The 113,274-nt window shown below is 72.6% G+C and carries 104 protein-coding genes, 1 tRNA gene, 3 pseudogenes and 2 riboswitches (1 of these 110 running past the window's edge); of the genes and pseudogenes, 75 read left to right on the top strand and 33 right to left on the bottom strand.

Annotation, left to right across the window (positions count from 1 at the left end; translation table 11 throughout):
• Positions 1–8: the end of a class I SAM-dependent methyltransferase gene (locus ACVUH9_RS04480; protein WP_475754349.1), read on the top strand. The gene continues 685 nt to the left of window position 1, outside the view; the window shows 8 of its 693 coding nt (coding positions 686–693); the start codon falls outside the window, past its left edge; the stop codon is at positions 6–8.
• 41 nt (positions 9–49) lie between these two features.
• Here the strand turns inward: ACVUH9_RS04480 and ACVUH9_RS04485 are convergent, their stop codons facing one another.
• Positions 50–1,045, bottom strand: a complete 996-nt coding sequence (locus ACVUH9_RS04485; RefSeq protein ID WP_475754351.1) for a magnesium transporter CorA family protein — start codon at positions 1,043–1,045, stop codon at positions 50–52.
• A gap of 213 nt (positions 1,046–1,258) precedes the next feature.
• Positions 1,259–1,357, top strand: a riboswitch (SAM riboswitch).
• Positions 1,358–1,424: 67 nt separating this feature from the next.
• Between ACVUH9_RS04485 and thrC the strand changes: the two genes are divergently transcribed.
• Both thrC and ACVUH9_RS04495 read left to right on the top strand, forming a co-directional pair.
• Positions 1,425–2,720 (top strand): threonine synthase, encoded by a 1,296-nt coding sequence (gene thrC / locus ACVUH9_RS04490; protein ID WP_475754353.1) that lies wholly within the window; start codon positions 1,425–1,427, stop codon positions 2,718–2,720.
• Positions 2,720–3,001, top strand: coding sequence for a ubiquitin-like small modifier protein 1 (locus ACVUH9_RS04495; RefSeq protein ID WP_475754355.1), 282 nt, complete (start codon positions 2,720–2,722; stop codon positions 2,999–3,001). Before thrC ends, ACVUH9_RS04495 begins: the two co-directional genes overlap by 1 nt.
• Before the next feature lie 137 nt (positions 3,002–3,138).
• Here the strand turns inward: ACVUH9_RS04495 and ACVUH9_RS04500 are convergent, their stop codons facing one another.
• The gene (locus tag ACVUH9_RS04500) at positions 3,139–4,200 is read right to left on the bottom strand and encodes an acyltransferase family protein (protein ID WP_475754357.1); all 1,062 of its coding nucleotides are present in this window, start codon (positions 4,198–4,200) and stop codon (positions 3,139–3,141) included.
• Between the two features lie 6 nt (positions 4,201–4,206).
• On the opposite strand from ACVUH9_RS04500, the gene ACVUH9_RS04505 reads away from it, so the two are divergent.
• The 7 genes from ACVUH9_RS04505 to ACVUH9_RS04535 all read left to right on the top strand — a co-directional run bounded on the left by ACVUH9_RS04505 (position 4,207) and on the right by ACVUH9_RS04535 (position 9,327).
• Entirely contained in the window at positions 4,207–4,620 is a 414-nt protein-coding gene (locus ACVUH9_RS04505) for an RNA-binding S4 domain-containing protein (protein ID WP_475754359.1), read from the top strand.
• 35 nt (positions 4,621–4,655) lie between these two features.
• Entirely contained in the window at positions 4,656–5,063 is a 408-nt protein-coding gene (locus ACVUH9_RS04510; protein WP_475754361.1) for a hypothetical protein, read from the top strand.
• 88 nt (positions 5,064–5,151) lie between these two features.
• Positions 5,152–6,108: a hypothetical protein gene (locus ACVUH9_RS04515; RefSeq protein ID WP_475754363.1), complete on the top strand. Its 957-nt coding sequence runs from the start codon at positions 5,152–5,154 to the stop codon at positions 6,106–6,108.
• 377 nt (positions 6,109–6,485) lie between these two features.
• Positions 6,486–7,085, top strand: a complete 600-nt coding sequence (locus ACVUH9_RS04520) for an RNA polymerase sigma factor (protein WP_475754365.1) — start codon at positions 6,486–6,488, stop codon at positions 7,083–7,085.
• Positions 7,078–8,064 (top strand): hypothetical protein, encoded by a 987-nt coding sequence (locus ACVUH9_RS04525; RefSeq protein WP_475754367.1) that lies wholly within the window; start codon positions 7,078–7,080, stop codon positions 8,062–8,064. The genes ACVUH9_RS04520 and ACVUH9_RS04525 overlap by 8 nt, the downstream gene beginning before the upstream one ends.
• Before the next feature lie 219 nt (positions 8,065–8,283).
• The gene (locus ACVUH9_RS04530; protein ID WP_475754369.1) at positions 8,284–8,619 is read left to right on the top strand and encodes a hypothetical protein; all 336 of its coding nucleotides are present in this window, start codon (positions 8,284–8,286) and stop codon (positions 8,617–8,619) included.
• Between the two features lie 9 nt (positions 8,620–8,628).
• Positions 8,629–9,327 (top strand): hypothetical protein, encoded by a 699-nt coding sequence (locus ACVUH9_RS04535; RefSeq protein WP_475754371.1) that lies wholly within the window; start codon positions 8,629–8,631, stop codon positions 9,325–9,327.
• 354 nt (positions 9,328–9,681) lie between these two features.
• Here ACVUH9_RS04535 and ACVUH9_RS04540 read toward each other — a convergent pair.
• Both ACVUH9_RS04540 and ACVUH9_RS04545 read right to left on the bottom strand, forming a co-directional pair.
• Positions 9,682–9,777 (bottom strand): annotated as a pseudogene (locus tag ACVUH9_RS04540) (methyltransferase domain-containing protein); the annotation flags it as partial.
• A 70-nt stretch (positions 9,778–9,847) separates the two neighbouring features.
• Positions 9,848–9,920 (bottom strand) — tRNA-Arg (locus tag ACVUH9_RS04545).
• Between the two features lie 171 nt (positions 9,921–10,091).
• Between ACVUH9_RS04545 and ACVUH9_RS04550 the strand changes: the two genes are divergently transcribed.
• The 14 genes from ACVUH9_RS04550 (at position 10,092) to ACVUH9_RS04615 (ending at position 24,754) form a co-directional block, all read left to right on the top strand.
• Positions 10,092–11,117: a ribonuclease Z gene (locus ACVUH9_RS04550; protein ID WP_475754372.1), complete on the top strand. Its 1,026-nt coding sequence runs from the start codon at positions 10,092–10,094 to the stop codon at positions 11,115–11,117.
• Positions 11,118–11,162: 45 nt separating this feature from the next.
• Entirely contained in the window at positions 11,163–11,765 is a 603-nt protein-coding gene (pyrR, locus tag ACVUH9_RS04555) for a bifunctional pyr operon transcriptional regulator/uracil phosphoribosyltransferase PyrR (RefSeq protein ID WP_475754374.1), read from the top strand.
• On the top strand, positions 11,762–12,733 hold the full coding sequence (locus tag ACVUH9_RS04560) for an aspartate carbamoyltransferase catalytic subunit (protein WP_475754376.1): 972 nt from the start codon (positions 11,762–11,764) through the stop codon (positions 12,731–12,733). The genes pyrR and ACVUH9_RS04560 overlap by 4 nt, the downstream gene beginning before the upstream one ends.
• Positions 12,730–14,073: a dihydroorotase gene (locus ACVUH9_RS04565; RefSeq protein ID WP_475754378.1), complete on the top strand. Its 1,344-nt coding sequence runs from the start codon at positions 12,730–12,732 to the stop codon at positions 14,071–14,073. Before ACVUH9_RS04560 ends, ACVUH9_RS04565 begins: the two co-directional genes overlap by 4 nt.
• A 26-nt stretch (positions 14,074–14,099) precedes the next feature.
• A complete protein-coding gene (locus ACVUH9_RS04570) occupies positions 14,100–14,654 on the top strand; it encodes an isochorismatase family protein (RefSeq protein ID WP_475754379.1) in 555 nt (184 codons plus the stop codon).
• The gene (gene carA / locus ACVUH9_RS04575; protein WP_475754381.1) at positions 14,651–15,898 is read left to right on the top strand and encodes a glutamine-hydrolyzing carbamoyl-phosphate synthase small subunit; all 1,248 of its coding nucleotides are present in this window, start codon (positions 14,651–14,653) and stop codon (positions 15,896–15,898) included. Before ACVUH9_RS04570 ends, carA begins: the two co-directional genes overlap by 4 nt.
• The gene (gene carB / locus ACVUH9_RS04580) at positions 15,898–19,107 is read left to right on the top strand and encodes a carbamoyl-phosphate synthase large subunit (RefSeq protein WP_475754383.1); all 3,210 of its coding nucleotides are present in this window, start codon (positions 15,898–15,900) and stop codon (positions 19,105–19,107) included. Before carA ends, carB begins: the two co-directional genes overlap by 1 nt.
• Before the next feature lie 35 nt (positions 19,108–19,142).
• Positions 19,143–20,057 (top strand): beta/alpha barrel domain-containing protein, encoded by a 915-nt coding sequence (locus ACVUH9_RS04585; RefSeq protein WP_475754385.1) that lies wholly within the window; start codon positions 19,143–19,145, stop codon positions 20,055–20,057.
• Positions 20,058–20,254: 197 nt separating this feature from the next.
• On the top strand, positions 20,255–20,605 hold the full coding sequence (gene mihF, locus ACVUH9_RS04590; protein ID WP_475754387.1) for an integration host factor, actinobacterial type: 351 nt from the start codon (positions 20,255–20,257) through the stop codon (positions 20,603–20,605).
• A gap of 17 nt (positions 20,606–20,622) precedes the next feature.
• On the top strand, positions 20,623–21,198 hold the full coding sequence (gene gmk / locus ACVUH9_RS04595; RefSeq protein ID WP_475754389.1) for a guanylate kinase: 576 nt from the start codon (positions 20,623–20,625) through the stop codon (positions 21,196–21,198).
• Between the two features lie 70 nt (positions 21,199–21,268).
• Positions 21,269–21,505 (top strand): DNA-directed RNA polymerase subunit omega, encoded by a 237-nt coding sequence (rpoZ, locus tag ACVUH9_RS04600; RefSeq protein WP_475754391.1) that lies wholly within the window; start codon positions 21,269–21,271, stop codon positions 21,503–21,505.
• Between the two features lie 412 nt (positions 21,506–21,917).
• Positions 21,918–23,162 (top strand): bifunctional phosphopantothenoylcysteine decarboxylase/phosphopantothenate--cysteine ligase CoaBC, encoded by a 1,245-nt coding sequence (coaBC, locus tag ACVUH9_RS04605; RefSeq protein ID WP_475754393.1) that lies wholly within the window; start codon positions 21,918–21,920, stop codon positions 23,160–23,162.
• A gap of 111 nt (positions 23,163–23,273) precedes the next feature.
• A complete protein-coding gene (locus tag ACVUH9_RS04610) occupies positions 23,274–23,651 on the top strand; it encodes a tetratricopeptide repeat protein (protein ID WP_475754395.1) in 378 nt (125 codons plus the stop codon).
• A gap of 38 nt (positions 23,652–23,689) precedes the next feature.
• The gene (locus ACVUH9_RS04615; RefSeq protein ID WP_475755076.1) at positions 23,690–24,754 is read left to right on the top strand and encodes a nitronate monooxygenase; all 1,065 of its coding nucleotides are present in this window, start codon (positions 23,690–23,692) and stop codon (positions 24,752–24,754) included.
• Between the two features lie 13 nt (positions 24,755–24,767).
• Here ACVUH9_RS04615 and ACVUH9_RS04620 read toward each other — a convergent pair whose 3' ends face one another.
• Positions 24,768–25,166, bottom strand: a complete 399-nt coding sequence (locus tag ACVUH9_RS04620; protein WP_475754397.1) for a hypothetical protein — start codon at positions 25,164–25,166, stop codon at positions 24,768–24,770.
• Positions 25,167–25,266: 100 nt separating this feature from the next.
• Between ACVUH9_RS04620 and ACVUH9_RS04625 the strand changes: the two genes are divergently transcribed.
• The 12 genes and pseudogenes from ACVUH9_RS04625 (at position 25,267) to ACVUH9_RS04680 (ending at position 36,058) form a co-directional block, all read left to right on the top strand.
• Positions 25,267–25,722, top strand: a complete 456-nt coding sequence (locus tag ACVUH9_RS04625; protein WP_475754398.1) for a ribosome maturation factor RimP — start codon at positions 25,267–25,269, stop codon at positions 25,720–25,722.
• 7 nt (positions 25,723–25,729) lie between these two features.
• Complete coding sequence (gene nusA / locus ACVUH9_RS04630) at positions 25,730–27,322, top strand: transcription termination factor NusA (RefSeq protein ID WP_475754400.1); 1,593 nt, start codon at positions 25,730–25,732, stop codon at positions 27,320–27,322.
• Between the two features lie 29 nt (positions 27,323–27,351).
• Positions 27,352–27,564: pseudogene (locus ACVUH9_RS04635) on the top strand (YlxR family protein); the annotation flags it as partial.
• Positions 27,564–27,695 (top strand): annotated as a pseudogene (locus ACVUH9_RS04640) (translation initiation factor IF-2 N-terminal domain-containing protein); the annotation flags it as partial. The pseudogenes ACVUH9_RS04635 and ACVUH9_RS04640, both read left to right, overlap by 1 nt.
• A gap of 636 nt (positions 27,696–28,331) precedes the next feature.
• The gene (gene infB / locus ACVUH9_RS04645) at positions 28,332–30,761 is read left to right on the top strand and encodes a translation initiation factor IF-2 (protein WP_475755078.1); all 2,430 of its coding nucleotides are present in this window, start codon (positions 28,332–28,334) and stop codon (positions 30,759–30,761) included.
• Positions 30,761–31,186: a 30S ribosome-binding factor RbfA gene (rbfA, locus tag ACVUH9_RS04650; protein WP_475754402.1), complete on the top strand. Its 426-nt coding sequence runs from the start codon at positions 30,761–30,763 to the stop codon at positions 31,184–31,186. Before infB ends, rbfA begins: the two co-directional genes overlap by 1 nt.
• Positions 31,183–32,187 carry a DHH family phosphoesterase gene (locus ACVUH9_RS04655; protein WP_475754404.1) on the top strand — a complete coding sequence of 335 codons (1,005 nt, stop codon included), beginning with the start codon at positions 31,183–31,185 and terminating at the stop codon, positions 32,185–32,187. The genes rbfA and ACVUH9_RS04655 overlap by 4 nt, the downstream gene beginning before the upstream one ends.
• Positions 32,184–33,035, top strand: coding sequence for a tRNA pseudouridine(55) synthase TruB (gene truB / locus ACVUH9_RS04660; protein WP_475754406.1), 852 nt, complete (start codon positions 32,184–32,186; stop codon positions 33,033–33,035). The genes ACVUH9_RS04655 and truB overlap by 4 nt, the downstream gene beginning before the upstream one ends.
• Entirely contained in the window at positions 33,032–33,922 is an 891-nt protein-coding gene (locus ACVUH9_RS04665; RefSeq protein ID WP_475754408.1) for a bifunctional riboflavin kinase/FAD synthetase, read from the top strand. Before truB ends, ACVUH9_RS04665 begins: the two co-directional genes overlap by 4 nt.
• A gap of 101 nt (positions 33,923–34,023) precedes the next feature.
• Positions 34,024–34,296, top strand: a complete 273-nt coding sequence (gene rpsO, locus ACVUH9_RS04670; protein ID WP_475754410.1) for a 30S ribosomal protein S15 — start codon at positions 34,024–34,026, stop codon at positions 34,294–34,296.
• A 717-nt stretch (positions 34,297–35,013) separates the two neighbouring features.
• Positions 35,014–35,481, top strand: coding sequence for a redoxin domain-containing protein (locus ACVUH9_RS04675; RefSeq protein ID WP_475754412.1), 468 nt, complete (start codon positions 35,014–35,016; stop codon positions 35,479–35,481).
• Positions 35,482–35,518: 37 nt separating this feature from the next.
• Positions 35,519–36,058, top strand: coding sequence for a DsbA family protein (locus tag ACVUH9_RS04680; RefSeq protein ID WP_475754414.1), 540 nt, complete (start codon positions 35,519–35,521; stop codon positions 36,056–36,058).
• Positions 36,059–36,189: 131 nt separating this feature from the next.
• Here ACVUH9_RS04680 and ACVUH9_RS04685 read toward each other — a convergent pair whose 3' ends face one another.
• Positions 36,190–37,317 (bottom strand): DUF2330 domain-containing protein, encoded by a 1,128-nt coding sequence (locus ACVUH9_RS04685; RefSeq protein ID WP_475754416.1) that lies wholly within the window; start codon positions 37,315–37,317, stop codon positions 36,190–36,192.
• A gap of 206 nt (positions 37,318–37,523) precedes the next feature.
• Here ACVUH9_RS04685 and ACVUH9_RS04690 point away from each other — a divergent pair, with 206 nt between their 5' ends.
• From ACVUH9_RS04690 to ACVUH9_RS04715, 6 genes are all read left to right on the top strand, one after another.
• Positions 37,524–39,818 (top strand): polyribonucleotide nucleotidyltransferase, encoded by a 2,295-nt coding sequence (locus ACVUH9_RS04690; RefSeq protein WP_475754418.1) that lies wholly within the window; start codon positions 37,524–37,526, stop codon positions 39,816–39,818.
• A gap of 14 nt (positions 39,819–39,832) precedes the next feature.
• Entirely contained in the window at positions 39,833–41,146 is a 1,314-nt protein-coding gene (locus ACVUH9_RS04695; protein ID WP_475754420.1) for a M16 family metallopeptidase, read from the top strand.
• 106 nt (positions 41,147–41,252) lie between these two features.
• Positions 41,253–41,924, top strand: coding sequence for a 4-hydroxy-tetrahydrodipicolinate reductase (locus ACVUH9_RS04700; protein ID WP_475754422.1), 672 nt, complete (start codon positions 41,253–41,255; stop codon positions 41,922–41,924).
• Between the two features lie 7 nt (positions 41,925–41,931).
• Complete coding sequence (locus ACVUH9_RS04705) at positions 41,932–42,498, top strand: N-acetyltransferase family protein (protein ID WP_475754424.1); 567 nt, start codon at positions 41,932–41,934, stop codon at positions 42,496–42,498.
• A gap of 91 nt (positions 42,499–42,589) precedes the next feature.
• Positions 42,590–43,051: a MarR family winged helix-turn-helix transcriptional regulator gene (locus ACVUH9_RS04710; RefSeq protein ID WP_475754426.1), complete on the top strand. Its 462-nt coding sequence runs from the start codon at positions 42,590–42,592 to the stop codon at positions 43,049–43,051.
• Positions 43,052–43,075: 24 nt separating this feature from the next.
• Positions 43,076–43,933, top strand: coding sequence for a haloalkane dehalogenase (locus ACVUH9_RS04715; protein ID WP_475754428.1), 858 nt, complete (start codon positions 43,076–43,078; stop codon positions 43,931–43,933).
• Positions 43,934–43,951: 18 nt separating this feature from the next.
• On the opposite strand, the gene ACVUH9_RS04720 is transcribed toward ACVUH9_RS04715, so the two are convergent.
• Positions 43,952–44,851 carry an SAM-dependent methyltransferase gene (locus ACVUH9_RS04720; RefSeq protein ID WP_475754430.1) on the bottom strand — a complete coding sequence of 300 codons (900 nt, stop codon included), beginning with the start codon at positions 44,849–44,851 and terminating at the stop codon, positions 43,952–43,954.
• Positions 44,852–45,062: 211 nt separating this feature from the next.
• Positions 45,063–47,402 carry an AAA family ATPase gene (locus ACVUH9_RS04725; RefSeq protein ID WP_475754432.1) on the bottom strand — a complete coding sequence of 780 codons (2,340 nt, stop codon included), beginning with the start codon at positions 47,400–47,402 and terminating at the stop codon, positions 45,063–45,065.
• Between the two features lie 112 nt (positions 47,403–47,514).
• On the opposite strand from ACVUH9_RS04725, the gene dapA reads away from it, so the two are divergent.
• Positions 47,515–48,366 (top strand): 4-hydroxy-tetrahydrodipicolinate synthase, encoded by an 852-nt coding sequence (gene dapA / locus ACVUH9_RS04730; RefSeq protein WP_475754434.1) that lies wholly within the window; start codon positions 47,515–47,517, stop codon positions 48,364–48,366.
• 324 nt (positions 48,367–48,690) lie between these two features.
• Positions 48,691–50,379 (top strand): ribonuclease J, encoded by a 1,689-nt coding sequence (locus tag ACVUH9_RS04735; protein ID WP_475754436.1) that lies wholly within the window; start codon positions 48,691–48,693, stop codon positions 50,377–50,379.
• Between the two features lie 64 nt (positions 50,380–50,443).
• On the opposite strand, the gene ACVUH9_RS04740 is transcribed toward ACVUH9_RS04735, so the two are convergent.
• From ACVUH9_RS04740 to ACVUH9_RS04750, 3 genes are all read right to left on the bottom strand, one after another.
• On the bottom strand, positions 50,444–52,174 hold the full coding sequence (locus tag ACVUH9_RS04740; protein ID WP_475754438.1) for a sensor histidine kinase: 1,731 nt from the start codon (positions 52,172–52,174) through the stop codon (positions 50,444–50,446).
• A 71-nt stretch (positions 52,175–52,245) separates the two neighbouring features.
• Positions 52,246–52,938, bottom strand: coding sequence for a response regulator transcription factor (locus ACVUH9_RS04745; RefSeq protein ID WP_475754440.1), 693 nt, complete (start codon positions 52,936–52,938; stop codon positions 52,246–52,248).
• 153 nt (positions 52,939–53,091) lie between these two features.
• Entirely contained in the window at positions 53,092–53,724 is a 633-nt protein-coding gene (locus tag ACVUH9_RS04750) for a CAP domain-containing protein (protein ID WP_475754442.1), read from the bottom strand.
• Positions 53,725–53,967: 243 nt separating this feature from the next.
• Between ACVUH9_RS04750 and ACVUH9_RS04755 the strand changes: the two genes are divergently transcribed.
• The 14 genes from ACVUH9_RS04755 to ACVUH9_RS04820 all read left to right on the top strand — a co-directional run bounded on the left by ACVUH9_RS04755 (position 53,968) and on the right by ACVUH9_RS04820 (position 72,458).
• Positions 53,968–54,711, top strand: coding sequence for a (Fe-S)-binding protein (locus tag ACVUH9_RS04755; protein ID WP_475754444.1), 744 nt, complete (start codon positions 53,968–53,970; stop codon positions 54,709–54,711).
• Positions 54,708–56,171: a lactate utilization protein B gene (locus ACVUH9_RS04760; protein ID WP_475754446.1), complete on the top strand. Its 1,464-nt coding sequence runs from the start codon at positions 54,708–54,710 to the stop codon at positions 56,169–56,171. The genes ACVUH9_RS04755 and ACVUH9_RS04760 overlap by 4 nt, the downstream gene beginning before the upstream one ends.
• Positions 56,168–56,857 carry a LutC/YkgG family protein gene (locus tag ACVUH9_RS04765; RefSeq protein ID WP_475754448.1) on the top strand — a complete coding sequence of 230 codons (690 nt, stop codon included), beginning with the start codon at positions 56,168–56,170 and terminating at the stop codon, positions 56,855–56,857. Before ACVUH9_RS04760 ends, ACVUH9_RS04765 begins: the two co-directional genes overlap by 4 nt.
• 173 nt (positions 56,858–57,030) lie before the next feature.
• Positions 57,031–57,879 (top strand): DeoR/GlpR family DNA-binding transcription regulator, encoded by an 849-nt coding sequence (locus ACVUH9_RS04770; RefSeq protein ID WP_475754450.1) that lies wholly within the window; start codon positions 57,031–57,033, stop codon positions 57,877–57,879.
• A gap of 211 nt (positions 57,880–58,090) precedes the next feature.
• On the top strand, positions 58,091–58,933 hold the full coding sequence (locus ACVUH9_RS04775) for a DeoR/GlpR family DNA-binding transcription regulator (protein WP_475754452.1): 843 nt from the start codon (positions 58,091–58,093) through the stop codon (positions 58,931–58,933).
• A gap of 39 nt (positions 58,934–58,972) precedes the next feature.
• On the top strand, positions 58,973–60,460 hold the full coding sequence (locus ACVUH9_RS04780; RefSeq protein WP_475754454.1) for a rhamnulokinase: 1,488 nt from the start codon (positions 58,973–58,975) through the stop codon (positions 60,458–60,460).
• A 25-nt stretch (positions 60,461–60,485) separates the two neighbouring features.
• Entirely contained in the window at positions 60,486–61,706 is a 1,221-nt protein-coding gene (locus tag ACVUH9_RS04785; RefSeq protein ID WP_475754456.1) for a TIM barrel protein, read from the top strand.
• Positions 61,707–61,821: 115 nt separating this feature from the next.
• The gene (gene rhaD / locus ACVUH9_RS04790; protein ID WP_475754458.1) at positions 61,822–63,936 is read left to right on the top strand and encodes a bifunctional rhamnulose-1-phosphate aldolase/short-chain dehydrogenase; all 2,115 of its coding nucleotides are present in this window, start codon (positions 61,822–61,824) and stop codon (positions 63,934–63,936) included.
• A gap of 143 nt (positions 63,937–64,079) precedes the next feature.
• Positions 64,080–66,938 carry a DNA translocase FtsK 4TM domain-containing protein gene (locus tag ACVUH9_RS04795; protein WP_475754460.1) on the top strand — a complete coding sequence of 953 codons (2,859 nt, stop codon included), beginning with the start codon at positions 64,080–64,082 and terminating at the stop codon, positions 66,936–66,938.
• A 26-nt stretch (positions 66,939–66,964) separates the two neighbouring features.
• Positions 66,965–67,759 carry a helix-turn-helix domain-containing protein gene (locus ACVUH9_RS04800; protein ID WP_475754462.1) on the top strand — a complete coding sequence of 265 codons (795 nt, stop codon included), beginning with the start codon at positions 66,965–66,967 and terminating at the stop codon, positions 67,757–67,759.
• Complete coding sequence (locus tag ACVUH9_RS04805) at positions 67,756–69,069, top strand: competence/damage-inducible protein A (protein WP_475754464.1); 1,314 nt, start codon at positions 67,756–67,758, stop codon at positions 69,067–69,069. The genes ACVUH9_RS04800 and ACVUH9_RS04805 overlap by 4 nt, the downstream gene beginning before the upstream one ends.
• Before the next feature lie 147 nt (positions 69,070–69,216).
• Complete coding sequence (gene recA / locus ACVUH9_RS04810; protein ID WP_475754465.1) at positions 69,217–70,308, top strand: recombinase RecA; 1,092 nt, start codon at positions 69,217–69,219, stop codon at positions 70,306–70,308.
• Positions 70,305–70,862 (top strand): regulatory protein RecX, encoded by a 558-nt coding sequence (locus ACVUH9_RS04815; protein WP_475754467.1) that lies wholly within the window; start codon positions 70,305–70,307, stop codon positions 70,860–70,862. The genes recA and ACVUH9_RS04815 overlap by 4 nt, the downstream gene beginning before the upstream one ends.
• Positions 70,863–70,934: 72 nt before the next feature.
• Positions 70,935–72,458: a MiaB/RimO family radical SAM methylthiotransferase gene (locus ACVUH9_RS04820; protein ID WP_475754469.1), complete on the top strand. Its 1,524-nt coding sequence runs from the start codon at positions 70,935–70,937 to the stop codon at positions 72,456–72,458.
• A 15-nt stretch (positions 72,459–72,473) separates the two neighbouring features.
• On the opposite strand, the gene ACVUH9_RS04825 is transcribed toward ACVUH9_RS04820, so the two are convergent.
• The gene (locus tag ACVUH9_RS04825) at positions 72,474–73,265 is read right to left on the bottom strand and encodes an SDR family NAD(P)-dependent oxidoreductase (RefSeq protein WP_475754471.1); all 792 of its coding nucleotides are present in this window, start codon (positions 73,263–73,265) and stop codon (positions 72,474–72,476) included.
• Between the two features lie 58 nt (positions 73,266–73,323).
• Positions 73,324–74,490: an FIST signal transduction protein gene (locus ACVUH9_RS04830; protein ID WP_475754473.1), complete on the bottom strand. Its 1,167-nt coding sequence runs from the start codon at positions 74,488–74,490 to the stop codon at positions 73,324–73,326.
• 21 nt (positions 74,491–74,511) lie between these two features.
• Here ACVUH9_RS04830 and miaA point away from each other — a divergent pair, with 21 nt between their 5' ends.
• Together miaA and dapF are read left to right on the top strand one after the other, a co-directional pair.
• The gene (miaA, locus tag ACVUH9_RS04835) at positions 74,512–75,441 is read left to right on the top strand and encodes a tRNA (adenosine(37)-N6)-dimethylallyltransferase MiaA (RefSeq protein ID WP_475754475.1); all 930 of its coding nucleotides are present in this window, start codon (positions 74,512–74,514) and stop codon (positions 75,439–75,441) included.
• Positions 75,442–75,490: 49 nt separating this feature from the next.
• Positions 75,491–76,381 (top strand): diaminopimelate epimerase, encoded by an 891-nt coding sequence (gene dapF / locus ACVUH9_RS04840; protein WP_475754477.1) that lies wholly within the window; start codon positions 75,491–75,493, stop codon positions 76,379–76,381.
• Positions 76,382–76,474: 93 nt separating this feature from the next.
• On the opposite strand, the gene dapD is transcribed toward dapF, so the two are convergent.
• The 3 genes from dapD to dapE form a co-directional block, all read right to left on the bottom strand.
• Entirely contained in the window at positions 76,475–77,488 is a 1,014-nt protein-coding gene (dapD, locus tag ACVUH9_RS04845) for a 2,3,4,5-tetrahydropyridine-2,6-dicarboxylate N-succinyltransferase (RefSeq protein ID WP_475754479.1), read from the bottom strand.
• A 219-nt stretch (positions 77,489–77,707) separates the two neighbouring features.
• A complete protein-coding gene (locus ACVUH9_RS04850) occupies positions 77,708–79,195 on the bottom strand; it encodes a pyridoxal phosphate-dependent aminotransferase (protein WP_475754481.1) in 1,488 nt (495 codons plus the stop codon).
• Position 79,196: 1 nt separating this feature from the next.
• On the bottom strand, positions 79,197–80,306 hold the full coding sequence (gene dapE, locus ACVUH9_RS04855; protein ID WP_475754483.1) for a succinyl-diaminopimelate desuccinylase: 1,110 nt from the start codon (positions 80,304–80,306) through the stop codon (positions 79,197–79,199).
• Between the two features lie 66 nt (positions 80,307–80,372).
• On the opposite strand from dapE, the gene hflX reads away from it, so the two are divergent.
• Together hflX and dut are read left to right on the top strand one after the other, a co-directional pair.
• Positions 80,373–81,731 (top strand): GTPase HflX, encoded by a 1,359-nt coding sequence (hflX, locus tag ACVUH9_RS04860; protein ID WP_475754485.1) that lies wholly within the window; start codon positions 80,373–80,375, stop codon positions 81,729–81,731.
• A gap of 76 nt (positions 81,732–81,807) precedes the next feature.
• Positions 81,808–82,260 (top strand): dUTP diphosphatase, encoded by a 453-nt coding sequence (gene dut / locus ACVUH9_RS04865; protein ID WP_475754487.1) that lies wholly within the window; start codon positions 81,808–81,810, stop codon positions 82,258–82,260.
• Positions 82,261–82,420: 160 nt separating this feature from the next.
• Here the strand turns inward: dut and ACVUH9_RS04870 are convergent, their stop codons facing one another.
• The 8 genes from ACVUH9_RS04870 to ACVUH9_RS04905 all read right to left on the bottom strand — a co-directional run bounded on the left by ACVUH9_RS04870 (position 82,421) and on the right by ACVUH9_RS04905 (position 90,153).
• Positions 82,421–83,413: an ABC transporter substrate-binding protein gene (locus ACVUH9_RS04870; RefSeq protein ID WP_475754489.1), complete on the bottom strand. Its 993-nt coding sequence runs from the start codon at positions 83,411–83,413 to the stop codon at positions 82,421–82,423.
• A 2-nt stretch (positions 83,414–83,415) separates the two neighbouring features.
• A complete protein-coding gene (locus ACVUH9_RS04875) occupies positions 83,416–84,180 on the bottom strand; it encodes an ABC transporter permease (RefSeq protein WP_475754491.1) in 765 nt (254 codons plus the stop codon).
• Positions 84,177–84,914 (bottom strand): ABC transporter permease, encoded by a 738-nt coding sequence (locus ACVUH9_RS04880; RefSeq protein WP_475754493.1) that lies wholly within the window; start codon positions 84,912–84,914, stop codon positions 84,177–84,179. Before ACVUH9_RS04880 ends, ACVUH9_RS04875 begins: the two co-directional genes overlap by 4 nt.
• Positions 84,911–86,095 (bottom strand): ABC transporter ATP-binding protein, encoded by a 1,185-nt coding sequence (locus ACVUH9_RS04885; RefSeq protein WP_475754495.1) that lies wholly within the window; start codon positions 86,093–86,095, stop codon positions 84,911–84,913. The genes ACVUH9_RS04880 and ACVUH9_RS04885 overlap by 4 nt, the downstream gene beginning before the upstream one ends.
• 132 nt (positions 86,096–86,227) lie before the next feature.
• Complete coding sequence (locus tag ACVUH9_RS04890) at positions 86,228–87,010, bottom strand: type 1 glutamine amidotransferase (protein WP_475754497.1); 783 nt, start codon at positions 87,008–87,010, stop codon at positions 86,228–86,230.
• Entirely contained in the window at positions 87,003–87,764 is a 762-nt protein-coding gene (locus ACVUH9_RS04895) for a class I SAM-dependent methyltransferase (RefSeq protein WP_475754499.1), read from the bottom strand. The genes ACVUH9_RS04890 and ACVUH9_RS04895 overlap by 8 nt, the downstream gene beginning before the upstream one ends.
• Positions 87,761–89,176, bottom strand: a complete 1,416-nt coding sequence (locus tag ACVUH9_RS04900; protein ID WP_475754501.1) for a MurT ligase domain-containing protein — start codon at positions 89,174–89,176, stop codon at positions 87,761–87,763. The genes ACVUH9_RS04895 and ACVUH9_RS04900 overlap by 4 nt, the downstream gene beginning before the upstream one ends.
• Positions 89,173–90,153 carry a diacylglycerol/lipid kinase family protein gene (locus tag ACVUH9_RS04905; RefSeq protein WP_475754503.1) on the bottom strand — a complete coding sequence of 327 codons (981 nt, stop codon included), beginning with the start codon at positions 90,151–90,153 and terminating at the stop codon, positions 89,173–89,175. The genes ACVUH9_RS04900 and ACVUH9_RS04905 overlap by 4 nt, the downstream gene beginning before the upstream one ends.
• Positions 90,154–90,293: 140 nt before the next feature.
• Here ACVUH9_RS04905 and ACVUH9_RS04910 point away from each other — a divergent pair, with 140 nt between their 5' ends.
• Positions 90,294–91,073 carry a peptidylprolyl isomerase gene (locus ACVUH9_RS04910; protein ID WP_475754505.1) on the top strand — a complete coding sequence of 260 codons (780 nt, stop codon included), beginning with the start codon at positions 90,294–90,296 and terminating at the stop codon, positions 91,071–91,073.
• A 64-nt stretch (positions 91,074–91,137) separates the two neighbouring features.
• On the opposite strand, the gene ACVUH9_RS04915 is transcribed toward ACVUH9_RS04910, so the two are convergent.
• On the bottom strand, positions 91,138–91,695 hold the full coding sequence (locus ACVUH9_RS04915) for a GNAT family N-acetyltransferase (RefSeq protein ID WP_475754507.1): 558 nt from the start codon (positions 91,693–91,695) through the stop codon (positions 91,138–91,140).
• 103 nt (positions 91,696–91,798) lie between these two features.
• Positions 91,799–92,455, bottom strand: a complete 657-nt coding sequence (locus ACVUH9_RS04920) for a hypothetical protein (protein WP_475754509.1) — start codon at positions 92,453–92,455, stop codon at positions 91,799–91,801.
• Positions 92,456–92,511: 56 nt separating this feature from the next.
• On the opposite strand from ACVUH9_RS04920, the gene ACVUH9_RS04925 reads away from it, so the two are divergent.
• Positions 92,512–93,621 carry a metallophosphoesterase gene (locus tag ACVUH9_RS04925; protein WP_475754511.1) on the top strand — a complete coding sequence of 370 codons (1,110 nt, stop codon included), beginning with the start codon at positions 92,512–92,514 and terminating at the stop codon, positions 93,619–93,621.
• Between the two features lie 9 nt (positions 93,622–93,630).
• On the opposite strand, the gene mscL is transcribed toward ACVUH9_RS04925, so the two are convergent.
• Positions 93,631–94,020 (bottom strand): large conductance mechanosensitive channel protein MscL, encoded by a 390-nt coding sequence (gene mscL / locus ACVUH9_RS04930; protein WP_475754513.1) that lies wholly within the window; start codon positions 94,018–94,020, stop codon positions 93,631–93,633.
• Positions 94,021–94,578: 558 nt separating this feature from the next.
• Here mscL and ACVUH9_RS04935 point away from each other — a divergent pair.
• Positions 94,579–95,217: a J domain-containing protein gene (locus ACVUH9_RS04935; protein WP_475754515.1), complete on the top strand. Its 639-nt coding sequence runs from the start codon at positions 94,579–94,581 to the stop codon at positions 95,215–95,217.
• Positions 95,218–95,602: 385 nt separating this feature from the next.
• Entirely contained in the window at positions 95,603–96,706 is a 1,104-nt protein-coding gene (locus tag ACVUH9_RS04940) for a murein hydrolase activator EnvC family protein (RefSeq protein ID WP_475754517.1), read from the top strand.
• Positions 96,707–96,766: 60 nt separating this feature from the next.
• Here ACVUH9_RS04940 and ACVUH9_RS04945 read toward each other — a convergent pair whose 3' ends face one another.
• Together ACVUH9_RS04945 and ACVUH9_RS04950 are read right to left on the bottom strand one after the other, a co-directional pair.
• Positions 96,767–97,231 (bottom strand): nucleoside 2-deoxyribosyltransferase, encoded by a 465-nt coding sequence (locus ACVUH9_RS04945; RefSeq protein ID WP_475754519.1) that lies wholly within the window; start codon positions 97,229–97,231, stop codon positions 96,767–96,769.
• A gap of 80 nt (positions 97,232–97,311) precedes the next feature.
• Complete coding sequence (locus ACVUH9_RS04950; protein WP_475754520.1) at positions 97,312–98,748, bottom strand: MFS transporter; 1,437 nt, start codon at positions 98,746–98,748, stop codon at positions 97,312–97,314.
• Between the two features lie 110 nt (positions 98,749–98,858).
• On the opposite strand from ACVUH9_RS04950, the gene ACVUH9_RS04955 reads away from it, so the two are divergent.
• Positions 98,859–99,707 carry a DUF3159 domain-containing protein gene (locus tag ACVUH9_RS04955; protein WP_475754522.1) on the top strand — a complete coding sequence of 283 codons (849 nt, stop codon included), beginning with the start codon at positions 98,859–98,861 and terminating at the stop codon, positions 99,705–99,707.
• Positions 99,708–99,728: 21 nt separating this feature from the next.
• Here ACVUH9_RS04955 and ACVUH9_RS04960 read toward each other — a convergent pair whose 3' ends face one another.
• On the bottom strand, positions 99,729–100,877 hold the full coding sequence (locus tag ACVUH9_RS04960; protein ID WP_475754524.1) for an amidohydrolase family protein: 1,149 nt from the start codon (positions 100,875–100,877) through the stop codon (positions 99,729–99,731).
• A 179-nt stretch (positions 100,878–101,056) separates the two neighbouring features.
• A riboswitch (cyclic di-AMP (ydaO/yuaA leader) is annotated at positions 101,057–101,201 on the top strand.
• Positions 101,202–101,212: 11 nt separating this feature from the next.
• On the opposite strand from ACVUH9_RS04960, the gene ACVUH9_RS04965 reads away from it, so the two are divergent.
• The 5 genes from ACVUH9_RS04965 to ACVUH9_RS04985 all read left to right on the top strand — a co-directional run bounded on the left by ACVUH9_RS04965 (position 101,213) and on the right by ACVUH9_RS04985 (position 108,221).
• Complete coding sequence (locus ACVUH9_RS04965) at positions 101,213–102,028, top strand: NlpC/P60 family protein (RefSeq protein ID WP_475754526.1); 816 nt, start codon at positions 101,213–101,215, stop codon at positions 102,026–102,028.
• Between the two features lie 173 nt (positions 102,029–102,201).
• Positions 102,202–104,217: an acyl-CoA dehydrogenase family protein gene (locus ACVUH9_RS04970; RefSeq protein WP_475754527.1), complete on the top strand. Its 2,016-nt coding sequence runs from the start codon at positions 102,202–102,204 to the stop codon at positions 104,215–104,217.
• Between the two features lie 205 nt (positions 104,218–104,422).
• The gene (locus tag ACVUH9_RS04975) at positions 104,423–107,227 is read left to right on the top strand and encodes an ATP-binding protein (protein WP_475754529.1); all 2,805 of its coding nucleotides are present in this window, start codon (positions 104,423–104,425) and stop codon (positions 107,225–107,227) included.
• Positions 107,228–107,329: 102 nt separating this feature from the next.
• Positions 107,330–107,530, top strand: a complete 201-nt coding sequence (locus ACVUH9_RS04980) for a hypothetical protein (RefSeq protein ID WP_475754531.1) — start codon at positions 107,330–107,332, stop codon at positions 107,528–107,530.
• On the top strand, positions 107,517–108,221 hold the full coding sequence (locus ACVUH9_RS04985) for a hypothetical protein (protein ID WP_475754533.1): 705 nt from the start codon (positions 107,517–107,519) through the stop codon (positions 108,219–108,221). Before ACVUH9_RS04980 ends, ACVUH9_RS04985 begins: the two co-directional genes overlap by 14 nt.
• Positions 108,222–108,259: 38 nt before the next feature.
• Here the strand turns inward: ACVUH9_RS04985 and ACVUH9_RS04990 are convergent, their stop codons facing one another.
• Complete coding sequence (locus tag ACVUH9_RS04990) at positions 108,260–109,285, bottom strand: YgfZ/GcvT domain-containing protein (protein ID WP_475754534.1); 1,026 nt, start codon at positions 109,283–109,285, stop codon at positions 108,260–108,262.
• Between the two features lie 78 nt (positions 109,286–109,363).
• Here ACVUH9_RS04990 and ACVUH9_RS04995 point away from each other — a divergent pair, with 78 nt between their 5' ends.
• The gene (locus ACVUH9_RS04995; protein ID WP_475754536.1) at positions 109,364–109,756 is read left to right on the top strand and encodes a TIGR03618 family F420-dependent PPOX class oxidoreductase; all 393 of its coding nucleotides are present in this window, start codon (positions 109,364–109,366) and stop codon (positions 109,754–109,756) included.
• Between the two features lie 25 nt (positions 109,757–109,781).
• On the opposite strand, the gene ACVUH9_RS05000 is transcribed toward ACVUH9_RS04995, so the two are convergent.
• Both ACVUH9_RS05000 and ACVUH9_RS05005 read right to left on the bottom strand, forming a co-directional pair.
• Complete coding sequence (locus ACVUH9_RS05000) at positions 109,782–110,327, bottom strand: GNAT family N-acetyltransferase (RefSeq protein ID WP_475755080.1); 546 nt, start codon at positions 110,325–110,327, stop codon at positions 109,782–109,784.
• An 8-nt stretch (positions 110,328–110,335) separates the two neighbouring features.
• Positions 110,336–111,181: a TetR/AcrR family transcriptional regulator gene (locus tag ACVUH9_RS05005; RefSeq protein WP_475754538.1), complete on the bottom strand. Its 846-nt coding sequence runs from the start codon at positions 111,179–111,181 to the stop codon at positions 110,336–110,338.
• A 90-nt stretch (positions 111,182–111,271) separates the two neighbouring features.
• Between ACVUH9_RS05005 and ACVUH9_RS05010 the strand changes: the two genes are divergently transcribed.
• Positions 111,272–112,273 (top strand): ATP-binding cassette domain-containing protein, encoded by a 1,002-nt coding sequence (locus tag ACVUH9_RS05010; RefSeq protein WP_475754540.1) that lies wholly within the window; start codon positions 111,272–111,274, stop codon positions 112,271–112,273.
• A complete protein-coding gene (locus tag ACVUH9_RS05015; protein WP_475754542.1) occupies positions 112,270–113,091 on the top strand; it encodes an ABC transporter permease in 822 nt (273 codons plus the stop codon). Before ACVUH9_RS05010 ends, ACVUH9_RS05015 begins: the two co-directional genes overlap by 4 nt.
• Positions 113,092–113,274: the final 183 nt, after the last annotated feature.

Below are 113,274 nucleotides of genomic sequence, written 5' to 3' on the forward strand. Positions count from 1 at the left end.
GCGAGTAGCGGCACCCGAGGACGGGTGGGCCGGGGACCGGGCCGGCCGACTACAGCAGGTCGTTGCGGCGGAACCACCAGACCATCGCGCCGAGCAGCGTCACCATCGCGCCGACGAGGCCGAAGAACCAGACCGCGTTGTCCTGGCCGGGCACGTGGACGTTCATGCCCCAGATCGACGCCAGCAGCGTCAGCGGCAGGACGATCACGCTGATCGCGGTGAGGACGTTCAGGGCCCCGGACTGCTGGTGGGCGAGGACCGACTCGTTCGAGCTCTCGAGCGCCTCGCTCACCTCCTTGAAGTTCTCCAGCATGTCCCAGATCCGCTCCGACGCGTCGTTGATGTCGTCGAAGTAGAGGTCCTCGTCCTCGGCGAGGTAGCGCCGAGCGGCGTTGAGGTCCTTCAGCGCCACCCGCTGCGGGCGGACGATCTTGCGGAAGTTGATGATCTCCTGCTTGGCGTTGGAGATGTCGCGGACGATCTCCTTCGAACGCCCCTCGAAGATGTCCTCCTCGAGCTGCTCGAGCTTGTTGCCGATCTTGCGCAGCATCGGGAACGAGGCGTCGACGCACTCGTCGATGATCCGGTAGAGGAGGTAGCCGGCGCCCTTCGAGAAGAGCTTCTCGCGCTCGTCCTCGCGCTGCTCGACCCGGCTGAAGAGGTAGTCGATCGTCCGCAGCGGGCGGTTGGGGATCGTGAGGACGTAGTCGGGGCCGACGAAGACGTCGAGCTCGGCGGCGTTGAGGCGGCCGATCGTCTTGTCGTAGTCGGGGAAGTGCAGGACGACGAACAGGTAGTCGTCGTAGACGTCGACCTTCGGGCGCTGGTTGCGCGAGGAGACGTCCTCGTAGTCGAGCGCGTGGAAGTCGAACTGCTCCCGCAACCAGGCGAACTCGAGCCGCCCGGGACGCTGGACGTTGACCCATCGGAGGCCGTGGGCCTCGACGATCTCGATCTGGGGGACGTCGGGCTCTTCCTGCCCGACTGGGGTGGCTTCAGCCGGCCGGGTACCGAACCCGAATCGCGGACGGGGAAACGTCGGCATCCGGACTGAGGGGATCGTCGAGGGCGGTCGGCACGATGCACCCAAGTGTACTCGGGGCCCGGTCGGGCAGCGGCGTGGGAGCCGCGTCGTCGGACGCCCGCTCGCCGCGCTCGCGGGGGCCACCCGGCCGGGGGCGACGCGCCCGGGCGAATTCCCGGCAAAGCGGAAGTATTTCGGTCGTCGGCTTGCTAGTCTCAGGAGCGGACATCGATCAACACATCCAGAGGGGGGGAGGGACTGGCCCGTTGAACCCCCGGCAACCATCGCGAATCACGCCGACGCGAAGAGGTGCCAATTCCAGAGAGATGTGTGGCTGGACCTGTACCGGACCTTCGCCACACCTTTTCGGCGAAGGACCGACTCCGGAGACAGACAGCTCATGGCAGCAACATCGCTCGCCTGCCGCGAATGCGGCAGCACGTACCCCCTCGAAGCGCAGTTCGTCTGCGCGAAGTGCTTCGGGCCCCTGGAGGTCAAGTACGCCGACCTCGCGGCCGACGGTGACGAGGGCCTCGCCGCGTCGATCCGCCGGCGGATCCAGGCCGGCCCGGCGAGCATCTGGCGCTACGCCGACTTCCTGCCGGTCGAGCGTGTTCCGACGCTCGCCCCATCGGGTCCCGGCGAGACCGCGGGCCTCGCCGGCCTGCCGGCCGGCAGCACGCCGCTGGTCCGCGCCGACCGCCTCGCCGAGCGCCTCGGCCTGCGCGAGGTCTGGGTCAAGAACGACGCGGCGAACCCGACGCACTCGTTCAAGGACCGGGTCGTCGCCGTCGCGGCCGCTCGCGCCAAGGAGCTCGGCTTCACGACCCTGGCCTGCGCCTCGACCGGCAACCTCGCCAACGCCGTCGCCGCCGCCGGCGCCGCGCTGGGGATGCCCGTCTACGTCTTCATCCCCGCCGATCTCGAGGAGCAGAAGATCCTGGCGACCGGGATCTACGGCGCCCGGGTGGTGACGGTTCGCGGCAACTACGACGACGTCAACCGGCTCTGTACCGAGATCGCCGGCGAGCGGCCCGACTGGGCGTTCGTCAACGTCAACATGCGGCCGTACTACGCCGAGGGCTCCAAGACCCTGGCGTACGAGATCGCCGAGCAGCTGGGCTGGCAGAGCCCGGACCGGATCGTCGCTCCGATCGCCTCCGGCTCGCTCTTCACCAAGATCGGCAAGGGCTTCCAGGAGTGGCTCGACCTCGGGCTGCTGAGCGAGGGCAGCCGGGTACCGACCATGAGCGGCGCCCAGGCCGCCGGCTGCAACCCGGTCGCCTCCGCGTTCGCGGCCGGGCACGACGTCTGCCGGCCGGTCCGCCCGGACACGATCGCCAAGTCGCTGGCGATCGGCAACCCGGCCGACGGCCCCTACGCGATCGAGCTGGCACGCCAGACGAACGGCACGATCGACGAGGTCACCGACGACGAGATCCGCGCCGGGATCCGGCTGCTGGCCGAGACGACCGGGATCTTCACGGAGACCGCCGGCGGGGTCACGACCGCAACGCTGCAGAAGCTCGCCGAGTCCGGCCGGATCGGGGCCGACGAGCGCGTGGTGATCGTGATCACCGGTGAGGGCCTGAAGACCCTCGACGCGGTCCGCGGCACCTTCGCGTGCCACGAGATCGACGCGAACTTCGAGCAGTTCGAACGCGATGCGGAGCTCCGCACGGAGGTGACGGTCTGATGGCCACGGTGACGATCAAGATTCCGACGCAGCTGCGTGACGCGACCGGCGGACAGGGCAAGGTCCAGTCCGAGGGCACGACGGTCGGCACCGTCCTGGAGAGCCTGTTCGAGGTCCACCCCGAGCTGCGCTCCAGCCTGACGGACGGCAACGGCGATCTCCGCCGGTTCGTCAACGTCTACCTCGACGGCGACGACATCCGCTTCGGCGACGGGCTCTCGACCCCGGTCTCCGACCGCCAGGAGCTGCAGATCCTGCCGGCCGTGGCCGGCGGCCGCTGAGCGACCGAGAGGTCCCGGGCGCCGTGCCCGGGACCCGGTCGAGCGCGGACGCCGTCGTCCGCTGAGGATGCTCGGAACGTCGCTCGCGGCGGTCCCCAGCCGATTGCCGGCTCGGAGCGTCGCCGGCCGCGACCCGGTCAGTCGCCGGTGGCGAGGGCCGGGCGTCGCGGACCCCGAGACGGCATCCGGCGACGCGCCCAGTCGATCGCGGGACGCTCCAGCAGGTGCCAGGTGGCGACGGCCAGGAGGGTGCTGATCGTCATCGTGACGAGCAGCGCTCCCGCCAAGGTCGACGGCCAGCGGTCGAGCGACCGCAGCACGAAGATCACCGGGAAGTGCCAGAGGTAGAGCCCGTAGGAGTGCGTGCCGTACCAGTGCAGCGGTCCCCGCGAGAGGATCGAGGCCCCCGGTACCCGCCCGAGCACCAGGCCCGCGACGATCAGGCCGAAGCCGAGGCTGGCCGGGGTGTCGACGAGCAGTTGGCGGGCCGTCAGCGGTCCGAGGCCCATGCTGCGGGCGCTCCCCTCGAGCACGACGAGGGCGATCCCGGCGAGCGTCAGCCCGGTCGCCACGCCGCGGCCGGCGGAACGACCGTGCGTGAGCACCGCGACGAGCATCCCGGCCCCGAACGACGCCATCCGTGCCGGCAGGGTGTCGGTCACCTCGCGCCCCCAGCCCGAGAAGGAGGACGCGCCGAGGACCGCGGTGCCGATCAGGATCAGGGCGACGCAGAGCCCGGTCAGCAGCATCCGCCGCTGCGCCAGACGCTCCAGCCGGGTGGTCGCGATCGCGGCCAGCGCGGCGATCAGCGGCACGAGGAGGTAGAACGAGACCTCGACGACGATGGTCCAGGTCGGCGGGTTCAGCCGGCCGAGCGTCTCCGGAACGTAGTTCTGCAGGAAGAGCAGGAACAGGGGAAGGTGCGCCAGCGGCTCGGCCTGACCGTGGCCGACCCAGACCAGCACGATCGCGGTCGCGAGGATCACGAACCAGTAGGCGGGCACGATCCGGGCGGCCCGCCGCACGAGGTAGGTCGCCGGGTCCGGAGCCGAGCGCCGCTCGAGCGCCGCCGCCGCGAACGGGCGGAAGATCAGGAACCCCGACAGCACGAAGAACAGGGGCATGCCGAGCCGCAGCTGACTGAGCAGCGCGTCCAACGGCGTTCGGTCGGGATGGCCGGAGTCGCCCCGCATGAACATCCAGACGTGCAGGACGACGATGCCGACGGCTGCTGCGCCGCGAAGGCCGTCGAGCGCGTCGAACCGCGAAGCCGGACCGGACGGTCGGGCAGCTGGCGTTTGGGGGGCGGGACGGGCGACGGGACTCACGCTGCCAGACAGCGGTTAATCGACCTTAAACCGGACCGATGGGTCTTCGACGCTCGTACCTGCCACGATGAGGAGGTGCGCGACATCAGCATCCGCGGGGACATGATCCGCCTGGGCCAACTGCTGAAGCTGGCGGGGACCGTCGATTCGGGCGGCGAGGCGAAGGCAATGCTCGCGGCCGGTCTGGTGACGGTCAACGGCGAGCCCGAGGAGCGCCGCGGGCGGCAGCTCCACCACGGTGACCTCGTCGTCGCGGAGGACGACGAGCTGCGGGTTCTCGCTGCACCTTGAGCGGTTCCGTCCGGCGGCGCTTCTAGCGTCAGCTCATGTCGCGCTCGCTGGCGGTGGATCCGAACTGGACCGCCAGCGACCTCTTGGAGCGTTCGCGACGACTCGCGTCGCTTGCGGCGCCGGTGGCAGGACGGGACGCGGACCAGGCGGTGATGATCGCCACCGAGGTCGTCGCCGTCCGCGCGTGCTGCTCGGAGATCGTTGCCGTACCGCTTCCGGCCCTCCGTCGCGGGCGCCGGACCCACCTCCTCGAGGCGCTCGACCAGCTGGCGTTGGCTGCCGACGACCTGGCGGCGATCGTCGAGCTGCGGTGCCTGCGGAGCGAGCAGGCGACGATCGCTCCGGATCTGGCCGGCCTGGTCGCGAGGGTCGCCGCTCGCCACGATCGCGCGGTCGGTCTGCTCGGCCGCTACGGGATCCGGCGCACGCACATGAGCCCGTGACGTACGGTCGGGGGTGCGCGGACGCGAAGTGCGTCCCGATCCCCCAACAACGTCCACGCCAGCGTGGACGCGTCCTCCGAGGAGGAACATGACTCGTATCGCACCAGCCATCGCCGTCGGCATCGCCGTCCTGGCGATCGCGCCGAGCGTTGCCCAGGCCGCGGGCAAGCCCGCGGCCAGCACGGGACTGGCCGGCAGCCTCACCCCGCAGAGCGCGACGGTGACCGGCACCGTCAACCCCAACGGCGTACGCACCAACTACCGCTTCCAGTTCGGCCTGACCGCCAAGTACGGCGGAGTGACCGCCGCGCAGTCCGCCGGCTCCGGGACCACCAACGTCGCGGCCACGACCGGCATCCTCGGGCTCGAGCCCGACCGCGTCTACCACTACCGGATCGTGGCCAGCAACGCCACGGGCACCGTCCGCGGGGCCGACCGCAAGCTCAAGACGCCAAAGCAGCCGCTCGGCTTCGCCCTCGCGGCGACCCCGAATCCGCTGCCGTTCGGCGGCAGCACCACGATCGCGGGGACGCTCGGCGGCACGGGCAGCGCCAACCGCGAGGTCCAGCTCCAGCAGAACCCCTGGCCGTTCCAGGCCGGCTTCCTGCCGGTCGGCAACCCCCAGCTGACGACGGCGACCGGCGCCTTCGCCTTCCCGGTGCTCTCGCTCGGCCTGAACACCCAGTACCGGGTCGTCACCGCCGGGAAGACGCCGACCCTGAGTCCGGTGGTCCCCGCCAACGTGCTCGTCGACGTCTCCGCGAAGGTCGGGACCAAGCGCGTGACCCGTGGGGCCCGCCTGCGCTTCTCGGGCAAGATCCACCCGGCGAAGGACGGCGTGCAGATCGGCGTCCAGCGGCTCGCCGGCAGCAAGTGGAAGACGGTCAAGGGCTCGCGGACGCGGAAGGGTGGACGCAGCTTCTCCACGTTCGCCACGCGCGCCCGGATCAGCAAGGGCGGCCGCTACCGCGTCTTCGTCCGGATCGCCGACGGCAGCCTCCAGTCCAACGCCAGCTCGTCGCTGGTGATCCGGACCCGTCGCTAGCGGACAACGTCTGTTTCGGAACGGGCGGCGGGGCGGCGCCGCTCGTTCCGAGACAGGCCAATCCTGGGGTCCCAGCGAGCCGGGACCGGACGCCGACTGCGGGCGATCCTGCCGGCGTGAGGGACGACGAGGTCAGGCGGTAGCGGGCGATCCGGCCTGACGCGGCGCGCGCCGGCAGCGGCGATGGCGGAGCGACTAGGATCGTCGTCCCGGACCGCTCGCTGACGAATTTGGGTTCGTTGGTGAGTCTGGGCCGGACCCGGACATATAAGAGTATGGACCCGGTCATCTCGAGTGGGGGTTTGACGGCGTCCGTCACGTCTCCCGCAGCCCGTATCTGGGCTCGCGAGGCGGCGTCAGGTGTTCCCGATCACACGATGAGCCCCGAGTTCCGCCCCGCGCGCTCCGCGCGACGATCTGCATCGCGCGTCGCCGCGGGCGAGGGTGACGGCCGGGCGTACACGGAGCTCCTGTACGAACGTCACTCCTCCGCGGTGCTCGCCTTCGCCCAACGACGTACGAGCAATCAGCAGGACGCCCAGGACATCCTCGCCGAGACCTTCCTGGTCGCCTGGCGGCGTCGCGAGGACGTTCCGGCCGACGCCCTGCCGTGGCTCTACGCGGTCGCCGGACACGTGCTGCGCAACCAGCAGCGGGCCGACAAGCGCCAGACGGCGCTGGCGGACCGGATCGCGGACCAGCCGCAGCACATCGAGGGCCCAGGGGAGCAGGACAACGACTACGCGCTGTTGAAGGCACTCGCGACGTTGCGGCTGATCGACCGAGAGGCGCTGCTGCTGATCGGCTGGGAGGGGCTCGACCCCGCCCGCGCCGCGGTCGCCGCGGGCTGCTCCCGGACGACCTTCCACATGCGCCTGCACCGGGCGCGTCAGCGCCTCGCGAAGGCGATCGAGGACCAGCAGCGGCAAGACCGCGCTGCGGGTAGCGGTCCGGCGAAGGGAGGCAACCGTGCGTGATGACCACGAGCGGTTGATGGATCGGCTGCGCGCAGCCGATCCGGTCCCCGCCCCGCCGACCCCCCCGACCTTCGATGCGCTGCTCGGCGACGCCGACCCGACGGCGACGGCCCCGACGTCCTCCGACGTCGGTCGTCGTCCGGCGGGCAACCGCGGATGGCTGCCGCGGGTCCCGCGTCCTCAGCTCGCCTTGGGTGCGATGGTCGTGCTGCTGGTGGCGGTCGTCGTGGCGATCAGCTCGCTCGGCTCGGGCGGTTCGCGGATCGACGTGGTCGCTGAGGCCAAGGCCGAGCTCTCGCCGTCCGGTGAGGTCGTCCGCCTCGTGCTGCGGGGCGGCCCGGTCCAGCCGGACGGCACCCCGATCGTGGGGAAGGTCGGCGGCCCGGGCGGAGCGATCATCGGCGAGCGCTCGCGGGTGAGCGAGCAGTGGTCGACCGGGTTGCCGCTGCGGTACCTCGTGCGCACGGAGGTGCTGGGTCCCGACGGGAAGCCGGTCGCCACGATCGAGAACGGCCGCGCCGAAGACGGCACGTCGTGGGAGGACAACAGCTGGGAGTCGCGTGTCCGATTCGGCACGAGTGACAGCCTGATGGGTAACGCTGCCAACACGATCAACGGCTTTGGCGCCAACCCCACGGAGACCGTACGGACCATGCTCGATGCGGGCACACTACGACCGAACGGTGAGACCACGTTCAACGGTCGGCGTGCGCTGCGTCTGACCGGCGAGATCCAGCTCCCTCCGATTCCCGACGCGCCGGCGAAGCAGGCCGTCGCCTACCGGGTCGACTACCTGGTGGATCCGAACGACTACGCGCCGGTCGGCTTCCGGAGCCGCATCCAGCCGCCGGCACCGCCCGGAACCAGTGGGTCAGCTCCGTTCCTCCTGAACACGGAGCTGACCGTCGAACGCTACGAGCTGCTGCCGCTCGACGCGACGGCGCGGGCGCTCTTCCGCCCCCCACCCCGAAACCCCTGATCCGGGGCTCGCGGCGAGCGAGCACATAGCGGAATCGGCCTGAACAACCGGTCTCATACGATCGCGGAGTTCCCGCGACATGGCTCATCCCCGCTGCTAGGTTGCCCGCGACTTCGTAGTCGTCCAGGACGGGAGAGAGCAACAGTGTACGCTAGAAGCAGATCGCGGTTTGTCAATCAGAGACAGTGTTCGCGGCCTCAGGAGGCGTCACGGCGAGGTGTGCTGCGCAAGGCGCTGATCGCCCTCGCGCTGGCGGGAGGCACCGGCCTCGCCGTCGCCGGTCCGGCCCAGGCGGCCGACTCGATCATCTACGACGGCCCGGTCAGCACCACCGGCGTCTACGGGACCTACGTCAACCTGACCCAGATCGACCTGCGGTCGCTTGACGGTCACTCCTCGTGCTACCACGCCCTTTCGCCGACGTTGGGTTGGACGGCGGATCTCTGCACCAATGACCTTCGCTCCTCGCCCTACGGCGCGGTCTACCGGGTCCCGCACATCTACTCGGGCTGGTCGGGCAACAACGTGAGCATGCGCGGACGGCAGTACTGGTAGGCGATGACGATGCGCATCTCGAAGAAGACCACCCTGCTGTTCTCCGGCGCTGTCAGCGCCCTTGCGGCGACCGGCGCGGTCGTCGCGCTCGGCGTCGCCGCCCCTGCCTCCGGTGACCGTGCCGCTCAGGGGCCCGCGCCGACCGAACGTGTCTGGTCGACGTCGGTGACCGGTGGCTCGTCCACGACCGCGGCACGCTCAGCGGCGCCGTCGGCCAACGCGACGCGCGCGGCCGACGCGATCGGGGCCGACAACCCCGACCTCGAGCTCGACACCGATCGCGCCCGGACGGTCTCCGCGCCGTCCGAGACCGGCGGGGCCTGGACCGTCGTTCCCGGAGAAGGCGGGGCCTGCGTCGTCCTGCCGGACAACGGGACCCTCTGCGGGAGCGACGCGACCCTCGAGCGCTCGGGCGCCGCGATCTCGTGGACGAAGCCGCCGGCGACGGTCGTCAACGCGGTCCCGCCCGGGCAGTTGCCCGGACCCGGCGACAGCGCGCCGGCGACCGACGGCGACATCGTGATCGACGGCATCGCGGTCGACGAGGTCGAGCGGGCCGAGGTCCTCGACGGCTTCGGCGAGATCATCGCCACGACCGACGTCAACGGCTCGATCTTCTCGATCACCGCCCCGGTGGCCCAGAAGCCGAACGCGGTCCGGATCGTGGGGACCGACGGCGGTTCCTCGATCATCCTGCTCAACGGCTGAGCCGGAGCACCATCGCCGTACCCGACGCCCGCCTCGTGCGGGCGTCGGTCGACGCCCGCCTCGTGCGGGCGTCGGTCGTTCGGGACCGATGGGGGAGCCGTTCGGGAGCGATGGGGGAGCGGAGGCTGTGCCGTAGGCCGCGGCGGCAGCGCGCGCAGCACCCGGTCTCCTCAAGGCGAACCGGCTGCCGCTACTGGGCGCCCTGGTAGTGCTCCACGATCTCCCGCGGCGTGATCGGCGTGGCGCTGCGCCGGCCGTAGAAGAAGACGGCGGAGGCGGCATCGACGGCGTGCTGGGGGTCCGCGTGCCGGTCGAGTGCGCGGATCGGCGTGGCGATCTTTCGACGCGCCAGATCTCCGCGACGACGGCCGCTGGATCGAGCACGTGCTCGAGCACGGCCTGGACGACCACCGCATCGAACGTCGCGGCTGCGAACGGGATCTGGCGCCCGTCGCCGGAGCGGGGCGCCGGGCAGGTCCCGGAAACGACGAAACCCCCGCGGTGGCAGGGGTTTCGGTGACGCGCCCGGGAAGATTCGAACTTCCGACTTCCTGCTCCGGAGGCAGGCGCTCTATCCACTGAGCTACGGGCGCTGAACGGACCGTCGAACGATCCGCGATCCGCAGTCTAGCGAGGCGAGCGGCAGACGAGCGCGCCGGCTGTCTCGGGTGGGATCGCGGCGGCGGTCTCGTGGGGGACGGTGGCGCCTGTCCCACGTAGGACGGCGACGGCTGTCCCGGGCCGAACCGAATAGCCTCGGACGCGTGAATCTGGAGCTCCTGTTCGTGGGCACCGGCGGCTCGGCCCCGACCGCCCGCCGCGGCCTTCCCGCCCTGCTGCTGCAACGCGGGGGCGAGCACGTGCTGATCGACTGCGGGGAGGGGACGCAGCGGCAGCTGATGCGCTCCGCCGGCCTGGTCGAGCTGGACCTGGTCCTGATCACGCACCTGCACAGCGATCACTGGCTTGGCCTGCTCGGGCTGCTGAAGACCTTCGACCTGCGCGACCGGACCGCGCCGCTGCTGCTGGCCGGTCCGATCGGGACGGCCGCCGCGATCGAGATGATCTGGCAGCTGGCCGGTCCCGTCGCCTACCCGGTCGAGGTCGTCGAGCTGGAGCCGGGCGACGTGCTCGAGCGCGACGGCTGGGAGGCCCGGGCGCTCGGCGTCCGCCATCGCGGCCGCGCGCTCGGCTACGCGCTGGTCGAGGAGGACCGTCCCGGCCGCTTCGACCCCGAGGCTGCGCGTCGGCTCGGCATCACCGACGTCCACGACTTCGGGCGGCTCCAGCGCGGCGAGACGATCGGGGACGTCCGCCCCGAGCAGGTGATGGGGGAGCGGCGAGAGGGACGCCGGATCGTCGTCTCGGGCGACACCCGCCCGTGCGACGCGGTGCTGACCGCGGCCTGGCGGGCCGACCTGCTGGTGCACGAGGCGACCTTCACGGCCGAGCACGCTGACCGCGCCCGGCAGACCGGCCACAGCACCGCCCACGAGGCGGCGAGCCTCGCCGCCGAGGCGGAGGTCGGGATGCTCGCGCTGACCCACCTCTCCGCGCGTCACCGCCCGTCGGACGCGCTCCGCGAGGCGCGGGCGGCGTTCGAGCACACGATCATGCCGCGCGACTTCGACATGGTCGAGGTCCCGTTCCCGGAGCGGGGCGGAGCACGCCACCTGCCGGGTGCCGGTCGGCCCGAGCGGACGCCGCGAGCCGGCGTTCCCGGGGCCGCCGACGGGGCACGGTCGCTCGATGATCCCGAGGATGACGCCGGCGAAGGTGCTAGCGTCTGAGCCGTTCGTTAACCCGGTCCCGAGAGGCCAGGACGATCCTTCACGATGAGCTTTGAGACCACCGTCCTCGACGGCGCCGACATTGCGCGGACGCTTGCCCGTATCGCCCACGAGATCGTCGAAGGCCATCCGGACCCCGCTGCGATCGTCCTGGTCGGCATCCACACCCGCGGCGCGGTCCTCGCCGGCCGGTTGCAGGAACGCCTGACCGCACTGCTCGAGCGGCCGGTGCCGCTCGGCGACCTCGACATCGCCTTCTACCGCGACGACCTCGACACCCGCGACGGTGCCGACGGCGGTCCGGTGATCCACGCCACCCACCTCGACGGGATCCCGCTCGAGGGACGCTCGGTGGTGCTCGTCGACGACGTGCTCTTCACCGGCCGCACGATCCGGGCGGCGATCGAGGCGGTCTTCGACTACGGCCGACCCGGCCGCGTCCAGCTCGCCGTGCTCGTCGACCGTGGCCACCGCGAGCTGCCGATCCGCGCCGACTACGTGGGCAAGAACCTGCCGACGGCGGTCGCCGAGCGGGTCAACGTCCGGGTCAGCGAGATCGACGGCCGCGACGAGGTAGCGATCGAGCGTCGCCTGCCGCCGTCGCCCCCGGCCGAGCCGCCCACCCCGTCCCTGGATGACGCCGCATGAGGCACCTGCTCTCGATCTCGGACCTCGATCGCGCCGCGATCGAACGCCTCTGCGACCGTGCTGCGAGCTTCGCCGAGGTCGCTGATCGGCCGATCAAGAAGGTCCCGGCGCTGCGGGGCCGGACGGTCCTGAACCTCTTCTACGAGTCCTCCACCCGGACCCGCTCGAGCTTCGAGCTCGCCGCCAAGCGGCTCAGCGCCGACGTCGTCAACTTCGCCGCCAGCGGCTCGTCGGTCGAGAAGGGCGAGTCGCTGCGCGACACCGTCCAGACGCTGGCCGCCCACCGGCCCCACGCGATCGTGATCCGGACGCCGTGGGCGGGCGCCTCGCAGCTGATCACCAAGTGGACGGACGCGGCGATCGTCAACGCGGGCGACGGCCAGCACGAGCATCCGACCCAGGCTCTGCTCGACGTCTACACGCTGCGCGCCCGGCTCGGGGCACTCGACGGCCTCAACGTCTGGATCGTCGGCGACGTCCGCCACAGCCGCGTGGCCCGCTCGCTGGTGCTGGCCCTGCAGACGATGGGGGCGTCGGTGACGGTCTGCGGGCCGCCGACGCTGATCCCGCAGGACTTCGCGGTGCTCGGCTGCCAGGTCCGCTACTCGCTCGATGACCTGCCGGAAGCCGACGTCGTCTACACGCTGCGGATGCAGAACGAGCGGATGAAGCAGGCCTACGTGCCCTCGCTCCGCGAGTACGCCGCCGTCTACCAGATCGACGCCCGCCGGCTCGGTCCGCGACAGCTGCTGATGCACCCCGGGCCGGTCAACCGCGGCGTCGAGCTCGCCGGCGACGTCGTCGACGGACCCCAGTCCCTGATCCTCGACCAGGTGCGGGCCGGCGTGCTCGTCCGGATGGCGGTGCTCTTCGAGGTCCTCGCCTCGCGCGGCGCCGAGCCCTCCGGCCGCAGCGGCCCCTCCGCACCTGACGAACACCACCCCACCTCGGAGCTACACCCCGCATGAGTCTCGAACCCCTCGTCCGGGCCCCCGCCGCCGACGCCGATCTGCTCGTGCACCACGTGCACGTGCTCGATCCGCGCGCCGGCATCGACGCCCCGCACGACGTGCTCGTCCGCGGCGGCCGGATCGTCGAGCTCGGCGCCCCGGGGAGCCTCGTCGCCGCGGACGGCGTCGAGGAGATCTCCGGCGAAGGCCTGCACCTGTTCCCGGGCTTCGTCGACCCGCACGTGCACCTGCGGACGCCGGGCCAGGAGCACAAGGAGGACCTCGAGTCCGGAACGCGTTCGGCCGCGGCCGGCGGCTACTGCGCCGTGGTCGCGATGCCGAACACCTCGCCGGTGGTCGACTCCAGCTCGCTGCTCGGCTCGCTGCGCGACGTCGCGTCGCGGCTGGCGCGGATTCCCGTCGGCTTCACCGCCGCGATCACGGTCGGCCTCGAGGGCCAGCACCTGACCGAGATGGCCGAGCTGCGTCAGGCCGGAGCCGTCGGCTTCACCGACGACGGTCGCCCCGTGACGGACGCCGGCGTGCTCCGCAAGGCGATCCAGTACCAGCGGCTCTGCGGCGGCGTGATCGCCCTCCACGAGGAGGACCCGTCGCTGTCGGCCGGGGGCGCGATGCGCGAGGGCAGCGTCTCGGCGCGGCTCGGGATCGCCGGCGTGCCGTGGCTGTCGGAGTCGACGATGGTCGCCCGTGACGCCGCGATCGCCGGCTACGAGGACGGGCGCCTGCACTTCCAGCACCTCTCGTGCGTCGCCTCGGTCGACGCCCTCCGCGAGGCCAAGGCACGCGGATTCCGGGTCAGCGGCGAGGCCTCCCCGCACCACCTCTGCCTCACGCACGAGGCGGTCCGCGACCTCGACACGTCGATGAAGATGAACCCGCCGCTCGGGTTCGAGGAGGACCGGCAGGCCCTGATCGAGGGCGTTCGCGACGGGACGATCGAGACGATCGCCACCGACCACGCGCCGCATGCTCGGGACGAGAAGGACGTGCCGTTCGAGCAGGCCCCGATGGGCACGACCGGCCTGGAGAGCGCGTTCGCCGCGGTCTACAGCGAGCTGGTCCGGCCCGGCATCCTGCCGCTCGGGATCGTCGTCGACCGCCTGATCGGCGGCGCCGCGCTGATGGAGCTGCCGACCCCGACGGTCGCCGTCGGCGAGCGAGCGAACCTCTGCCTGGTCGACCTCGAGCGCGAGTGGACCGTCGGCGAGGACGGCTACGAGAGCCGCTCCGACAACTGCTGCTTCCACGGCCGGAAGTTCCACGGCCGTGTCCTGCTGACCCTGGCCGACGGCACCGTGGCGTACCGCGAACGCAGCTTCGCCGTCCACGCCGCGTGACCCCGATCGAGGACCTCGCGCCCCGCATGACCGATACCGCTGCCCTGACCGGCTTGCACCCCGACCGCACCGCCCTGGTGGTCGTCGACCTCCAGGAGGCGTTCCGCCCCGCGATCGACGGCTTCGAGCGCGTCGTCGCCCGGAGCGTGCGGATGGTGCGTGGCGCCGTCGCCCTCGGCCTGCCGATCGTCGTCACCGAGCAGTACCCGAAGGGGCTGGGGGAGACCGTCCCCGAGCTGCTCGAGGCGCTGCCCGAGGGGACGCCGCGTCTGGCGAAGACGGTCTTCTCCTCGGCCCGAGCCGAGGGCTTCCACCTCGCCGGCCGCGACCAGGTCGTCGTCGTCGGGATCGAGGCCCACGTCTGCGTCCAGGGCACCACCCTCGACCTGCTGCGCCAGGGCCTCGCCGTGCACGTCGCGGGCGACGCGGTCGGGTCGCGCGCGGCCGAGGACCGGGCCGCGGGCCTGACTCGCGTGGCCCGTGCCGGCGCGCTGGTCGGCACCACCGAAGGCATCCTGCTGGAGCTCGTCGGTGACGCCGGCGCCCCGCAGTTCAAGGCGATCCAGGAGCTGATCCGATGACCGAAGCACGCCACGACGACGGCGCGGCCTACCTGCTGCTCGAGGACGGCACCCGCTTCGAGGGCCGCTCCTGCGGCGCCGTTCCGGGCGACGCCCGCGCGACCGGCGAGGTCGTCTTCACCACGGGCATGTCCGGCTACCAGGAGTCGGTCACCGATCCCTCGTTCGCCGGGCAGATGATCGTCTTCACCTACCCGCACATCGGCAACTACGGCGTCAGCGCCGCGGCGATGGAGTCCGACCGGATCCACGCCCGCGCCGTGATCATGCGCGAGGCGGTCAACCGCAGCGACGCGCCGACCAGCGAGCACGGCTGGCTCGACTGGCTCGCCGATGCCGGCGTGCCGGCGATCAGCGAGGTCGACACCCGCGCCCTGGTCCGCCATATCCGCGACAAGGGCGCGATGCGCGGCGGGATCTTCGCCGCCGGCGTCGCCGAGTCCGACGCTGCCGCCCGCGTCGCGGCCGAGCCGTCGATGGCCGGGCAGGACCTGGCCTCGACCGTCACGCCCGACGTCGCCCACACCGTCGGCGACAACGCCGACGGTCCGTTGATCGCGGCGATCGACACCGGCATCAAGCGGTCGATCGTCGACGAGCTCGTGGCCCGTGGGGCCCGCGTTCGGCTGCATCCGCTCTCCGACGGCCCCGAAGCCGTGCTGGCGGGCGACGTCGATGCGGTCTTCCTCGCCAACGGCCCGGGCGATCCCGCTGCCGTCGAGCACGTCGTCGACACGATCCGCGGTGTGCTCGGCCAGAAGCCGGTCTTCGGGATCTGCATGGGCCACCAGCTGCTCTGCCGCGCGGTCGGCCTGACGACCTACAAGCTGCCGTTCGGTCACCGCGGCGGCAACCATCCGGTCAAGGACCTCGCCACCGGCCGGGTCGAGATCACCTCGCAGAACCACGGCTTCGCGGTCCAGACCCCGGACGGCACCGGCCGGATCGAGGGCGACGAACCGGTCCGCTGGGAGACCGACTTCGGCCCGGCCGAGCTCAGCCACCTGAACCTCTACGACCGCACGGTCGAGGGTCTGGTCCTGCCCGAGGCCAACGCGGCCACGGTCCAGTACCACCCGGAGGCGGCGCCCGGCCCGAACGACGCCGGATACCTCTTCGACCGCTTCCTCGACCGGATCCGCGACCACGGCTCGATCGCCGACGTGACCCGCCAGACCGGCGACGCGGCGGCCGAGCGCGCGGGCATCACCGCATCCACCCCTGACGACGGAGCCGCTGCCTGATGCCGCGCCGTACCGACATCCGCCGGATCATGATCCTGGGCTCCGGCCCGATCGTGATCGGGCAGGCCGCCGAGTTCGACTACTCCGGCGCCCAGGCCTGCAAGGTCCTGCGCGAGGACGGCTTCGAGGTCGTCCTGGTCAACTCGAATCCGGCCACGATCATGACCGACCCGGAGTTCGCCGAGCGGACCTACGTCGAGCCGCTGCTGCCCGGTCCGGTCGCGAAGATCATCGAGAAGGAGCGGCCCGACGCGCTGCTCCCGACCCTCGGGGGCCAGACCGCCCTCAATCTCGCCAAGGCGCTGCACGAGGACGGGACGCTCGAGAAGTTCGGGGTCGAGCTGATCGGGGCCAACTACGACGCGATCAACTGCGCCGAGGACCGCGACCTGTTCGCGATCGCGATGGCGAAGGCCGGCCTGAAGATGCCGATCTCGCTGATCGTGCGTGGCCGTGAGGACGACTCCGCCGACGGTGCGCCGCTGGCCGCGTCGCGGATCGAGGAGCAGATCGACGAGGCCCTGGCCAAGGTCGGCCTGCCCGCGATCGTCCGCCCCGCGTTCACCCTCGGTGGACGTGGCGGCGGGATCGCCCGCACGGAGCAGGAGTTCCGCCAGATCATCCGCGGCGGCATCGACGCCTCGCCGATCGGGCAGGTGCTCGTCGATCAGTCGGTGATCGGCTGGGGCGAGTACGAGCTCGAGGTGATGCGCGACAACGGCGACAACGTCGTGATCGTCTGCTCGATCGAGAACATCGATCCGATGGGCGTCCACACCGGCGACTCGGTCACGGTCGCGCCGCAGCAGACGCTGACCGACCGGCTCTACCAGAAGCTCCGTGACCAGGCGATCGCCGTGATCCGCGCGGTCGGGGTCGAGACCGGCGGCTCGAACGTGCAGTTCGCGGTCAACCCGGCGACCGAGGAGATCCTCATCATCGAGATGAACCCTCGCGTCTCGCGGTCGAGCGCGCTGGCCTCGAAGGCGACCGGGTTCCCGATCGCCAAGATCGCCGCGCGACTGGCCGTCGGCTACCGGCTCGACGAGATCACCAACGACATCACCCGCGCGACGCCGGCCGCCTTCGAGCCGACGATCGACTACGTCGTCGTGAAGTACCCGCGGTTCGCGTTCGAGAAGTTCCCGGGCGTCGACGAGCGGCTGTCGACCCACATGAAGAGCGTCGGCGAGGCGATGTCGATCGGCCGCACGTTCGGTCAGGCGTTCGCGAAGGCGCTGCGCTCGCGCGAGCTCGACGACGCACCGAAGTTCGCCGACGACGAGACCGCAGAGCAGCTGGTCGAGCGGATCCGCGAGCCGCGGACCGAGCGCTACGACGTGCTGCTGGAGGCGATCCGCCGCGGCGCGAGCGACGAGCAGCTCCACGAGAGCACCGGGATCGACCCCTGGTACCTGGCCGAGTTCCGCCGCCTGGCGCTGGGCGACGACCCGACGCCCGCGGACGATGCGGCGCTGGTCCGGACGTTCAAGTCGGTCGACACCTGCGCCGCCGAGTTCGCGGCCGAGACGCCCTACTTCTACTCCGGCTGGGAGCGTCCCGACGCCGACGGCAAGCCGCGGCACGAGGTCGAGATCCCGACCAACCCGGACGGCAGCCGGGTCAAGCCGTCGGTCGTGATCCTCGGCTCCGGTCCCAACCGGATCGGCCAGGGGATTGAGTTCGACTACTGCTGCGTGCACGCGGCGATGACCGTGCGGGCCTCCGGCCGCGACGCGGTGATGGTCAACTGCAACCCCGAGACGGTCTCGACCGACTACGACACCTCGGACCGGCTCTACTTCGAGCCGCTGACCCTGAGCGACGTGCTCGGCGTGATCGAGGTCGAGCAGCCGGAAGGCGTGATCGTCCAGTTCGGCGGCCAGACGCCGCTGCGGCTGGCGGCGGGCCTGCGCGACGCCGGGGTCACGATCCTCGGCACCGACGTCGAGGCGATCGACCGGGCCGAGGACCGTGGTGCCTTCGGCAAGGTCCTCTCCACGCTCGGCTACGAGGCCCCGCCGTACGCGACCGCGACGACCCTCAGCGGCGCGCTCTCGGCGGCCGATGAGGTCGGCTTCCCGCTGCTCGTGCGGCCGTCCTACGTGCTCGGCGGACGGGCGATGGAGATCGTCTACGACCGCGACGGCCTGACGGAGTACCTCCGCCGCGAGGCGGGGCTCAGCCCGGACGCGCCGGACGCTCCGACCAAGGAGATCTTCCTCGACCGCTTCCTCGAGAACGCGATCGAGGTCGACGTCGACGCGCTCTGCGACGGCGACGACGTCTGGGTCGGCGGGATCATGCAGCACGTCGAGGAGGCCGGGATCCACTCCGGCGACTCGGCCTGCGCGCTGCCGCCGTTCTCGCTCTCGCCGGAGATGATCGAACGGATCCGGGAGCAGACCCGGGGGATGGCGCTCGAGCTCGGCGTGCTCGGGCTGATCAACATCCAGTTCGCGGTCCACGGCGACGACCTCTACGTGATCGAGGCCAACCCGCGGGCGTCGCGGACCGTTCCGTTCGTCTCCAAGGCGATCGGCGTGCCGCTGGCCAAGATGGCGGTCCGGATCATGCTCGGCGAGAAGCTCGGCGAGCTCGACCTGCCCGCCGATCCGTTCCGCGGTGGCCACGTCTCGGTCAAGGAGGCGGTCCTGCCGTTCGACCGCTTCGTCGGCGCCGACGCGCTGCTCGGGCCGGAGATGCGCTCGACCGGCGAGGTCATGGGCGTCGCCCACGACTTCCCGTCGGCCTTCGCCAAGGCCTCGGCGGCGGCCGGTTCGCCGCTGCCGACCGCCGGCACCGTCTTCATCTCGGTGACCGACGCGGACAAGCCGGAGGCGCTCGAGGTCGCGCGCGAGCTCCACGACCAGGGCTTCCGGCTGCTGGCCACGCAGGGGACGCAGAAGGCGCTGGTCGCCGCGGGCCTCCCGTGCGATGCTGTCGCCAAGCTCCAGGACGTCGCCGCCGACGGTGGCGGGCCGGCCACGGCGATCTCGGAGATCGCAGCCGGGCAGGTCGCCCTGGTCCTCAACACCCCGACCGGCTCCGGCGCGCGGACCGACGGCTACGAGATCCGGCGCGCCGCGATCACCGCGGGCGTGCCGTGCCTGACGACCGTTGCCGCGGGCTTCGCCGCCGCCCGGGCGATCGCCGCCGCAGGGTCCGGCGTGCAGGACGTGATCGCCCTGCAGGACCTCAACCGATGACCCGTCCGCAGACCAACGAGGCCGAGGGCCGCTGAATGACGTCCACCCCCGAGAGCCTCGACACGACCGTCGCGGGGGTGGCGCTGGAGCATCCGCTGCTGAACGCCGCGGGCACCGCCAAGAGCGTGGACGACGTCCAGCGTCTCGCGCGCTCGGCGGTCTCCGCGGTCACCGTCGGCTCGATCACGGTCGCCCCCCGCGGCGGCAACGCGGGCGAGGTCTACGCCCCGCGTGAGGGCTACTCGATCAACGCGCTCGGGATGCCCAACCGTGGCCTCGAGCACTACGCCGACGCGATCGGCACGATGGCCGCGCTGACGCGGGAAGCGAGCAAGCCGCTGATCGTCTCGGTGGCCGGGTTCAGCCCGGAGGAGTACGGGCAGCTGGCCGGGACGGTGGCACGGGCCGGGGAAGGGCCCGACCTGATCGAGCTCAACCTGGGCTGCCCGAACGTCTGGGACGACGGCAGCCAGCACCGGATCGCCAGCTTCGATCCGGACCTCGTCGCGCGATCGGTGGCCGCGGCTGCGGAGGCGGTGGCGGGCACCGGGGTCGTGCTCGGGGCGAAGCTCTCCCCGCTCGGGGACCCGATGCTGCTGGCCGAGGTCGCGGCGGTGCTGGCCGAGAGCGCCGTCCGGTTCGTGGTCAGCTGCAACACCTTTCCCAACGGGCTCGTGCTGCGCGAGGACGGCCGGTCGGCGATCGACGTCGGCTACGGCGGAGTCTCCGGTCCGGCGATGAAGCCGATCGCCTTGGGACAGATCGCCCAGCTGCGGGCGCTGCTGCCCGCGCGGATCGACCTGGTCGGTGCCGGCGGGGTCCGCCGGGGCGACGACATCCGGGACCTGCTGCAGGCCGGTGCGACGGCGGTCGGCGTGGCTACGGCGTTCTGGAACGCCGAGGAGGATCCGCGTGTCTTCGGCGATCTGCTGGCGGACTGGGTCGGCTGACCCGTCGCCCGGAACGCTCGGGACGGCCTTTGCGTCCATCGCCTGAGGTGGTTGGGGCAGGCCGAGCGTCCACCGCCCGGGCACGGCGGAGGCAACACTCGACCTACGAGCCCTCACCTGAACCTCGACTTTAGGTTCAGGTGAGTTGCCCTCCGCGCCGAGCGTGAGGCGCGACGGCCGGGTAGACTCGCCCGGCGATGTCGACCGCCGCCAACGCCCCTTCCAAGTCCTCGGTTACCCCGGAGCGGTCGCTGAATCAGCGTCTCGATGCGCTGCAGCGTGCGAACGAGGTGCGCTCCCAGCGCGCGGCCCTGAAGCGTGACCTCAAGTCCGGCCGCCAGTCGATCGACCGGCTGCTGATGGAGCCGCCGGAGTGGCTCGAGACCGCCAAGGTCGTCGACATGCTGCTCGCGGTTCCGAAGTACGGTCGCGTCCGCGCGGGCAAGATCTTGCAGCAGTGCCGGATCTCCGCCTCGAAGACCATCGGCGGGCTGACGCCGCGCCAGCGGGCGGAGCTCGTGCAGGCGCTCCGCCACACGCGCGGCTAGTCGGCAAGCTGTTGCTCGTGGCTCGTGTCTTCGTCATCACCGGTCCCTCGGGCGTTGGTAAGGGAACGCTGATCCGGCGGCTCCGGGAGAGCCTCCCCGAACTGCGTCTCAGCGTCTCCGCGACCACCCGTCCGCCGCGTGCGGGCGAGGATCACGGTCGTGACTACTGGTTCCTCGACGACGAGGAGTTCGCCCGGCGGGTCGCCGACGGCGAGTTCGTCGAGCACGCCGAGTACGCCGGCCGGCACTACGGGACGCTGCGCGAAGAGCTCGACCGCCATCTCCGTGACGGCGCCCCGGTGGTGCTCGAGATCGAGGTCCAGGGCGCCCGGCAGATCCGCGAGACGATGCCGGAGGCCGTCCAGGTCTTCGTCGTCCCGCCCTCGTTCGAGGCCCTGCGCGAGCGGCTCGAGGCCCGAGGCACTGACGGTGCCGAGACGATCGCCCGCCGGCTCGAGGTCTCGCAGACCGAGCTGGAGAGCCAGCACGAGTTCGACCACCGGATCGTCAACGACGATCTCGAGGCGAGCGTGCAGGAGCTCGAGTCGTTCGTCCGCGGGCACCTGCCCGACAGGGTCGACGGCGGCTCCTGAACCAGGGCTCGCGGGCCGCAGCCGGAGAGGCGCTGCCCGGGACCAGCGGGGCGCTCGCTACACTCGTCACATGAGTGGAATGATCTCCCCGCGCATGGATCAGCTTTTGGACCAGGTGGACTCGAACTACGCCTCGGTCCTGGTGGCAGCCAAGCGCGCTCGGCAGATCAACGCGTACTACCACAACCTCGGTGAGGGGGCCTTCGACGAGTTCCCGCCGCCGATGGTGGAGACCGCGTCGAAGAACTACCTGACGATTGCCCTCGAAGAGGTCGCGGCGGGCAAGATCACGTACCGCTACCGCTAGAGCGGCGGGCGGCGCGAGGGGCACGTATACCGGCGCATCTCGCCGCGCTCCCCGCTCGGCAGTACTGGCGTACAGCTCTCGCGCGGGGCACGACGACCTGCTTGGTCTACGTGCCCCTCGCATCCACCCGCGCCGGGCGGCGCCTGGCGTCCGTGGACGCTTCGCATCTCGCCACCTGGTTCGCTCGGCAGTACTGGCCGTACAGCTCTCGCTGCCCGGCGGCGACCTGCTCGGTCCACGAACACCAGGCATCCACCCGCGGCGGCTTTGGATTTCGCAGTCGGCCGCGGTGAGGTGATCGGGATTGTGGTTGCAGCGCCGCCCCTCGGGCGGCGTTTGTCGTTCCGGGGGCGGATGGGCGGCGCGGCCCAGGAGCGACGTCGGGTCGCGTCGTGCGGCAAACTCCCCGCCGATGGCACGTCTGCTCCTCGGGGTCACCGGCGGGATCGCCGCCTACAAGGCCGTATTGCTGGTGCGGCTGGCAACCGCGGCCGGGCACCAGGTGCGGGTCGTGCAGACGCCGACCAGCCAGCGCTTCGTCGCGCCGGAGACCTTCCGCGCGATCACCGGGGCCCCGGTCCTGACCGACGAGTTCGAGACCGACCCGTTGCGGGGCGCGTTCCCCGGTGACCCGCTGCCGACGCACGCGGCGATCAGCCACCTCGAGCTGGTGGAGCGGGCGGACCTCTTCCTGATCGCCCCCGCGACCGCCAACACGATCGCCGCGCTCGCGACCGGGCAGGCGAACAACCTGGTGACGGCGGCAGCGCTGGCCGCCGAGGGCCGGCTGCTGATCGCCCCGGCGATGAACCACCGGATGTGGCACCACCCGGCCGTGCGGCGCAACGTCGCGCGGCTCGAGGCCGACGGGGTCGACGTGCTCCCGCCCGGCAGCGGTCGCCTCGCCTCGCCCGGGGAGGAGGGCGACGGGCGGCTGGCCGAGCCCGAGGAGCTGCTCGCGGCGATCGAGGAGCGGCTGGCCGGCGCGACCGCGGGGCCGGCCGGCGATCTCTCCGGCCTGCGCGTGCTCGTGTCGGCCGGTGGCACGCGCGAGCCGATCGATGCCGTGCGCTTCGTCGGCAACCGTTCCTCGGGGCGGATGGGCTACGCGCTCGCCGCGGCCGCCGCCGCCAGAGGGGCGGACGTGACCGTGGTCGCGGCCAACGTCGCGCTGCCGGATCCCGAAGGCTGCACCATCGTCCGCGTCGAGACCGCCGAGGAGCTGCGGCAGGCGTGCGGTCAGGCGTTCGAGACGGCGGACGTGCTGCTGATGGCCGCGGCCGTTGCCGACTTCCGTCCGGCGGACCCGGCTTCCGGCAAGCTCAAGAAGGAGGGCCGCGACGGGATGACGGTCGAGCTGGAGCCGACGGTCGACGTGCTCATCGAGCTCTCCGGACGTCGCCGCGACGGACAGACGCTGGTCGGCTTCGCCGCCGAGCACGGCGCGGGAGCGCTCGAGCACGCCCGCGGCAAGCTCGCCCGCAAGCGCCTCGACGCGGTCGTGCTGAACGACGTCTCGGTCCCCGGGATCGCCTTCGACGCGGCGGAGAACGCGGTCACGATCGTGACGGCCGAGCGCGAGCAGACCGTCGCCCGCGCGGCGAAGGGGGAGATCGCCGACGCGATCCTCGACGCCGTGGTCGACCACCGGAGCTGAACGGTCGCCGGGCAGATCGCGGTCGTTCGGCGAGGACCGAGCCGGGCGCGACGGAGGATCGGCGCGCGCCGGCTGCAGCGTGCCGCTTGACGGGTTTGCAAAACTCGGTTGATGACCACGCCCGACGCCTACGAGCTGTACCGGTCCGGTGCCGACCTGCTCGAGCGCGGGGATCATCACGCTGCCGCGTTGCCGCTGCGCCGGGCCCTTGACCTGGAGCCGGGATCCGCGATGGTGCGTGAGGCCCTCGCTCGTGCGTTCTTCAAGGCACGACGCTTCGACGAGGCCGCCGACGAGTTCGGTCGGCTGGTCGAGCAGGAGCCGGTCAACGACTACGCCCACTTCTGCCTCGGCCGCGCGCTGCAGCTCTGCGGCCGCCACGAAGAGGCCCGCCCGCCGCTGACGATGGCGACGTTGCTCAAGCCCGAGCGCAGCGACTATCGGGTGTACCGCGACCGCACGGTCGCGGTCCTCGAGCGGACGCAGTGACCGGCGAGCCGCTCGGCGGTAGTGGGGCCGGCGAGCGGCTGCCAAGGGCGCGGCGTCCGATCTATGGGGCGCCGATGGCGGGTGGACCGAGCACCCCGGAGCTGGTCGCCGCGATCAGCGACGCCGGCGGGCTCGGCTCGCTCGCGGGCGGCTATCTGGCCGCGGACCGGCTGGCCGAGCAGATCGTGGCGGTCCGCGGGCTGACCACGGCCGCCTTCGCGGTCAACCTGTTCGTCCCCGGGCCCGACCGGGCGGACGCCGGCGCCGTCGCGCGCTACGCCGAGCGTCTGTCCGCCGAGGCCACCCGCTACGGGGTCTCGCTCGGGCGCCCGAGCTACGACGACGATCACTTCTCGGCGAAGCTGGCGCTGCTGATGGAGGAGCGCCCGGCGGTCGTCACGTTCACCTTCGGTCTCCCGCCGCAGCCGGCGGTCGAGGAGCTCCAGGCCGCGGGCGTGGCCGTCGGCATCACGGTCACCGACGGCGACGAGGCGGCGCTCGCCGCCGAGCTCGGTCCCGACCTGCTGATCGTCCAGGGACCGGAGGCCGGCGGTCACCGCGGGACCTTCGCCGACGAGGACCGGCTCCCGGGGACCGCGCCGGGCCTGCTGGCCGCGCTCGCCGAGACCCGGGTCGTCGCCCCGGGGATCCCGCTCGCCGCCGCGGGTGGCCTGGCCGACGGCCGCGACGTCGCCGCGGTGTTGGCCGCTGGCGCGATGGCGGCGCAGCTGGGGACGGCCTTCCTGCTCGCACCCGAGGCCGGGGTCTCCGCGGCGCAACGGGCCGCCACCGCGGACGGTCGCTTCGGGCGGCCGGCACTCACCCGGGCCTTCAGCGGCCGGACCGCCCGTGGGCTGCCCAACCGCGTGCTCCGCGAGCAGGCCGACGCGGCGCCTCCCGGCTATCCGCAGGTGAACCGCATGACCGGGCCGCTGCGTGCGGCAGCGCGCGAGGCGGGGGACCCGGAGGCGATGTCGTTGTGGGCCGGCCAGGGCTACCGGCGGGCGGTGGCGGAGCCAGCGGGGGCGATCGTCGTCCGGATCGCCGACGAGGCGGCCACGGCGCTGCGGGTGGCTGCGGACCGCTTCGGCGCCGGCCGCTGACGCTGAGGGCCTATCAGCCGCGCGCCGCCTGTCGCGCGTCCTCCGCCGCTTCGAGCAGGCGACCGAGCAGCTCGTCGACGGTGGCGACCGTGAGCGCCTGCTCGTGGAGCTCGCCGTGGACCCAGACCGCGCCGGCCGAGGAGCTCGCGTAGCGAACCAACCGCAGGTCGCGACGGTTACGATGCAGCAGCCAGGCGGCGTCGAGCTGCCCCGGCGCCAGGATCTCGGCCTGGGCCAGCAGCAGCCCGCCGCGGAGCGCCACTCCCAGGTCGAGCGGCCAGCCTGCGCAGCTGAGGCGGAGGCCCCAGGCGGCCGGTTCCGGCCGGTGGACGGGCACGCCCAGCGGCTCCAGCGCACGCTCGACCGCGGCGACGGCGCCCTCGGACGGCGAAGAGACGAAAGCTTCCTGCATCCGGCGATGGTACGATGACATCGCAGCGTTTCAGGACGCCGCTCCGCAGCAACCTGTTGAAGTGGGCACGGAGCCCGCTTTTTTTATGGCTGAATCCGTCATGACCTCCCCCATTCAGGACACCGTCGAAGCCCGTCTGAAGGCCGCTGAGCCCTCCGTCGAGGTGCTGCTGGCCGAGGTGGTCGGAGGGGGAACCCTCCGCATCCTCATCGATCACCCCGACGGTGTCTCGCTGGATCTCTGCTCGCAGGTCACCCGTCACCTGGATGACCTGCGCGAGACCTATGCGGTGGAGGTCTCCTCGCCCGGTCGTGACCGGCCGTTGGTGAAGGCCGAGCACTTCCAGCGCTTCATCGGAAGTCGGGTCCGGGTTCGCACGCGTGAGCCTCTCGCCGTTGCCGGCGAGGGAACGTCCGCCAAGCCTTCCGAGCCGCGCCGGTCGTTCACCGGCGAGCTGGTCGGGGCGGACGAGCGGGCAGTGACGTTGGCGGCCGATGGGGGCATCGTGACGATCCCCTACGCCGAGATCCATCGCAGCAACCTCGTCGAAGAGTAGGAGCGAGATGTCCCGCGAGATCGTAGACGCGATGCGTGCGCTGGCGCGCGAGAAGGGGATCCCCGAGGAGCGACTCGTCGCTGCCTTGGAGGACGCCCTGCTCTCCGCGTACAAGAAGCAGCCCGACTCGGCGAAGTACGCCCGCGTCGAGCTCGACTCCGAGAGCGGTGAGTACCGCGTCATCGAGCTGCTGGTGCCCGAGATGCTCGAGGCCGGCCTGATCGTCGAGACCATCGACGAGCAGAGCTACGAGGATCCCGAGACGGGGGAGTGGGTCGAGCCCACCGAGATCGAGATCCCCGGCGAGAAGCTCGCCGAGCACCGGGACGAGATCCCCGAGCAGGACGTGACGCCGGACGACTTCGGTCGGATCGCCGCGCAGACCGCCAAGCAGGTCATCCTGCAGCGGATCCGCGAGGCCGAGCGCGACATGATGTACGACGAGTTCGCTGACCGTGTCGGCGAGATGGTCACCGGCATCGTCCAGCAGTCGGACAACCGCTACACGCTGCTCCAGCTCCGCGACCGCGTCGAGGCGCTGCTGCCGCGCTCCGAGCAGGTCTTCGGCGAGCGCTACGACCACAACCAGCGCTTGAAGGCGGTGATCAAGGAGGTCTCGCAGTCTGCGAAGGGCCCCTCGATCATCGTCAGTCGCCGCGATCCCGAGGTCATCCGCGCGCTCTTCGAGCTCGAGGTCCCCGAGATCGCCGACGGTCTGGTCGAGATCACCGGCGTCGCCCGCGAGCCGGGCTACCGCTCGAAGATCGCGGTCGTCTCGCACGCCGCCGGGGTCGACCCGGTCGGCGCCTGCGTCGGCCCGCGTGGCTCCCGCGTGCGGATGGTCGTCTCCGAGCTCAAGGGCGAGAAGATCGACATCATCCCCTTCAACGACGAGCCCGGTCGGTTCATCGCGAAGGCGTTGTCGCCCGCCCAGGTGCGCGAGGTCTTCATCGACGACGAGCTCCGTCAGGCGACGGTGATCGTTCCCGACGAGGACCTCACGAAGGCGATCGGCCGCGAGGGCCAGAACGTGCGGCTCGCCGCGCGTCTGACCGGCTGGCGGATCGACATCAAGAAGGCCAGCGACGCGATGACGCAGACCGCCGCCGCACCCGTCGAGGGTGGTGAGGAGGAGGAGCCGACCGGCGACGGTCGTTGCTCGGCACTCCTCACGAGCGGCCGTCGCTGCCCGAACGCAGCCCTTCCCGGTTCCATCTTCTGCGGTCTCCCCGCGCACCAGGCGCTCGTGCGCTTCGGTCGCGTCGAGGTGGCTGTCCTCGACGACCTGCCGGAGGACGAGCTCGACGCGCTCGCCGACCCGGACAAGTCGCAGGAGGACGTGCAGGACATCGTCACCCGGGCGGAGGAGGCCTTCGCCGCCCGTGTGGAGGCCGAGGGTCCGATCGTGCCGATCGACGACGACGGCGAGCCTGCCGTCGCGACCGAGCACGAGGTCCAGTACGAGGACGCGGAGACCGAGGGGTCGGTGACGGACGACGCGTCCGCAGTCGCCGATCTCGGTGACGGCGAGGAAGCGGCATCCCCCGTGGAGGCGTCCGATGACGCCGCCGACGGGGCGGAGGATGTCCCGTCGACGTAGATGGGCATCAACCGGAGCGACGTTGCGTTGGCTGTGGCCGGCGCGCGTCCCAGGCGGAGCTCCTCCGCCTCGCGATGATCGAGGACCAGCCGGTCCTCGATCGTGAGCGCCGGATCCCAGGACGCGGGGCGTACGTGTGCGGAAATGCGTGCGCCGAGGAGGCCGTCAAGCGACGCGCGTTGCAGCGCGCATTCCGACGGCCGATCAGCATTCACCCCGACTTTCTACACTCCTTTCATTGATGGCGAAAAAGCGCGTGCACGAAATCGCCAAGGCCCATGGCCTGCCGAGCAAGACGGTCCTCGATGCCCTCCAAGCGGATGGGCACGACATCGCCACGGCCTCGTCGAGTGTCGACGAGGCAACGGCAGTACGCCTGATCCAGGCCAAGGGCGCCGAGCTGAAGAGCAAGGCAACGGCGGACGAGGCAGCTGGCAACCCGCCGGCTCAGCCCAAGTCGTCCGGGGCAGCCGCCCCGGCGAAGACCGCTGGGGCACCTGCCCCGGCCCAACCCAAGGCAGCGGCCCCGGCTCGTCCGGTGCGTCCGCCTGCTCCCGGAGCTCCGGCCCGCCCTGTGCGGCCGCCCGCTCCCGGGACCCCGGCAGCCCGTCCGGTGCGCCCCCCGGCGCCCGGACAGCGTCCGGCCGCGGCTCAGCGCCCGGCAGGCGGCCAGCCCGGCCGTCCCGCGGCGCAGACCCCGCGTCCGGCGGGCCAGGCCCAGCGCCCGGCCGGTCAGTCGCAGCGTCCGGCGCGACCCGCCGGCGGTGGACCGGCGGCGCCTGCGCGTCCCGGAACGCCCCAGCGTCCCGCTGCTCCGCAGCGTCCGGTGGCCCCGTCCGGCGGTACGCCGCCCGGTGCTCCGGCGCGTCCGGTCCGTCCGGGTGAGCCCCAGCGTCCGGCCAGGCCCGTCCGGCCCGGTGAGGCTCCGCGTCCGGCTCGTCCGGCGCCGCGGCAGGCTCCGGGGTCCCGTACGGCCCCCGACGGCCTCCGTCCGGGGGCCGGCCCGCGGGTGATCCACACCGCGCCGCCGACCCCGAAGCCCAAGCCGGCGGCGAAGCCGTCGGCCCCGATCACGCAGCGGTCGAGCCCGCTCGGTCAGCGTCCGGCTCCGGTCGGTCAGCGCGCCGCGCAGGCCCGTCCCGGCCAGGGCCGCCCGACGGGCGGACCCGGTGGACCCAACCGTCCGACCCGGGACGCTCCGACGCGTCCCGCGCCGCCGGCGGACCGCCGTCCGATCACCGACGGTCCGGGTTCCGGACCGCCGCTGCCCCCCGGTCAGCGTCCGGCTCCGGGCTCGACCTCGACCGGTCCCGGTCGTCGTCCGGCCCGGCGGGCCTCGAAGGAGACCCCGCCGCCGCCCCCGACCCGCGACCTGCGGACCAAGAAGCCGGCCCTGCCGAAGGGTCCCCCGACCCTCGGTGAGAAGCCCGCTGCGGGTGCCGGTCCGAAGATCATCGCGCTGCCCGATCCCGCTACGGCTCGGCCGCAGCGGGCCGGTGCCGCTGGTGCTGCCGGTGCTGCCGGCAAGCGCCGCGTGGTCATCGACCAGCCCGGTGGTCCGCGTCGGCCCGGCGTCGGCGGAGGCCCGCCGAACCGCCGTCCGCGCCGTCGTCGTCGCCGTCAGAGCATCGAGGAGGCCCTGGCACCGCTGAACCGCGGCGAGCAGGGTCGTACGGTCGACGTCGTCCGGATCAACTCCGGGTCGACCGTCAAGGACGTCGCCGAGTACCTCGGCGTCCCGATCCCCGAGATCATCAAGAAGCTCATGTTGATGGGCGAGATGGCGACGCTCACGCAGACGCTGTCCGACGAGACGATCGAGCTGCTCGCCGGCGAGTTCGAGCGCGAGATCGAGATCGTCAAGGCCAGCGACGAAGAGGACGAGGAGCTCGTCTTCGACGACTCCGAGGCCGAGATGGTCCAGCGGCCCCCGGTCGTCACGATCATGGGTCACGTCGACCACGGCAAGACCTCGCTGCTCGACAAGCTGCGCGAGACCGAGGTCGCCGAGGGCGAAGCCGGCGGGATCACGCAGCACATCGGGGCCTACCAGGTCCACCACGGCGAGGACACGATCACGTTCCTCGACACCCCGGGCCACGCGGCGTTCACCGCGATGCGTGCCCGTGGTGCGCGGTTGACCGACATCGCCGTGATCGTGGTCGCTGCCGATGACGGCGTGAAGCCGCAGACGCAGGAAGCGATCGATCACGCGAAGGCGGCCGACGTGCCGATCATCGTGGCGGTCAACAAGATCGACAAGCCCGGCGCCGACCCGGTCCGCGTGCGGACCGAGATGGCGACGATCGGCCTCAACCCGGCCGAGTGGGGCGGCGACATCGAGTTCGTCGACGTCTCCGCCAAGACGGGCGAGGGGCTCGAGGATCTGCTCGACACGATCAACGTCGTGGCGGAGATCCAGGAGCTGACGGCGAACGCCGACACCGAGGCGTCCGGCGTGGTCGTCGAGGCCAAGCTCGACCAGGGCCGTGGCCCGGTGGCCACGATCCTGATCCAGCGCGGCACGCTGGAGATCGGTGACCCGATCGTGTCCGGCGCCCAGTGGGGCAAGGTCCGGGCCCTGATCGACTACACCGGTGAGCGGATCGAGGTCGCCGGCGTCGGTGACCCGGTCCTGGTGCTCGGCTTCAACGGCGTGCCCGCCGCCGGTGACCTGGCGATGGTCGTCGAGAGCGAGAAGGTCGCTCGCAACAAGGCCGAGGAGCGCGAGACGCGCCTCAAGGCCGAGGCGATCGCCCGTCGCTCGGGTCGCAAGTTCTCGCTGGAGGACGTGTTCAAGCGCGACCGTGCCGGCGAGGAGATGAAGGGTCTGACCCTCATCCTCAAGGCCGACGTGGCCGGTTCGCTGGAAGCGTTCGAGGACGAGATCGCCAAGCTCCCGCAGAGCGAGGTCATGGTCGACATCGTGCTCTCGGGCGTCGGTGCGATCACGGAGTCCGACGTCATGCTCGCTGCCGCGTCGCAGGCCGTCATCATCGGCTTCAACGTGCAGCCGGTGGGCGAGGCTCGTCGGGTCGCTGATCACGAGGGTGTGGAGATCCGCACCTACGAGGTCATCTACCGCGCGCTGGAGGACCTGCACAAGGCGATGGAGGGCATGCTCGATCCCGAGCAGGTCGAGGAGACCGTCGGCAAGGCCGAGGTCCGCACGATCTTCCGGGCGTCGAAGATCGGCACGATCGCCGGTTCCTACGTCACCGAAGGCAAGATCACCCGCAACGGCAAGGTCCGGATCGTCCGGGACGGCTCGGTCATCTACACGAGCACGATCGAGAGCCTCAAGCGGTTCAGCGAGGATGCTCGCGAGGTCTCGACCGGGTTCGAGTGCGGCATCGTGGTCCGGAACTACCAGGACCTCAAGGAGGGCGACGTCCTCGAGGTGTTCGAGACGCGCTCCGTGGATCGTGAGCTGAAGTAATGAAGCCCGATCGCATGCGGCGCGTCGACGAGTCGATCCGCAAGGTGCTCGCCGACGTGCTCCAGCGCGAGGTCAAGGATCCCCGTGTCGGCTTCGCGACGATCACGGGGGTCCGGACCAGCTCGGACCTCAGCCACGCCCAGGTGCTGGTCAGCGTCCTGGAGATGGGCGACGCCGCCGACCACACGCCGCAGGACACGATCGACGGGCTTCGCTCGGCGGTCGGGTTCCTGCAGCGGCGGGTCGGGGAGGAGCTCGGGCTGAAGAACACCCCGCTGCTCCGCTTCGAGATCGACGACACCGTCGATCGCGCGCTGCGGATCCAGGCGATCCTCGACGACCCGCCGCCGCCCGCGGTGGAGACGCCCGAGGACGAAGGTGACGACGGTACGCCGGAGACCGCCAGGGATGATGCTCCTCGATGAGCACCGCGGACGTGCTGGACGAGGTGCGACAGACCGTCGTGGAGCTGCTGCGGGACGGTGACCGGTTCGTCACCGTGACGCACGAGCATCCAGACGGTGATGCGATCGGGTCGCTCGTCGCGGCGACCCGGGCGCTTCAGTCGCTGGGCAAGGACGTCGTCGCGATGGTCGCTCCCGGCGACCTGCCGCTCTCTCGCGAGTACGCCGGGATGGCGACGATCGACCTCGCCTACGATCCGCCCGAGGACCTGGCCGAGCGGACTGCGGTCTTCCTCGACTGCGGCAACCTCGACCGGATGGCGGTCGACGTGCTCCGGACCGGGGCACGTCGGATCGTCAACATCGATCACCACCACGACAACACCCGCTTCGGGGACATCGACCTCGTCGATGCGACCGCCTCGAGCACCGTCGAGATCCTCTGGGACCTGTTCCGCCGGCTCGACGTCACGCTCGACCTCGACACGGCCAAGGCCCTCTACGTGGGCCTGGTGACCGACACCGGTCGGTTCATGTACGAGAACACCCGCCGCGAGTCGCACCTGATGGCCGCCGACCTGATCGAGGCCGGCGTCGAGCCGTACCCGGTCTACCGGACCCTCTACGAGGGCGTGCCGTGGTCGAAGCTGGCGCTGCTCGGCCGTGCGCTGGAACGGGTCCGGCTGGAGGAGGACGGGCAGTTGAGCTTCGCGCTCCTGCGCCGTGAGGACTACGAGCAGACCGCGGCCGAGGACACCGACTCGGAGGGGATCATCGATCACCTGCGGACGGTGGCGGGGACCCGGGTCGCCGCCCTCGCCCGCGAGATCCCCGGCAGCGGGTCGACCGACGGGGTCCGCACGAAGGTCTCGCTGCGCTCCGCGGGCGGCGGGATCGACGTCTCGGCGATCGCGCGTGCCGGAGGCGGGGGAGGCCATCCGCAGGCCGCGGGGTTCACGACCGAGCTGGGTGAGGAAGCGCTCGTCGCGTTCCTCCGGACCCAGCTCCAAGAGCTCGGGTGAACGCCCCGAGCGAGGTCCCCGACGGCGCGCTCCTGATCGACAAGCCCGCGGGCATGTCGAGCCACGACGTCGTCTACCGGATCCGGCGGGCGCTCGGCGGGCGGAAGGCGCGTCGGGTCGGCCACTCCGGGACCCTCGATCCGTTCGCGACCGGACTGCTGATCGTGCTGCTGGGCCGGGCGACCCGCGTGCAGCAGCAGCTGATGGGCCTGGACAAGACCTACGAGACGCTGGCCCGGCTCGGGGCGACCTCGACGACCGGCGATCCGGAGGGCGAGATCGTCGTGACGGGCAACGTCCCGGCCGATCCCCCGGCGCTGCCGACCGGTCTGGTCCGTCAGCGACCGCCGGCCTACTCGGCGATCAAGATCGACGGCGAGCGCGCCTACAAGCGGGCCCGGCGTGGCGAGGACGTGGTCGTGCCGGAGCGCGAGGTCCATGTCCACCGCTTCGAGCAGCTCGACCGCGACGGGGAGCAGGCCAGCTTCCGGATCGAGTGCTCGTCCGGGACCTACGTGCGGACGCTGATCGCGGACCTGCACGACGCCTACTGCCTCGAGCTGCGGCGGACCGCGATCGGCCCGTTCTCGGTCGACGACGCGCAGTCCCCCGACAGCGAGCCGAGCAGCTGGCGGATCCTGCCGCTGGTCGACGTGCTGCCGGCGGTGCTGCCGGTCGTCGAGCTCGACGCGGACACCGCCCGCCGGGCGGGCTTCGGCCAGCGACTCACGCTCGACGACCTGCCCGAGGGCGACGAGTTCGCGCTCTGCCACGAGGGCGAAGCGATCGCGATCGCCGAACGGGAGCCGGACGGTCGAGTCCATCCCGTCGTAGGCTTCCGTACGTGACCGCGCGCATCACGCCCCTGGGCGACGTCCACCCGCGTCCGCGAACGGTGGCGATCGGCATGTTCGACGGGGTCCACCTGGGCCACCGCGAGGTGATCCGGGGGGCCGACACCGTCCTGACCTTCCACCCGCACCCGATGACGGTGCTCGCCCCGGGGCGGGTCCCGCCGCAGCTGACGACGCTCGAGCACAAGGCCCGCCTGATCGGGGCGCTCGGCGTCCACGAGCTGGTGCTGGTGCCGTTCGACGCCGACACCGCCAAGCAGCCAGCCGAGAGCTTCATCGACGAGGTGCTGGTCGACCGGCTCGACGTGCGCGGGGTCCGGATCGGGGAGAACTTCCGCTTCGGTCACGGGGCCAGCGGCACGCCCGAGCTGCTGCGCGCCGACCGCCGGTTCGACACGACCGTCGTCCCGGTGCTCCGCCACCAGGGGGAGACGGTCAGCTCGACCCGCGTCCGCGAGCTGATCGCGCGCGGTGCCGTCGGTGAGGCCCGCGAGCTGCTCGGAGCCCCCTTCGCGCTCGCCGGGCCGGTCGAGCACGGCGAGCAGCGCGGCCGCGAGCTCGGGTTCCCGACCGCCAACCTGCACCCGCCGGTCGGCCACGCCCTGCCGGCCCACGGCGTCTACGCCTGCCGGGCGACGCTGGCCGACGGCAGCGTCAAGACGGCCGCGGTCTCGATCGGCATCCGGCCCCAGTTCGAGTCCGCGCTCGGCGTGCTCGTCGAGGCCTACCTGCTCGACTTCGAGGGCGATCTCTACGGCCAGCAGGTCGAGCTGGAGTTCCTCGAACGGCTCCGGGGCGAGCAGCGGTTCAACGGGATCGACGAGCTCGTCGCCCAGATCCAGCGCGACGTCGACGAGACACGCCGGATCGCCGAGAGCTGAGGTCGCGGCGGCTATCAGCTGGGTCGGCGTATCGGTCGACCCGTCCGCCGACGTCACGAGGACGCGGATGAGCAGGCGATTCTGCTAGTTTCTCCGGTCGAATGACGTCGCTCACGCAGGAACGCAAGCAGGAGATCGTCGCTCGATTCGGGGACTCCGAGAGCGACACCGGGTCGACCAAGGTGCAGGTCGCGCTGCTCACCGAGCGCATCAACGATCTGACCGGTCACCTCCGCACCCACAAGAACGATCATCACTCCCGTCGTGGGCTGCTGATGCTCGTCGGCCAGCGTCGTCGTCTTCTCGACTACATGCGCCGCAACGACCTCGACGGGTACCGCGCCCTGATCAAGGAGCTCGGCCTCCGCAAGTAGCTGGCGGCGCGAGGCGTCCGTGGACGCTTCGCATCTCGCCACCTGGTTCGCTCGGCAGTACTGGCGTACAGCCCTCGCTTCCCGGCGACGAGCTGCTCGGTCCACGAACGCCTCGCATCCACCAGCGGTCGGCGGCCCGAGCGCGCGTATACCGGCGCATCTCGGCACGCGAGGGCCGCGGCAGGGCTAGCGCCCAGCTCTCGGCCCACGCGCACCGACCTGCTCGGTTCACGAACACCAGTCATCCACCCGTGCGCCTCGCATCCACGGGAGCCTTGGTCGGTGGTTCGCCGTCTTCGTGATCGACCCAGATTGGGTCTGATCGCCGCGTTCTACGCCTCCGGATTCCGGGGGCGTTCGTCGTTCTCGGGGCCTTGGGCGGGAGTGTGGACGTTCGTCCTCGGGGACGCCTGGCCGCCGCTGGCGTTCCCGGGACGATCGATTCCACGAGCTCGCGGCGTGGGTCGTTGGGCCGTACCCGGTCTCGTAGGGCTCACGAGCTGACTCGTGGTGAGCGCGACGTTCTGGTCGCTCACGACCCAACGTCGTCGCCCTCGCCACGTGGTCGGCGGTGACTGCGACGTTCTGGACGATCGGCGGGCCGCATCCTCGGTCAGACCTCTCCGCCTGGCTCCTGGCACCGCGCGACGTCAGGACCCCGCCCCGAACGCGCCGCAGGTCCACGACTCCGGGGAATCAACCATCTAGGATGCCCGCATGGCCATCATCGCCGCAGGCACCGCGGTTCCAGAGATCACCCTCAAGCGTGAGGACGGCAGCGACTTCACTCAGGAGGACCTGCGTGGCCGCACGACCGTGCTCGTGTTCTACCCGTTCGCGTTCAGCCCGGTCTGCACCGACCAGCTGCAGGTCTACGAGGAGCTGCTCGGCGAGCTGGCGGAGCACAACGCGGTGATGTTCGGCGTCTCGACCGACGCCTCCTGGTCCCAGACGGCGTTCCGCGAGAAGCTCGGGATCACGATCGAGCAGCTGTCCGACTTCGAGCCCAAGGGCGCCGCCTCGCGCGCACTCGGGGCCTACTTCGAGCCGGCGGGGATGACCAACCGGGCCCTGATCGTCGTCGCCCCCGACGGCACCGTCGCCTGGAGCCACCTCGCGGACTCGCCGGGCGACCTCCCCGGCGTCGACAAGATCCGCGAGGGGCTTGCCGCCGTCGCCGCTTGACGCGCGACGTCGGAGCGTCGACGCTCAACTCAGAACGATGAGCGCCCGGATCCCCGACGAGACCCCTGACCTGACCGTCCCCGGGCACGTGTCCGGCCCCGAGCAGGGGCCGTCGGTGCTGCTCTACGGGGACGCGGGCTGCCCCCGCTGCCAGCAGGCGGTGACCCGGCTGCGGGTGGCGCCGGTGCGGTTGAGCTGGCGCCACTTCGTCCTCCGAGCCCGCGGACCGCGTCCGCGGGCGCTGGCGATGGCGCTCGAGGCCGCCGGGGCCCAGGAGGCGTTCTGGCCGTTCCTGGACGCGCTCGTCGCGGCGCCCGGCCGCACGGAGGATCCCGACCTCTGGGCGCTTGCCCGGGAGCTCGGGCTCGACCTCGCGCGCTTCGAGGAGGACCGCCGCGGCACGGCCGCGGCGGCGCGGATCTCGGCCGATCTCTCGGCCGGGCTCAACGCGGGAGCGACCGGGACCCCGGCGATCGTCGTCGGCGGGCGGATCGAGCACGGCGTGCCCGACGACGCCTGGGTCGCCGCACTGCTGGCGGAGCACGGCGGCGGTACAGCGGTCCCGAACGGGCGCTGAGCGCCAGCGAGAGGACAGGCGGGCTCAGGCGGGCTTGGGCCGCCCGTTCCGGGACCCCGCCCGGCGGCAGGGCCGCCTGCGCCCGGAACCCCGCCCGCTGGAGGGCTGCAGGGAGGATCCGGGCCGGCCGCTCAGCGGCGCATGCGGTCCCGGAGCCGGAGCAGCAGGAGCAGCAGCCCGATCATCACGGCGACGGCCGGGAACAGCAGCAGCCAGGCCACGGAGCTCGGCGTGCCCGGCGGCGGACCGGTCCGCTCGATCTCACTCGGCAGCGGTGCCGTCGCGAACCCCGCCTCGGACTCGAACGGGTAGTCGGCGGTCGCCCGGAAGAGGCGGTCGCTGACGGCCTGCCGGATCGTCACGTCGCCCTTGATCGTGGCCGGATCCTTGCGGACCATCCCCAGCTTGGTCAGGAACGGGCCGTGCAGCAACGAGCGGACGGGACCGGGGAGCGGGGGCTCGAGCGCGGCGACGAAGCCGGCGTGGAAGCTGTCGAAGCCGGAGGCGATCACGCGGTGCGCCCCGGCGACGTAGAGCTGGACCGAGACGGGCTGGGCGCTGACCGCGTTCAGCCGCATCGGGTAGACCAGCTGTCGGCTCGGGAACGAGATCCGCAGCGGGCGCAGGGCCGCGGTGCTGCTCGGGGCGTCCGCGAGCCGGACCGCCACGAACGCCCAGCCGTCCGCCACGTACTCCCGCAGGACCGGGATCGCCCGCTTCGGGGTCTCGTAGCCGTGCCCGTCGAGCCAGCGTTGGAGGGCGTCGCCGCCGGTCGCCCGCAGGCGGGTCACGTCGTAGCCGCCGATCGTCGCGCGGGAGAGCACCTCGACGGCGGCCTTGGCCCGGTCGGCGCCGGACCGATCCTCGCTGCCGTCCTGGTCGATCGGCAGCGGGAGCGTGGCGCGCGCGAGCCGGCTGAAGACGTCGGTCTGGCCGGCGGACAGCGCGGTGACCGTCGGTGTAGCCGGCACGGGAAGCACGACCGCGGGTCGGCTGGTCGCTGTGCCGCCAGCGGCGTCCGCGCCGGCCGCGGTCAGCTCCGGCGACCAGACGATCTCCTCTCGCCCGTCGACGAGCGAGAGCAGCGCGCGGTCCTGGACGACGGTGGTGCCGTAGGCGATCCCGCCGGCCTGCGCCGTGCTCGCGCTGCCGGCCACGAGGCCGAGCACGGCCAGCAGCGGGAGCACCAGCGCCGTGAGGAGCCCGGCGCGCGCCCGACCGGGGCGACGTCGTGGGGGACACGGAAGCAGCGGCGTCACGACCGCCGATCGTATCCCGTCGGACCCGAACGACCGCGGCCGGTGGCGGAGGCGGAGAACCCGCTCGGCCAGCGGCGAACCTCCGGTGCGAGCGGCGGACGCGAGATCGGGCTATCGTGGTTCCGCTAGGCTCGCCTGGTTCGGAACAGACAGAGAATCAAAGAAGGCGCGTCAGGTCCGATGGACGCGCAGACGAGGAACGACATATGAGTCACGACGACGTGACAACGGTGTCCGTGGAGATCTCAGGCAGTGAGATCACCTTCGAGACCGGCAAGCTCGCCAAGCAGGCTTCCGGCGCGGTCACCGTACGACAGGGCGACACGATCGTCCTGTGCACGGCCGCCATGGGCCGGCTGAAGGACTTCGACTTCCTTCCGCTGACCGTGGATGTCGAGGAGCGCTCCTACGCCGCGGGCAAGATCCCCGGCTCCTTCTTCAAGCGCGAGGGTCGCGCCGGTGAGAAGGCCACCCTGACCGCCCGCATGATCGACCGGCCGATCCGGCCGCTGCTGCCGAAGAACTGGCGCTACGAGACGCAGGTCGTCGCGCTGCCGATCTCGGTCGACCACGTTCACCCCTACGACATCCTGGCGATGAACGGTGCCTCCGCGGCGCTGACCATCTCCTCGATTCCGCTCCCGGAGCCGATCGGCGCCGTCCGGATCGGCAAGATCGACGGCTCGATCGTCGTCAACCCGCCGGAGGAGTCGCTGCTCGCCGACGGCGAGAGCGAGCTCGACCTGATCGTCGCCGGCACCGCCGACGCGATCCTGATGGTCGAGGCCGGGGCGAACATCATCCCCGAGGCCGAGATCCTCGACGCGCTCGACATCGCCCACGGCGAGATCAAGAAGCTCGTCGCGGCCCAGCTCGAGCTGCGCAAGCTCGCCGGCAAGGACAAGGTCGAGCATGAGGCCCCCTCGCTCGACGCCAAGCTGCTGGCGAAGATCAAGAAGTCGGCGGCCGGCAAGAAGATCGAGAAGGCGACCCAGGTCGTCGACAAGCTCGAGCGGGAAGCCGCCACGAGCGCCGCCAAGGACGCCGCCTACGAGGCGAACGCCGTCGAGGGCGACGACGAGCACAACGCGGCCGTCAAGGCGATCGTCAACGCGCTCGAGAAGGCCGCGATCCGCGACCGGATCGCCGTCCAGAAGGTCCGTCCGGACGGCCGCGAGGCGACCGAGATCCGGCAGATCACGATCGAGACCGGGACCGCTCCGCGGACCCACGGCTCGGCGCTCTTCACCCGTGGCCAGACGCAGGCGCTGTCGGTCGTCTCGCTCGGCACGCTGAAGGAGGAGATGCGGCTCGACACCCTCGGTCTCGAGACCAACCGCTTCTACTGGCACCACTACAACTTCCCGCCGTTCTCCGTCGGTGAAGCGGGTCGCCTCGGCGGCCCGAAGCGTCGTGACATCGGTCACGGCGCGCTGGCGGAGCGTGCGCTGATCCCGGTCGTTCCGACGACCGACGATTTCCCGTACACGATCCGCGTCGTGTCCGACATCCTCGAGTCGAACGGCTCGAGCTCGATGGCGTCGGTCTGCGGCAGCTCGCTGTCGCTGATGGAGGCGGGCGTGCCGATCTCGGCGCCGGTCGCCGGCATCGCGATGGGCCTGATCAAGGAGGGCGACGACTACATCGTCCTCACCGACATCGCCGGCGTCGAGGACCACCTCGGCGACATGGACTTCAAGGTCGCGGGCACCGAGGAGGGCATCACCGCCCTCCAGATGGACATCAAGATCACGGGCGTCACGTTCGAGATCCTGCGCGACGCCCTGGCCCAGGCCAAGGACGCCCGGCTCGAGATCCTCGGCAAGATGAAGGCCGTCATCGACGGTCCGAAGGACGAGCTGTCGCTGTACGCGCCGCGGATCCTGTCGACCAAGGTCGACACCGAGAAGATCGGCATGATCATCGGCAAGGGTGGCGAGACGATCCGCGGGCTCCAGGAGGAGTTCGAGGCGCAGATCGACATCAACGACGACGGCACGATCAACGTCTACTCCTCGTCGGGAGCCAAGGGCGACGCGCTGATCGAGCGGATCAACGCGATGACCCGCGACGTGGGCCTCGGCGACGAGTTCGACGGCAAGGTCGTCAAGACCACGACGTTCGGCGCCTTCGTCGAGCTGATCAAGGGCACCGACGGCCTGCTGCACATCTCCAACGTGTCGCCGGGCAAGCGCGTCGACACGGTCGAGGAAGTCCTGTCGCAGGGCGACGTCATCAAGGTCCGCGTTGCCGAGCTCGACCGTGAGCGCGGCCGCGTCGGCCTGCGTCTGGCCGACGATCCCGAGATCGCCGGCAAGACGGTCGAGGAGCTGCAGGAGCTGAAGAAGTCCGGCGGTCCGCGCGGTGGCGGCGGTGGCCGTCCGCCCCGCGAGGGTGGTGGCGACCGCGAGCGCGGTGGCGACCGTGAGCGCGGCGGTGACCGTGAGCGCGGTGGCGATCGTCCGCCGCGCCGTCGTGAGCGCAGCGGCGGGCGGGACTAGCAATTCCGCCCCAGGTGCCGTCCTTCATCCCTGACCCCGCCGACGCGCCCCGCGTCACCCGACTGCCGTCCGGCGTGACGGTGGTGTCGGAACCGATCGCCTCGGCCCTGTCCGTGGCGGTCGGGGTGTGGGTCGGCACCGGGGCCCGCCACGAGCGGGACGCCGAGGCGGGCCGCGCCCACCTGTTGGAGCACATGCTCTTCCGGGGGACGCGGCACTTCGCCTCGACCGAGATCGACGAGCGCTTCGACGCGCTCGGCGGCGACCTCAACGCGGCGACCAGCCGTGACGAGACCACCGTCGTCGCGCGGGTGCTCGCGGCCGATCTCGACGATGCCTTCCCGATGCTGGGCGAGATGGTCGCGACCCCGCTGCTGCGGGACGAGGACCTCGAGCTCGAGCGCAAGATCGTGATCGAGGAGATCGCGATGATCGAGGACGACCCGGAGGAGCTCGTCTTCGAGCTGCTGCCGCAGGCCGTCTTCGGCGACCACGCGCTCGGCCGCCCGGTGATCGGAACCCCGGACGTGGTCGCGACCACCTCCGGCGACGTCCTCCGTGGCTTCCACGCCGGGCGCTACCGCCCGGACCGGATCGTGATCGCGGGGGCGGGTGCGGTCGACCACGAGCAGCTCTGCGCGCTCGCGGCGACTGCCGTGCCCGAGGATCCCGGTGCGGCGCACCCGGCCGACGGCAACGATCCGGGCAGCGCCCCGCCGACCCCGCCCGCGGTGATCTTCCGCTCGCGGGAGACGGAGCAGGTCCAGGTGGCGATCGCCGGCCGTGGCCTCGGCCTCGGCGACGAGCGTCGCTACGCGCTGCGGGTGCTCGACACGATCCTCGGTGGAACCCCTTCGTCTCGGCTGTTCCGGGCGGTCCGCGAGGATCGCGGCCTGGCCTACGCGGTCTCGACGTTCGACGACCAGCACCACGGCGGCGGGATGGCGGGGGTCTACCTCGGCACCCGTGCGGACAACCTCGCCGAGGCGCTGGAGATCGTGGCCGCGGAGCTGGACCGGATCCGTCGCGAGCCGGTCGACGACGAGGAGCTGCGGCGGGCGAAGCAGAACGCCCGGGCGCGGCTGCTGCTGGGCCTCGAGTCGACCCAGGCGCGGATGCACGTGCTCGGACGCGGAGTGCTCCACGGTCTGCCGCTGCGACGGCCGGACGAGGTCGCCGCCCTGATCGACGCCGTCACCGCCGAGGACGTGCGCCGGCTGGCGCACGACCTCTACGACCCGGCCGGCCTGTCGGCCGCCGGCGTCGGACCGAGCGAGGACGACTTCCGGGCCGCCCTGCGTGCGGTCGCCCCGGCGCTGACCGTCTAGGCACCGTCGTCGCGCGGCGCTTCGGCGTTGCGCGACGGCTGCCGGGCCAGGAGCGGCCGGGCGGAGGGTCCGGCGCCGTTCCGCATCGGCCTGAGAGGATGGCGCGATGAGCAGTGAGATCCGTGTTGCTGTCGCCGGGGCCGCCGGCCGGATGGGCGCGACCGTCTGCGCCGCGGTCGAGGCCGCCGAGGGCATGGTCCTGACGGGCCGCGCCGATCCGGCGCTCGACACGCCGCTGTCGGCCGTCCTGCCCGATGCCGACGTCGTCGTCGACTTCACGCGGCCCGACACCGCGCTCGGCAACGCGCTCGAGTGCCTCGAGGCCGGCGTCCATGTCGTGATCGGCACCTCCGGCTTCGACATCTCCGGGCTGGAGGGCAAGACCGGTGCGAACGCCTTCTTCGGGCCGAACTTCGCGATCGGCGCGGTGCTGATGATGCGCTTCGCCGCCGAGGCCTCGCGGCACATGCAGAAGGCCGAGATCATCGAGCTGCACCACGACAAGAAGCTCGACGCGCCGTCGGGGACCGGCAAGCACACGGCCGAGCTGATCGCGGAGGCGAGCGGCACGACCCCGCCGATCCACTCGATCCGGCTGCCCGGTCTCGTCGCCCACCAGGAGGTCATCCTCGGCGGTACGGGGGAGACGCTCACGATCCGGCACGACTCGCTCGACCGGTCGTCGTTCATGCCCGGGGTGATCCTGGCCGTCCGCCGGGTCGCCGGCCTGCAGTCGTCCCCGGTGGTCGGGCTCGACAAGCTGCTCTTCGAGGACTGAGGCCCGGATGCTGCTGCGCCCCGCCACCCCGGCCGACGCCGAGGGGATCGCCCGCGTCGAGGTCGCCGCCTGGCGCCACGCCTACGAGGAGATCGTCGGCCCCGAGCGGCTGGAGTACCTGGACGTCGCCGAGCATGCCGACGCGTGGCGGGCCCGACTCGAGTCGGGAGGTGCGGGCGTTCCCGCCGGTGGCCTCACATCCCGCGCCGAGGGCAGCTCGGGCCCCGTCACCGCGATCGTCGCGGAGCAGGACGGGCAGGTGGTCGCGTTCGTGGCGGTCGGGCGACCCGCTGCGGCGATCGAGGAGGGCTCGTCGGGGACCCTGGCGGCCCTCTACGTCCATCCGGTGGCCCAGGGTGCAGGGGTGGGCACGGCACTGCTGGAGCGCGCCGAGACCGGCCTCAGCGAGGCGGGGGCGGAGACCGTCGAGCTGCGGACCTTCACCGCCAACTGGTGGGCCCGTCGGTTCTTCGCCGCCCGCGGCTGGACCCACGACGAGACCGCCCCGGCCGGCGACGACGACCCGCCGAGCGAACGCTGGGTCCGGACGTTCGCCGAACGCGTCTCGGGTTGACCGGCCTGCTCGGCCGGACGGCCGGCCCGTGCCGTTGACGCGGTAGCCCGGATAGTCGCCATGGCGATAGTAGCCATGTATAGTAAATTCCATGGGTACGAAGACGACGGGGCCGACGCCGGGCCATCTGGTCTGGCGGCTGTCGATGAGGTGGCGGGTCGCCGTCGACCGCGCGCTGGCGCCGGCGGGCCTGACCCACGCCCAGTACGTGCTGCTGTCCTCGCTCTTCGGCATGCGTGCCTCCGGCCTTCGCCCCAGCCAACGTGAGCTGGCGGAGCACACCGGTCTCGAGGCGCTGTACGTCTCCAAGCTGGCTCGCGGCCTCGAGTCCGACGGCCTGATCGAGCGCACCCGTGACCCGCACGACACCCGCGCCGTCCGGCTCACGCTCACGGACCGCGGCGACGAGACCGTCCGCCCGGCGATCGCCACCGTCCAGCTGCTGCTGGATCGGCTCCTGGAGCCGCTGGGGGGCCGTGACGATCCGCGCACGACCGCGTTCGTGCGCGACCTGACGGCCCTCCTCGACAGCCCGCTCGACCCGCGGCCCTAGCCGCCGACGAATCGAGCTCCCCGCATGCCCGAGACGCACGTCCTCGACTCGACCATCCACCACGAGGAGGCGGGGGCCGGTACGGCCTTCGTGTTCCTCCACGGCAATCCGGGCTCGTCGCTGCTCTGGCGGGACGTCATGCCCGGCGTCGGTCGCGGGCGGTTGCTCGCCCCCGATCTGATCGGGATGGGCCGCTCCGGCAAGCCGGAGATCGCCTACCGCTTTGCGGACCACGCGCGCTATCTCGACGCCTGGTTCGACGCGCTCGAGCTGGACCGCGTCGTCCTGGTCGGTCACGACTGGGGTGGGGCGCTGGCCTTCGACTGGGCCGCCCGGCACCCCGAGCGCGTGATCGGCCTCGCGTTCCTGGAGAGCATCGTCAAGCCGATGGCCTGGGAGGACCTGTCGCCGCAGGCCCGCAAGCGCTCGGAGCTGATCCGTACTCCCGGCGCCGGCGAGGAGCTGGTGCTCGACCAGGATCTGTTCGTCCGGCAGGCGTTCACCGGCGGCGTGCTCACCCCCGTCGGCGACGAGCAGCTGGAGGCGTACCTCGCGCCCTATCCGACTCCGGAGAGCCGCCGCCCGATCCTCGCCTGGGCGCGGCAGATGCCGTTGGGCGGCGAGCCGGCCGAGCTGGTGGCGCGGATCGAGGCCTACGACACGTGGCTGGCGAGCAGCCCCGGCGTTCCCAAGCTGCTGATGACCTTCGAGGGTTCCCCGACGTTGCTGATCCGCAGGGAGCTGGCCGACTGGTGCGCCGCGAACATCGCGGCACTCGAGTCCGTCTTCTGCGGCGAGGCAGGACACCACGCCCCGGAGGACCGCCCGGACGAGATCGCCGCCGCGATCTCAGCCTGGGCGGACCGGCACGAGTTGCGCTAGCCGGTACCCGACGGCGATCTACGGCTTCTCGAAGACCAGCCGGAAGTGGTCCATCAGCTCGCGCTCGAAGCAGACCGAGTTGGCGCTGACGCCGGAGGTGAACGCGAGCCGGAAGTCGGAGCTGGTCAACCAGCGCGGGATCAGTCGGGCCTTCTCGATCGTCTTGCGGAGGCTCGGCTCGGCGAAGCGGGCGCGCCAGCGCTTGATCGTCTCGATGTAGTCGAGCCGCCCGCTCTCGCTCGACACGAACCGCAGCTCCGGGTCGGCACAGCGGATGATCTGCTCGCTGCCGGAGGGCAGCCACGAGCCGGGGAACTGGTGGCCCATCAGCGCCAGGTACCAGCCGTCGGAGTCGCGTGGCGCGTCGATGCTGACCTCGTCCTCGGGGATCATGTTGCGCCCGAAGGTCATCGTCTGGAGGTAGAGCCGGCCACCGGACGGCAGGATCCCGGCGATGTTGGCGAAGAGGTCGCGGTAGATCTCCTCCTGGCGACCGGCGGCGTGGTCCTCCGGCGAGCAGAAGTGCTCGAACGCGCCGAGGCTGGCGACCGCGTCGAACGGCCCGAAGGTCTCGCGGGTGACGGCGAGCGCATCGTGGAGGTGGACGTCGAGGCCGTGGCGGCGGCAGGCTGCGGCCTGGGCCGAGGAGAGCGTGACCCCGGTGCCGCTGGCACCGCGGTCCCGGAAGTCACTCAGCAGCGGGCCCCAACCACAGCCGAGGTCGAGCACGCGTCGGCCCGGGCCGACGCCGATCGACTCCGCGACGTAGTCGTGCTTGCGCTGCTGCGCCTGCTCCAGCGTGAGGCTGAAGTCGCCGTCGAACTTGGCCCCGCTGAAGTCGGCGTGGTCCCCGAGACTGAGCCGGAAGACCCGGTCGATCAGGGAGTAGGTGAAGTCGAGGTCGCTCCGGGTAGCCATACGCGCTTCCGACCATATCCAGGCGACCCGACGGCTTCGCGTTCGCCGTATACCGCGGTCGGGTCCTCGGCGACGGAACCGGTGCTGGAACCGGGCCCGGACCGGCCCCGGGGCGGCGGCGAACCCGAGGGCGGAACGGACCCGGGTCGATCCAGAGCCGGAACGAAACTGGAGGCGGCGGGCGCGCGGCGGGCGGGCCGCGGCGGGTGCCCTAGGCGGGCTTGGCCAGCGCCTCGTGGATCCGGGCCGGCAGCATCGTGAAGCGGGTCGCGCCGTCGACCCGCCGGAGCGCCTGGAGGATCGCTCCGCGGTCGCCGACCATCACGCAGGCGGTCTCGGCGCGGGTGACGGCCGTGTAGAGCAGGTTGCGGGTCAGCATGTGGCGGTGCTCGGCGACGACCGGGATCACCACCACCGGCACGCTGGAGCCCTGGGCCTTGTGCACGGTGCAGGCGTAGGCCAGGTCCCAGGTGTCGAGCCGGACCAGCGGCAGCCGGACCGTCCGGCCGTCGTCCATCTGCAACAGCGCGTCGTCGCCGTCGACCCGCACGAGCGTCCCCAGCTCGCCGTTCATGATCTCCGACTCGTGGTCGTTGCGGGTCTGCATGACCCGGTCGCCCTCGCGCAGGAAGCTGCCCTTGGCCTGGCGGCCGCCGGGGTTGAGGAGCTCGCGCATCCGCTGGTTGAGGGTGTCGACGCCGCAGGCCCCGCGTCGCTGGGGCGCGAGGATCTGGACGGAGCCGACGGCGGGCACGTCGTAGTGGGCCGGGAGCCGTCGGGTCGCGAGCGAGATCACCTCGTCGGCCGCGGCCGACGGATCGACCCGGTCGATCAGGAAGAAGTCGCGGAGATCGTCGGGGCCGGGCTGGGTCTGGGGCGGCTCGCCCCGGTTCATCGCGTGCGCGGCCCGCACGATCAGTGAACGCTCGGCCTGCCGGAAGATCCGCGAGAGCCGGACCGCCGGGACGGCCCCGGAGTCGAGCAGGTCCTGGAGGACCCGCCCCGGACCGACCGGGGCGAGCTGGTCGACGTCGCCGACCAGCAGCACGTGGGTCCGCGGGCCGACCGCCCGCAGCAGCGCGACGGCGAGGTCGAGCGGCAGCATCGACGCCTCGTCGACGACCAGCATCCCGCCGTCGGGGATCGGATCCTCCTCGTCGTGCTGGAAGCCCTCGCCGGGGACGTAGCCGAGCAGCCGGTGGATCGTCGTGGCGTCGGCCCCGGTCGCCTCGGCCAGGCGGCGAGCGGCCTTGCCGGTCGGCGCGCAGAGCAGGACCTGCTTGTGGGCGTCGCGCAGGACCTGGACCAGGGCCCGCATCGTCTGCGTCTTGCCGGTGCCGGGACCGCCGGTCAGGATCGACAGCCGGTGCCCGCAGGCGAGCCGGACGGCCTCCCACTGCTCGGGGCTCGGACGGGGATCGCGCGAACGGCGGACGGCCGCGCGGCTGGTCGGGGTGCCGCCGTCCGACTCGCCGGGCGTGGCCTCGGCGGAGCCCTCCTCGGCGGGCGGAGCGTCGGTGGCCGGGTCCTTCGCGGCCTTCGCGGCAGCCGCCGCCTTCTCGTCGGCCTCGCCGCCGGGGGCCTCGTCGGCGACCTCGATCTCGAGGGTGGGGGCGTCGGTCGACATCGTCGCGACCAGACTCGCCAGCAGCGCCTCGTCCTCGTCCAGCTCGAGCGTCGCGATCCGCCCGTCGCGCTCGACGACCTGACCGTCGCTCACGAGCTCGCGGACGGCGACCGCGACTGAGGGGGCCAGCTCGTCGCGGGCCGACCAGTCGGCGTCGCGGCCGAGCAGCAGCCGCACGGTCCGGCGAACCAGCTCGTCGTGGGGGAGGTGGCAGTGCCCGTCGTCCTCGGCCTGACGGAGGGCGTGGACGGCCCCGGCACGGCGACGGGCGTCGCTGTCGCGGGCCTCGCCGAGGGCCAGCGCGATCGAGTCGGCGGTCGGGAAGCCGATCCCGCTGCGGGCGGTCAGGCGGTACGGATCGGACTGCAGCAGCGCGACGTCGGGTTCGTCGCCGAGGGCCCGGATCACGCGGCCGATCGTGGCCGCGTCGAGACCGTGGCGTTCGAGCAGCAACCGCACCGCCCGGGGGCCGGCCTCGCTCCGCCAGGCCTCGACCGCCTCCGTCAGCTTCGCCCCGGTCAGGCCCTTGACCCGCCGGAGGACGTCACGTGGATCGGCGTCGATCCGCTCCAGCAGCTCCGGCCCGAACCGCTCGATCAGCTGCTCGGCCGCGACCGGTCCGACCCCCGGCACCCGTTGGAGCACGCGCGAGACGGCGGCGTCGTCCTGCGGCGCCATGCTCTGCAGCGCACGGACCCGGAAGCGCTCGCCGTGCTTGGGGTGGCGCTGGCGCTGCCCGGTCGCCCGCACGCGGTCGCCCGGCTCGAGATGGCCGACGGGGCCGACGACGACCTGGTGGGTCGCGGGACCGCCCGATTTCGCTCCGCCCATCGCGTCGATCACGGCGAAGCTGCCGTCGTCGCTCCGGAAGCGGACGCCGACGATCTCCAGCTCGAGCGTCTCCTCGTCATGTCCGGCGGGCACGCCGTGACGGTATCTCCTGCCCGGTCCGCTCCGCGGGTACGCTGGCGGCGGGGTGCCCACCGACGCGGGGCAGGGCGCCGCAAGCCTGCGGCCGCTCTGGGAGGATTGAGCTGTGTCCGACCTTGGGACGATCCTCACCGCTGTCGTAACGCCGTTCGACGACCAGTATCGCGTCGACGACGAGACGTTCGTTCGCCTCCTGCACGATCTCGCCGGCAAGGGCTCCGATGGCTTCGTCATCGCCGGCAGCACCGGCGAGGGCTCGACGCTCAGCGACGACGAGCACCTGGCGCTGGTCGAGCTGGCCGTGCGCGAGAAGCCGGCCGGGACGACGATCGTCGCCAACACCGGCTCGAACGACACCCGCCACTCGATCCACCTGACCGAGAAGTCGACCGAGCTCGGCGTCGACGGCACGCTCAACGTCGTCGGCTACTACAACCGGCCCAACCGGCGCGGGATCGTGCAGCACTACCGCGCGGTCGCGGCGGCCACCGACAAGCCGATCGTGCTCTACAACATCCCGTCGCGGACGACCGTCGACATGGACAACGAGCTGCTCGCCGAACTGGCGCAGATCGAGCACATCGACGCCGTCAAGCAGGCCAACAACGCGAACCTCGCGCTGGTCGACGGCCTCGACCTCTTCACCGGCAACGACGAGTCGCTGGCTCGCGTGCTGGAGCTCGGCGGCGCCGGCGGCATCTGCGTCGCCAGCCACCTGGTCGGCCCGGAGATGGCCGAGATGGCGACCGCCACGCCCGAGCGCCGGGCCGAGATCGACGCCCGCCTGCAGCCGCTCTTCGGCGTCCTCGGGGTCACGGTCAACCCGATCCCGGTCAAGGCCGCGCTCGAGATGGTCGGTCAGCCGGTCGGCGGTCTCCGCCTGCCGCTGGTCGAAGCCGACGACGCCGAGCGCACCGCGATCCATGCCGTGCTCTCGGACCTCGGGCTGCTCGCCTAGATGCAGCGACGGACCGTCACGAACCTGACGGTTCGAGCGTCGACCACCGTGCGGCCCGTGCCGCACGGCGGCCGGATCGCCCGTCGGCCGGCGCCCTCCGGGCACACGGCCGCCTCCTCCTCGTCCGCCGGGCGTCCGTTCGGACGGCCGTTCGCCGTGCGCTCCGCGGCGTCGACCACCACCGCGACCTCCGTGTCGCCCGCCGCGCCGTCCTGGACCGCCGGCCCGGTCGCTCCGTTCCCGCTCCGTTTATCCGAGCTTCCCGTATCCGGGACGCCGCAATCCCGCGGCCCACGGCCGCACCAACGGACAGGAACACCCAATATGAGCGCAGCTTCGACACCGGCACCGGGGACGCTCCGCGTGCTGCCCCTCGGCGGCCTCGGCGAGATCGGCAAGAACATGACCGTCGTCGAGTACGACGGCAAGATCGTCGTGATCGACGCGGGCGTCCGCTTCCCGACCGCGGAGCAGGTCGGCATCGACCTCGTCCTCCCGGACTTCTCGTACCTGAAGGACCGCGTCGACGACATCGAGGCGATCGTCATCACGCACGGGCACGAGGACCACCTCGGCGCCCTGCCGTTCGTCATCAAGCAGCTCGGCGGCGCCCGCAAGGCCCCGAAGATCTACGGCCGCCCGCTGACGATGGCGATGGGCCGCAGCAAGCTCGACGAGCACCGCCTGCGCGAGGTCGAGCTGACCGACGTGCAGCCCGGCAGCGTGATCAACCTCGGCACGTTCAAGATCGAGCTGGTCCACTGCACCCACTCGATCCCGGACGCCGCCAACGTCGCCGTGACCTGCAAGGCCGGCACGCTGCTCTTCACCGGCGACTACAAGTTCGACCAGACCCCGGTCGACGGCCCGCCGGCCGACTTCCTGCGGCTGGCGCGGTTCGGCAAGGAGGGGCTGCTGATGCTCCTCGGCGACTCGACCAACGTCGACCGTCCCGGCTGGTCGCCGAGCGAGTCGCTCGTCGGCCCGGCCCTCTACGACGTCTTCGCCCGCCAGCGCGGCCGGATCATCGTGACCTCGTTCGCCTCGAACCTGCACCGCGTGCAGCAGGTGATCGACGCTGCGGTCGAGCTCAACCGCAAGGTCTGCCTGCTCGGGCGGTCGATGAAGAAGAACACCAACATCGCCCGCACGCTCGGGATCCTCAACGCCCCGGACGGCCTGTTCGTACAGCCGCGCGAGCTCGAGCACCTGCCGGACCACCGCGTCGTGATCATGTCGACCGGCTCCCAGGGCGAGCCGCTCGCCGCGCTCCGCCGGATGGCGTTCCGCGACCACCCGCAGATCCGGATCCACGAGGGCGACACCGTCGTCTTCTCGGCGACCCCGATCCCGGGCAACGAGCGCGCGGTCAACGAGACGATCGACAAGCTCTACCAGGCCGGCGCCAAGGTCATCACCCACAAGGACGCGCCGATCCACGCCTCCGGCCACGGCTACGCGGAGGAGATGAAGATGATGCTGAACCTCACGAAGCCGAAGTACGTGATGCCGCTGCACGGCGACTACCAGCGTCTCCAGCTCCACAAGAAGCTCGCGATCTCGGTCGGCGTCAAGGACGACAACGTCTTCTGCGCCGAGAACGGCCTGCCGGTCGACATCGACCAGCGCGGCGCTCGCTTCGGCAAGCCGGTTCCGTCGGGCGTGATGTACGTCGACGGGTCGGACATCGGCGCGATCGCCGACGCCGCTCTGCGCGACCGCCGGTCGCTCTCCGCCGACGGCCTCTTCGTCGTCGTCGCCACGATCGGCGACGAGGACGGCAAGTCGGTCGCCGAGCCCGAGCTGCTCTTCCGCGGCGTGCCGTTCAAGCACGACGAGGCCTTCCTCAAGGCCGTCCGCGAGCAGGTCGACGCGTCGGTCGAGCGCGCAGCCGCCGACAAGATCCACGATCTCGACGAGATCCAGCGGATCCTGCACGACGACATCGCGCAGCTCGTCTGGGAGAAGATCAAGCGCCGTCCGGTCGTCATGCCGGTCGTCGTCGCGGTCTAGCGAGGCCGAACGACCCCGGCGCGGCGCTCGAAGCGAGCGCCGCCGCCGGGGAGTGCGGCCGCGCTCAGTGCTCGTCGGGCGCGGCGCCGCCGAGCCGCTCGGCGGTGTCATCGCTGGCGGGGTTGCCTGGTCGTGTCGACCGCAGCCGCCGGCGGATCCGCTCGGCTGCCCGCCGCGACGAGCCGATCAGGCGCTCTCCGGCGCCGTCGGCATGTCCGTCCCCGTTGCGCGGCTCGGAGACCGCCGCGGGACCGCCGCCGTTGCCGCGGCCACCGTCGTCGTCGACCCCGTCGCCGCCGAGCTTCGCGGGATCGCCACCCGGGTCGCCGCCCTCGACGATCGCGAGATCGACCACGAAGCGGGCACCGCTGCCGTCGGCCGCGGTCGGTTCGACCCGGACGTCGCCGCCGTGGCGCTGGGCTGCGGCCCGGACGATCGCCAGGCCGATCCCGGTCGAGCCGGCGCCCTCGCCGCCCCGGCGGACGAAGCGGTCGAAGATCCGCTCGCGGAGGTCGGCCGGGATCCCCGGGCCGTCGTCCTCGACCACCAGCTCGCCCCGGCTGCCGTGGGCCCGCAGGTGGACGCGGATCTCGGTCCCGTCGTTGGTGTGACGGAGCGCGTTGCCGACGAGGTTGGCGACCATCCGGACCAGCTCGTCGCGGACGCCGTTGACCGTCACCGGCTCGATGTCGAGCACGATCTCGTGGTCGCCGAACTGGGGCTCGAGCTCGTCGACGGCCTCGAGGATCGCGCGGTCGAGGTCGACCGGCTCGCGTGCCGCCTCCCGGCGGGCGTCCATCCGGGCGAGCAGCAGCAGGTCGGCGACCAGCCGTCGCATCCGACGCGACGAGCGCAGCGCCGACTCGGCGGCCTCGCGGTCGTCGCCCTCGGTCGAGAGCGCCAGCAGCTCGAGGTTGGCCTGGACCGAGGTCAGCGGGGTGCGCAGCTCGTGCGAGGCGTCGGCGACGAACTCCCGCTGGCGCTGGAGCGTGTCGTCGACCTTCGCCTGGGCGGCGGCGAGCTCGTCGAGCATGTCCTGGAGCGTTCCGGCCAGCTCGGCGATCTCGTCGTTGACCTTCGAGACCGGCATCTTCGCGTCGAGGTCGCGCGTCCTCGCGATGTGGCGGGCCGTGCTCGTCATCCGCCGCACGGGCCGCATCGCGCGGTGGCCGACGGCGAGGCCGGCGAACAACGCGAGCAGCGCCCCGGCGAAGACGCCGAGCCCGAGCGCGGTCTCGATCCGGCGGGTCGTCCGCTCGACCGAGGCGTAGCTGCGGCCGATCCGGATCACGAGCGTGGTCGTGAACGGCGTGTCGGGGGCGAACTGCTGGCGGAGCTGGGTCGAGCCCTGCCCGTCGGGCACCCGCTGGGAGAGCAGCGAGCTGCTGAGGATCGGCTTGCCGTCTGCGCCCAGGATCCGCTGCTGGACCTCGCGGGTGGCAACGCGGAGGTCACCGTACTGGTCCTGCCGCGAGGCGGGCGAGCCGAGGTCGACCCCGGAAGGCGACTCGCCGAGCAGCGTGTAGCCGTGGTCTCCGCGCAGCCAGACCTGGATCACCATCCCCGACTCGCCGCGCAGATCGGCGAGGTCGGTGGCAAGCTCGAGCAGGCCGGTATTGCTGTTGAGGCGGACGTCGAGCCGGCTGGTCACCGCGTCGAAGCGGGCGGCGGTCTGGGTGTTGAAGTCGCCGCGGATCCGCTGGACGGTGAAGCTGCCGATGACGATCGCGAACAGCAGCAGGATGATGCCGGTGAGGCCGGCCGAGACTACGGCCAGCCGCCACCGGATCGGCATCCGGTCGAGCCACCGCAGCCAACGGACGCGTGAGGAGGGCTGGGCGGGGTCGACGGGGATCTCGGTCCTCCTCAGCGACCGACGCGCAGCACGTAGCCTGCGCCACGGATGGTGTGCACGAGGCGTTCCTCGCCACCTTCCTCGAGCTTGCGACGGACGTTGGAGATGAAGACCTCGATCGTGTTCGTCGAGGCGAGCGGGTCGTAGCCCCAGACCTCCTCGAGCAGCCGTTGGCGCGGGACGACCAGCTTCTCGTTCCGCATCAGGTACTCGAGCAGCTCGAACTCGCGCTGCGTGAGGTCGATGTGCCGCTCGCCGCGGAAGACCTCGTGGGTGGCCGGGTTGAGGGTCAGGTCGGCGCAGACGAGCGCCGCCTCGCCGCGCGGGGGGCGGCGCCGCAGCAGCGCCCGGATCCGGGCGAGCAGCTCGTCGCGCTCGAACGGCTTGACCAGGTAGTCGTCGGCGCCGCTGTCGAGCCCTTCGACCCGGTGCTCGATCGCGTCGCGGGCGGTCAGGATCAGGATCGGGACGTCGTCGGACTCGCGCAGGTGCTGTGCGACGTCGATCCCGTCCATGTCCGGCAGGCCGAGGTCGAGGATCACGAGGTCGGGCATGTACGTCCGCGCTTCGGCGATCGCACTCGTCCCGTCGCGCGCGATCCGCGTCTCGTAGTCCTCCAGACGGAGGGTCCGGCCGAGGACTCCGGCGATCTCCTCGTCGTCCTCGACGATCAGCACGCGGGCGGTCCGCCCTGAGGCATCCATGCCCAGAGACTAGTCGCCGCGCCTTTATGTTCGCTCAACGCACGCTTCGGTGCAGCCGATCGTGCGCGCGGAGTGGCGTTGGCGACGGCGCCGGAAGACGCCGGGGGCGGTCGCCGATCGGCCTGCGGGGGTCGTGCTCGTCCGGCGCCGGGCTCAGCGCCGGCTGCCGAACTCCTGCACGTAGGTCGCGGCAGCGTCGTCGCCGACCGTCGGATCGGGCGCGCCGAGCACGATCGCGATCCCCGTGTCGCGGTAGCCGCGGGCGAGGATGTTCTTGCGGTGCCCGGGGGAGGCCATCCAGGCGCTGACGATCGAGCTCGGAGTCGCCTTCGAGCCTGTTCCCCAGGCGAGGTTCTCGCCGCCGCTCCAGGACCGGCGCCCGGCGGCGTAGGCCGATGCCTTGAGCCGGCGCTCGAAGGTCGTCCCGTCGGGGCTGGTGTGGTCGAAGAAGCGCTCGCGGACCATTGAGGCCGCGAACCGCTCGCTCATCCGGCGCAGCTTGACCTGGGCCTTGAGCGGACGGAGGCCGGCCGCCTTCCGGCGCTTGTTGACCAAGCAGTTGGTGGCCGAGGTGACCGTCGAGATGTTCTCCGCGGCGGGCACCAGCTGCTCGCCCGTGCAGGCTGGAGCGGCGGTCGCCGTGGTCGTGGTCACGCCCGTCAGTCCGCCGGCGAGCGTCAGCGCCGCGACCAGGCCGAGCGCCGAGCGGGCGGCGGTCGAGCGGGGTCCGCGGCGCGGCGGCGACGGGGCGGTGGGGCCGGGCAGGGCTGGGCAGGGACGGGACATGGGCACGCGGGACCTGGTGGGCCGCAGGCGCAGGTCAGATGAGTCGGCGCCTGCAGGACTCGGACCGACACTACCCGTCGCACGACACCGTGTCAGGTGCCTGGACGGTCGTCCGTCCCGTGATACGGCGCACACTGGACGCTCGGCCCGTCGCCCCGCAAGACCGCGCCCAAAACGCCCAGAACCGAACAGAAACGATCAGATTACGACGGCCCGGTCGTCGGAGAGCTAGGCTCCGTCGGGATGGGGACTCGCGCATCGTTGCTGATCACCTGTTTGGTCGACACGCTCTTCCCCGATGTCGGGCGAGCGACCGTCACCGTGCTCGAGCGGGCAGGCGTCACCGTCGACGTGCCGCTCGACCAGACCTGCTGCGGGCAGATGCACCACAACGCCGGCCACCCGCGCGAGGCCCAGCGGCTGCTCCGGCGGACGGTCGAGGCGTTCGCCGACGCCGATGTCGTGGTCAGCCCCTCGCCGTCGTGCGCGGCGCAGGTCGTCGAGCACTACCCGCACCTGGCCGACGGATGCGACGACCCCGGGCTCGCCCGCGAGGCCCGCGCGCTGGCCGCCCGCACCCGCGACCTCTCGACGTACCTGGTCGACGACCTCGGGATCGAGGACGTCCGGGCGCCGGCCTTTCCCCACAGCGTGACCTACCACCCGACCTGCCACGGGCTGCGGCTGCTGAAGATCGGCGACCGTCCCCAGCGGCTGCTCCGCCAGGTCCCCGGGATCACGTTGCGGGAGCTGCCCGAGGCGACCAGCTGCTGCGGGTTCGGCGGGACCTTCGCCGTCACCAACGCCGACGTCTCGACCGCGATGATGACCGACAAGCTCCGCCACGTGCAGGGCACCGGCGCCGAGATCCTGACCGCCGCCGACAGCTCCTGCCTGATGCACCTCGGCGGGGGCCTCGCGCGCCAGCGCTCGGCGGTGCGTCCGCTCCACTACGCCGAGATCCTCGCGGGGGAGGTGGCCCGGTGAGCGGTCACTGGCCGAGCCCACCGCCGCCCTTCCCGGAGAGCGCGAGGACCGCGCTGGCCAACAGCCAGATGCGGGCCAACGTCGGCCACGCGACGGCCACGATCCGGGCCAAGCGCGGTCGGGTCGTCGCCGAGGTCCCCGACTGGGAGCACCTGCGCGACGAGGGGGCCGCGGCCCGTGACCGCTCGCTGCGGCGGCTGGACGAGCTGCTGGTGCTGCTCGAGCAGCGCGTGATCGCCGCCGGGGGCCAGGTCCACTGGGCGCCCGACGCGGCCACCGCCCAGCGGACCGTGATCGACCTGGTGCGCGCGACCGGCAGCGACGAGGTGATCAAGGTCAAGTCGCTGCTCGGCGACGAGCTCGAGCTCAACCCCGCCCTGATCGAGGCCGGGATCCGCCCCCAGGAGACCGACCTCGCCGAGCTGATCGTCCAGCTCGCCGGCGACCGCCAGAGCCACATCCTGGTCCCGGCGATCCACCGCAACCGGCGCGAGATCCGCGACCTGTTCCGGGCCAACCTGCCCGGTGCCGAGGACGTCAGCGACGACCCGGCCGCGCTCGCCGAGGCCGCCCGCCGGCACCTCCGCGCCCAGTTCCTGCGGGTACCGGTGGCGATCTCCGGGGCCAACGCCGCGGTCGCCGAGACCGGCACCGTCGCGATCGTGGAGTCCGAGGGCAACGGGCGGATGTGCCTGACGCTGCCGAAGACGCTGATCACGGTGATGGGGATCGAGAAGGTCCTCGAGCGGTGGGAGGACCTCGCCACGATCATGCGGCTGCTCCCGCGCTCGTCGACCGGCGAGCGGATGAACCCGTACACCTCGTTGTGGACCGGTCTGACCCCCGGCGACGGGCCGGAGGCGTTCCACCTGGTGCTCGTCGACCACGGGCGGACCCAGGTGCTCGCGGATCCGGTCGGCCGCGACGCGCTGCGCTGCATCCGCTGCTCCGCCTGCCTCAACGTCTGCCCGGTCTACGAACGGACCGGGGGCCAGGCCTACGAGTCGATCTACCCCGGCCCGATCGGCGCGATCCTGACCCCGCAGCTCCAGGGCCTCGACGAGGCGCCGACGCTGCCGTGGGCCTCGAGCCTCTGCGGTGCCTGCTACGAGGTCTGCCCGGTCAAGATCGACATCCCGCGGATCCTCGTCCACCTGCGCGGGCGGGTGACCGAGGAGACCGACGCCTCCGGCAAGGGGCACCACGCGGGAGTCGAGCGGTTGAGCCTGCGGGCGCTCGGACGGATCATGGGCAACCGGCGGGCCTACGAGGCCGCCCAGCGGGCCGGTCGGCTCGGGCTGGCCCTGATGCACGGCGGTCGTGGCGCCCGCGGGGCGCTGCCGGGGATCTCCGGCTGGACCTCGTCGCGGGATCTGCCGCAGCCGGAGGGGTCGTTCCGGGACTGGTGGAAGACGCGTCCGCCGGCCGACGGCCCGTCGTCGACGGAGGACGTCCGGTGAGCGCCCGCGAGCAGATGCTCGGCCAGATCCGCGGGGCGTTGCGCGACGCCGAGCGCGACGACACGACCCCGCCAGCCGAGCGACGCGGCATCACCGTCGGCCCGGTCCCGGCCGATCAGCGCCGGCCGCAGCGGAGCCCGGAGGAGCTGGTCGAGCGGTTCGCCGAGCGGGTCGCCGACTACCGGGCGACCGTCCGGCGCTGCGCGGCCGACCAGGTCCGGGAGACGATCACCGCGGCGCTGGCCGAGCTCGATGGGATCGAGGCGGTCGCCGCGCCAGACGGTCTCGCCGGCGAATGGCGTCCGGAGCAGGCCACGTACGACGGCTCGACGATCGGCGTCGCCGAGCTGGAGCGGATCGACGCGGTCGTGACCGCCTGTCGGGTCGGGATCGCGGAGACCGGGACGATCGTCCTCGACCACGGCCCCGACCAGGGGCCGCGGCGGCTGACGCTCGTCCCCGACGTGCACGTCTGCGTGGTCTCGACCGCCCAGGTCGTCGCCGACGTCGACGACGCGTTCGCGGTGCTCGCCCCGCCGGACGGCGCCGACCCGTCGGCGACGCCACCGCTGACGTTCGTCTCGGGTCCGTCGGCGACGAGCGACATCGAGCTCCAGCGGGTCGAGGGCGTGCACGGTCCGCGGACCCTGGTCGTGGTCCTCGTCACGCCCGATCGCGTCGGCTGAGACGACCACCGGCCGAGCCGACGCGGGCGGCGGGGTGGAGGCGGCGCGCGGTCGGGCCCGACCGGCCGGTGGGCCTGCGCCCGACCCGCCGCTCGGGCCGCGCCGGGGACCTGGACCACCCGCCTGTCCGGTTCTGCGCGAATATGGGTGCTGCGGGCGACCCGCGACAGGCGATGACCAAGAGCGACCACACCACGACCGACGATCGCCTCCGGCTCGCCGAGGGCCGCCGCGAGGCGATCGGCGAACTGCTCCGGGCCCAACGGGCGATCACCGTCAACGAGATCGAGGACCGCTTCGGCGTCTCGCCGATGACCGCCCGCCGGGACCTCGGGGAGCTCGAGCGGCAGGGCCTCGCCCGGCGAACCCACGGCGGCGCCGTGCTGCCGAGCGCGAGCGGCCACGAGGACTCGTTCGTGGCCCGGATGGGCACCGCGACCGCGGCCAAGCGCGCACTGGCGGTCGCGGCGGCCGCGACCGTCGTCGACGGCGAGGCGCTCTTCCTCGACTCCTCGACCACGGCCTACCACCTCGCCGAGGTCCTGGTCCGGGACGGCCGCGCCGTGACCGTGGTGACCAACTCGCTGCCGATCGTCGACCTGATCGCCAGCAACGGCCGCGACACGATCGAGCTGGTCGCCGCCGGTGGGCAGTTGCGCCGGATCTCGCGCTCGTTCGTCGGCCCGGTCGCCGTCGAGTCGCTCCGCCGGCACTGGACCGATCGTGCCTTCCTGTCGGTCAAGGGGATCGCCCGCGACGGCACGCTGACCGACGGCGACCCGCACGAGGCCGAGATCAAGCGGGCGATGATCGAGCAGGCCGAGCGGGCGACGCTGCTGGTCGACGACAGCAAGCTCGAGCGCCGTGGCCTGAGCGTGATCGCTCCGATCGCGGCGATGGCGGCCGTGCTCGTCGCCGGAGCCGGCAAGGAGCAGCTCGGCGCGTTGCACGCGTCGGGCGTCGTGATCAGCCGGATCGACAGCGACGTCTCCGGCGACGCCGAGCCGCCGACCGACGGCTAGCCCGCCCGGCGACGCGGGCTGCGGGCCTCGCCGACTGGTGCACGAACGACGACGCTCGCCGGACGACGTCGGGGTCGAGTGGATCGACCTGCCCGCCGCCTGAACGGCCGGGCCGCGGTTCGGCGCGCCGCGGGCTTGACACCGGGCCCGTGGTCTGGTGTGATCGATTTTGCTCGAACTCGGGCAAAACGCCCACGGGATCGACCAGTCAATGTCACAGAACGACCGCAGAGCCACCGACGACCGCCTCCGCCTGGCCGAGGGCCGGCGCGAGGCGATCACCGAGCTGCTGCAGGCGCAGCGAGTGGTCACCGTCAACGAGATCGAGGACCGCTTCGGCGTCTCGCCGATGACCGCCCGCCGGGACCTCGGAGAGCTCGAACGTCAGGGCCTCGCGCGGCGGACCCACGGGGGCGCCGTCCTGCCGAGCGCCAGCGGTCACGAGGACTCCTTCACCACGCGGCTGGGCACGGCGACCGCCGGCAAGCGCGCGCTCGCCGCCGCTGCCGCCGCGACGGTCGAGGACGGCGAGGCGCTGTTCCTCGACTCCTCGACGACCGCTTACCACCTCGCCGATCTGCTGGTCCGCGAGAACCGGACGGTGACCGTGGTCACCAACGCCCTGCCCGTGATCGAGCTGATCGCCGCCAGCGGCCGCGACACGATCGACCTGATCGCCGTGGGCGGTCAGCTGCGGCGGCTCTCGCGCTCGTTCGTCGGGCCGGTCGCCGTCGAGGGCCTCCGCCGGCACTGGACCGACCACGCGTTCCTGTCGGTCAAGGGGGTCGCGCCCGACGGGGCCCTGACCGATGCCGATCCGCTGGAGGCGGAGGTCAAGCGGGTGATGATCGAGCACGCGAAGCGGTCGACCCTGCTGCTCGTCGGTGAGAAGCTCGAGCGTCGTGGCCTGAACGTGATCGGGCCGGTCGCGGACTGCACTGAGGTGCTCGTCGCCGACGCCGCCGGAGACTCGCTCGAGGCGCTGCGCGCCGCCGGCGTCCCGCTCCGGCAGATCGACGGCGGCGACGATCAGACGTCCTCGGCCACCGCATGAGGCCGATCGGTCCGCAGCGGCGTCGTCCCCGCTTCGAACGTGCCTAGCGCGGTCGCCCCGACCTACGCCGCGATCGACCTCGGAGCCTCCAGCGGCCGGGTCCTCGCCGGGCGGCTCGACGGCGAACGGGTCGTCCTGCGCGAGGCGGCACGCTTCCTCAACCGACCGGTCGACCTGCCGGACGGACGCCACTGGGACCTGCTGCACCTCTACGCGCAGGCGCTCGAGGGGCTGGCCGCGATCGCGGCCGACGGCCCGATCGCGTCGGTCGGCGTCGACAGCTGGGCCGTCGACTACGGCCTGCTCGACGCCGGAGGGCGGCTGCTCGGGCTGCCGTTCCACTACCGCGACCGCCGAACGGAAGGGACGATCGAACGCAGCTTCGCCCGCGTGCCCCGCGACGAGCAGTACGCGATCGCCGGGATCCAGACGCTGCCCCTGAACACCGTCTTCCAGCTCGAGGCGGAGCGCGGCTCGGCGGCCCTCGCGGCGGCCGAGCGGATCGCGCTGATCCCCGATCTGCTCGCCCACTGGCTCGGCGGCGACCTCGTCAACGAGGCGACGAACGCCTCCACCACCGGCCTGCTCGATGCCCGCAGCGGCCGATGGTCGGCGCCGCTGCTGGACCGGCTGGAGTTGCCGGCAGGGCTGTTCGGACCGGTGGTCGAGGCCGGGACCACGATCGGGCGGGTGCGCCCGCAGCTCGGTCTCGGCGACGCGGCGATCCACGCCGTCGCCAGCCACGACACCGCCTCGGCCTTCGCCGCGGCCCCGGTCACGGACCGCGAGGGCGCCGCGATCCTCTCCAGTGGGACGTGGTCGCTGCTCGGCCTGGAGCTCGACGGTCCGATCCTCGACGGCGCCGCGCGCGAGGCGAACCTGACCAACGAGCGGGGGGTCGACGGCACCGTCCGGCTGCTGCGGAACGTGATGGGCCTGTGGCTGGTGCAGGAGCTGTCGCGGACCTGGGGCCTGGGCGCCGGAGAGCTGCAGCGGCTCGCCGCCGAGGCCTACGCGGACGGCGCGGAGCCGGTGCCCGTCTTCGACGTCGACGATCCCGCGTTCCTCGCCCCGGACGACGTGCCCGCCCTGATCGAGCAGCGTTGCCGCCGCAGCGACCAGCGTCCGCCGGCCACGCGCGGAGAGACCGTCCGCTGCGTGCTGGTCTCGCTCGCCGCCCGCTACCGCTGGGTGCTGGAGCGGCTGGAGGCCGTCAGCGGACGGCGAGTGACCACGATCCACGTCGTCGGCGGTGGCGCGCGCAACGAGCTGCTCTGCCGGCTGACCGCGGACCTGACCGGCCGGACCGTCCTGGCCGGCCCGGTCGAGGCGACCGGCCTCGGCAACGTGCTCGTGCAGCTGCGGGCCGCGGGCGAGCTCGGTTCGCGCGCCGACCAGCGGGCGCTCGCCGCGGCGTCGGCCCAGCCGCTCGTCTACGTGCCCGCCGCCGACCGCGCCGCCGCGGACGACCGCTACCGCCGGTTCCTGGCGGTCAGCGGCCTGACGTCGTCCCCGACTCCCGTCTGATCCCCCAACCCGAGGACCCCGACCCATGATCGCCTACGAGCACCTCGCCAACGAGCTGACCGACCGCGGGGTCGACGTCGCCGCCGTGCGCCGTCGCCTCGCCGGGCTGGTGGTCGAGGTCCCGTCCTGGGGCTTCGGCGACTCCGGCACCCGCTTCGCCACCTTCCTGCAGGACGGTCGTCCGCGCAACGTGCTCGAACGGCTCGACGATGCCGCCGCGGTCGCCCGGCTCTCCGGCGCCTCCTCGCGGGTAGCGCTCCACATCCCGTGGGACGCCGTCGACGACTACGCGCGGCTCGGCCACGAGATCCGCGACCGCGGCCTGACGGTCGGCACGATCAACCCGAACCTGTTCCAGGACGTCGACTACAAGCTCGGCTCGACGACCAATCCCGATCCGGCGATCCGGCGGAAGGCGACCGATCACCTGCTGGAGTGCGGCGAGATCGCCGCCGCGACCGGCTCCGACGCGCTCTCGCTGTGGTTCGCCGACGGCACCAACTACGTCGGCCAGGACGACCTGCTCGAGCGTCGCCACCGGATGCGCGAGGCGCTCCAGGAGCTGCACGCAACGACCGAGCGTGGGGCGGGTGGCGGCGCGGGGTCGATCGCGCTGCTCGTCGAGTACAAGCTCTACGAGCCGGCGTTCTACGCGACCGATATCGCGGACTGGGGATCGGCCGCGCTGCTCTGCCGCGAGATCGGCGAGCGCGCGAAGGTCCTGGTCGACCTCGGTCACCACGCGCACGGGGTCAACATCGAGCAGATCGTGGCGACCCTCGCCTCGTACGACCTGCTCGGCGGCTTCCACACCAACGACCGCCGCTACGGCGACGACGACCTGATCACCGGCTCCGTCAACCCGTTCGCGCTGTTCTCGATCTTCTTCGAGCTGACCGCGCTGCCGGAGCTGCCGCGGATCTCGATCGACCAGGGCCACAACGTCGAGACCAAGGTCGAGGCGATGCTGCGCTCGGTCCTGCACATCCAGGACGCCTACGCCAAGGCGCTGCTCGTCGACCGCACCGCCCTGAAGGCCGCCCAGCGGGCCGGCGACGTCAACGGCGCCTACGGGCTGCTCGCGGACGCCTTCGCCGTCGACGTCCGGCCGCTGACCGCCAGCGTGCGGGAGCAGCAGGGCGCCAGCCCCGACCCGATCGGCGAGCTGCGGTCGTCCGGCTACCTCCAGCGGACGATCGACGCGCGCGGTCGCGCGGCCGGGGTCGCCGGAGGCTGGGGCCGGTGAACGCGCTTCCCGTCGTCACCCGACCGTCCGGCCCGTCGCCCGGGCCCGCCGACGCGCGGGCCCGCGGCTCGGCGACCTCCGTCCCCACGATCTGCACCCTGCACGAGGCACCACGATGAGCAGCACCACCGTTCCCCTGGTCGATCTGGCCGATGACCTCTGGCCCGAGCACGGCGACGTTCCCGCCGATCCGCTCGGACAGGTCGTGCTCGCGTCGCACCTGCTCGGGGCCAACCGCGCCGTCGCCAACGTCGGCGGCGGCAACACCTCCGCGAAGGGGGTCACGACCGACCACAGCGGGCGCGAGCTCCGGGCGATGTGGGTCAAGGGCTCCGGCTCCGACCTGGCGACGATGACCGAGGGCTCATTCACCGGGCTGCGGCTCGACGAGCTGGAGCCGCTGCTCGATCGCCCGCGCATGAGCGACGAGCAGATGGTGGCCTACGTCGGTCGCTCGATGCTCGATCCGGCGATGCCGCGCGGCTCGATCGAGACGCTGCTGCACGCGTTCATCCCGGCCGACCACGTCCACCACACGCACCCCGACGGCATCAACGTGATCGCCGGCGAGGCCGACGGCGAGGCGCTGATCGCGGAGCTGTTCGGCGAACGCGCGCTCTGGATCCCCTACGTCCGTCCCGGCTTCGCGCTCGCGAAGCAGATCGGCGAGGCCGTCCGCGACAACCCGGCGGCTGAGCTGGTCGTGCTCGGCAAGCACGGCCTGGTCGTCTGGGGCGACAGCGCGGAGGACACGTACCGGCGGACGATCGCGATCATCAACGAGGGCGCGCGCTTCGTCAACGAGCGGACGGCCGGGAAGCGCCGCTTCGGCGGGCCGGCGGCCGCGGCGGGCGCGCTCGACGCGGCCGGGCGCCAGGCCGTGCTCGACGGGCTCCTGCCGAGCCTGCGCGGCGCGGTCTCCAGCGCCCGGGCGAAGGTCCTGCTCGTCGACGATGGGCCGCAGGCGCTGGAGTTCGTGAGCTCGGTCCGGGTGCCCGAGCTGGTGACCGTCGGCGCCGCCTGCCCGGACCACCTGGTCCACACCAAGCGGCTGCCGCTGTGGATCCCGTTCGACCCGACGACGGAGGACCCGTCGGTGCTCGTCGAGCGCGCGCGGGACGGCGCTGCGGCCTACCGTGACGCCTACCGCGCTTACCACGCGGCGAACGCCGAGAACCCCGACGTCCGGATGCCGGGCCAGACGGGCGGTCCGGTTCCGATCGGCGATCCCGACCCGCGCGTGGTGCTGATCCAGCACGTCGGCCTGGTCGGCGTGGCGCCGACCGTCAAGGGCGCCACCCTCTCGCGGGACCTCTACCACCGTGCGATCGCGGTGATGGCCGGTGCTGACGCGCTCGGCGAGTTCGTCTCGCTGACCGCCGAGGAGAGCTTCGCCGTCGAGTACTGGCCGCTGGAGCTGTACAAGCTCTCGCTGGCCGCCGCTCCGGGCGAGCTCGAGGGCAAGGTCGCGTTCGTGACCGGGGCCGGGGGAGGGATCGGTCGCGCGATCTCGTCCCGGCTGGCGGCGGCGGGCGCGGTGATCGCTGGCTTCGACCTCGATCGGGACGGCGCGGCCGAGGCGGCGGGCGAGCTCGGGATCGGGATCGGGGGCGACGTCACGAGCGAGGCGTCCGTCCGCGACGCCTACCGCGACGCCGTTCGCCGGTTCGGCGGGGTCGACATCCTGGTCAGCAACGCCGGGATCGCCTCGAGCTCGGCGATCGAGGACACCACGCTCGAGGAGTGGGAGCGCAACCACCGGATCCTCGGGACCGGGTACTTCCTGGTGGCCAGGGAGGCGTTCCGGATCATGCGCGAGCAGGCCACCGGCGGGGCCGTCGTCTTCATCGCCTCGAAGAACGCCCTGGTCGCGGGCCGCAACGCGTCGGCGTACTCGTCGGCGAAGGCGGCGGAGCTGCACCTCGCTCGCTGCCTCGCCGAGGAGGGAGGCGCCGACGGGATCCGCGTGAACACCGTCAACCCGGATGCCGTCCTGCGCGGCTCGAAGATCTGGCAGGGCAGCTGGCGCTCGGAGCGGGCCGCCAACTACGGCCTCAGCCCCGACGAGCTGGAGGAGCACTACCGGCAGCGCAACACGCTCAAGGTCCTGATCCTGCCCGAGGACATCGCCGAGGCGACGTTGCACTTCGCCTCGGAGGCTCGCTCGGGCAAGTCGACGGGCAACATCCTCAACGTCGACGGGGGCGTGCCGGCGGCGTACACCCGCTAGCGGCGGGCGGGCACCCGTTAGCGGCGGGCGGGCACCGGCGTCCCGAGCTTGAACCTCAGTCTGAGGTCGAGCCACCGCGACGGGACGCCGTCCCGGGCTGCGGGGAGGAACGGGGAGGCCGGCGGCGAAGCGCACCGGTGAGCATGAGCCGCACCCGTACCCCTGCCCGTACCCCGTCGAAGTCGACGCGCAGCACCAAGAAGCCCGCCGCGGGCTCTCGCAGCGGTGGTGCGCGCGGCGCCGGCGGGCCCAAGGGCACGGCGGCGGTGGCCGGGCCGCTGACCCAGCGGCAGTTCGACCAGATCGGGCTCGGGCTGCTGGCGTTGGCGGTCTTCCTCGGGTTCCTGATGTACCTCGGCTCGTGGGGCGGGGCGATCGGCGACGGCCTGGTCGGCGGCCTCCGGACCCTGCTCGGGCAGATGGCCTACCTGACCCCGCCGCTGGCGGCGGCGACCGGGATGCTGCTGATCCTGCGTCCGCTGCTGCCGACGCTGCGTCCGTTCCGCTTCGGCGCGATCCTGCTGGTGCTCGCGATCCTGCTGATGCTGGCCACCGGCACCTTCGGGCTCGCCGGCGGCGGCGGTCGCGACGAGCTGTGGAGCGCCGACGTGGTCCGTCCCCGTGGCGGCCTGGTCGGCGACCTCCTCTACTTCGCGATCTCGAGCCTGCTCGGCGCGATCGGTGCCCACGTGATCGCGGTGACGATGCTGATCGCCGGCGTCCTGCTGCTGACCGGCGCCTCGATCGCGTCGATCGTCTCCCGCACGGGCGAGGGGCTCCGGCAGACGACGACCGCCTTCCGCCGGGTCCCGGAGGAGGCCACCGCGAGCAGCACGACCGGCAGCCGTCGCCGGGCCAGCAGCCTCGAGGACGAGGAGCTGGAGATCCCGGTCGCTCCCCGTCGCCGGGCCAAGCCCGCGGCCGACGAGGCACCCAGCGACCGCCCGCGGCCGACGCCGCCCGGCGGGCCCGCCGACGACGTGGTCGCCGACGCCGACGTTCCCGAGCTGCCGGATCCGCGTCGCCGGCGGGCCACGCCCCCCGAGCCGACCGGCAGCGACGAGATCGCCGCCTCCCGCGGGGAGACGGTCAGCGCCTCGCGTGGTCGCGGCCAGCAGAAGACGCAGCTCGACGGTGCGCTCCGCTACCCCGACCTGTTCGGCGAGGGTGGAGAGGCCAAGCTCGACCTCGGCGAGCCCGTGACCGCCGACGAGCGGACCACCGCCGAGGCTCCGGTCGAGCCCGTCGAGGAGCCGCCGACCGTCGTCACCCCGCCAGCGGCCCCGCGCCTGCGGCGTGTCCCCGAGCCGACCCCGGAAGCGGACCCCGAGCCCGAAGCCAGCGACGAGAGCGGCGACACGCGTCCGACGATCGCCGAGCTGCGGGCCCGCCAGCCGATGGGCTCCGGCCCGGCCGACGCCCACGCGCCCGAGGACGGCTACATCCTGCCCGACCCGGTGCTGCTGAAGGTCTCGGCCCCCGATCAGCTGCGGCCCGACACCGCCGGTCAGGCGGAGACGGCCGAGGCCCTGGTCGAGGCGCTCTCGCACTTCAACGTCCAGGCCCAGGTGATGAACACCGTCGCCGGGCCGCACATCACCCGCTACGAGCTGCGGTTGGCCCCCGGCATCAAGATGTCGAAGGTCTCGCAGCTGAAGGACGACCTCGCCTACGCGCTGGCCGCGACCGACATCCGGATCCTCGCTCCGGTCCCCGGCAAGACGGCGGTCGGCGTCGAGGTGCCCAACAAGCGCCGCCGGATCGTCCACCTCGGCGACGTCTACGGAGACCCGCCCGGCGACGCGAGCCCGCTGACGGTCTGGCTGGGCAAGGACGTCTCGGGCGCCCCGGTCTACGCCGACCTGGCCAAGATGCCGCACATGCTGGTCGCCGGCACCACCGGCGCCGGCAAGTCGGGCTGCGTCAACGCGATGCTCAGCTCGATCCTGCTGCACGCGACGCCCGACGAGGTCCGGCTGGTGCTGGTCGACCCGAAGCAGGTCGAGCTCAACCACTACGAGGCCGTCCCGCACCTGCTGACCCCGGTCATCACGAGCCCGAAGATGGCGGCCAACGCGCTCCAGAACCTCGTCCGCGAGATGGAGTGGCGCTACGGCGTGATGAGCGCCAAGAAGACCCGCAACCTGATCGAGCTGAACAAGGTCCGGGTCGAGGACGGCGACGAGCCGCTGCCGTACATCCTCTGCGTGATCGACGAGCTCGCCGACCTGATGATGGTCGCCCCGGCCGACGTCGAGGACGCGATCATCCGGATCGCCCAGAAGGCCCGTGCGGTCGGCATCCACATGGTGCTGGCCACGCAGTCCCCGCGGGTCGACGTGATCACCGGCATGATCAAGGCGAACGTCCCGTCGCGGATCGCCTTCTCGGTCTCCTCGCAGACCGACTCGCGGGTGATCCTCGACCAGAACGGCGCCGAGTCGCTGCTGGGCCGCGGCGACATGCTCTTCAACCCGGTCGGCTCGTCGCGCCTGACCCGAATCCAGGGCGCCTACATCGACGAGGCCGAGATCGCCGCGCTGACCGAGCACTGGTCGCGGCAGGGCGAGCCGGAGATGCGCGAGGACCTGCTCGAGGCGACCGAGGTCGAGGAGCCGGAGTCGGGCGGCGACGACCCCAACGACGCCGACGAGGATCCGTTGCTCGCCGACGCGATCGAGATGGTCGTCGAGATGGGCGCCGCTTCGACGTCGGGCCTCCAGCGGCGGCTGCGGGTCGGCTACACCCGGGCCGGGCGGCTCGTGGACATGATGGAGCGGCGCGGGATCGTCTCCGGCTTCGAGGGCTCGAAGGCCCGTCAGGTGCTGGTATCGCCGATGGATCTGCCGCGGATCCTGGCCGCGTTGCGGGGGACGGCGGCGCCCGAGGAGGCGGCTCCGGAGGGCGCCGGCGAACCGGCCGGACCGCACGCGCCGCCGCCCGCCGAGGCCACCGACGACCACACCGGCGAGCACGCGAGCGTGGCCTCCAGCGGCGAGTGACGACGGGCCGATACGCTTCCGCGGGTATGGCTGAGATCGGTGTCACCCTGCGTGAAGCCCGGATGCGGGCCGGCATCGATATCGCCGAGGTCGAATCTCGGACCAAGATTCGGGCGAAGTACCTTCGGGCGCTCGAGAACGAGGAGTGGAGCCTGCTCCCAGGCACCACCTTCGTGAAGAGCTTCCTGCGGACCTACGCCGAGGCGCTCGGACTCGACGCCAAGCTGCTGGTCGAGGAGTACAAGTTCCGCCACGAGCCCTACGAGAGCGGCGGGATCGGGGTCGCTCCGCGGCGTCAGAACGGGGGCGGTCGGCGCGGTCGGCGCGGCGGCGGGGGAGCCTTCGGCCCGCCGAAGCGGACCAACTGGCTGCCGATCGTCGTGCTGCTGCTGCTGATCGCGGTCGCGCTGTGGGTCGTCTACCGGACCTCGAAGGACGAGGGCGAGCCGACGACGCCCGCCGCCACCCCGACCACGACCAAGGCGCCGTCGCCGACCAACACCCGGCCGAGCTCGACCTCGGGCACCCCGGAGCTGGTCCGGATGCGGGTCGCCGGCGGCGGCTCGGCACCGATCTACGTCTGCGTCGTCGACGCCCGCGGCAAGCGGGTCGTCAACGGTCGTCAGCTGCAGCCCGGGAGGCGGACCGCCGTGCTGCGGTCGAAGAGCTTCCGGATCGCCCTCAGCAGCAGCAAGGCGCGGGTCACCCGCGGCGGCAAGCGGCTGTCGTTGAAGGCGGACAGTCGCGGGGTCGTCGCCTACCGGATCACGCCCGACGGCGAGACCCGTCTGCCGGCCGACCAGCGCCCTTCCTGCCGATGAGCGTCCCGCGCGCGGTCGTCGTCGTCACCGGGACCGAGGTCCTCGGCGGCTGGGTGACCGACCGCAACGGCCCGTGGCTCGCCCAGCGGTTGGGGCAGCTCGGCGTCCGGCACGTCTCGACGGTGACCGTCGGCGACCGGGCCGAGGACCTGCGGGACGCGCTCGAGCATGCGCGTGACCAGGGGATCGAGCTGGTCGTGACCTCGGGGGGACTCGGTCCGACCGAGGACGATCTGACGACGGCGATCGTGGCCGAGTTCAGCGGCCGTCCGGCCGCGATCGATCCGGAGCTGGAAGCTCGGATCTGGGCGATCGTCCAGCCGATGTCGAAGCGCTGGAAGAACATCAGCGAGGACGCGATCCGCGCCGCCAACCGCAAGCAGGCGCTGGTCCCCGAGGGGGCGACGGTGCTGGAGCCGGTCGGTACCGCGCCGGGCCTGATCGTCCCGCCGACCGACGACGATCCGTCGCGTCCGCCGACGCCGACGGTCGTGGTGATGCCCGGTCCGCCGAGCGAGCTGCAGCCGATGTGGCGGACGGCCGAGCAGATCGACCAGTTCCAGGCTGCGCTCGGCGGGGCGAAGACCCTGCACGAATCGATCCTGCGGCTGTTCGGGATCCCCGAGTCCGAGCTGGCGGACACGATGCGCGACGCCCGCAAGGCCGGGATCGCGCTGGACCGGCTCGAGGTCACCACCTGCGTGCACCGCGGCGAGCTGGAGGTCGTCAACCGCTGGGCGCCGGAGCACGACGCCGACGGCCGCGCGTTCGAGGCGTTCCTGGCCGAGCGCCACGGGACGACGTTGTTCTCGACCGACGGCCGCACGATCGACGAGCTCGTGCTCGAGCTGCTGCGCGAGCGGCAGTGGAAGATCGCGACGGCCGAATCGTGCACCGGCGGCCTGCTGGCCGGGCGCCTGACCGATCTGGCCGGGTCCTCGGACGTGGTCGCGGGTGGGGTCGTCTCGTACTCCAACGAGGTCAAGCAACGGGCGCTCGGGGTCGCTGCCGGGCTGTTGCGCGAGCACGGCGCGGTCTCCGCCCAGGTCGCCCAGGCGATGGCGCTCGGCGCCCTCGAGCGGCTCGGCGCGGACATCGCGGTGTCGATCACCGGCGTCGCGGGTCCGGGCGGCGGAACGCCCGAGAAGCCGGTCGGGACGGTCTTCCTGGCCGTAGCGACCGCCGACGGTGGCGGCCTGGTCCGGCACGTGCGGCTTCCGGGCGACCGGGCGGCGGTCCGCGACCGCACGACGACCGCGGCGCTGCACCTGGTGCGACGGGTCCTGCGCGGCGAGCACGACGAGTCCTGAGGCCCCCGGCGCGCTGAATTGGTGCTGATTCGGGAGCGAATCGGCACGATTCGACGGACCCAGGCAACACGAACACATGTACGGTCGGGTTCCGTCCGACCGAGGGCGGACAATCGACTTCCGCTTTCAACATGAGGTGTGACGGACATGGCCGCCAAGGAGAACGAGACGACGGCGAAGGCGCGCGATGCTGCCCTGCAGGGCGCCCTGCAGCAGATCGAGCGTCAGTACGGCAAGGGCACCGTGATGCGCATGGGCGAGGAAGGTGCGCACTCGCAGGTCGACGTGATTCCGACCGGCGCGCTCGCGCTGGACATCGCGCTCGGCATCGGCGGGGTCCCGCGGGGTCGTGTGATCGAGATCTTCGGCCCGGAGTCCTCCGGTAAGACGACGCTCGTCTACCACATCCTCGCCGAGGCCCAGAAGAAGGGCGGGGTCTGCGCGTTCATCGACGTCGAGCACGCGATGGACCCGATCTACGCCCAGCGGATCGGCCTCGACATCGACGAGCTGCTGGTCTCGCAGCCCGACTACGGTGAGCAGGCGCTGGAGATCGCGGACATGCTCGTGCGCTCGGGCGCGGTCGACGTGGTCGCGCTGGACTCGGTCGCGGCGCTGACGCCCCGGGCCGAGCTCGAGGGCCAGATGGGCGACCAGACGGTCGGCCTGCAGGCGCGGATGATGAGCCAGGCGATGCGGAAGCTGACCGGCAACCTCAACCGCACCAACACGCTCTGCGTGTTCACGAACCAGATCCGCGAGAAGGTCGGCGTGATGTTCGGCTCGCCGGAGACGCAGCCGGGTGGTCGCGCGCTGAAGTTCTACAGCTCGCAGCGGCTCGACATCCGCCGGATCGAGACGATCAAGGACGGGACCGAGGCGGTCGCCAACCGCGTCCGCGTCAAGGTCGTCAAGAACAAGGTCGCGCCGCCGTTCAAGCAGGCCGAGTTCGACATCGAGTTCGGCAAGGGCATCTCGACCTCGGGCTGCCTGATCGACCTCGGGATCGAGCACGGCGTGGTCCAGAAGTCGGGCTCGTTCTTCTCCTTCGCCGGTGAGCGGCTGGCCCAGGGGCGCACGAACGCCAAGGCCCACCTCGACGCGAACCCGGAGATCGCCGACGAGATCGAGCGGCAGATCTACGAGAAGCTCGATCTGGTCCGACCCGGCGGCGACGCCAAGGCCGAGAAGAAGGCCAAGGCCGCGCCCGCAGAGGAGCCGGCCGCCGCGATCGCGTGACCGAGGGCCTCTTCGACGAGGACGGCAGCGGCGGGGACCCCGACGGGGCTCCCCGCCTCCGCGGTACCGCGGAGGAGCGGCTGCAGCACGCGCTCAAGCTGGCCTACCGGCACCTGGCCAAGCGCGACCGGACGGTCGCGGAGGTCCGCGCCAACCTGGTCAAGCGCGAGATCGACCCCGCCTCGATCGACGGTGCGATCGAGGAGCTGCTGACGCTCGAGTACCTCGACGACGCGCGCTACGCGCAGCGCTACGTCGAGGACCGGCGGAGGCTGGACGGTTGGGGGGCACTGCGGATCGCGAAGGGCCTGCAGCGGACGGGCGTCGACGCCGAGCTCGTCGACCGCGCGTTGGCCGAGGACCCGGAGGCGCAGGACGAGACCGCGGTCGCGGTCGAGACGCTGGAGCGACGGTTGGCCGGGTACCCGCCCGACGGCGACCGGGGCCGTCAGAAGGCGCTGCGGCTGCTGGCGACCAAGGGCTTCGCGCTCGACACCGCCTACGCCGCGATCCGTCGCTACGAGCAGGAGTGCGCCGAGGGCGATCAGGTCTAGACGGTCGACTCCGCGGAGACGGCCGTCTAGGGCACCGCCGGCACCGGGGCACCGCTACCCTCCCGAGCAGGGATGCTCGCCACCACCGAAACCAAGCGCTACCACGTCACCACCTTCGGGTGCCAGATGAACGAGCACGACTCCGAGCGGATGAAGGGGATGCTCGAGTCGCTGGGCTACAGCGAAGCCCCGGCTCCGGACGACGCCGACCTGATCCTCTTCAACACCTGCTCGATCCGCGAGTCGGCCGATTCGCGGTTCGTCGCCCACCTCGGGCACGCCAAGCGGATGAAGAAGGAGCGGCCCGGGATCGTCATCGGCGTCGGTGGCTGCTGGGCTCAGTCGGTCAAGGACGAGGTCTTCCGCCGGTTCCCGTTCGTCGACGTCGCCTTCGGTCCCGGCCAGATCAACCGCCTGGCCGAGTTCCTGACCTCGGACTCGCTCAGTGCCCAGGGCTTCTTCGAGTTCGAGGGCTTCCCCGCGCACCTGCCGACCAAGCGGGACCGGAACTTCCAGGCGTGGGTCCAGATCGCCGTCGGCTGCAACCTCAAGTGCGCCTACTGCATCGTGCCCTCGACCCGCGGGCGCGAGTCGTCGCGCCCGTTCGAGCAGCTGATCGACGAGGTCGAGCGGCTCGCCGCCGACGGCGTCAAGGAGGTCACCCTCCTCGGCCAGAACGTCAATGCCTACGGCCGCGACCTGCGGACGTCCGAACCGCTGCCCGAGGCCCTGCTCGCCTTCAGCGAGGCGGCCAAGCGGCCGACCGGTCGCGCGATCGACACCGGTGCGGCCCACGAGCCCGTTCCTGCCCCCGCGGTGGGCACCCCGGCCGACCCGCAGGCGGCGGTGAGCGCCGGGATCGAGGCGTCGACCGCCGGCACCGCCCGCCCGCGCCCGCGGACCTTCGCCGAGCTGCTGATGGCGGTCTCCGCGATCGAGGGGATCGAACGCGTCCGCTACACCTCGCCGCACCCGAAGGACATCCGCGAGGACGTCGTCGCCGTCCACGCCGCGCTGCCCGAGGTCTGCCAGCACATCCACCTACCGCTGCAGGCGGGATCGAGCCGGATCCTCAAGCGGATGCGGCGGACCTACGACAAGCAGCGCTTCCTCGACCGGGTCGCGATGATCCGCGAGGGCTGCCCGGACATCGCCATCACCACCGACATCATCGTCGGGTTCCCGGGCGAGACCGACGCCGAGTTCGAGGAGACGCTCGAGGTCGTCGAGGCGGTCGGCTTCGACGGCGCCTTCACCTTCGTCTTCTCGCCCCGCCGCGGAACCGAGGCGGCCGAGATGAGCGACGAGTTCGTGCCGCACCCCGTCAAGGTCGAGCGGATGGAGCGGCTGGTCGCGCTGGTCCAGGAGAAGGCCAAGGAACGGACCCAGCGCTTCGTCGGCCGGACGCTCGACGTGCTGATCGAGGGGCCGTCCCGGAACGACCCCGAGCGCCTGCGTGGCCGCACCAGCCACAACAAGGTCGTCAACTTCGCCGGCTTCGGCGAGCCGGGGGAGACCGTTCCGGTCGAGATCACCGGCGCGACGTCACAGACCCTCAGCGGCGAGATGTCGCTGCTGGCCCAGCTCGGCAGCTGAGCCAGCCCGCCCGGCTCAGCGCTTGAGGCGCTGGGCCTCGGCCATCTCGGTGCCGGTCCGGCCGCCGTCGACCTTGGCGGCGATCCGGCCGGGCAGGCCGGGGAAGAGGCCGTTGAGGACGCCGGTGGCGCGGACGCCGACCGGCGCGACGTCGACCTCGCCACGGTTGCGGGTGATCGCGCGGACGAGCCCGGCGGCGACCTCCTCCGGCGAGCTGGTGCCGACGCCGGTCGGGAGCTCGACGCCCGTGTCGGCGAACATGCCGGCGTCGCGCACGAAGCCTGGGAAGACGACGCTGACGCCGATCCCGGCCCCCCGCAGCTCGGGGCGGAGGGCCTGGGCGAAGCCCCGCAGCCCGAGCTTGGTGGCCGCGTAGAGGCTGGCGTCGGCCGTCGGGACCTTCGCCGACATCGAGCTGATGAAGACGACGTGACCGCGGCCGCGCTCCCGAAGTCGCGGAAGCAGCAGTCGGGTCAGCACGATCGGCGCCCGCAGGTTGACCTCGAGCACGCGGTCGACCTGCTCGACGTCGTAGTCGCCGAGCGGACCGCTGCCGGGCAGCGCCGCGTTGTGCACGACGACGTCGACGTCAGCGTGGTCGGTGGCCAGGCGCTCGACGTCGGACCGCACCGACAGGTCGGCTGCGACGGCGGTCGCACCGAGCTCGTCGGCCAGCGGCTGGAGCACGTCGGCCCGCCGCCCGGTCAGGACCAGGTTCGCGCCCTCCCGCGCCAGGGCTCGCGCCAAGGCGTGGCCGAGACCGCCCGTCGCACCGGTGAGGAGGACCTTCGAGCCCGCGAGTTGCATGCGCGCAGCGTATGCGACGGCGACCGGAAACACCACGTCCCGGGCGGTTCATCCAGGCTCAGGCCAGGAAGACAGCGAGCGTGGCGGTGAAGCCGTGGACGAACGGTCGTCCGCCGACGGGGCCGATCTCGCCGGCCGAGATCATGCCCGCGAGCGGCAACGGCCCGAGCTCGCGCTGGATCGCGGCGGCGTCGTGGTGGTCGACGTGGAACATGTCGTGTCCCCGGCCGTTGCAGGTGAAGGCCAGGGCGCCGGCGATCCGTCCCGATCCCGCTGCGGCCCGCCGCAACCGCAGGGCGTCCTCGAGATCGGCCGCCGCGGTCGTCGGGTCGCGCACGTGCAGCCGCGCGACCTGGCCGATCTCGACCGGGGCGCCGACGACCACCGACCCGGTCTGCGGGTCGGCCCCGGCGAGGCCGCGGACGATGAAGTCGCCGCTGCCGTACTCCGGACGTCCCGGTCCGACGACCAAGCCGAGCAGGAGCCCGTGTCGGATCTGCTCCCGGTCCTCGTCGTCGAGACCCTCGACCGTGTCGCGCAGGGCCTCGAGCGCGGGCCGCCCGGCCAGCTCGTGGATCACGGCGCCTTCACCGTCGGTGATCGTCAGCTCGGGACCGATCGGGCGTGCGCCCTGGGACACCAGCGGCAGGATCTCGACGCCCTCGAAGCGGATCCCGATCCCGGCCGCGTCGGTCGGCCCGTCGGCGCGGAGCAGCGGCCGTCCGTCGGGCGGCACCAGCGACGGCACCCCGCCGATCACGGGCGCCCCCGGGAGGTGCTCCTCGAACGCCCGCAGGGTGGCCTCCAGCGGCAGGTGGGAGGTGTCTGCGAGCAGGATCACGGCCGAGGTGACGCCGATCGGGCGGGAGGGCAGGCCGACGAGCGCGATCCCGTCCTCGACGTCGTGCGTGCGCAGCTCGAAGACCTCGGCGCGACCGGAGCCGACGTTGATCGCCCAGATCGCGATCCCGTCGCCCGTCTCGTGCTCCTCATGACCGGCGATCAGGCCGCCGGCGGTGGTGCCGACCAGCTCGCGCGGATCGAGGATCTCGCGGACGGTCGCGAGCACCAGATCGGTCTCGGGGATGTAGTCGCCGCCGACGAAGACCAGCGCCAGATCGCATTCCGCGCCCGCGAGGCCAGCCGCCGCCTGGCGGGCTGCGAGCGGGGCTCCCGTGGCCGCCTGGGGCGACGCGGAGAAGCCGGTGCCGACCACGACAGGCATCAGATCACCATACTCACGGCGGTGCCACGACCAACCGTGATCGCCCTGTTCGGTCCGACCGCCGTCGGCAAGACCGAGATCGCCGTCGCGGTCGGCCGGGCGCTGCGCCGCGCCGGCCGCGAGCCGGTCGCGATCTCCGCCGACGCCCTCCAGGTCTACCAGGGGATCGAGACCCTGACCGGGGCCCGTGACGCGCTCGACCAGGATGAGCTCGAGCACCGGCTGGTCGGGGTCCTGCCGATCACCGAGACCTGCTCCGCGGGACGCTTCGCGGCGATGGCCCACCGGGAGGTCGACGCGGCCCTCGAGGCGGGGCGGGTGCCGATCGTCGTCGGCGGCACCGGCCTCTACCTGCGGGCGGCCCTGACCGAGCTCCAGCTGCGCCCGCCTGCGCCGCCCGAGCTGCGCGAGCGGCTCGAGGCCGAGCTCGAAGCGGAGGGTCCCGAGGCGCTTCACGCCCGGCTCGCCGCGGTCGCCCCGTGGGCGGCGGCGGGGATCGCGCCCCGCGACCGCTCACGGCTGGTCCGGACGCTCGAGCTGCACGAGCTCGGTGCGCTCCAGCCGCCCACGGGGCCGAACCGGCTGTGGACCGCCGAGACGCGCCACCCGACCCGGCTGGTCGGTCTCGTCCGTGACCGCGAGCAGCTGCGGGTCCGGATCGACGCCCGCGTCGACGCGATGCTCGCGGCGGGCGCGGCGGACGAGGTCCGCGCCGCCGAGGCCGCGGGCGCCTCGAGCACCGCCCGCAAGGCACACGGCTTCCTGCCGCTGCTGGAGGGCGACGAGGACCGGATGCGGCGTGACACGCGCCGCTACGTCAAGCGCCAGCTGACCTGGATGCGGAAGCTGCCCGAGGTCGAGGTGCTCGACCTCAGCGCCGATCCCGATCCCGACGCGGTCGCCGCCGAGATCGTCGCGCCGCTGCTGGCCGAGCCCGACGCGCAGCGCTGAGCGACGAGCCCGTTGGCCCCGGCGCGGGCTTCCGCCTAGACTGCTCGCGATGCAGTTCGAGAAGTGGCAAGCGCTGGGCAACGACTACCTGATCGTCGAACGCGATCGGCTGCCGCTCCCGCTGACGCCCGCGCGGGTCCAGTTGCTGTGCGATCCGCACCTCGGTCCCGGCGGCGACGGGATCCTCGAGCTGGCCCCGCCGACGGAGCCGGGAACCGTCGCCCACCTGCGGATCCTGAACCCCGACGGCTCCGAGGCCGAGCTGTCGGGCAACGGCGCCCGCGAGGCGATCATGTACCTCGTTCGTCGTGGTTGGACCAACCAACGCCAGTTCTCGATCACCACGATCGCCGGGGAGATCCGGCCGACGGTCCTCTCCGAGACCAGCTGCCGAGTCGACATGGGCCGGGCGCGGACGATCAGCGACGACCATCCGGGCGGGGCCGACGACGGTCGCGGGGTGCTCGAGGCCGACGACGGCAGCGGCGGGACCCGTTCGTGGGCCTACCGGCACGTGAAGATCGGCAACCCGCAGTGCGCGATCGCGGTCGCGACCGTCGCGGAGCTGCAGGCACTCGACTTGGCCGCCGTCGGTCCCGGGATCCAGGGGCATCCGGCGTTCCCCCAGCGGACCAACGTCTCCTGGTTCTGCGAGCTCGAGCCGGGCCTGATCCGGGCGCGGATCTTCGAGCGCGGCGTCGGCGAGACGATGTCCTCCGGGACCGGTGCCTCCGGTGCGGCCGTCGCCTACGTGCTCGACGGCGGCGGCAGCGGTGCCAGCGACGCCGAGCACGAGTCGGTGACCGTCAAGCTCGACGGGGGAGAGCTGACGGTCGACGTCGCCGACGACCTCCACGTCGACCTGACGGGGTGGGCGGTGCCGGTCTACGCCGCGGAGGCCTCCGAGGACCTCGTCGCCGCCCTCCGCGAGCTGGACTGACGCCGCCGGGACCGGGCGATCCCGGCCGCCGCTGGTCGGCGGACGGAGCGGCCACCCGGATCCGCCGCGTGGCGGCCCGGGTGCCCACGCCGATCAGTCGTTGGCGTGCAGCTGGGCGTTGAGGCTGCCCCAGGAGCCGGAGCGCTCGAGCGCGACGACGGCACCGGTCCGGCTGTCGCGGCGGAAGAGCAGGCCGTCGACGCCCGAGAGCTCGCGGGCCTTCTTGGTGGTGCCGTCGGCCAGGGCCACGACGGTGCCGCCGGTGACGTAGAGGCCGGCCTCGACGATGCAGCCGTCGCCGAGCGAGATCCCGACGCCGGCGTTGGCGCCGAGCAGGCAGCCCTCGCCGAGCGAGATGACCTCGGTGCCGCCGCCGGAGAGCGTGCCCATGATCGAGGCGCCGCCGCCGACGTCGGTGCCGTCACCGACGACGACGCCGGCGCTGATCCGACCCTCGACCATCGAGGCGCCGAGCGTCCCGGCGTTGAAGTTGACGAAGCCCTCGTGCATCACCGTCGTGCCCTCGGCGAGGTGGGCACCGAGGCGGACGCGGTCGGCGTCGCCGATCCGGACGCCGGAGGGGACGACGTAGTCGGTCATCCGCGGGAACTTGTCGATCGAGGTGACGGCGACCGGACGGCCCTCGGCACGCAGCCGCAGGCGGGTCTGCTCGAAGCCGTCGACCGCGCACGGACCCTGCGAGGTCCAGACGACGTTGGTCAGCAGCCCGAAGGCCCCCTCCAGCGAGAGACCGTGGGGGCGCACGAGCCGGTGGGAGAGCAGGTGCAGGCGCAGGTAGGCGTCGTGGGCGTCGACGGGCGCGGCGGCGAGGTCCTCGATCACGGTCACGATCGCGATCGTGCGGACGCCGCGGCCGGGGTCCTCTCCGATCGACGCCGCGAGTGCGCCACTGCCGGCGACGGTGGCGCGGGCGAAGGAGACCTCACTGGTCCCGGTGCCGCCCTGGTGGCCGGTGGCGGCTACGGCCGCCGCGTCGATCCCCAGCGCGGGCGCGGGGAAGAAGCTGTCGAGCACACGCCCGTCGGCCTCCGAGATCGTCGCCAGGCCGAGGGCCCAGGCACCGCTGTTCTGCTGCGTGTCGCTCACGCCCGGGAGCCTACGAGATCGACCGACGACCGCGGCCCGCGGCGAGGCGGTGGTAGCGGCGGTAGACGGTCAGCAGCGTGGCCACGGCCCGCGCGAGGATCTCGTCGCTGGGCACTTCGGGGACGGTCCGGCGTTCGCCGCTGAGCGTCTTCCACGTCCGGTCGTCGTAGGCGTCCGGCTCCTCGATCTCGTTCGACCAGTCGGCACCGAGGGCGCGGGTCAGCCGTCGGCGGCGAGCGCCCGCAACCGCTCGGCCGCGATCGAGCAGTCGGCGATCGTAGGCACCAGGGCGACGCGCACGTAGCCCTCCCCGGCGGGGCCGAAGAAGGCACCCGGCGCGGCGACGATCCCGGCCCGCAGCAGGCAGGCAGCGAAGGCCGCGCTGCCGGCTGGTGTCGCCCCGCGATCCGCCGACCCGGCGGTACGGGCCGGCTCGGCATCGGCGTCCGCCTCCGGATCGGCGCCGACGGGGCGGTCGTCGAGGATCTCGATCAGGGCCCGTGTGGCCGGCTCGTCGAGGGTTCGGGCCGCCCACGCGGCTGTCTCCCAGCCGTCGGGCAGCGCCAGCCAGCGGAAGAACGAGGCGGGGCCTCCGGCGTTGACCAAGCCGAGTGCGTCGAGGCCGGGCTGGAGCACGGCCAGCTTCTCGCCATAGTGCGCACGGACGGCGTCGACGTGGGCCTCGTCCTGCCAGGCGGCCGTGGCGGCCTGCTGGACGAACCGCTGGGGGGCGACGCCGACGCTCGGGCGGTAGCGCTTGAGTGCGCTGATCAGGTCCGGGTCGCCCGCGACGAAGCCCGAGCGGTAGCCGGGCATCGAGGACCGCTTGGAGAGCGTGTTGATCACGAGCACGCCGGTCAGGTCGTCGCCGTCGTTCGCGATCTGGAGCGCGGAGTCCGGGGGCGAGCCGGTGAACCACAGCTCGCTGTAGGCCTCGTCGCTGGCCAGCACGACGCCGTGCTCGCGGCAACGACGGGCGGCGTCGGCGTACCACTCGCGGGTGGCGACCGCCGCGGTCGGGTTGTTCGGGTAGTTGACCCAGACCAGGGCCAGCCGCTGCCAGGCGGCGTCGTCGATCGCATCGAGGTCGGGGAGGAAGTCGTTCTCCGCCCGCAGCGGCAGCTCGAGCACGTCCGCGCCAGCGAAGCGGGCGCCGCGCTCGTAGACCGGGTAGGCCGGCTGCGGGATCGCGACCAGGTCACGACCGCCGTCGCGGTCGACCAGCACCTGGGCGAGCCCGAAGACCAGCTCCTTCGAGCCGAGCGTGGGCAGCACGTGACGGTCCGGATCGAGCCGGGTGCCGAACCGCCGGGCCACCCAGCCGGCGACCGCCTCGCGCAGCACGGGCAGGCCCTCGGCGAGCGGGTAGCTCGAGACGGCCTCGTTCTCGATCGCCTCGATCATCGCCCGGCGGATGAACTCCGGGGTCGGCTCGCGCGGCTCGCCGACGCCGAGGTCCACGATCGGGCCCCGATCGGCGGGCCAGGTCGCCGCAAGCATGCGGCGGGCGTGGCCGAGCCGCTGGAAGGGGTAGACGCTCGCGTTGCGCAGCAGCGGGTTGAGGTGCGGGGCCGGTCGGTCACCGGTCCCGGCGAGCGCCGGCGGGGCTGTGGGCGTGGCGGGCGCAGCGGCGGTCGGCGGCTTGGGGGCGGCGGTGTCGGTGGTGTCGGCGTCGGTGGCCGACACGGTCGGGCGTGCGGTCGTCACGTCAGGCCCCCGTCGTCTCGCCGGCCGCGTCGGGGCCGTGCAGGACCAGCGCGGCCAACGTCTCGTAGCTGTCCGCCAGCGCCCGGGCCGAGACCTGCTCGTCGCGCTTGTGGGCGTACTGCGGGTCACCCGGCCCGTAGTTGACCGCCGGCACGTCGACCATCGTGAACTCGGCGACCGGCGTCCACGCCTGCTTGGGCGTGACGGGCATGCCGGTCCGGGCGACGAGCGCCCGGGCGAGGTCGCCGTCGACCGTCACCGCGCCCGACGGTGCGTGCCCGACGATCGTCAGCTCGCTGCCCTCGACGTCGCACCAGGCGCGGAGCTTGGCCTCCGCCGTCTTGGGGTCGGCTCCCGGCGGGTAGCGGTAGTTGACGTGGGCCGAGACCCGGTCGGGCACGACGTTGTCGGCGACGCCACCGCTGATCCGGGTGACCGAGACGCACTCCGCGTACTCGAGGCCGCTGAACTCGTGCCGGACGACGGGGACCTCGGCCAGCCGGGCGATCCCGGCCGCGGCCCGGTGGATCGCGTTCTCGCCCAGCCACGGCCGCGCGCTGTGGGCCGCCGTCCCGTGGAAGGTCCAGGTCGCGTTGAGGTTGCCCAGGCAGCCGCCCTGCACGCCGCCGGCGGTCGGCTCCATCACCACGACCAGATCGGCGGCGCGCAGGCTCGGCTCGCGGCCGAGCAGCGGGGTCAGTGCCGTGTCGACGAACGGCAGCTCCTCACGTCCGAAGAGCACGACCCCGAGATCGCAGGCGCGGTCCTCGCGCTCGTGCACGCCGTCGCGCAGCAACTCGATCATCACCGCGCAGGCGCCCTTCATGTCGCAGGTCCCGAGGCCGTGGACGACACCGCCCTCGATCCGCCCCGGCCGGTTGCCCTGGACGGGCACGGTGTCGAGATGCCCGGCGAGCAGGATCAGTGGACGCTCGCCGCGGACGGTCGTGCCCGCCAGCAGGCAGGTGTCGTGCGCGTCGTGGGTCGCCACGCCGGCCTCGAACAGGAGCGCCTGGGCAAGGGCCACGGCGGCCTGTTCCTGACGGGATTCCGACGGGCAGTCGACCAGTCTCAGGGTCAAGTCGGCGAGGCGGTCGGCCAGGGTGGTCACCGCCCGACTGTATCGCCGCCGGCCGGGGGCGAACCGCTCATGGGAAGGGGTCTAGACTGGGTCGTAGTGTCGAAACGCCGCGAAGATCGCCAGAACACCACCCGCCCGCACGACACGACCCACGTCGACGACCTCGACCAGCAGCGGGCCGCAGAGAACCAGCGAGCGCTGATCGTCGGTATCATGCCCGAGGGCGACGACCTCAGCGAGCTGCGCGAGCTGCTGCGGACGGCCGGGGTCGAGGTCCTCGACCAGATGGTCCAGCATCGCCCGGACCCGCACCCCAACACCTACGTCGGCGAGGGCAAGCTCGTCGAGCTGAAGGAGCGCGCGTACGAGCTCGAGGCGACGGTGGTCGTCACCGACGACGAGCTCTCGCCGCGCCAGGAGCGCAACCTCGAGGGCAGCCTCGGGATCCCCGTCCTCGACCGGACGGCGCTGATCCTCGACATCTTCGCCACCCACGCCCACAGCGCCGAGGGCAAGCTCCAGGTCGAGCTGGCCCAGCTCCAGTACAACCTCGCGCGGATGCGGGGACTGTGGACCCACCTCGACCGTCTCGGCGTCGGCGGCGTCGGCACCCGTGGTCCCGGCGAGACGCAGATCGAGACCGACCGCCGGCTCGCCCGCGACCGGATCTCGAAGCTGCGCCGGCGGCTGGAGGAGGTCAAGGGGACCCGCGCGGTGATGCGCGCCGAGCGCGCCCGGTCCTCGCACATCCCGAACGTCGCGCTGGTCGGCTACACCAACGCCGGCAAGTCGACGGTCCTCAACGCGCTGACCGGCTCCGACGTCGGCGTCCAGGACCAGCTCTTCCACACGCTCGATCCGACCACCCGTGAGCTGCGCTTCAACGGCCGCACCTACCTGCTGACCGACACCGTCGGCTTCATCCGCAAGCTGCCGCACCACCTGGTCGAGGCCTTCGGCGCCACGCTCGAGGAGACGGTGATCGCCGACCTGCTGCTGCACGTCGTCGACGCCAGCCAGCCCGACACCCAGATGCGGGCCGTGATCGAGGCGGTCAACCTCGTGCTGACCGACATCGGCGCCTTCGACGAGGAGCACGGCGGCGGCCAGCAGATCATCGTGCTGAACAAGTGCGACCTGATCGACGACGAGCGCCGCGCCGACCTCGCGCTGCAGTACCCCGGAGCGGTCATGATCGCCGCGGCCGAGGGCGAGGGGCTCGAGCAGCTCGCGGCCCGGGTCGAGCACGAGTTCGAGGCGGGCCTGCGCCCGGTCGAGCTGCTGCTGCCCTACTCCGCCGGCGCGACCCTGGCCGAGCTGCACAAGCTCGCCGGGGACCTGGAGCAGGAGCACCGGCCCGACGGCGTGCTGGTGCGGGCACGGGTGCCCCGGTCGCTGGCCGCCCGCTACGACCGCTACCGCGTCCAGCCCGCCGCGCCGGTCGACGAGGACTGACGGACGCGGCTGACCGCGACGCCCGCCGGGTGGCTCGGACGGGCGGTCCCCGCGCGGGCCGTGGCATGCTCGTGGCGTGAACGACGCCGTGACTCCGCCCGCCCTCGCCGTCCAGCGGCTGCGTCCGGACGCGATCCTGCCCGTCCGTCAGCACCCGGGGGACGCGGGCCTCGACCTCTGCGCCGTCGAGCCGGTGCGGTTGGGCCCCGGTGAACGGGCGATGGTGCCGACCGGGATCGCGATCGCGGTCCCGCCGGGCTTCGCCGGCCTGGTGACCCCGCGGTCGGGGCTGGCGGCCCGTCACGGCGTGTCGTTGGTCAACACGCCCGGCGTCGTCGATGCCGGCTACCGCGGCGAGCTCCGCGTGCTGCTGCTGAACACCGACCGCGAGGCGCCCTTCGTCGCCGAGCCGGGCGAGCGGATCGCCCAGCTGCTGCTGGTGCCCGTCGCACTGGCGGCGGTCACCGAGGTCGAGAGCCTCGACGACACCGTCCGCGGGGCGAATGGCTTCGGCTCGACGGGGCGCTGAGGCCCTGTCGGAGACCCGCCGCTGACGGGGATCGTCCCGCGCCACCGCGCCGCTCCCGGCTCAGCCCCGGCCCGGTCCGGCCCGCGGCCCGGCGGGCGGGGCCGGGCCGGAGGGGCAGGCTGGGTTGGCCCGCACAACGATCGGCGCGGGCCAGGTTCGGCTACTTGACGAAGCCGAACTGCTCGAGGAACTGCTCGGCGGCGTCCGCCGGGGTCTCCTTGTCGAGATCGACGCGGGCGCCGAGCTCCTGGATGTTGGCCGCGGTCAGCTGCGTGTTGACCAGCTCGACGGTCTTGGGCAGGTCCGGTCCGGCCTGGTCGTAGCTCTGCTTGCGCACGACCAGCGTCGAGTTGTAGGGCGGGAAGATCTGCTTGTCGTCCTTCAGCAGGACGAAGCCGTCGCGCTTGTTCTGGGGGTCGGTCGTGAAGACGATCGAGACATCGGCCTGGCCGCTGGACAGGACCTTGCTGCGCTGGCTGACGTCGACCGGCACGAACTTCTTGAACTTCAGCCCGTACGTCTGCTGGAGGCCGAGCAGGCAGTCGAGCCGCTGGCGGCACTCGGGGCTGCCGTAGAGCGTCAGCTGCGGGGCGACCTTCTTCAGGTCGGAGATGCTCGTCAGGCCGTACTTGTCGGCGGTCGCCTTGGTGACGGCGACCTCGTTCGAGTTCGTGAACGGGGTCGGCGGCAGCGCGACCAGGTCCTTCTTGGCGAAGTCCGCCTTGACCTGCGCGAAGGCCTCGGCCGGATCGTGCGGCAGGTCGTCGGTCTTGACCCCGAAGAACGACAGCAGCGCGGTGCCGGTGTACTCGGGGTAGGCGTCGATCTGGCCGTCCTCGAGCGTCTTCAGCGCCGTCTGCTCGTCGCCGAGGTTCAGCTCGGTCTTGATCTCGTAGCCGGCGGCCTCGAGCGCCTGGGCGTAGACCTCGCCGAGGATCTTCTGCTCGGTGAAGTTCTTCGAGCCGATCGTCAGCGTGACCTTGTCGTTGGCCGGGTTCTCGACGATCGTGCCGGCCGTGGCGGCGGTGGTCGTCGCGTTGCTGGTCGTGTCCTTGGCGTCGTCGTCGCTGCTGCCGCAGGCGGCGAGGCCGATGGTGACGAGCGCCAGCGGGGCGAGCGAGAGCAGCCGCCGGAGCGGTCGTGGTGTGGTCACGGTCATGGTGCGGTCACGCCCTTTCGGGGGGTGGGGAGGAAGCGGGCGCGCCGGGTGATGCCCGGGGTGCCACGCAAGGGACGGGGGGTCACGGCGCGCTGGGCGGCGGCGAGGCCGAACTCGGCCACGATCGCCAGCAGGGCGACGACGATCGCCGCCGCGAGCTTGCCGGCGTCGCCGTAGACGCTGGTCGAGATGATCGGGTCGCCGAGGGTCAGGACCCCGGCGAGCGGCGCGATCGTGGCGGTCGCGATCACGTTGACGACCGACGTCCGCAGGCCGCCGAAGATCAGCGGGAGCGCCAGCGGCAGCTCGATCTCGCGGATGATCTGCCGGCCGGTCATGCCCTGGCCGACGGCGGCGTCGATCACCTCGCGGTCGACCTGGGTCACGCCGACGTAGGTGTTGGTCAGGATCGGCGGGATCGCCAGCAGCGCCAGCGCGAGCGTCACGTTCAGGAAGCCGACGCCGAGGAAGGCGACGAAGACGGCGATCAGGGCCAGGCTCGGGACGGCCCGTCCGACATTGCTGACGCTGATCGCCACGAAGCTGCCGCGGCGCAGGTGGCCGAGCACGAGGCCGATCGGAAGCGCGACGAGCGTGGCCAGCGCGACCGAGGCGAAGACGACCTGGAGATGGGTCCAGGTCAGCTGGGCGAAGTCGGCCAGTCCGCCGACCTGCTGCCCGCCGGACTTCGACTCCTGCGGGTGGAGCAGGAAGTCGAAGGCCTCGCCGAAGAGGCCGAAGACAGCGAGGGTGGCGCTCACGAGGAGACCGCCCGCGTCCAGGGGGTCAGCAGTCGTTGCGCGAGCAGGACCAGCAGGTCGAGCGCCACGGCCAGAAGCACGCAGAGCCCGCCGGCGACGACCACATTGCTCTTGAACGTGAGCCGGTCGTAGATCGGCTCGCCGAGGCCGCCGGCCCCGGCGAAGAAGGCCAGCGTGGCCAGGCCGACGGTGGTGGTCGCGGCGATCCGCAGACCGGCGGCGATCTCCGGCATCGCCAGCGGCAGCTCGATCCGCCAGAGGACCTCGCGGTCGGTCAGGCCCATCCCGCGGGCGGCGTCGACGACATCGTCGGGGACCCCGTCGAGGCCCGCGATGACGTTGCGGAAGATGATCAGCAGCGTGTAGGAGACGAGCGCGATCTCCGCGGTCAGGAACCCGCGACCGGTGATCGGCAGCAGCAGGAAGAACAGCGCCAGGCTCGGGATCGTGTAGAGGATCCCGGTCACCTGCACGATCGGCGTGACCAGCCAGCGTCGTCGGTGTGCGAGCAGCGCGAGGCCGAACGAGACCGTGAAGCCGATCACCAGGGCGACGACGGTCAGCAGGACGTGCTGCTGCAGCGGTGCGAGGTAGCGGTCGAAGTTGTCGACGATCCAGCGTGGGCAGAACCCGTCGTTGAGGACGCAGGCCGCGGAGCCGCTCTCGTCGCTGCGGTCGCGGATGAAGCCCCCCTCGGACTGGGCCAGCACCACCGTCGCGGCCACGGCGCTCACGCGCTGCCGCCGGCCTCGACCGGCTCGATCGGCGCCGGGCCGGGAGCGAGCTCGCGGGCGACGGCGTCCGCCGACAGGATCCCGATCACCGCGCCGTGCTGGTCGACGACGGCGGCGAACTGGACGCGGTGCTGGAGCACGTCGCTGAAGGCGTCGCGGAGGATGTCGTCGCGCTCGACGACCGCGACGGCCGAGCCGATCCCCGGTGCGATCCGCGGACCGTGGAGGTCGTCGTCGTCGAGCCAGGCGAGCGGCTTGCCGTCGGGGTCGACGACCAGCGGATAGGGAATGTGGCTGCCGGCGAGCTGCTCGCGGACCCAGGCGGTCGGATCGCCGTAGCGGACCCGCACCGCCTCCTCGAGCTGGAGGTCGCGGACGCGCCCGAGCGCCAGCCGCTTGAGCGCCCGGTCGGCGCCGACGAACTGCTCGACGAACTCGTCGGCGGGGGAGAGCAGCAGCTCGGCCGGGGTCGCGTACTGGGCGAGGTGGCCGCCGGGGCGCATGACGGCGATCCGGTCGCCGATCTTGATCGCCTCGTCGATGTCGTGGGTGACGAAGACGATCGTGCGGCGGAGGGTCTGCTGGAGCCGCAGGAACTCGTTCTGGAGCCGCTCGCGGGTGATCGGGTCGATCGCGCCGAACGGCTCGTCCATCAGCATCAGCGGCGGATCGACGGCGAGCGCGCGGGCGACGCCGACCCGCTGGCGCTGGCCGCCGGAGAGCTGCGCCGGGTAGCGGCCCACGAACTCGCGGTCGAGCCCGACGAGGTCGAGCAGCTCGGTGGTGCGAGCCTGGATCCGGTCCTTCGACCAGCCGAGCAGGCGCGGGACGGTGGCGATGTTCTCGGCCACGGTCCGGTGCGGGAAGAGCCCGGTCTGCTGGATCACGTAGCCGATGTCGCGCCGCAGGTCGGCCGCGGCCCGGGTGGTGTTCGGCTCGCCGTCGATCAGGATCTGGCCGGCGGTCGGCTCGATCATCCGGTTGACCATCCGCATCGCGGTCGTCTTGCCGCAGCCGGACGGGCCGACCAGGACGCAGATCTCGCCCGCCGGCACCTCGAGCGAGAGCGACTCGATCGTCGGCTCGCTGGCGCCGGGATAGCGCTTCTCGACGTCGACGAACTGCAGCGAGGCCGGGGCGGTCTGGGAGGGACCGACGGCGGGTGTCTGGGGTTCGGGCATCCGAGCTCCTGGTGATCCAGGGCCTGCGACTCGACCCCGGGTGGCGAAACCCTAGCAGCGGCCTCCGGCGTCACCGCTCAAAGGCCGATATTCCGCTCCCCTTTCGGCTATTTCAAGCCGGTGAACGGCGGCTCAGACGCCGGCGGCGCGTCGGGCGCCGGCGTGGGCCGCGTCCTCGAGCCGATCGTCGAGCGGCGCCAGCTCGGCGACGTCGACGCCGATCGCGGTGGCGATCAGCTGGTCCGCGAACCACGCGTTCTTCGGCAGCAGCGGCCCGTGCAGGTAGGTCCCGATCACGTTGCCGGTCCGTGCGCCCTCGAAGCCCGACGCGCCGGTGTTGCCGTGACCGGCGAGGACGCGGCCGAGCGGCTCCTGCCCGGGGGCGAGGATCGTGCGGCCGCCGTGGTTCTCGAAGCCGGCCAGGGTCCGGCCGTCGACCTCGATCGCGACGTTCCCGATCAGGCGGTCGGGACCGCGTTCGGTGTGGAGGTCGAGCAGCCCGACGCCGGGCAGGTGCTCGCCCGGCTCGAGGGTGTAGTGGTGGCCGAGCAGCTGGTAGCCACCACAGACGGCGAGCACCGCGCCACCGCGGGCGGCGTGGGCGTGAACGGCGTCGCGCTTGACCGTGACCAGGTCCTCGGCGCAGAGTCGCTGGTCGCGATCCTGGCCGCCCCCGAGGTAGAGCAGGTCGTGGGCGTCCGGGTCGAGCTGATCGCCGAGCGTCGCCGAGACCAGCTCGAAGCCGATCCCGCGCCAGGCGCAGCGGCGCTGGAGCAGCAGCAGGTTGCCGCGGTCGGCGTAGATGTTCAGCAGCTCGGGGTAGAGCGCGGCGATCCGCATCGTGGGACCGTCCCCCGACTCGGGAGCGACGGCGGGGGCGGGAGCGGGGGTGGCGATGTTCGTGGCATCAGGCACCGACGATCACCACCTGGCTGCCGACGTGCTCGCTGGTCGCCCCGACCTCGAGCCGGTCGAGCACGCGCAGGCCGACCTGGCGGGCCTCGTCCTCCAGCTCGTCGGCGCCGAGCATGTCGAGCACGGTCCGGTCGTTACTGACGTGGCGCTGCCCGTCGGGCTCGACGATCTCGCGGACGCGGTCGAGCACGATCCGTCCGTCGGCGACGGTCACCCCGACCGGGCGGCTGGCGTAGACCGTGCCGTCGTAGTCGCGCATGTCGGGGGCCAGGCCGGCGGCGTCGTCGGAGCCGAACGGCTCGACGTCCTCGACCAGCGCGATCGCGGCGAGCGCGCCGGGGGCGAGGTGCTCGCGCAGACCGGCCAACATCGCGAGCCGGCCGGCGGAGCCGTCGAGCAGCTGGATCGTCTGCATCGGCGCGAGGATCAGGCCGAAGCGCTCGCCGAGCCGCAGCTCACGGGCGTCGCTGACGGCGGCCGCGGCCGGCAGCGAGCGGAGCGCGGCCCGTCGCCGCAGCTCGGCGCAGAAGATCGGGTCGACGTCGACCCCGAGCACGCTGTAGCCGGCGGCGGCCAGCTCCACCGCGACCCGGCCGGTGCCGCTGCCGAGATCGAGGATCCGGGCCGAGGCGGCGGACTCCTCACGGGAGGCGGCCAGCTCGAGCCAGAGCGAGCGGTCGGCGTCGTAGCCGCCGCACTCGAGGTCGTGCCAGCGGATGTGATCGAGATCGAGGTCTCGGGTGGTCTCGGTCATGCGAACGACCCTTCGGCGGCGCCACGACGGACGAGCTCCTCACGCAGCTCGAGCATCGCGGTGTAGGTGGGGATCGCGTAGAGCGGTATCTCGTGATCCGCGGGGGCATGCTCCAGTGCGGCGTCGAGCGCCGGCCCGATCCCGTCCGGGACGACGGCGATCCGGTCGGCCGGCACGCCGGCGTACTTCCAGCGGACCGCCATCTCGGCGGCACGGGTCCCGGCGCAGGTGACGCGCCGGACGCGCGGAGCCAGCTGCTCGAAGTCGGCGTCCCAGACCCACGAGACGTCGCGCCCGTCGGCGATCCGGTCGTTGAGGACGGCCAGCAGGTCGAGCTCGCCGTCGGCCAACGCGAGCGTCCGGGCGACCTCGTTGGCGCCGGCCGGGTTCTTGACCAGCAGCAGCTGCAGCTCGCGGTCGTCGATGCGGACCGTCTCGGCCCGGCCGAAGGCGGCGATCGTCGCCTCGAGGCCGGCGGCGATCGTCGCCCCGGGGACCCCGAGCGCGTGGGTCAGGGCGGCGGCGGAGAGCGCGTTGTAGACGTTGTAGAGGCCGGGCAGCCGCAGTCGCACGTCGATCGTGCCGTCGGGGAGGCCGATCGTGACCCGGGCGCCGCGGGTGCCCTCGAGCACGATCCGCTCGGCCGTCACCTGCGGCTTCGGCCGCCCGTGATCGCAGGAGGGGCAGACGTAGTGCCCGAGGTGGCCGACGAACGAGGCGGTGTAGACGTAGGCCGCCCCGCAGTTGCGGCAGGTGGTCGCGTCGGAGGCGTGATCACCGGCGTTCAGCGCGACCGACGTGTCCTCGACCCCGAAGTAGAGGACGTCGTCGAGCCCGAGCCCGAGGTCGGCGACCGCCGGGTCGTCGGCCCCGAGCACCAGCCGGAAGCCGCCCCGGCTGGGATCGGCCGCCCCGTCGACGGCGACGATCGCCCGCCAGCGCTCGGCGATCGCCTCGAGCTCGCCGTAGCGGTCGAGCTGGTCGCGGAAGAGGTTGGCGAGCAGCAGGACGCGGGGGCGGAGCTGGTCGACGAGCCCGCCGAGCCAGAACTCGTCGACCTCGAACAGGCCGAGCTTCCCGTCCGGTCGCCCGCGCCGCCACGACCCGAGCAGGGTCGCCGCGATCCCGCCGGCCATGTTGGCGCCCTGGCGGTTGTGGACGAGGGTCTCGCCGTGGCGCTCGAGGATCGAGGCGACGAGCGCGGCCGTCGTCGTCTTGCCGTTGGTCGCGCTGAGCACGGCCGAGCCGTGGTCGAGCCGCTCGGACATCCGGGCGATCGCGTCCGGTCGCAGCCGCATCAGCAGCTTGCCGGGCAGGCTCGTGCCCCCGCGGCCACCGGCGCGGGCCGCACGCCCGGAGGCCCGGGCGACGGCGATCGCGGTCGCGAGCGGGACCAGGCTGCGCCCGCTCACGCCGTGGCCTCCGCCGGCATCCGCAGCGGTTGGGTCAGGTGTCCGTCCGGAACCAGCAGCCGCAGCGACGCCGGTCGCGTGGTCAGGGTCAGCGGGAGCGTGCCGATCGGGTCGCCGTCGGCGTAGACCGTGAACGGGCGGTCGGCGTCGAGCACGACCTCGCTCGCCCGGCGGACCTCGACCAGCTCGGAGCTGACGTGCCCACCACGGAAGATCTGGGGGAGGAACCGCACGAGCCGCAGGCGGTCGCGCCAGTCGCAACGCTCGGGGTCGCGTCCGCCGTGGCCGATCAGGACCACGTCGAAGCGGCCGTCGACGACCGACGCGTCGGGGGCCATCCGCATCCCTCCACCGTACGTGCCGGCGTTGGCGATCGCGACGGTCACCCCGTGGTGGGCGATCGGCTCGCCGTCGAGGCGGAGGCGGAACGAGGCGGGCCGGAGGCCGATCAGCGCCCCGAAGACGCCCCAGAGGTAGGCGGCGCCGCCGAGCCGGGACGGGGCCTCGTTGGCGATCCGGTTGGCTTCCGAGTCGAATCCGCAGGAGGCGATCGAGAGGAACCCGCACTCGACGCCCGCGGCGTCGGTCGCGAGGCCGGTGTCGATCGCGACCGGGACCCCGTCGAGCAGCACGTCGGTCGCGGCGACCGGATCGGTCGGGAGCTCCAGCCCGCGCACGAAGTCGTTGCCGCGGCCCGCGGGGATCACGCCGATGGTCGCTCCGGGCAGGCCGGCGGCGGCGCCGGCGACGAGCCCGAGCATCCCGTCGCCGCCGATCGCGACCGGCAGCTCACTACGTTCGAGCGCCTCGCGGGTCGCCGTGCGGGCGTGCTCGGCGTCGCGGGTGGCGACGGTCCGGAAGGGCGCCTGGCGCTCGCGCAGGCGCGCCTCGACCTGGCGGACGACCGCGGCGACGCGGCCGCCGCCCGCGGTCGGGTTGACGATCAGCGTCGCTGCTCGGGGCGCGGTGGCGGTCATCGCGGGGCGTCCGAACCGTACGGGCGCGTCGAGGAAGTCCGGCGAGGCACCGCGCGATTATCGCCGGCCGGACCGGCGGCCGTCGTACGGGCGGCCACATCGTCTGCACGCACGTCTGTCTCGCGACTATCCTGCGCGACGTGGTTCACTCGCCCTCCGCCGCCGCACGCCGTCGTGCGCGCCGCCTGCCGCTCCTACTCACCGCCGTCGCCCTCGTGCCCGGCCTGGCTGCCTGTGGCGGTGACGACAAGGAGAAGACGGACACCAAGCCGGCCGCCGACACGACGGCCGCGACGACGACCGCCGCGACGACCGAGAAGACCGACGCGGCCGTGCCGGACTCGTCCCAGGGCGACGGCAGCGGCTCGATCTGCACCGAGGCCAAGGCGCCGGACCCGCGTTCGGCCGAGCCGGCCCTGCCCAAGCCGAAGCCGTCGACGTTGAGCGGCACGTGGACCGTCACCATGGCGACGAGCTGTGGGACGTTCAAGATCCGGTTGGACACCAAGCGCCAGCCGAAGACGGCCGCGTCGTTCGCCGCGCTCACGCGGGCGAAGTTCTACGACGGCCTGACCTTCCACCGGATCGCGCCCGGCTTCGTGGTCCAGGGCGGCGACCCGCTCGGCGACGGCAGCGGCGGCCCGGGCTACAAGGTCCGCGAGACCCCGCCGAAGGATGCGGCCTACACGCGCGGCGTGGTCGCGATGGCCAAGGCCGGCGACGAGCCCGCCGGGACGTCGGGCAGCCAGTTCTTCGTCGTCACCGCCAGCGACGCGCAGCTTCCGCCGGACTACGCGATCGTCGGCAAGGTGACCTCGGGGATGCGCACCGTGATCGAGGCGGCCGCGCTCAGCAGTGGCACCGACGGTCCGCCGAGCCGGCCGGTCGTGATCCGCAAGGCCACGCTCTCCAAGGGCTGATCCGCCCGCGGCGGCCGCACCGTGTCAGGTGCGGCCGAGCGCGACGGCCCGGCCGGGGGTCGGGTCAGCGGCCGCCGGCGACGGGGGTGCGGATGATCCGCTCCCGTCGTTCCCAGCGCAGCTCGTAGAGCTGACGATCGCCGTCGTCCTGGACGACCTGGAGCCCAGCCGCGCGCAGCACGTTGTGGCTGGCGGGGTTGACCAGGTCAGTGTCTGCCCGGACGCCGCGGATGTCGTTGCGGCCGCGGGCCCAGGCGACGACCTCGCGCAGCATCTCGGTCGCGTAGCCGTTGCCGCGCCGCTCGGGGGCGATCCCGAAGGTCAGCATCGCGACCCGATCCGCGTCCGGCGGCTCGAGGAAGGTGAGGTCGCCGACGACGACGTTCTCGCTGACCAGGATCACCTGGTATTGCGTCCACGGATCGTCGCCGTGCGCGCGGCCGTCGTCGCGACGGCGTTCGAGGACCATCGCCGCGGAGACCAGGCTCTCGTCGAGCGGATAGCCGTTCGTCCAGGGGCGATCGGGGTCCTGAAGACCCTGAAGCAGGAGGTCGAAGTCGCCTCCTGCCATCGGACGCACGACCAGTCGCGCGGTCCGGAGGGTGCCGTGGGGATCGGTCACGCCCGGAGGCTATACGTCTTGGGCCTGCGGATGGAAACGTTTGGTCGAACGCCGAACGTTGGCCCGCGGCCGAGCCCGGGCGCGACCGTGCGGGGCACGCGACTCAGCCGCGGCGGCGCATCGCCCGGTTCACGGGCTGGCGCTGCTGCTCGGCCTGCTCCGCTCGCTGGGCCTGCGCCTTGCGCTGACGTCGCCGGCCGAAGAGGACCAGTCCGACCAGCGCGGCGACCACGACCAGCAGGCCGAGGAAGAGCGTCGCGTCGGTCGCGAGACCACCGAAGGGGAGCGCGATCAGGGCGACGAGCCCGGAGCCGATCGCCAGGAAGAGCACGATGATCAGCAGGATCAGCAGGATCCCGCGGGTTCGCGGCCAGGCGCCGGCGCCGACCGGCGGGACCAGCAGGCCGGAGAGCCGCAGCAGGAACAGCTGGCGGCCGCTGGGGGCCTGCTGCCCGAGCCGCTCGGCGGCGGCGCGCAGGTCGCCCGAGCGGCGGTCGGCGAGGGCGAGGGCCGCCTCCGCCATCCGCCGGATCTGGGGGCGCTCCTGGGGACGGGCCGCAGCCAGCGCCTCCTGGAAGTACTTCCGCGCGGTCGCGCCGTCGTAGCGCTCGGCGGCACGGCTGCCGAGGATCGCCCGCGCCGCGGAGCGGTTGCGGGTCTCGCGCAACAGATCCTCGTCGGAGCGCTTCTCGAGGTCCTGCATCGCCTGCAGGGCCCCTCGTTGCTCGATACGGATCTGACGCTGCTGCTGCTTTGCCATCGGGGTGGCGATGCTACTACCCGCCCGCGACCGCCGTCCGCCATGCTTTGTCGGCGATGCGGACCCTGGTCATCTCCGACCTCCACCTCGGCTCCCGGGGCGGCCGTGACGTGCTCCGTCGCTCCGTCGCCCTCGACGCCCTCGTCGAGGCCCTGCGGGGGATCGATCGACTGGTCCTGCTCGGGGACGTGGTGGAGCTGTTGGAGGGGCGGACGGCGAAGGCGCTGAGCGAGGCACGGCCGGTGCTGATGCGGCTCGGCGAGGCGATGGCCGGCGGCGAGATCCTCGTCGTGCCCGGAAACCACGACCACCTGCTGGTGCGGGCCTGGCTGCGCGGCCGGCGGGCCGAGGAGCAGCCGCTCGGGTCGGCCACGCAGGTTCCGCGCGACGCGACCGAGTCGCTCTCCGAGGTGACCGCGGCGCTGCGTCCTGACGGCGGCCGGATCCGCGTCCAGTACCCGGGCGCGTGGCTCGGGCCCCACGTCTACGCCCATCACGGGCACTACCTCGACCAGCACCTCGCGTCGGCGCCGCTGGCCCGGATCGCCCGGGCGGCGGGGGAGGGTGCGCTCGGTCCGGCCGACGCCTACGAGCTGGGACGGACGACGTCGTTCGCGGCCGCGTCGCTGCTCGTCCGCGATCTTCCCGACGGCTTCGAGGAGGGCCTCGACCGGGTCGGGGGCTTCGCTCGGGCGCTGGGCAAGGCGGTCCTGGGCCGCGACGGGACGCCCTCGCCGCAGGCCCGGGCGCGCAACGAGCGGATCGCCGCGGTCGGCTCGGTCTGGCTCGACCGCCGGCTCGAGCGGGCTGGCCTCCAGAGCCTCTATCGGGTGGCCAACGACCTCGGCGTGCTGCCGCGTGCGCGTCACGTCCTGTTCGGGCACGTCCACCGACTCGGACCGCTGACGGCCGACGAGGCGCTCGGCCCGTGGCATCCGGATCCCGACGGCGCCTGGCTGTGGAACAGCGGCTCGTGGGTCCACGAGCCGCTGTTGGTCGGCGCGACCGACACCGTCAGCCCGTTCTGGCCCGGTGGTGCCCTGCTGCTGGAGGACGAGCGCACGCCGCAGGTCCTGCGGCTGCTGGAGGACGTCCCGCTCGAGCGCCTGCTGCCGCCGGCGCCCGAACCCGGGAACGAGTCCGGGAGCGCTACGGCTCCCGAGTGAGGGTGCGGCTCAGCGCGCTGCGCCGGGCCGGTTGAGGGCGTCGCGGATCTCGGTCAGCAGCAGGATCTCCTCGTCGGGAGCCTCGGGTGCGGCCGGCTTGCCACGACCCGTGCGCTCCATCGCCCTGGTGATCGCCCGGACGATGAAGAAGAGGACGGTGCCGATGATCACGAAGTTGACGAAGACCGTGATGAAGCTGCCGATCCGGATGCTGGCGTCGCCGACGTTGATCACGATGTCGTTGAAGTCCGGCTTGCCGACGATCGCGGCGATGATCGGCATGATGATGTCGTCGACGAGCGACTTGACGACGAGCGCGAAGGCCGTGGCGAGGATGAACGCCACCGCGATGTCGATCAGGTCGTCCTTGAAGAGGAACTTCTTGAGGTCTTGGATCATGGCTCGCGGTTCCGTTCGGGGAGACGGGCTCGAAGCGGACGCTCCGGCGTCGTAGGCCCCCGGGTCCTCGGGGCCCACGGACGTGTTCGCTGTCCACATTCGGGCTCCTTCTGGAGGCCGTGGTGGCCGATGGCAGAGGCCATGGTCATGGCCGAGGCGGTGGCGGTGGCGACGGCGTGGTGGTGACCGTGGCCAAGGCGGTGGCGATGGCCGAGGCGTGACCTGGCGGGGGCCGAGCCGAGATCGACACCGAGTTCTTCCTGAGGCCGATGGGGTCGACCTCATCGTTGATGTGCTCGGCACATACCGGCTGGGAAGAAGGGCATCTCGATCTGGTCCCGTCCGTTTCCGGGCCGTCCCGTCCGAGGTCGTCTCGCTCCGGATCGGTCCCGTTGCGGGGCGTCCCGGTCGAGGCCTCCGGTCCGCGGCCATCTCGGTCCGTGGCCGCTCCGATCCGTCTCGATGTCGTCGTGGGTCCGTCGCGGGTCGTCCGCCCGACTGCGTGACCGTCGGCTCGGGCTGGGGGCGTGCGGGGCGACGCCGTGGAACGATGGTGGGGTGGACGCACCGACCGGCGTCGATCCCCGCGAGATCCTCGGCGTGCCCGCCGGAGCAGGCCCCGACGAGGTCACCGCTGCCTTCCGTCGGCTAGCCAAGCGCTGGCACCCCGATCGTGCCCCGGATCCGGTCGCCGCCGATCAGATGGCGTTGATCAACGCCGCCTACACGGCGCTACGGGCCCCGACCGGTACGTCCCCGGCCGACGGGACGGCTCCCGCTCGCGAGCCCGACCGGGCCGCCGCCGCGGAGGCGGCTGCGGACGCCCTGGCCCCGGCGGTCCGGCGTGCGCTGGGGAGCGAGCTGCGGTCAGCCCTGGCCCCGGGCGAGACGGTCGGGCTGGTCGTTCCGGCGGCGACCTGGGCGAGCCCCCAGACCGTGCTCGCCGTGACCGACCGGCGACTGCTGTGGCTGCACGACGACGCGCCCGTGCACCGCGTCCGGGAGCTGCGGCTGAGCGACCTCGCCTCGATCCAGGTGCGGCCCCCGCGGACGTGGCGGCGACGGGCGCAGGTCGTCTGCGTGGACCACCGCGGACGCCGCCACAGCTTCGGCGAGCTGGCGCCCGCGACGGCCGCCGCGATCGTCCGCCGGGTCCGCGAGGCCCCTCGGGCGACAGACCGCCGAACGGGGGTCTAGGATTCTCGACGCTATGAACGACTGGTCGCTCTTCGTCTCCTTCCTCCTCGGCGTCGTCGTGCTCGCCTACGGCATCAACCTGGCTGCGACATTCGCCTAGGTTCGTCGGCGCGCAACGCGCCGACGCAGAGGGTCCACAAGCCCCGGGTCACGCCCGGTCATCGCTCGCTCGCGTTCGGCGCTCGTCGTTCGTGGTCGTCGCTGCTCCCCTAGGAATACGTAGCCGCGTTCCGGCCCGGCACGGGTCGACCGGGCGGCTGCAAGCCGACGTGCGGATCCGGCCGCGGGTGATTGCTAGCTTGCGCCAGCCAACGGTCTTGGGCTGCTCGCCCGACCGCTGACGGAGCCCGCCCCGCGGCTCCGTAGCACGACCATGGCCCGAACGATGACCGCGCCGCGCCGACCGACCGCCCACCGCCCTGCCCGGACCGCGACGGTCGCGCTGCTGGTGAGCCTGATCGTGGCCGCCCCGGCCGCCGCGATCCCGGATCCGGGGGTGCTGCAGCGGAAGCTCGACGCGACCGAGCAACGGGCCGGTCGCGTGCGCGACGCCCTTCACGGCGACCAGGCGCGGATCTCCGCCTACCAGGCCCGGATCGACGAGCTCGAGCAGCAGCTGGAGCCGCTCGACACGAGCCTCGAGGTGGATGCCGCAGACCTGAAGCGACTCCAGGGCGAGCTTCGGTCGACCCGCGCCGACCTCGTGCGGCTGCGAGCGGCCGTCGTCCGGGACCAGCGGGTGCTCGCCGCGCAGCTGGTGGCGCAGTACGAGTCGCCGCGGCCCGGCCTGGTCGACGTCGCCGTCGAGTCGAGCGGATTTCCCGATCTGCTCTCGCGGGTTGGGCAGCTCAAGCAGATCGCCGCCCAGAACGCCGACGTGACCCGTCGGGTGCGGGCGTCCCGCTCCGCCGCGGCCCGCCAGTCGACCCGCCTGACGCACCTCGCCGATCGTCAACGCTCGATCGTCGCGACCGAGACGGCCAAGCGCGACGCGATCGCCCACCTGAAGCTCCAGGTCGTCGAGCAGCAGCTCGTCGTCGTGCGGGCCCGCAACGCCAGGAGCACGAAGCTCACCGGGCTGCGCAAGTCGCGCGCGACGCTCACCCATCAGTTGGCCAAGGCCCAGCGAGCGGCGGCGACGGTCTACGCGGGGCCGGCCTCCGGGGGTGCCGCTCCGTCGGCCGGCTTCGGGTTCTTCCCGGCCGCCGGCACCAACTACGCGATGGCCGACGAGCCGAGGATCGCGGCGCACCTCGAGACCATGGGCCAGGCCCTGCACCTGCACCTGATCGGGCTCTCGGGCTACCGGACGCCGGCGCATTCGGTCGAGGTCGGGGGCTTCGCCAACGATCCCCACACCCGCGGCCAGGCGTCCGACACGCCGGGCCTGGAGGGCGTGCCCGAGGCGACCCTCAACCGCTACGGCCTGACCCGCCCGTTCGCCGGTGCGGCCGAGGCCGACCACGTCCAGCTCCGCGGCAGCATCTAGCCGCCGATCGCTCGGTCGGCCGGCGTTCCGGCGACCGTCTCCTGCTGCTCGGGGCCCCGCTCAGTCGCGGAGGTCGGCCCGCAGCCGTTCGAGCAGGGCGGCGAGCGAGGCCTCGATCGTGCCCCCGGACAGGGTCACGAACGACGCGACCTGGAGGTTGAGCGGCACGCCGGGCTCGCCGGCCTGACGGAGGTCGCTGCGGATCCCGTAGCAGCGGCGTCCGAGCCCGGCGGCGAATCCGAGCTCGGCGACGGTGCCGCTGTCGGCCTCCTGGCCGTCGAGCTGGGCGACGAGCAGCGAGCAGGAGCGGATCGCCTCGGCGTTGCGACGCCCGATCTCGAGCGCGATCTCGCGGTCGCGTCCGGCCGCGGCCGCAGCGGAGAGCTCCTCGGCGGTCGTCAGGCTCCAGGGGTCGACCGGATCGACGACCGCGGCCAGGGCCGGGAGCAGGACGTCCTCGTACCACGGCCGGGTCGTCTCGGAGAAGCCGAGCGGGCTGGCGACGTAGCAGCGGGGGAGGGCCATGGCCGGCACGCTAGCGGCCGGCACGGGCGTCCGGCGCGCGCGGATCCGGCCTGCCCGGACGCCCGTCCGTCCGGCCGCTCTCAGGCGCCGGCCCGGGCGCCGGCGGGTGCTCGCCCTGCGGCCCGCTCGGCCCGGCCGGCATCGGGGATCAGCAGGCCGACCAGGAGTGCGGCGACCAGCGCCGCGGCGCACATCACGAACGCGACCACGTAGCCGCTCTCGGCGGGCAGTCCGGTCGTGCCGAGCACGGAGCTGGCGAGGAAGGTCCCCGCCAGCTGGGCGCCGATCGCACCGCCGACGGTCCGCGCGACCGTGTTCATGCCGGTGGCGACGCCGGTCTGGTCCTGGCGGACCGCCCCGACGATCAGGTTCGCCATCGCCGCGAACGCGAGCCCGATCCCGACGCCCATCAGGCCCGAGGCGACGTAGATCTCCCAGTGGTCGTCGTGGGCCACCGCCAGCATCAGGTACGAGAGCGCCGCGAACAGCGAGCCGGCGAGCAGCGCGGCCTTGGAGCCGAACCGCCGCTCGACCCAGCCGGCCGCCGGGCCGACGAGCAGCATCGCGATCGTCGACGGCAGCATGAACAGGCCCGCCGCCGTGATCGACGACCCGAAGCCGTAGCCGGTGCTGGTCGGCTCCTGGACGAGCTGGGGGATCAGGATGAAGCCGGAGTAGAGGCCGACCCCGACCATCATCGCGACGAGGTTGGTCGTCCAGACCCCGCGGATCCGCATCATCCGCATGTCGACCAGCGGCGAGTCCGACCGCAGCTCGTTCCCGACCCAGGCGGCCATCGACGCGAGCCCGGCCAGCAGCAGCCCGATCGTCCGGCCCGAGCCCCAGCCCCAGCTCGAGGCCTGGCTGACGGAGAGCAGGACGAGGCCGAGGCCGAGTGAGAGCAGCAGCGCGCCGGCCCAGTTGATCCGCCCCGGGGCGGTGATCGGCGACTCGGGGATGTAGCGGTAGGTGGCGACCGCGGCCAGCACGATCGCGGCGAGCGGGAACCAGAACAGCCAGTGGTAGGAGAGGTGGTCGACGATCACCCCGGCGAGCACGACGCCGGCACCGCTGCCGATCCCCAGCAGCGACGACATCAGGCCGATGCTGCCGGCGACCTTCTGCCGCGGGAACTCGTCGCGGATGATCGCGAACGCGAGCGGGAAGATCCCCCCGCCGGCGCCCTGCACGATCCGCCCGAAGATCATCATCTCGATCGAGGACGAGAGGGCGGAGATCACGGTCCCGATCCCGAGCGCGACCAGCACCCCGAGCAGGACCCGCTCCTTGCCGTGGATGTCGCCGAGCCGCCCGAGGATCGGCGTGGTCACCGAGGCGCTGAGCAGGAAGCCGGTCAGGATCCAGCTGACCGAGCTGGGGGAGCCCCCGGTCGCATGCTGGATGTCCGGGAGGGCTGGTGCCACCAGTGACTGGAGCAGGGAGTAGGCGAGGGCACCGAGCGAGAGGACGGCCAGCGTGAGGTTGGGGTGGGAACGCCGGGCGGTCGTGGTCTTCATGCGACAAGCAATCTTATTCGGGTGGTCGAGCGGCGCCCGGGACCGCAACGGCCGGCACGCTCCGAGAAGTATGCAGAGCGACCGCTTCCGGCCCGGTACGCTGGGGCTTCGTGCCCGAGTCCGTGTCCGACCCCTCCGCTTCCACCTCCGACGGGCCGCAGCCCGCGCCGCAGGCCGCGCCCGACGCCGACGCGGGAGCCACCGCTGCCGAAAGCGGAGCCGGGACCTCGCCGTCGGCCGACCGTGACTCCGCCGCAGGGCAGGCGGGCGACGAGGCCGGCGCATCGGCGACCCGGGCCGACGAGATCAAGGTCGAGAAGCCGAACCAGTCGCCGCCGCCGTCGCTGACCGACGCGATCGGCGGGCCGCTCGGCGTGGCCGAGTCGGCCGTGCCCGCCGCGCTCTTCGTCGCGGTCTACACCGCCGCCGGCCAGGACACCAACCTCGCCGCGATCGTGGCGGTTGCCGTCGGCGCGGTGCTGACGGTGGCGCGACTGATCCGGGGGCAGACCGTCCAGTTCGCGCTCTCCGGCCTCGCCGGGATCGCGTTGGCCGGGTTCGTCGTCTCGCGCACGGGCAAGGCCGAGGACTTCTTCCTGCCCGGCCTGCTGCTGAACCTCGCCTACGCGACCGCGTACCTCGTCTCGATCCTGATTCGCTGGCCGCTGATCGGGGTGGCGATCAGCGCGATCAGCAGCCAAGGGATGGGGTGGCGCAAGGACCCGCAGCTGATGAAGGTCTACACGCGGGCGAGCTGGATCTGGGTCGGCCTGTTCGTGATCCGGCTGGCCGTCCAACTGCCGCTCTACGCTGCCGGCGCGCTGGTCGCGCTGGGCGTGGCCAAGGTCGCGATGGGGATCCCGCTCTTCGCGCTCGGCCTCTGGCTGACCTGGCTGGTGGTCGGCCGGGACGCGCTGACCCAGCGCGGAGACGACGGCGACGGCGCCACCGCGACCTGAGCGAGCCGGTCGACGCCGGGCTCAGTCCGGGAACGTGACCTCGGGCGTGCCCGCGGTCGGGGTCGCCGCGATGAAGCCCGCGGCGAGCACGGTGCCGAGCGCGTCGAGCGCGTCGGTGGCGCCGTCGGCGAGCTGCTTCTGGGCCCGCTCCAGCAGCAGGTCGGCGAAGCAGAGCAGCCGCCCCTCGTCGCCCTCGGGGTCGGCGGTCTGGCAGCCGCAGCGGGCGAGCGCGATCGGCTCGGTCGGGTCGCTCTCGCGGAAGGCCAGCTGGATCGCCGCCGCGGCGTAGGAGGCGACCCGCTCGGCGGCGATCAGTCGCGGCCCGAGCGCGGCCGGGCCGGGAGCGGGGCCGAGGTCGACCGGATCCTCACCGGCGAGGATCCGCCCGAGCTGTCCGCCGGCCATCTCGCGGACGACGTCCCGTTCCAGCCCGACCGCCGCCGCCGAGCGCAGGAACGCGAAGCCGCTGAACATCCCCGGCCCGTAGGGCATGTCGCTGGCGTAGAGGATCCGCGCCGGCGGAACGGTCGAGAACAGCTGGAGCAGGTCCGACGGGTGCCACCAGGAGGTGTCGAAGAAGAGGTTCGGCAGGCGCCCGGCCGGCTCCGCGAGGGTGCCGAGATCGCTGACCCCCGCGTGCGCGAGGATCAGGCGCGCCTCGGGGTAGCGCTCGGCGAGGCCGACGGCCGCGCGGCCGAGCTGCGGGATCCCCCGTCCCGCGTGGAAGAGGACCGGCAACCGGTGCTCGGCCGCGAGCGCCACGACCTGCTCGACGACCGGATGGGTCAGGGCGAACTCGTCGCTGCGCGGGTGCAGCTTGAAGCCGCGGGCGCCGGCGGCGAGGCAGCGCTCGGCCTCGGCGAACGCGTCGTCGGCGGTCGGCGAGACCCGGGCCAGGGCCACCAGCCGTCCGCCCGAGGCCGCTGCGGCCGCGATCGCGACGTCGTTGGCGTCGCGGTAGCCGTCCGGCTCGTGCATCGCGAAGGTCAGGGCCCGCTGGTGCCCGGCCGCGTCGAGTCCGGCGACGATCTCCTCGGCCGTCGCCTTCTGCCCGTCCGGATCGTTCTGCCCGATGTGGGTGTGGGCGTCGAACCACGGGGCCTCACCGAGCTCGGCGGAGGCGGCGTAGTAGAGCGCCGCGAGGTCGGCGGCGACGGGACGGAGCGGCATGATCCGGAGGCTATACGGCGACCCTGCGGAGCCCGTGGGGAACGGACGATCGACCGCCCCTGGGCGAGCGGGCTGCCGGGGCGTGCGCGCAGGCCGAGCAGCCGCCGAACGGTCGGTTGGCGCCGGGTCCGGGCCTGCAGCGAAGAGGAGCTGACGTAACCCGGCCGACGGCTCTGTTACGGTGCCCCGAGCCGAGTCGCCGGAGTCCTTTCCGGCGAACGGGGGACCCACCCAGTTCTGGGGCTAATCCACGAAGTCGGTGGAAGCGCTGCTCTTTCTGCGCTCGCCCGTCAGCTAACCCCGTAGGCCGACGAAAGAGTACGAGCACAGTGAGATTGACGACACGGGGCGCCGCGCTGGCGCTGATCCTGGCCTTGGGCGGCGTTTCGACCGCCTCCGCCGACGACACGACCGGTGGCACGACGGTCACCGCCCCGGACGCGGCCGTCACCGCGCCCGACCCGGGCACCGCGACGCCCGACGTGGCCGCGCCTGATGCGCCCGCCGCGCCGACGACCACCGCGGTCTCGGCCACGCGCGCGGTCAGCCTGACCCGGACCCAGACCAAGCAGGTCCAGCGCAAGGTCCGCGTTCGCGCCGACGGTGCGCTCGGCGCACGGACCCGCGTCGCCCTGCGCCGGTACCAGACGCAGAAGAAGCTGACCAAGACCGGCCGGCCGAACCTCGAGACGCTGAAGACGATGAAGCTGTCGTTCGTCGCGGCCGTCGAGCAGAAGCTCGCCGGAGCCTCGGCCCGCAGCGCCACCGGCACGGCCACCCCGGCCGCGCTCGCCGCCGCCGTCGCCGGTGCCAACGGCCAGATCGGCGTGCCGTACCGCTCGGCCGGCACGACCCCGAGCGGCTTCGACTGCTCCGGCCTGATGGTCTACATCTACAAGCAGGCCGGCATCAACCTGCCGCGCACGAGCTTCGAGCAGTACAAGGAGGGGACCGCCGTCGCCCAGGCCGAGATCCAGGCCGGCGACCTCGTCTTCTTCTCGACCGCCGGCAGCGGCGCGTCCCACGTCGGGATCGCGACCAGCGCGACCACGGTCATCTCCGCCACGACCCGTGGCGTGATGGAGCACCAGATCAACGACAGCTACTGGGGCGCGAACTACGTCGGCGCCCGCCGGATCGCCACCAGCTGATCCGCCGCGGCCTCGCCGCGACTGCCGTATAGGTTCGAGACGGGCCGTCCTCCGGGGCGGCCCGTCGTCGTTCCGGGACGTTCGGGTCACGGTCGGGGGTCGTCTTCGGCGGCCAGACGCGCTACCGTTGGGCATGTTGACTGACTAGTCAATCCATCCCAGGAGCGACCACCGTGACGACCGAACCGACCAGCGCCGAATCCCGCAAGTTCGCCGAAGAGGCCCGTGAGACCGAGTGGAAGCTGCCCAGCTTCGGCAAGGAGCTCTACCTCGGTGACTTCCGCTTCGACCTGATCAACCCGCTGCCCGCCGACGACGCGGAGAAGGCGGCCAAGGGCGAGGTCTTCCTCGCCAAGCTCAAGACCTTCCTCGAGACGAAGGTCGACCACCTCCGGATCGAGCGCGACGCGAAGATCCCCGACGAGGTCATCGCCGGCTTCAAGGAGCTCGGCGCCTTCGGCATGAAGGTCCCGACCAAGTACGGCGGCCTCGGGCTCTCGCAGGTGGACTACAACCGCGCGCTGGCGATGGTCGGCACCTGGCACGGCTCGCTCGGCGCGCTGCTGTCCGCCCACCAGTCGATCGGCGTCGCCGAGCCGCTGATGCTGTTCGGCTCCGAGGAGCAGAAGCAGAAGTGGCTCCCGAAGGTGGCCAAGGACCACATCTCCGCCTTCCTCCTGACCGAGCCCGACGTCGGCTCCGACCCGGCCCGCGTGGCCGCGGCGGCGATCCCGACCGAGGACGGCAGCGGCTACCGGATCACCGGCCGCAAGCTCTGGGCGACCAACGGCGCGATCGCCGACATCGTCGTGATCATGGCCAAGATCCCCAAGAGCGAGGGTCACCGTGGCGGCGTCTCCGCCTTCGTCCTGGAGTACGACTCCGAGGGCGTCAGCGTCGAGCACCGCAACCAGTTCATGGGCCTGAAGGGGATCGAGAACTCGGTCACCCTGCTGGAGGACGTCTTCGTCCCCAAGGAGAACCTGATCGGCAAGGAGGGCCAGGGCCTGAAGATCGCCCTCTCGACCCTCAACACCGGCCGCCTCGCCCTGCCCGCGATCTGCGCCGGCACGGCCAAGTGGGCCGCCCGCGTCGCCCGCGAGTTCGCCACCGAGCGCGTCCAGTGGGGCAAGCCGGTCGGCCAGCACGACCCGGTCGCCCAGAAGGTCGCCTTCATCACCGCCACCGCCTTCGGGCTCGAGGCGCTGGTCGACGTGACCGGTCGCCTCGCCGACTCGAAGCGCTCCGACATCCGGATCGAGGCCGCGGTCGCCAAGCTCGTCGGCTCCGAGCTCGGCTGGAAGGTCACCGACGAGCTGGTCCAGATCCGCGGCGGTCGCGGCTACGAGACCGCCGAGTCGCTGCAGGCCCGCGGCGAGCGTCCGGTGCCCGTCGAGCGCGCTCTGCGCGACATGCGGATCAACCGGATCTTCGAGGGCTCGACGGAGATCATGCACCTGCAGATCGCCCGTGAGGCCGTCGACCAGCACCTGCAGATCGCCGGCGAGCTGATCGAGGGTGACGGTGGGCTCTCCGAGAAGGCCAAGTTGGCCGTCGGCGCCGGCAAGTTCTACGCGAAGTGGTTCCCGACCCTGACCCACGGCGAGGGCCAGAACCCGCGCTCCTACGAGGAGCACGGCCCGCTCGCGACGCACCTGCGGTTCGTCGAGCGGAACTCGCGCAAGCTGGCGCGGACGACGTTCTACGCGATGGGCCGGTACGGCGCCAAGCTCGAGCAGAAGGGCGCCGTGCTCGGCCGGATCGTCGACATCGGCGCCGAGCTGTTCTCGATCGCCGCCGCCGTGACCTACGCCGACGCGCAGATCAAGGCGCATCCCGAGCGCCGGCAGGAGATCGAGGAGCTGGCCGGGCTCTTCTGCCTCCAGGCCCGTCGCCGCGCGAAGGACCTCTTCGCCGAGCTGCGCGCGAACGAGGACGACGCCAACTTCGAGCTGGCGCAGAAGGTCCTGGGCGGCCGCTACTCCTGGATCGAGGAGGGCATCCCGTACGCCGACGAGGACCGGGCCCTGTTCGGCGACGACTACCGCCAGCCGGCGGTCGGCGCGGCGAAGAAGCCGGCGCCGGCACCGGCCGCGCCCAAGGCCGCCGAGCCGAAGAAGGCCGCTGAGGGGAAGACGGCCACCGAGCCGAAGGCGAAGGCCGAGAAGAAGGCCTCCAAGGTCAACTGAGCGCAGGTCCCGGCGCCCGGCACGCCCGGGCGCCGGGACCGGATCGACGCCGGGTCCTTCCGCGAGCCGATGGAGCGGGCCGGATCGTTGATGGCCCGCTCCATCGGGTCGGGAAGCGGCGTGGGGCATCGGCGCGACGAGGTCTGCCTGCGTACGGCGGAGACCCGGCGTGATCTGGCGCGTTGGCGTTCTCTAGGATCGGCGCATGGACGCCGACCCATCGGTCCTGCTCGAGCGCGAGAGCGAGCGTGCCGCGCTCACGAAGCTGCTCGATCGTGCTCGGTCGGGGCACGGCGGCCTGGCGCTGGTCGTCGGGCCGGCCGGCATCGGCAAGACCACGCTGCTGCGCGACGCGCGCGACGCGGCCGGCGAACGGGGACTGCGCGTGCTCCACGCCCGCGGCGGAGTGCTCGAGCAGGATGTCGAGTACGGGCTCATGCGACGGCTGGTCGAGCGTCCACTGCTCGGCGCCGAGGCGGGCGAGCGCGAGGCACTGCTCCGGGGTCCGGCGGCCTCGGCCGCACGGCTCCTCGCGCTGGCCGATCCGGCCGCGGACGCCGGCCCGCTGCACGACCCGACGCCGGAGCTCCTCCACGGCCTCGGCTGGCTCTTCGCCAACCTCGCGGCGAGCGACCCGCTGCTGGTGGTGCTCGACGACGCGCACTGGGCCGACGTCGCCTCGCTGCGCGCGGTCGCGCACCTCGCGCTGCGGCTCGAGGACCTGCCGATCGCGTTGGTGCTCGGCGCCCGCGAGGCGGACCCCGGGCCGGCGCTGCCGCTGATCCACGAGCTGGAGGGGAGCACGGGGGCGCTCGTCGTGCGGCCGAGGCCGTTGACGCGAGCGGCCGTCGGGCAGCTGGTGTCGGGGGCGTTCGGGGGCCAGACGGTGCCTGCGGCGCTGGTCGGCGCCTGCGCGGAGGCGACCGGCGGCAACCCGTTCTTCGTCACCGAGCTGGGCGTCGAGCTGGCGGGCTCGCACGAGCTGCCCGAGCAGGTCGACGTCGCCGGGATCGCCCACACCGGTCCGGCGGGGGTCCGGCGCTCGCTGCTGCTCCGGCTCGGCCATCTCGGCGCGCCCGCCCGGCAGCTGGCGCAGGCGGTCGCCGTGCTCGGCGGCGAGAGCGAGCTGCGGCACGCGGCGGCGGTCGCCGAGCTGCCCGTCGACGAGGCCGCGGCGGCGGTCGACAGCCTGACTGCCGCCGGCATCCTCGACGGGGCGCGGAGGCCGCGGCTGATCCACCCGCTGGTCCGGGCGGCGATCGTCGAGGACACGCCGCCGTCGCTGCGGGCGAGCGCCCACCAGCGCGCGTTCGCGGCGCTCGTGGCCGACGGCGCGAACGACGACGTGCTGCTGCCCCACGCGCTGGCGACGGCACCGGCCGGTCGGCCGGCGGTCGTCGAGGTGCTGCTCCGCACGGCGAGCCGGGCGCTCCGGTCCGGGGCTCCCGACGTCGCGGCGACCCACCTGCGGCGGGCGTTGGCGGAGCCGCCGGAGTCGGCCGGACGGCCATCGGTGCTGGCCCAGCTCGGTCGCGCCGAGGTCCGGGTCGGGGCGTTCGCCGACGGGATCCGCCACCTCGACCACGCGCTCGCCGTGATCGAGGATCCCGCCCGCCGGGCCGACGTCTACCGCGACCGGGCGTTCGCGGCCTTCGCGGCGGAGGGGATGGGGGTCGCCCGGACCACCGTCCATGACGCCGTCACCGAGCTGACCGCGCTCGGCGCGAGCGACCAGGCGCTCCAGCTCGAGGCCGACCTCGCGCTGCTGGCGTGGCTCTCCGGGATGCCGCACGGACTCGACCTCCGGCGCCACGGTCCGCTCGCCGGCGCCACGCGAGCGGAGCGGACCGTGCTGGCGTTGCTGGCCCAGGACGAGCAGGCGGCGGGAGCCCCGGCGGCGACGGTCACCGAGCTGGCGGAACGTGCGCTGGCCGGGGGCCGGCTCGTCGCGGAGGACTCCTCGGAGGCGCTCCACTGGTACATGGCGACCTACGCGCTGCTGATCTGCGAGGCGCACACGGCGGCCCGCGTCACGATCGACGCGGCGCTGCGCGACGGGCAGCGCCGTGGTTCGGCGTTCGCCCGGGCCGGAGCGCTCGGGACCCGCGCCGTGCTCGCGCTCGGCGAGGGCCGGCCCGCGGCGGCCGAGGCCGACGCCCGCGCGGCGACTCGCGGCGCGATCCCGCCGGTGATGGTCCCGGTCAACGCGGCCTACGTGGTGCTCGGCCTGGTCGATCAGGGGGACCTGGCCGGGGCGGAGGCGGAGCTGGTCGCGGCCGGCCTGGAGCAGGGGCCGGGCGGACCGACGGTGATGCGCTGGATTCCGTGGGCGCGTCTGCGGCTGCGGGAGGCCCAGCATCGGACCGATGACGTGCTCGCCGACGTCGTCGCGCTGCGTGAGGACGACGAGGTCGGGCGGCCGATGCGCTCGCTGGCCTGGCGGGCGCTGGTCGCCCGGAGCCGCGCTCGCGGCGGGCCGGACCCGGAGGCCGAGCGCCTCGCCGGCGAGCAGCTGGCCTGGGCGCAGGGGTGGGGGCGTCCGGCGGCGCTCGGGGTCGCGCTGCGGGCGGTCGCCCTGGCCGGGCCGGCCGCGCGGCGGATCGGCGGGCTCGAGGATGCCGTCGCGGCGCTGGCGGGGTCGGATCTGCGGACGGAGGACGCTCGCGCCCGCGCCGACCTCGGCGTCGCGCTGCTGCGGACCGGGAAGCGGGTGGCGGGCCAGGAGGCGCTGCGGGCCGGGCTCGACGTGGCCGTTGCCTGCGGGGCGCGGAGCGTCGCGCGGAGGATCGCCGACGAGCTGGCCGTCGCGGGGGCACCGGCCGCGCGGCTGCTGTTCGACGACCTGACCGCCTCCGAGCGGCGGGTGGCCGAGCTGGCGTCGGCCGGGGCGACCAACCGCGAGATCGCCGAGGAGCTGTTCGTCACGCCGAAGACGGTCGAGAACCACCTCACGCGGGTCTACGCCAAGCTCGGCGTGCGCTCGCGGCGGGCGCTGAGCGGCGTCGTCTAGCGCGTCGGCGACGGCGCGCCGAGCTCCCGAGCGATCCCCCAGGGCCGATTCAGGGGGGTCGTCCCTCATGCGCTCGGAGCGGCCGCCGAGCAGGCTGTCGACGTGTCCGAAGCCTCGCCGATCACGCTCGTCTGCGAGATCGAGTCGTTCGAGGATCCGATCCGGGGCCGCGTCCGCAACGACGCCGGTCGCTCCGTGGCGTTCCGCGGCTGGATCGAGCTGGCCTCCGCGTTGTCGGTGGCCGCGTCGGGCACCGACAACGACACCCCCGAGAACCAGGAGCATCCGCATGTCGACCACTGAACCCCGCCGCCGTCGCCGCCCGCAGCCCGCCACGGTCATCTCCGGCGTCGCGCTGTTCGTCGCGCTCTCCGGCACAGCGACGGCCGCGAGCCTGATCACCGGCGCCGAGATCAAGAACAACAGCATCACCGGGGCCGACATCAAGAGCTCGTCGCTGACCGGCTCGGACATCAAGAGCAAGTCGCTCTCGGCATCCGACCTCAGCGCGGCGGCGATCGCCTCGCTGAAGAGCGCCGGACCGGCCGGTGCCGCGGGCCCGCAGGGCGCTCCGGGAGCCCCGGGCGCGGCCGGTGCGGCCGGTGCGCCGGGCCCGGAGGGACCCCAGGGCCCGTCGGGGATCCTCAAGCTCTACCGGTCGTCGCTGGGCAGCCTCAACCTGCCGGCGAACACAGAGACGCAGGTCCTGTCCAAGCTCGTGCCCGCCGGCACCTACCTGGTGACCGGCAAGCTCACGCTGACCACGCTCAACGACGACATCGTCGAGTGCAACCTGATGTCGGGGAACAGCACCGTCGACACGACGCAGGTGCGGCCGGCCGCCTCGGCCAGCGCTCGTACCCCGGTGTTCGTGCACGGCACGACCACGGCGAATCCGGGGAACCTGCTCCGGATCGTCTGCGGGACCGGCGCCATGACCAGCAACGCGGCATCGGTCAAGCTGACGGCGATCCCGCTCGACGAGCTCGGCTGAGGGGGCCGGTTGGGCGGGCGACGGTCCCGCCCGACCGCTCACCACGGCAGCGCGACGACCTCGCCCGGGACCGCATCCTCACCGACGAGGACGCGGGTGCCCGGCTCGGCGCTCCGGCGGAGGATCGCGAGCGCGACCGGACCGAGGCGGGGGGAGACGACGGCCGTCCCGATCCGGCCGAGTGCCGCGTCGTCCTCGCTGGTCACGGCCGCGTCGCCGGCGACCGGCGCGTCGAGCCGCAGGCCGCGGAGCGTGCGGTGGACGGTGCCGCTGCGCTCCTGGCGCAGAACGGTCTGCATCCCGGGGTAGAGCGGCTTGTCGAGCGCGACGACGTCGGGAACGAGGCCCGCGTCGGCCGGCAGCGTCCGCTCGTCGAGCTCGGCGCCGTAGCGGGGCTGCCCGGCCTCGACCCGCAGCAGGTCCCACAGCGGCTCGTCGCCGTGGGCGGCCCCGAGCGCCTCGAGTCCCTCCAGCAGGCCGGGCAGCCGGTCGCTCGCGCAGCGGAGGTCGACGCCGTAGGCGGTCGCGATCGCCAACGCCCAGGTCCGGCCGATCCGCACCACCCGGTGCTCGTGCTCGGGTGCGTCGGCGGCGACCCCGACCGCGGCCCGCGCGGCGGGCCCGATCAGGGCGACCTGCGCCAGCTGGAGCGTGCGCTTGCCGAGCTCGATCTCCCAGCCGACGCTTCCGCGGTGGAAGCTCCGGAAGATCCCCTCGAGGGCGGCCCGCTCGCAGTCGAGGTGGATCGCTCCCTTGCCGCGGAGGACCCGCAGGCTGCCGAGCAGCGCGCCCTTCGGCGTCAGCAGGGCTGCCGTACGGCCGGATCCGACCTCGATCGTGAGCACGTCGACGGTCAGGTGGGCCTGGAGGAAGCCGATCGCGTCGAGGCCGCTGATCGCGAGCTTGCCGACGTCCGAGCGGTCGATCGCCACGCAGCCCTCGTGGGCGGCGACGTATCCGCTGTCGTCCGAGGCGAGGGCGTGCGTCGGGGCCTCGTCGCCGGCCCGGGGCGTGGCGCTGGCGGTCTTCCGGGGGTCGGTGGCGGGCAGCTCGTCGGGTGGCACCGACCGATCATCCCAGCCGCGAGATCGGGCTCGACTTCAAGGCTGGTCGAAGGGCGATGCTCGATCTATGGTGGGGGCATGCTCGAACCCAGCATCCGCGACCTCGCCCTCGGCCCGAACTTCGCCGCCTTCTCGGTCCTGTTGCCGTCGGGTCAGCCGATGACGAACATCATGTGGGTGGACGCCGACGACGACCACCTGCTGATCAACACCGAGATCCACCGCCGCAAGTTCCGGGCCGTGCAGGACGACCCGCGCGTGACGCTCGCGATCTGGGACGCCGCCCAGCCCTACCGCTACGGCGAGGCCCGCGGGCGCGTCGTCGGGACCGTCGGCGGCCAGGAGGCTCGCGATCACATCGACGCCCTCGCCCAGAAGTACACCGGCCAGGACTACGACCCCGAGGCGATCACCAGCGAGCGCGTGATCCTGCGGATCGCCCCCGAGCGCCAGCGGACCTGGGGCCTCTAGGCGATCGGTTCCGTGGCCCCGCGGGTCATAGGCGGGGGTGGGCCACCGCGTCCTCGTGGTCGAGCCGCTTGGTGAGCACGTTCAGCACCAGGTCGGTCCGGCGGGGGAGGCCGAACTCGTCGCGACCATAGGGGAACGCCCGGGTCTCGCCGGTCGATCGGTACCCGCGCCGCTCGTACCAGGCGATCAGCTCCGTGCGCTGGGCGATCACGGTCATCTCCAGCTCGGCCGCGCCCCAGTCCGTGCGGGCGTGGTGCTCGGCCGCGGCGAGCATCTGGCGGCCGGTCCCGCGGCCCTGATCGCCGGGCCGGACGGCGAACATCCCGAAGTAGGTGGTCGGCCCGCGGTGCTCGAGCTGGCAGCAGGCGAGCAGGCCCTGCTCGTCCTCCGCGAGCAGGATCGCCGTGGCCTCGTCGGCGAGCAGCTCGCGGAGCATCGCCGGGTCGGTCCGCTGCCCGTCGAGCAGGTCGGCCTCGGTCGTCCAGCCGGCACGGCTGGCCTCACCGCGGTAGGCCGACTCGACCAGGCTCCGCAGCGCCGCGACGTCGTCCGGGCCGGCGATCCGGACCATCAGCGCCGTCACCCTGCGGTTCCCGTCCGTGAGCGCACGAGCACGTCGATCCCGTCGAGCACCCGATCGAGCCCGAACGCGAAGCCGTGGTCGGGGCTGGTCGCGCTCTGGTGCTCCTCGCCGGCGGCCGCGCCGACGCGGGTGACGACCGGGAACCGCGCCGGATCGAAGACCTGCGCGAACAGCGGGGCGCAGGCCTCCCACCACTGGAGCTCGGTCAGGCCGCTCTGCCGCTCGACCTCGGCCGCATCGGCGACCCCGCGGACGGCACCCTGGACGAAGCCGCCGATCAGGGCGACCACCGCGTCCATCTCGATGTCGCTCAGGCCGATGCCGTCGACGGCCCGCAGCTCGTGCTCGTACTTCTCGGTCGCGCCGGGGCCGAGCGTGGGGCGGCTGGTGACGACCCGCAGCAGCCAGGGGTGACGGAGGTACAGCTCGCGGTTGGCGTGGGCGACGGCCTCGAGTCGCCCGCGCCAGGCGGTCGGATCGGGGGCGGGGGACGCTCCGGTCTCCGCCGTGCCCACCCCCGCCGCGGCCCGCTTCCGGTCTGCCGGAGCCTCGTCGCGGTCGGGGACCGTCTCGGCCATCACGCGATCGAGCATCAGGTCGAGCAGCTCGGCCTTGGCCGGCACGTAGGTGTAGAGCGACATCGTGCCGACGCCGAGCCGCTCGGCGACCCGCCGCATCGACAGTGCGGGCAGGCCCTCGGCGTCGGCGAGCTCGATCGCGGCCCGCACGATCCGCTCGACCGTCAGGCCCGCCTTGGGACCCCGGCTCGGCGTCTTCGCGACCCCCCAGAGCAGGGCCAGGCTACGGGCCGGGTCCCCGCCGCCGCTGTATTCGGTGCTCATCGCCGTCCATCCTAGACAAGCAACTCCGTATGCAGTACGGTGTTCGACCCCGACCTCACTCCGTATGGCGTACGGAGATCAAGGAGCGACATGCGACGAACCACCCTGGCGGTCGAGGCAACCGGCCTCCGCAAGCACTACGACGAGCGCGCGGCGCTCGACGGATTCGACCTCGCCGTGCCGGCCGGAACGGTCTGCGGGCTGCTCGGACCGAACGGCGCGGGCAAGACGACGGCGGTCCGGATCCTGACCACGCTGCTGCGCGCCGACGGCGGCTCGGCCCGCGTGGCGGGCTTCGACGTCGAGCGGGAGGCGGACCAGGTCCGCCACCGGATCGGCCTCGTCGGCCAGCACCCCGCGGTCGACGAGCTGCTCGGGGGCCACCAGAACCTGACCCTCTTCGGCCGGCTCTTCCACCTCGCCCCGAAGGCCGCGCGGCGGCGGGCCGACGAGCTGCTCGCGCAGTTCGGCCTGACCGATGCCGGCGCGAAGCCGATCAGCGACTACTCCGGTGGGATGCGGCGGCGCCTCGACCTGGCCGCGAGCCTGATCCTCGCCCCGCCGGTGCTGTTCCTCGACGAGCCGACGACCGGACTCGACCCCCGGGGACGCAGCGAGGTCTGGAGCGCCGTGCGGCGGCTGGTCGCGGACGGCACGAGCGTGCTGTTGACGACCCAGTACCTCGACGAGGCCGACCAGCTCGCCGACCAGATCTCGGTGATCGACCACGGACGCGTGATCGCCGACGGCAGCCCGGAGGCCCTCAAGTCGCGGCTGGGGGCGGACCGGATCGACCTGGTGGTGGTCGACGCCGCCGATCTGGCCAGCGCTGCGGATGAGCTCGCGGCGTGCGCCAGCGGGCCGGTCGAGGTCGATCGCGACCGCCGCCGGCTGAGCGCCCCGGTCGACGACCGGATGGGCGCGCTGGCGGCGATCGTGGCGCGGCTCGGTGCCGCTCGGATCGAGGCCGAGGACATCGCCGTCCGGCGGCCGACCCTCGACGAGGTCTTCCTGCACCTGACCGGCGGCCGTCGGGACGGCCCGGCGGCACTGCCGATCGACGACCAGGCCACGACCGAGGTGTCCGCATGAGCACGACGACCGCCTCCCCGCGTGTGGCCAGCCGTCTGCGCTGGGCCGCGGCCGACGCCGGCACGATCGCCGGCCGGACCTTCGCCCACTGGGCGCGCCGACCCGGCCTGCTGGTCGCCGGGCTGGCCTTCCCGATCATGATGGTCCTGATGTTCGGCTTCCTCTTCGGGGGCCAGATGTCGGTGCCCGGCGGCGGGGAGTACCTCGAGTTCCTGCTTCCCGGGATGTTCGTGATGACGATGACCTTCGGGATCGAGGCGACGATCCTGGCGGTGACGACCGACGCCGCCAGGGGCATCACCGACCGCTTCCGGTCGATGCCGATGGCCCGCTCGGCGGTCGTGGTCGGACGTGGGCTGGCCGACATGGCCAACTCGGTTCTCGGCCTGGCGGCGATGCTCGGCTGCGGGTTGCTGGTCGGGTGGCAGGCGCACGACGGGATCGGCAACGCGGTGATCGCGGTCGGGCTGCTGCTGCTCCTGCGGTTCGCCTTCGTGTGGGTCGGGATCTACCTCGGCCTGGTGCTGAAGGGGCCCGAGTCGGTGATGCTCGTCCAGGTCCTGGTCTGGCCGATCGGCTTCTTGTCGAGCGCCTTCGTCGCGCCGTCGACGATGCCCGGCTGGCTGGGGACGATCGCCGAGTGGAATCCGCTGACGGCGACCGTCTCCGCCACCCGTGAGCTGTTCGGGAACCCGGGCTGGGGCGGCGACTCGTGGGTCGCTCAGCACGCGATCCTGATGGCCGTCGTCTGGCCGCTGCTGCTGACCGCGATCTTCCTGCCGCTCGCGGCGCGGCGCTACGCCCGGCTCCGGCGCTGACCGGGGAGCGGCGGATTCGCACGCCATCCCGTCCGGGATCGGCCGCGTTTCCCGTGACATGACCACCACAGTCCTGCCGTCGGCGTCTCGCCCGCACGGTCCCGCCTTCGCCGCGGTCGGGTGCCCGCTCGCGGGCTGACCGCCTGGGCCAGCTCCGACGACGACGGCTCATGCCGGCCTCGT

The sequence above is a fragment of the Patulibacter ginsengiterrae genome (assembly GCF_056269115.1).

What these genes read in the sequence shown, in the direction of transcription:
- pyrR (WP_475754374.1), top strand. Translation starts at nt 11,163, where the DNA reads ATGAGCTTTGAGACCACCGTCCTCGACGGCGCCGACATTGCGCGGACG.
- ACVUH9_RS04570 (WP_475754379.1), top strand. Translation starts at nt 14,100, where the DNA reads ATGACCGATACCGCTGCCCTGACCGGCTTGCACCCCGACCGCACCGCC.
- nusA (WP_475754400.1), top strand. Translation starts at nt 25,730, where the DNA reads ATGTCCCGCGAGATCGTAGACGCGATGCGTGCGCTGGCGCGCGAGAAG.
- ACVUH9_RS04720 (WP_475754430.1), bottom strand. Translation starts at nt 44,851, where the DNA reads ATGGCTACCCGGAGCGACCTCGACTTCACCTACTCCCTGATCGACCGG.
- thrC (WP_475754353.1), top strand. Translation starts at nt 1,425, where the DNA reads ATGGCAGCAACATCGCTCGCCTGCCGCGAATGCGGCAGCACGTACCCC.
- ACVUH9_RS04805 (WP_475754464.1), top strand. Translation starts at nt 67,756, where the DNA reads ATGAGCGTCCCGCGCGCGGTCGTCGTCGTCACCGGGACCGAGGTCCTC.
- ACVUH9_RS04690 (WP_475754418.1), top strand. Translation starts at nt 37,524, where the DNA reads ATGAGTCACGACGACGTGACAACGGTGTCCGTGGAGATCTCAGGCAGT.
- ACVUH9_RS04515 (WP_475754363.1), top strand. Translation starts at nt 5,152, where the DNA reads ATGACTCGTATCGCACCAGCCATCGCCGTCGGCATCGCCGTCCTGGCG.
- ACVUH9_RS04830 (WP_475754473.1), bottom strand. Translation starts at nt 74,490, where the DNA reads ATGCCTGTCGTGGTCGGCACCGGCTTCTCCGCGTCGCCCCAGGCGGCC.
- rbfA (WP_475754402.1), top strand. Translation starts at nt 30,761, where the DNA reads ATGAAGCCCGATCGCATGCGGCGCGTCGACGAGTCGATCCGCAAGGTG.
- ACVUH9_RS04945 (WP_475754519.1), bottom strand. Translation starts at nt 97,231, where the DNA reads ATGGCCCTCCCCCGCTGCTACGTCGCCAGCCCGCTCGGCTTCTCCGAG.
- rpsO (WP_475754410.1), top strand. Translation starts at nt 34,024, where the DNA reads ATGACGTCGCTCACGCAGGAACGCAAGCAGGAGATCGTCGCTCGATTC.
- ACVUH9_RS04500 (WP_475754357.1), bottom strand. Translation starts at nt 4,200, where the DNA reads ATGTTCATGCGGGGCGACTCCGGCCATCCCGACCGAACGCCGTTGGAC.
- ACVUH9_RS04735 (WP_475754436.1), top strand. Translation starts at nt 48,691, where the DNA reads ATGAGCGCAGCTTCGACACCGGCACCGGGGACGCTCCGCGTGCTGCCC.
- ACVUH9_RS04715 (WP_475754428.1), top strand. Translation starts at nt 43,076, where the DNA reads ATGCCCGAGACGCACGTCCTCGACTCGACCATCCACCACGAGGAGGCG.
- ACVUH9_RS04710 (WP_475754426.1), top strand. Translation starts at nt 42,590, where the DNA reads ATGGGTACGAAGACGACGGGGCCGACGCCGGGCCATCTGGTCTGGCGG.
- ACVUH9_RS04750 (WP_475754442.1), bottom strand. Translation starts at nt 53,724, where the DNA reads ATGTCCCGTCCCTGCCCAGCCCTGCCCGGCCCCACCGCCCCGTCGCCG.
- ACVUH9_RS04675 (WP_475754412.1), top strand. Translation starts at nt 35,014, where the DNA reads ATGGCCATCATCGCCGCAGGCACCGCGGTTCCAGAGATCACCCTCAAG.
- recA (WP_475754465.1), top strand. Translation starts at nt 69,217, where the DNA reads ATGGCCGCCAAGGAGAACGAGACGACGGCGAAGGCGCGCGATGCTGCC.
- ACVUH9_RS04585 (WP_475754385.1), top strand. Translation starts at nt 19,143, where the DNA reads ATGACGTCCACCCCCGAGAGCCTCGACACGACCGTCGCGGGGGTGGCG.
- ACVUH9_RS04755 (WP_475754444.1), top strand. Translation starts at nt 53,968, where the DNA reads ATGGGGACTCGCGCATCGTTGCTGATCACCTGTTTGGTCGACACGCTC.
- carB (WP_475754383.1), top strand. Translation starts at nt 15,898, where the DNA reads ATGCCGCGCCGTACCGACATCCGCCGGATCATGATCCTGGGCTCCGGC.
- ACVUH9_RS04700 (WP_475754422.1), top strand. Translation starts at nt 41,253, where the DNA reads ATGAGCAGTGAGATCCGTGTTGCTGTCGCCGGGGCCGCCGGCCGGATG.
- ACVUH9_RS04825 (WP_475754471.1), bottom strand. Translation starts at nt 73,265, where the DNA reads ATGCAACTCGCGGGCTCGAAGGTCCTCCTCACCGGTGCGACGGGCGGT.
- ACVUH9_RS04680 (WP_475754414.1), top strand. Translation starts at nt 35,519, where the DNA reads ATGAGCGCCCGGATCCCCGACGAGACCCCTGACCTGACCGTCCCCGGG.
- ACVUH9_RS04985 (WP_475754533.1), top strand. Translation starts at nt 107,517, where the DNA reads ATGTCGACCACTGAACCCCGCCGCCGTCGCCGCCCGCAGCCCGCCACG.
- ACVUH9_RS04895 (WP_475754499.1), bottom strand. Translation starts at nt 87,764, where the DNA reads ATGACCGAGACCACCCGAGACCTCGATCTCGATCACATCCGCTGGCAC.
- ACVUH9_RS05005 (WP_475754538.1), bottom strand. Translation starts at nt 111,181, where the DNA reads ATGAGCACCGAATACAGCGGCGGCGGGGACCCGGCCCGTAGCCTGGCC.
- coaBC (WP_475754393.1), top strand. Translation starts at nt 21,918, where the DNA reads ATGGCACGTCTGCTCCTCGGGGTCACCGGCGGGATCGCCGCCTACAAG.
- dapF (WP_475754477.1), top strand. Translation starts at nt 75,491, where the DNA reads ATGCAGTTCGAGAAGTGGCAAGCGCTGGGCAACGACTACCTGATCGTC.
- ACVUH9_RS04510 (WP_475754361.1), top strand. Translation starts at nt 4,656, where the DNA reads ATGTCGCGCTCGCTGGCGGTGGATCCGAACTGGACCGCCAGCGACCTC.
- ACVUH9_RS04770 (WP_475754450.1), top strand. Translation starts at nt 57,031, where the DNA reads ATGACCAAGAGCGACCACACCACGACCGACGATCGCCTCCGGCTCGCC.
- ACVUH9_RS04960 (WP_475754524.1), bottom strand. Translation starts at nt 100,877, where the DNA reads ATGCCGCTCCGTCCCGTCGCCGCCGACCTCGCGGCGCTCTACTACGCC.
- ACVUH9_RS04795 (WP_475754460.1), top strand. Translation starts at nt 64,080, where the DNA reads ATGAGCCGCACCCGTACCCCTGCCCGTACCCCGTCGAAGTCGACGCGC.
- ACVUH9_RS04925 (WP_475754511.1), top strand. Translation starts at nt 92,512, where the DNA reads ATGCGGACCCTGGTCATCTCCGACCTCCACCTCGGCTCCCGGGGCGGC.
- mscL (WP_475754513.1), bottom strand. Translation starts at nt 94,020, where the DNA reads ATGATCCAAGACCTCAAGAAGTTCCTCTTCAAGGACGACCTGATCGAC.
- ACVUH9_RS04745 (WP_475754440.1), bottom strand. Translation starts at nt 52,938, where the DNA reads ATGGATGCCTCAGGGCGGACCGCCCGCGTGCTGATCGTCGAGGACGAC.
- ACVUH9_RS04995 (WP_475754536.1), top strand. Translation starts at nt 109,364, where the DNA reads ATGCTCGAACCCAGCATCCGCGACCTCGCCCTCGGCCCGAACTTCGCC.
- ACVUH9_RS04785 (WP_475754456.1), top strand. Translation starts at nt 60,486, where the DNA reads ATGATCGCCTACGAGCACCTCGCCAACGAGCTGACCGACCGCGGGGTC.
- ACVUH9_RS04485 (WP_475754351.1), bottom strand. Translation starts at nt 1,045, where the DNA reads ATGCCGACGTTTCCCCGTCCGCGATTCGGGTTCGGTACCCGGCCGGCT.
- ACVUH9_RS04535 (WP_475754371.1), top strand. Translation starts at nt 8,629, where the DNA reads ATGCGCATCTCGAAGAAGACCACCCTGCTGTTCTCCGGCGCTGTCAGC.
- ACVUH9_RS04885 (WP_475754495.1), bottom strand. Translation starts at nt 86,095, where the DNA reads ATGCCCGAACCCCAGACACCCGCCGTCGGTCCCTCCCAGACCGCCCCG.
- rhaD (WP_475754458.1), top strand. Translation starts at nt 61,822, where the DNA reads ATGAGCAGCACCACCGTTCCCCTGGTCGATCTGGCCGATGACCTCTGG.
- ACVUH9_RS04705 (WP_475754424.1), top strand. Translation starts at nt 41,932, where the DNA reads ATGCTGCTGCGCCCCGCCACCCCGGCCGACGCCGAGGGGATCGCCCGC.
- ACVUH9_RS04905 (WP_475754503.1), bottom strand. Translation starts at nt 90,153, where the DNA reads ATGACCGCCACCGCGCCCCGAGCAGCGACGCTGATCGTCAACCCGACC.
- ACVUH9_RS04655 (WP_475754404.1), top strand. Translation starts at nt 31,183, where the DNA reads ATGAGCACCGCGGACGTGCTGGACGAGGTGCGACAGACCGTCGTGGAG.
- ACVUH9_RS04625 (WP_475754398.1), top strand. Translation starts at nt 25,267, where the DNA reads ATGACCTCCCCCATTCAGGACACCGTCGAAGCCCGTCTGAAGGCCGCT.
- ACVUH9_RS04565 (WP_475754378.1), top strand. Translation starts at nt 12,730, where the DNA reads ATGAGTCTCGAACCCCTCGTCCGGGCCCCCGCCGCCGACGCCGATCTG.
- ACVUH9_RS04560 (WP_475754376.1), top strand. Translation starts at nt 11,762, where the DNA reads ATGAGGCACCTGCTCTCGATCTCGGACCTCGATCGCGCCGCGATCGAA.
- ACVUH9_RS05000 (WP_475755080.1), bottom strand. Translation starts at nt 110,327, where the DNA reads ATGGTCCGGATCGCCGGCCCGGACGACGTCGCGGCGCTGCGGAGCCTG.
- ACVUH9_RS04820 (WP_475754469.1), top strand. Translation starts at nt 70,935, where the DNA reads ATGCTCGCCACCACCGAAACCAAGCGCTACCACGTCACCACCTTCGGG.
- ACVUH9_RS04495 (WP_475754355.1), top strand. Translation starts at nt 2,720, where the DNA reads ATGGCCACGGTGACGATCAAGATTCCGACGCAGCTGCGTGACGCGACC.
- ACVUH9_RS04950 (WP_475754520.1), bottom strand. Translation starts at nt 98,748, where the DNA reads ATGAAGACCACGACCGCCCGGCGTTCCCACCCCAACCTCACGCTGGCC.
- ACVUH9_RS04940 (WP_475754517.1), top strand. Translation starts at nt 95,603, where the DNA reads ATGACCGCGCCGCGCCGACCGACCGCCCACCGCCCTGCCCGGACCGCG.
- mihF (WP_475754387.1), top strand. Translation starts at nt 20,255, where the DNA reads ATGTCGACCGCCGCCAACGCCCCTTCCAAGTCCTCGGTTACCCCGGAG.
- ACVUH9_RS04975 (WP_475754529.1), top strand. Translation starts at nt 104,423, where the DNA reads ATGGACGCCGACCCATCGGTCCTGCTCGAGCGCGAGAGCGAGCGTGCC.
- rpoZ (WP_475754391.1), top strand. Translation starts at nt 21,269, where the DNA reads ATGAGTGGAATGATCTCCCCGCGCATGGATCAGCTTTTGGACCAGGTG.
- ACVUH9_RS04800 (WP_475754462.1), top strand. Translation starts at nt 66,965, where the DNA reads ATGGCTGAGATCGGTGTCACCCTGCGTGAAGCCCGGATGCGGGCCGGC.
- ACVUH9_RS04775 (WP_475754452.1), top strand. Translation starts at nt 58,091, where the DNA reads ATGTCACAGAACGACCGCAGAGCCACCGACGACCGCCTCCGCCTGGCC.
- ACVUH9_RS04520 (WP_475754365.1), top strand. Translation starts at nt 6,486, where the DNA reads ATGAGCCCCGAGTTCCGCCCCGCGCGCTCCGCGCGACGATCTGCATCG.
- carA (WP_475754381.1), top strand. Translation starts at nt 14,651, where the DNA reads ATGACCGAAGCACGCCACGACGACGGCGCGGCCTACCTGCTGCTCGAG.
- ACVUH9_RS04920 (WP_475754509.1), bottom strand. Translation starts at nt 92,455, where the DNA reads ATGGCAAAGCAGCAGCAGCGTCAGATCCGTATCGAGCAACGAGGGGCC.
- ACVUH9_RS04740 (WP_475754438.1), bottom strand. Translation starts at nt 52,174, where the DNA reads ATGCCGATCCGGTGGCGGCTGGCCGTAGTCTCGGCCGGCCTCACCGGC.
- ACVUH9_RS05015 (WP_475754542.1), top strand. Translation starts at nt 112,270, where the DNA reads ATGAGCACGACGACCGCCTCCCCGCGTGTGGCCAGCCGTCTGCGCTGG.
- ACVUH9_RS04610 (WP_475754395.1), top strand. Translation starts at nt 23,274, where the DNA reads ATGACCACGCCCGACGCCTACGAGCTGTACCGGTCCGGTGCCGACCTG.
- ACVUH9_RS04620 (WP_475754397.1), bottom strand. Translation starts at nt 25,166, where the DNA reads ATGCAGGAAGCTTTCGTCTCTTCGCCGTCCGAGGGCGCCGTCGCCGCG.
- ACVUH9_RS05010 (WP_475754540.1), top strand. Translation starts at nt 111,272, where the DNA reads ATGCGACGAACCACCCTGGCGGTCGAGGCAACCGGCCTCCGCAAGCAC.